Genomic DNA, 115,343 nt, shown 5'->3' on the forward strand with positions numbered 1-115,343 from the left:
GCATCCGGAAACGAAGCCCCGGAAGCAGAATGTTTCCCTCAGTTGAGAAACCTGCGCTATAAAGAAGCATCCGGAGACCCCATTACGATGGGAAATTCACTCAAGGCATTGGAAGACCAATACATCCTGCTGACGCAGCAGCTTTCCCTGCTGCTGGCCGCCTGCTCCTCTCAACAGGAGCGCGACCAGCTGATGACGCTTTACGTCACATGCCGGCGGAACTACTGGAACAGCATCAATAAAATCTTCCATGATGACGACCCACGCATCACGGCCCTGATCGGTCAAATGCGCGAGGAGCAGCAAAAGGTCCAGCATTGTATGCAGCAACTGGACCAGATAGCGCACGTTCTGGACATTCTGACAGAGGCCGTCAACATGGGAACGCAGCTGGCGTCACTCGCCGGTTAATCTTCTCGCAGCATGGGGAAGAAGGCGGAAAATATCGTCCAGCTCCGCCCCGGTTCTGTAGAACTCCGTACGCGGAGTCGCCCTCCATGCTTGGTCACAATGTCCTTGCATATCCAAAGCCCCAGCCCTGTGCCGACCTCCTCTTTCGTCGTAAAGAAGGGTTCAAAGATCCGGGTGCGGATTTCCGCAGGAATCCCGGAGCCGGAATCAGCGACGGTGATTCGGACACCGCGCGGATGGCGGGCTTCCCTGATCCTGACCTGCACCGTACCTGGTCCCCGCATCGCATCGATGCTGTTTCCGATTAGGTTAATCAGAAGCTGCCGCACTTCTCCGGATACGGCCACCATCTCCGGGTCCTGGCGAACATCGGCGACGAGCTGAATGCGCTTGTTCCGCGCCCGCGGCGTAAAGATGTGAATGACGGATTCCAGCAAGGCGCCGACCCGCATGGGAATGGCTGCGGTGGGCGCACGGGAGAAGCCCAGGGTCTGGCGGGCCATCTCCGAGACGCGCGCCAGCTCCTCCTCGGCCCCGGCCAAATAATGCTCGACTTGCTGGTCTTCGGCCGTGTGCCTGGCCAGATAGACGAGGTTGGTGGCTGCCTCCAGCGGGTTGTTGATCTCATGTGCGATGGTGGCTGCCAGCCGTCCCATGGAGGCCAGCCGCTCGCTGATCCGCAGGGCCTGCTCGGCCTTTTTCTTCTGTGTAATGTCCCGCAGGATCGTGGCGGCACCAATGATCTGTCCGGCCGCATTCCGGACTGGTGAAATGGTCAGGGACACATCGACCCGCTCACCGGATTTGGCCAGCCGCACACTTTCAAATGTCTGGATACGCTGCCCTTGCCGCACCATGCTCATCAGCTGCAACTCCTGCCCATGCAGCTCGGGCGGAATCAGCTTGAAGACAGATTGCCCCAGGACCTCCTCTTCGGAATATCCGAAGATCCTTTCTGCCGCAGCATTCCAACTTGTGATGGTCCCATTCAGGTCTTTGCTGAGGATGGGATCTTCCGACCATTCGACAATGGCCGCCAGCGTGTTGCGCATCTGGGCCATATCGGCCTGCACCCGCATCTCACGCTCCCTGCTTTCGCGCCGCAGCCGGACCATGCGGAGATGGGTCCCTACACGAGCCAGCAGTTCCCGCGCAGTGAATGGCTTCACCAGGTAGTCGTCGGCGCCAGCATCAAGGCCCTCGACCCGCGCATCTTCTCCGGCGCGTGCGGAAAGCAGGATGACCGGCGTGCCCTCAAGCGATGGATCGCTGCGGATGGCCTTCAACACACCCAGTCCATCAAGTTTCGGCATCATGATGTCGGTGAGCACCAGCGCGGGACGCAATCGGGCAGCAGCTTCTACGGCCTGCTCTCCATCGGCAACGGTGTAGACATGGTATTTGTCCTGGAGCAGGCGGGTGATGTATTCGCGCATGTCGGCGTTATCATCGGCCAGAAGGACCAGTTCCCGTCCGTCCTCAGGGACCTCTTTGTCTTCACCGGTCCCCAGGATTTGCTTGCTCTCTGCAGGGGAGAAACTCTTTTCCGACGGACCGTCCAGCCAGCGGACTGCCTCTTCGACAAAGCCCTGGCTGAGAGCTTTAGCAGCAGCCTTCGCATTTCCCCGCCCCAAGTGCTGCCCCGACAGGTGCTCTTTGCCCTTTGGCAGAGACACAGTAAATGTGCTGCCCTGTCCTGGCGCGCTCTGCACATGAATTGCGCCTCCATGCAGCTTGACCAGTTCGCGCACCAAGGCAAGTCCGATGCCGGTGCCTTCATAGCTGCGCCCTTCTGCCCCGATGATGCGATGAAAGCGCTCAAAAATTTTGGGCAGCTCATCTTGTGGAATACCGACGCCGGTATCACGAACGGTGAGCTCCACCCTTTCTCCAGCATCGCGGAGGGCGACCTCTACCTCACCAGAATGTGTAAATTTGAACGCATTGGAGATGAGGTTCAGGACAACCTTTTCCCACATCTCGCGATCCACATACGTTGCCCCCACAATCTCCTCACAAGAAACGCGGAAGCGCAGTCCGGCCTTTTCCATCGCCGAACGAAAGACGCTGGCAATGTCTTGGGTCAGAGCACACAAGTCTACAGGCTCGAAAACGGCCTGCATCCGGTTGGCCTCAATTTTTGAGAAGTCCAGCAGAGCATTGACCAGCTTCAGCAAGCGCAGTGCATTGCGTCGGGCAATTGTCAACCGTTCCACATCCTGGGGTAACAATCTCTGCTGTGCCTCATGGAGCATCTCTTCGATCGGGCCCAGCATCAGGGTCAGGGGTGTCCGGAACTCATGGCTGACATTGCTGAAAAAGTCTGTTTTGGCGCGGTCCAGTTCGGCCAGTGCCTCAGCCCTCTGCCGCTCTTTTTCATAAGCCTCGGCATTCGCAATGCCGGCGGAAATTTGCCCGGCCAGCAGCTTAAGAAAACCGCGATAACTCTCATCTACCCGGCGGAATGGGTTCAATCCCACTACCAGGACCCCTGCGCGACCGGCGGGGCCGGAGGGCAGGATGGGTATGAGCGCGGCCCTCTCCGGTGCGCGGTCCCAGGCGCCGCAAGGCAGATCCCATGCCCGCGTGCGCAGATCCTCCAGCAGGCAGAACTCCTGTGAGTTCATGACTTCTCCTACCGGCCATACCGTCGTGTCTCTGGGCGAGATCTCTTCCGGAGCAAACGGGCTTCCCGGACGCACCTCGCTGGTAGAAGCAGCCAGCACGGCCTTGCCCTGTTCAAGCACATAGATCAAGGCAAAGCAGATGTCCTTGGCATTGGAGGAAAGGCCCTGGACAGCAATGCGGCAGGCATCCTGCCAGGTGCGCGCCTCAGCCATGCGTGCGGCAAGCTCTCCTAGAAGACCAATCTGCCGCTCACCAATGATGCGCTGCGTATCATCGGTGTTCGCACAGAGAATGCCGCCCACCCGCCCCTGTTCATCGGGAACAGGACTGTAAGAAAAGGTGTAGTAGGTCTCTTCCGGATATCCGTAGCGCTCCATGATGAGCATCAGGGCCTCATCATAGGTACCCTGATTGGAGTGCAGCGCCGATTCCGCCCGGGACTTGATCTGGTCCCAGATTTCACGCCAGACGACAGAGGCAGGCAGCCCGAGCGCCCAAGGATGTTTTCCTCCCAGGATGCTGCGGTAAGCATCGTTGTACAGGTTGATCAGATGCTCTCCCCACCATACAAACATGGGCTGACGTGAGGTGAGCACAATCCGGATTGTGGTCTTCAGGTTCTGCGGCCAAGCCGTTACCGGACCAAGCGGAGTAGCCGCCCAGTCCTTTTGCTGCATCAGTGCGCCTAGTTCCCCGCCACCTGCAAACAGACCTGCTTCGTTGTCTGACCACTGCACTGGTTGGTCTACGGTCTTTTGGGCACTTGCCTCCATGGAGCTTGCTTCCTTTACGTACCCGGGTCCGGGGTCTGCATCCATACAACGATGAGTAGAAACATGTTAGATGCGGATGCCTGGTTTCGTGCCGTTCTTTTTCGGGCTGCTCCTCGTGGTCTTTTTTATCCCTTATCATGAATGAAAATGAATTGGGATCATGGGGGTTCCCCCTTGCGGGTTTCCACCTTTGCAACGCCCGGGCGATCCATGCCTGCACCGATAGCTACGGCTGCTGCGGCTGCGCACTCTGCTGCGTGCTTGGATTGTTGTTCGACGTAGCAGATGCCTTCTTTTTGTGCCGCACCGTAGCCTTTGCTGGTCCATTGTCTACGACCACGGTCTTGGGAGGCGCAGCCTGGGCTGCTGCCTTCTGAACGGCCGCCTGCAAGGAGGCCAGCCTGCTCTCGGTATTTTTTGATGTGGCAAGAATTGTCTCGGCCAGATGCGTACGCCCGTTTTCCAGATGCTCCAGTGCGGAAGACAACCGGGATACTTCGGTTGCGGGAGCACTTGTGCTGGCAGTCTGCGTGATGCGCAGCAGCACATCGTAAAGCGCGTCGATATTGCGGTAGACGGGAAAAACGGCCGCCACAGAAGAGGGAGCATGATCGGCCTGCGCCAGCAGTCCGGGTAGCGTCGCACTCAGGTCTTTTTGAATGGAATCCACATTCTGTTGTGTGGCAACCTTCACCTCGCCGGAGGCCCTCCAATGGGAGGGATTGATGGATGCGACGGCCTGGCCTACTTCCTCAAGCGGTCCCCGAAGCAGCTCCGAGGCCTTGGGCACGGGCGGAAAAGATTCTCCAGATTCGGCCAGAGGGGCCTGGGCCCAGGCGGGGGAAATCAGCATCAGAGCGCAGCAAAAATACAGGGCCCTGCTCTTCCATTTTAGTTCTATACGGACCATACCACTCCGGATGCCCGGAACCCCCTCCTGGTTGTTCAAGATACTGCAATGCAGGTGACGTAACTTCGATTGTGTAAAAGGCAGGAGGGTGTAAGGTGGCTTTGGCCTGACGAGCTAAAGCCGAACTTGAAAAGGAGCCTTACACCCATGGCGAAGATTGTATCGATCACCGAGCATTTTCAGCACTTCTTGACCAACCTGAAGGAGAGCTTCTGGGGCGACCTGGAGCAGAAGACGCAGGTGGCCTGGAAGCGATTTCTGGAAGCGGAATCGGAGCGGTTGCGCGATCAGTATGCAGTTTGGGACAGCTACGAACGGGGAACGCGCAAGCCGGGACAGTACCGTAACGGCTATTACGAGAGGGATTTTGTGACCCGCTTCGGCACCATCCGGCTGCGCGTGGCGCGGGCCCGCGGCAAGAGCTTTCTTCCCCGGGCGATGGAGAAGTTCCAACGCCGGGCGCCGGAGCTGGCCATACTCATCCGGGAGGCGTTTCTGCGCGGCATCTCTACCCGCCAGGTGGGTCGGCTGGTGGCCACTTTGACGGGCGAGACGATCAGTGCCCAGACCGTCTCGCGGCTGACGCGTGATCTGGATCAGGCGGTGCGGGAGTTTCATCGAGCCGCCCTGCAGGACGAATGGGCTTACCTGTTTCTGGATGGCGTGGCGTTGAAGGTGCGCCGGCCGGCGGGACGGCAGCATGTGCAGATGCTGGTGGCCTACGGCGTGCGCCGGGACGGCACCCGGCAACTGCTCGGCTTTCTGCGCACCCAGGGTGAGGGTCAGGCTCACTGGGAGGCGTTGCTTGAGGATCTCTACCGGCGCGGTCTGAAGGGCGACAAGCTGCTGCTGATCGTCACCGACGGCTGCCCCGGATTGGCTGCCGCCATCCAGACCGTCTATCCCCGCGTAGCCCATCAACGCTGCTGGGTGCACAAGATGCGCAATATCCTCGACAAGGTGCGCAAGCGCGACCATGATGCCGTCAAGCTGGATGCCCAGGCCATCTATCTGGCCGATAGCCGCCGTCAGGCCGAGGCTGCCGCGCGCGCCTTCAGCCGCCGCTGGCGCCGGGAATATCCCACCATGGTGCGGCAACTGGAACGCGATCTGCCCGACCTGCTGGTCTTCTACCATTTTCCCAAGCACCTGTGGCGCAAGCTGCGCACCACCAACATCATTGAACGCTGCTTCGTCGAAGTGCGTCGAAGAACCAGGCCCATGGTTTGCTTCGTCAACGTGCAGTCCGTGGACCGAATCATCTACTCCATCTTCCAGAGATTCAATCTGGAATGGAAAAACCGCACCCTCCGCGTATTTACACAAGCAGCTTGACGTCACCTGCAATGCAAACCAGTTTGACGAAAAGTCTTTTGTCAAAGAAAATGATAGAAGACCTTCCGCATGTGGGCCTGTGGCGCAGCTGGGAGCGCGCTTCCATGGCATGGAAGAGGTCGTCGGTTCGATCCCGACCAGGTCCACCAAAAGCTACAGCCAGACCAAAAGCACGGTTTACGATGTCGCTTTACCGACGCCGAGAAATACTCTGGGATTTGTCGTCCCTGAGTGCTGAAATTTTGTTTATTTTTTATAAAAAATAAAAATATTTCAGCTATCTTTTTCCCTGTTCGTGCTATCAAAGAACCAGGATGCTATAAAAGCTGTCTACCCGAGCATCCGAATCCTCAGGCGCGATTACTCCTTTGAATACAAAGAGCAAAACACGAGGCGCTTTTCCCCGAGTCACGTTATTTCTGTTTGGGCTTGCCTTCTGTGTTTTTACCTGGGGTCTGCAATACAAACTTTCTCTGTATCACGCTCCCCATACCGTCGAGAGTACTTTGCCCAAGGCAAAGCTCATCTCGAAGGACGAACAGAATCCTGCCACGCAGAACGTCCTGGTCACCAACCATGAACCTTCGTCTAAGAGCGTAAAAGCTCTGCTTCTGGGTTCATTTTTCTCTTTTCTGCTGGCGTGGCAAATCTTGTCCAGTCTGCGATCGCTTTTCGGCGCCCGTTCCAGGTCCTGGATGCGATGCTTTTCCCTCAAGCGTCTTCCGGACTGGGTAAGTCTGACCGCGTTTTCTTTCCGCCCTCCCCCAATCGCCGCCTGACCGGCAATTTTTCTATGCATTCTTGATGCTGTAGTGTAACGCGGATAGATTGAGGCCGCGGAAACTCTACAGGGGTATCTCCCATCAGGAACGACTCCGCACAAACCATTTGTTTAAAGGGCCACTCCATGTTGAAAAGGTGTGTTTCTGATATGCGAAAGCATACTGTTTCGATCCTCGCCGCAGGGCTCTCTCTGTCTGCCGCTTTCAGTCTCACGGCATGTAGCTCCAAGGCCAAGAGCACGGAAGCGAAGGCCGCGGAGATCCCCTCGGCCAGTGTCACGACTGTGACGCGCGGGACCATCACCCACACACTCAATCTGGCAGGACAGTTCCAGCCCTATCAGGTTGTGGACGTTCACGCCAAGGTTTCCGGATATATCAAGCACATTTATGTAGATATTGGCGACAAGGTAAGACAGGGTCAGGTCCTCGCCATACTTGAGGTCCCCGAGCTTGACGCACAATACCAGGGGACTGTGGCAGAAGTTGCCCATAGTCAGGATGAAATTACGCGTGCCCAGCACGAGGTCTCCCGCGCGGAGGCCGAGCACGCAGCCTTGCACGCTGACTACCAGCGGCTTAAGCAGGCGGCAGCGGCACAGCCTGGACTGATCGCGCAACAGGAACTGGATGACGCGCAATCCAAAGACCTCGCATCAGAGGCCCGGGTAGATGCAGCCAAGGCCGCCCTGGCGGCGGCCAAACAGCAATCTGCTGTTGCTGCGGCCAATCACGAGAGGGTCAGCGACCTGGTGGCCTATACCAAAGTCACCGCCCCGCTGAATGGCGTCATCATCTGGCGCTATGCAGATACGGGCGCTTTGATTCAGGCCGGAACGTCCTCCGACGTCCAGTCCCTGCCCATCGTCAAGCTCTCGCAAAGCGACCTTCTCCGCCTCCGCCTGCCTGTACCGGAAGATGCAGTGCAATTCATCCATGAGGGTGCACTCGTCAACGTACGGGTGGACGCGGTCAATCGTACTCTGGTGGGAAAAGTGGTCCGCTTTACGCGGAATGTAAGCCTTGCTACCCGGACCATGGAAACAGAAATCGATGTCGAAAATAAAGACCTGTCTCTCTCTCCTGGCATGTATGCGAATGCCACGCTTGAACTGGAACGCAGAGAGAATGTGCTGACCGTTCCGTTACAGGCTGTCATCAAAAACGGAAACCAGAACAGCGTGCTGGTTGTTAATCGTCAGAACCGCGTGGAATCCCGCAATGTTCAGCTTGGACTACAGGGCTCTCTACTGGCCGAGGTGAAGAGCGGCCTTTCCGAAGGCGACCGCGTCATCACTGGCGGTCAGTCGAAGTATCAGATTGGCGAGGAGGTGCAGCCGCAATTCCAGCCTGAGCCAACCATGGACACCAATGCTGAGCAGGGAGATGGAGGGCAATAATGCCCAAATTTGCTCTGCAGTATCCATACTTCATCATCATGGTGTGCATGGTGATCGTCGTAGTCGGCGTCACCAGCATCGTGGGAATGCCTGTGGACCTCTTTCCGCAGATCGACATTCCTGTGGTTGTGGTGGCCACCTTCTACTCCGGAATGCCTCCGCAACAGATTGAAGCCGACATCACTGACACCTTTGAGCGCTTCTTCACTCTCGGCAGCAACATTGACCACATCGAGTCGCGCTCACTGACCGGCGTCAGCCTCATCAAAATTTACTTCAAACCTGGAACGGACCGGAACGCCGCACTCAGCAACATCGCCAACCTGGCCATGGCCGACCTGCGACGATTACCGCCTGGAACCCTGCCGCCTGTGGTGCTGGGCATGGATGCCTCCAGCCAGCCTGTCTGCCTGGTCACCCTCAAGGGCAGGGGCCTGAATGAGACCGACCTCAAAGACCTGGCCCAGTTCCAGGTCAGAAACCAGATTGCCAACGTCCCTGGCGCTTCCGTCCCCCAACCCTTCGGCGGCCGCTATCGCCAGATCATGGTCTATGTAGACCCGGTCAAACTCCAGGCCTACAACATGAGCCTCATGGACGTGGTCCATGCCGTCAACCAGTCCAACCTCATCCTTCCTGCTGGCGACGTCCGCATCGGCACCAAAGACTACAACATCTACGCCAACAGCCAGGTGCCCAATGTTCAGGAGCTGAATGACTTACCCCTCAAATCCGTTGGCAACGCATCCGTGCTGGTGCGGGACATTGGCAGGGCCGAGGATTCCGGCACCATCCAGACCAACATCGTCCGCATTGACGGACAGAAGTCCGTCTACATTCCCATTCTGAAGCAGGGCGGCGACAGCAACACAATCACCATTGTGAATGGTATGAAGGCGGCCATCAAAAACCTGGTGGACATTCCCGCCACGCTCAAGACGGCCGTCGTCTTTGACCAGTCGGTCTTCGTAAAGTCCGCGCTCAGAAACCTGGGGAATGAAGGCGGCATTGGCCTAATACTCACCGCCCTGATGATTCTACTTTTTCTGGGGAGCATCCGGGCCACCTTTGCCGTACTGTTGTCGATTCCACTATCGGCACTGGCGGCCTTTATCTGCATCAAGATTGGTGGCGGCTCCATCAACACCATGGTGCTGGCCGGACTCGCGCTGGCCTTCTCCCGCCTGATTGATAACTCAGTCGTTGTGCTAGAAAACATCTTCCGCCACATGGAAATGGGCGAGCCTCCTGAGGTGGCGGCTGAGGCAGGCGGCAGAGAGGTACAGCTGGCGGTGCTGGCAGCTACCTTCACGACGGCGATCGTGTTCTTCCCGGTGGCCCTGCTTTATGGCGTGAGCAAGTATTTGTTCACGGCCCTGGCTCTCACCGTGGTCCTGGCCTTGTTTGCGTCCTACATGGTGGCCATGACGGTCGTGCCGCTTTATTGCGCGCATTTCATCAATGCATCCGAGGTGTCCCACGAACACTCTGCGGACGGGCAAAAAGGGTCCATCTTTAAGCGCATTGTTCATGGCTTCAACTACTGGTTCCAGCGGATGCTGGACAAGTATGTGATTACGGTCAACCGCTCTATCCTGCGCCCTCTGGCAACCACGTTCTATATTCTCGGCGGCGTATTGCTTAGTTTCGCTTTGTTTCCCTTCCTAGGACGGGCCTATTTCCCGCGCACGGACCCCGGGCAGTTTGTCATCAACATCAAGTGCCCCAGCGGGACCCGGATTGAGCTGAGTGACAAGTACATTGCGCGGGTGGAACAGGAAATCCGGGATGTAGTTTCTCCGCACGATCTGGACATGATCGTCTCCAACATCGGCATTACGCCAGACCTCTCGGCCATCTACACCAGCAACTCCGCCATGGACACCGCATTTGTCCAGGTGAGTCTTAAAGAAGGGCACAAAACCGGCAGTTACGAATACATGGACCGCCTGCGCGAGCGGCTTTCCAAAGACATGCCGGAGCTGACGACCTATTTCCAGACTGGCGGTCTGGTGGATTCGGTCGTGAACCAGGGGCTGCCCGCTCCGATTGATGTGCAGGTGAGCGGCAACGATCTGGACCAGACTTTTGCCATCGCGCAGCAGATTGCCAGCCAAGCAAAGAAGCTCAAGAATGTCAGCGACGTCCTGATTCCGCAAGACCTGAAGTACCCAGGTCTGGAGCTGAACATCGACCGTGAACGTGCAAGCCTGATCGGACTTTCTCCAAAAGATGTGGTGGACAACGTCATCACGGCGCTGACCTCCAACGGCATGATCGCCCCCAGCTACTGGATTGATCCCAATACCGGCAACAACTACATGCTCACTGTGCAGTACTTTGACCAGAAGATCGCCAGCATGACCATGGACGACTTCAAGCAGATCCCGCTGCGCGCCAGTGACATTACCAACTACACCCCGCTCCAGTCCGTGGCCGACATCAAGGAGATCAACACCCCGACAGAAGTAGACCACTATCAGATCCGCCGCGTCATTGATGTCTACATCATGCCTTCCACCGAGGCCTTACAGAGGGTGGATGCGCAGGTGAACCACCTGATTGCCCAAATCAAGGCCCCGGAAAATGTTCGCATCACGGTGCGCGGGACCGTGGTGAGCATGAATGAGTCGTTCAAGAGTTTTGGCGTGGGCCTCGTCCTTTCTGTTCTGCTGGTCTACCTGATTCTCATGGCGCAGCTCACCTCTTTTGTAGACCCGTTCATCATCCTCATGGCCATCCCGCCCGGACTGTCCGGTGTGCTTCTGATTCTGCTGGTGACCGGCAGCACACTGAACATCATGTCGCTGATGGGAGTCATCATGATGACAGGGATCGTCGTCTCCAACAGCATCCTGATCGTCGAGTTTGCCGGACATCTGCACGAAACTGGCCTCTCGCTGGCGCAGGCCGTGGTCGAATCCTGCCGCATTCGTCTGCGCCCGATTCTGATGACTTCGCTGGCCACGCTGCTGGGCATGATCCCGATGGCCCTTGGCTTGGAGGCCGGCAGCGAACAATATGCTCCTTTGGCCCGCGCCATTATCGGCGGCTTGGGCGTTTCCGTCGTGGCAACGGTCTTTCTGGTGCCCGCTGTCTACCTCGTGGTCCACAGCAGGCGCGAGAAGAAGACGTCTCCTCCTTCATCTCCTGAAAATCATGCTCTGGTGCCATCGCACCCGGAGGAAGCCTGAGATGCAATTTGCAGTATTGGAAAAACAACTGAACCCTAAGCCTTGGAACGGCAATCCCGCCGGAACAGAGTGGAGCAGATTCAATGCCTAAATTCGCCTTGAGATATCCCTACTTCATCATCATGGCGTGCATGGTGATTCTGGTGGTGGGCGTCACCAACGTGGTCCGGATGCCCGTGGATCTCTTTCCGAAAATCGACATTCCCGTGGTTGTGGTGGCCACCTTCTACTCCGGAATGCCTCCGCAACAGATTGAAGCCGACATCACCGACACCTTTGAGCGCTTCTTCACCCTCGGCAGCAACATTGACCACATCGAGTCGCGCTCGCTGACCGGCGTCAGCCTCATCAAAATTTACTTCAAGCCTGGAACGGACCCCAATGCGGCCCTGAGCAACATCGCCAACCTGGCCATGGCCGACCTGCGACGATTGCCGCCTGGAACCCTGCCGCCTGTGGTGCTGGGCATGGATGCCTCCAGCCAGCCTGTCTGCCTGGTCACCCTCAAGGGCAGGGGCCTGAATGAGACCGACCTCAAAGACCTGGCCCAGTTCCAGGTCAGAAACCAGATTGCCAACGTCCCTGGCGCTTCCGTCCCCCAACCCTTCGGCGGCCGCTATCGCCAGATCATGGTCTATGTAGACCCGGTCAAACTCCAGGCCTACAACATGAGCCTCATGGACGTGGTCCATGCCGTCAACCAGTCCAACCTCATCCTTCCTGCTGGCGACGTCCGCATCGGCACCAAAGACTACAACATCTACGCCAACAGCCAGGTGCCCACGCCTGAAGAAATTAACCAGCTGCCGTTAAAATCTGTCGGCAACGCTTCCGTTCTGGTAGGCGACATTGGAAAGGCGGAAGACTCCGGGACCATCCAGACCAACATCGTCCGCATTGATGGACAGCGCTCCGTCTATATCCCCGTTCTGAAGCAGGGCGGCGGCAGCAACACGATCACCATTGTGGACGGTATGAAGGCGGCCATCAAAAACCTGGTGGACATTCCCTCCACGCTCAGGACGGCCGTCGTCTTTGACCAGTCGATCTTCGTAAAAGGCGCCATCAAGAACCTTATCAAGGAAGCCACGATTGGCCTGGTGCTGACCGGCATCATGATCCTCGTCTTTCTGGGCAGTCCTCGGGCTACCTTTGCTGTGCTGCTCTCCATCCCGCTCTCGGCGCTGGTATGCCTGCTCATCATGAACATGATGGGCGGCTCCATCAACACCATGCTCCTGGGCGGACTGGCGCTGGCCTTTTCCCGCCTGATCGATGACTCAGTCGTTGTGCTGGAAAACATCTTCCGCTACATGGAAATGGGTGAGGCCCCGGTTGTTGCGGCGGAAAAGGGCGGCATGGAAGTCTCCCTTGCTGTTTTGGCGGCGACTTCAACCACATCGATTGTGTTCTTCCCGGTCACGTTCTTTGCTGGCGTCAGCAAATACATCTTTACTGACCTAGCCCTCGGCGTCGTCTTGTCGATCTTCGCGTCCTATGTTTTTGCCATGACCGTGGTGCCGCTGTATTGCTCCCGGTTTATCCGCATCTCTCACGAAGAGATCCACGAAGGGACCCGGCCGCCTTCATTTTTCCGGCGCTTCGAGACCAGATTCAACGAATACTTCCACCGGATGCTGGACTTTTATGAAGTCCAGGTGACCCGCGCCATGAAGCGTCCGGGAGTGACGGCGGTTGCCATCTTCGCAGGGGTGGCGGTTGTTCTTTTCGGGCTGTTTCCTTTTCTGGGGCGGGCCTATTTCCCGCGCACGGACCCCGGGCAGTTTGTCATCAACATCAAGTGCCCCAGCGGGACCCGGATTGAGCTGAGCAACCAATACATTGCTCAGGTGGAGAATGAAATCCGTCAGGTGATTCCGCCCAGCGATCTGGACATGATCGTCTCCAACATCGGCATTACGCCAGACCTCTCGGCCATCTACACCAGCAACTCCGCCATGGACACCGCCTTTGTCCAGGTGAGTCTTAAGGAAGACCATAAAGTGGGCAGTTATGCCTATATGGAAAAGGTCCGTCGGAAGCTCGCTGCTGACATGCCGGAGCTGACGACCTACTTTCAGGCCGGCGGTCTGGTGGATTCGGTCATCAACCAGGGACTGCCCGCGCCCATTGATATTCAGGTGAGCGGAAACGATCTGGACCAGTCTTTTGCCATCGCTCTCGACATCGCGCGCAAGATCAAGCCGCTCAAAAGCGTCAGCGACGTGTTGATTCCGCAAGACCTGCGTTATCCCGGCCTGGAGCTGAACATCAACCGTGAACGTGCAAGCCTGATCAACATCACGCCGAAGCAGGTCGTGGACAACGTCATCACGGCGCTGACCTCCAACGGCATGATCGCCCCCAGCTACTGGATTGATCCCAATACTGGCAACAACTACATGCTCACCGTGCAGTACTTTGACCAGAAGATCGCCAGCATGACTATGGACGACTTCAAGCAGATCCCGCTGCGCGCCAGTGACATTACCAACTACACCCCGCTCCAGTCCGTGGCCGACATCAAGGAGATCAACACCCCGACGGAAGTAGACCACTACCAGATCCGCCGCGTCATTGATGTCTACGTCATGCCTTCCACCGAAACGCTGGTCAAGGCCAACCGCGACGTCACCCGGGTCATTGACGGGATCAAAAAGCCGGCCAATGTCCGCATTTCCGTTCGCGGTGCAGTGGTCAACATGAACCAGTCGTTCCGCAACTTCGCTATTGGCCTGATGCTCTCCATAGCTCTGGTCTATCTGATTCTGATGGCGCAGTTCACTTCCTTCGTAGACCCATTCATCATCCTGATGGCCATCCCCCCCGGACTGGCTGGAGTTGTACTGATTCTGCTGGTAACCGGCAGCACACTGAACATCATGTCGCTGATGGGAGTCATCATGATGACAGGAATCGTCGTCTCCAACAGCATCCTGATCGTCGAGTTTGCGACCATCCTCCATGAAGAGCAGGGGCGTCCGTTGCTGGAAGCCGTCGTGCAGTCCTGCAAGATCCGTTTGCGCCCGATTCTGATGACTTCACTGGCCACTCTGCTGGGCATGATCCCGATGGCCCTTGGCTTGGAGGCCGGCAGCGAACAATATGCTCCTTTGGCCCGCGCCATTATCGGCGGTCTGGGTGTTTCCGTCGTGGTTACGGTCTTTCTGGTTCCAGCCGTCTACCTGCTGGTCCATGGCCGGCAGGAAAGAAAACTGGCACTTCCGGGAGAGATATAGGAATGAGAACAACTCTGATGACAAAGAAGATGACCCGTTTTTCTCTTACAGTGTCGACTGTCTTTCTGAGTGTTGCCGGCCTGTCCGCGCAAACGCATCCGGCTTCTCCTCTGCCTGATGCTCCGCCGGTAGAGGTTGCACTCAATACCAGCGCTGCGGTTTCTCTCGCACAAAGTGTTCCTCCGTCCTCGGGAACTCCGACCTCTGCCGGCCAGCATCCAAGACTGACCCGACAGGAAGCTGAGCAGATGGCCATTAAGAACAATCCTCGGATCAGTGTGGGGCGCCTGCTTGCGTTGGCCCAGCACCAGGTTGTACGGGAAGCGCGGTCAGCTGAGCTGCCGACACTGAATGGAAGCATGACAGCAATGACCGGAGAAGAGGCGAGCCGTATCTCCGCCGGGACCCTGACTTCTTCACGGATCCTGCCGCACGCCGGCGCGGGCGCCGACTTTATGCAACTGGTCACAGATTTTGGCCGGACCACCAACCTTGTGGCCTCTGCCAAGCTACAGGAAAAGGCACAAAATGCAAGTGCGCTGGCCACCACCGAAGACATTGTGCTGGCTACGGACCAGGCCTTTTACAACGCGCTCCAGGCGCAGGCCCTGCTAAAGGTAGCGCAGCAGAATGTGACGACGCGGCAGACCACCGACACCCAGGTAAATCAGCTTACAAAAAACAACCTCAAGTCGACGCTTGATCTGAGCTTTGCTGATGTCAACCTGTCACAGGCAAAACTACTGCTGCTCGATGCGCAGAACAATGCAGATTCCACAATGGCCGCGCTCGATGCGGTGCTGGGTCTGGACCATCAGGTCACCTACGAGCTTGTCGATGAGAGTTCTCCCCTGCAGCCGCCGCCGCCCGACGTAGACCGGCTGATACAACTCGGCTGGCAGCAGCGCCCGGACCTGCAGTCCCTGAATTTCAGCCAGCAGTCGGCGGTGAAATTCAGCCATGCGCAGCGGGACCAGATGTTTCCTACGATCAGCATCGAGGGTACGGCCGGAAGTGTTCCGATCCGCACCGACCAGTACTACACCGCCAACTGGTGGGGAGGAATTGGCGTAAACATGAACATCCCCATCTTCAACGGCTTCCTTTATTCGGCCCAGGCGAAGGAGGCCTCTATTCGCGCACAGGCAGCCTCTGAGCAAGCCAGGAACCTCCGCGACCAGATCGCGCGCGATGTCCGCACCGCATGGCTGGCGGCGAACACGGCTTATCAGCGCGTCGCCGTTTCCGAGCAGATGCTCAAGCAAGCCAACATGGCCCTGTCGCTGGCGCAGACCCGCTATCAGATGGGACTTAGCTCCATTGTGGAGCTGAGCCAGGCCGAGTACCAGCAGACGGATGCAGCCATCGGCAACACCAATGCGCAATATCAGTACAAGCTGGCACTGGCTGCTCTCAACTACCAGATCGGGGCCACGCCATGATTGAGAACTTCAAGCTCAAGGTCTTCCGGGTCGTGGCCGACTCTCTTAATTTCCGCCGGGCAGCCGACGAACTTCACCTCACGCAGCCGGCGGTGACGGCGCAGATCAAATCTCTGGAAGAGAGTCTGGGAATCGCCCTGTTTGATCGCATCGGACGGGACATTAAATTGACCCCGGCCGGAGAAACGCTGCAACAGTATGTGCGGCAGATCGAAGCCATCACCAATGAGGCCGTGGCCGCGTTGTCTTCCTTCGGCGGTCAGGAAGATGCTGAGCTTTGCATTGGCGCTTCCCACACCATTGCTGTTTATCTGCTGCCCCGGCTGCTCCCTCAACTTCTCTCCGACTGGCCAAAGCTGCGCATCCATGTCACCGGTGGCAGCACCAATGAGGTCCTCCACGCACTCATGATGCACCAGGTCAGCGTGGGTTTCATCGAGGCCCCTGCTTACCGTCCAGACCTTAAGATTGAAGAATTTGGCCAGGACGAACTGGCGCTCATCGTGCGTCCGGACCATCGCTGGACAAAAAAGCCCAGAATCAAGGCCGCGGAGCTGATCCAGGAACCCCTTCTGCTGCGGGAGGCCGGATCGGGCATGCGGCACTTCGTTGAAGAATATCTGGAACGCAACGGCGTCCTGCGCCAGCAACTCCGCACAGCCATCGATATGAACTCGACCGAAGGCATCATCGCTGCCGTGGAGGCGGGCCTGGGAGTCGGCTTTGTTCCCTACCTTGCGCTTGGCAATGCCCTGCAGCTTGGCAGCGTGAAGATCGTTCCGCTGGAAAATGGCCCCATCCGCCGCCAGTTGAGCATCGCGCTGCTGAACGGGCCTGAGCCGCGGGGACCTGCCGGACAACTGGTCCAGATCTTCCGACAGAGCAATCCGGACCATTTGTCCTCAGGGCACTTCCCTTTTCCGGGAGCAAAAGAAAGACGTCTTGCCGTTGCCAATGGCAAAACAAACGGACAGCAGGAGCACATGAAGAAATGGCCCTGAACCCTTGCGCTTCAACACCTGCCCTTCTGCGGCCTGGCGTTCTGCTGCCCTCCCCTGGTGCTGTGCCGCGCCTGGAACAAGGTGAATTTGAACTACGGAGACAGATTTGTGCCAGTGATTGACGAAATACCCGGATTCAATGTGAACGCCTTCATTTATGCCACAGATTTCTCTCTTGGCTCACAGAATGCTGGTCTCTATGCGCAGATGCTGGCCCGATACTTCTCTTGTCGTCTCGCCGTAGCGCATGCATTTACGCTGTCCCAGGCGGCGCTGGAGGTGGAAGTCGACCGCAGGCTCGTCAGCCAGCAACGCAAGGACCTGCAACTTCTGCTTGCACAGAAGGCGGACCAATTGAAGGACGGCCCGCTGGAGGTCGTCCCCTCACTTCTCGACGGGGACCCTAAGAACAAAATCCCAGCTCTGGCCGACCAGATGGCCCCTTCCATCCTCGTGTTAGGCACGCACGGCGGGGGCTGGGTGGAACGGGACCTGGTTGGATCCACGGCTGAACAGATTCTGCGCTCAACACGCTGGCCATCGCTGACCGTCGGCCCCCAGGTGGCGCCGCCTTCGCGCGAAAGCTTTCCCTTCCGGAAAATCCTGTATGCTACGGACCTGACACCGGCTGCGGCCCATGCAGCTGCTTATGCTGTCTCCTTTGCCCAGACCTTTGGAGCAGAGATCAATGTACTCAATGTAGTCCATCAGGGCGCAATTGATCATCCTGACCGTCTTACCGAAATCAAGCAGAAGTTTTACAGCGCCCTCGACCATACGATTCCGCGATACGCAAGCGATTTCTGCGCCCCTCGAACGTTTGTTGAGGTCGGCAATGCCCGCGAGCAGATCTTGCGGCATCTTCGTGAACACGCTGTCCATCTTCTTGTGCTGGGCATCCGCAAAAGCTCGCATCTGGGTCTGGAAATGCGGACCTCAGGGGCCTTTGAACTGATCGTTCATGCTCCCTGTCCGGTCTTGACCATTGTGGGGTGAGAAGCAGTGTATCTACCCGGGATGGAAGCATGAAAAGGAAACCCAGAAAAGACGGCCACAACACAACGACGATAGCGGTCATCGTAGCTGCTATGGTCGCCTTTTGTGCCATTCAGGGTGCTGAAATTATTTATGACAACATGCGGATTCCCGGAGTGCCAGGCGCCCATGACATCCCGCTGTGGCGGGTGCACATGATTTCAGCCTGCGCAGGAAGCATCTCCTTCGTGCTGACCCTTTTCTTTCTGGAGAGCCTGGGGAAAAAATCCCGGGCCAGCGCCCTCCGCTCCATCTTTCCCTGGATCCCTCTTGTGGCACTGACCGCCATTGCTGCTGTGGTCCACATCCCTCTTCTACTGGTAGTGCTTCTGGGCGCGCTTTACTGTCCGTGGGCCTATGCAAGGACCCATGCCGCCCGCTGAAATCATGCTCCTTCGATCCGCCCCGGGCCGCTGCCTGTTCCTCCATCCGGAGACCCATCCGGGGGCCTTAAAACGCCTGTTGCAGAAGCACGGCATACCACAGCACTGGAGCAGCCAACAGCAGCGCATCAATCCGGTCGAGAATGCCTCCGTGTCCCGGCAGCAGCGTCCCGGAGTCCTTGACGCCTGCGCCTCGCTTGATTGCAGATTCAATCAGGTCTCCTACCTGGGCTGCAACATTCAAGAGCACGGCCAGGCCCACCCAGCGGAGAACAGGCCCCGGATACGAAAGCCAGTCGAACCCATGCTGTTCCAGCTTTTGTGCAAGAAGACAGAGCACAATCGCAATCAATATGCTGCCGCCGATCGAGCCTGCGCTCCCCTCCCAGGTCTTTCCCGGACTGATGGAAGGCGCCAGCTTCCGCCTGCCGAAGGCCTTGCCCGTATAAAGAGCCAGGATGTCCCCGGTCCACACCACAAAGAACAAAAATACGAGCAGAGAAGGCCCATTTTCCCTCGCGCTCAGCAGCGGGACCGTGGTCAGCGACAGTCCGGTATACAGCAGCGCGAAAACCGAATACGCCGTATCCGGCAGGACACGCTGCATCGGAGAGCGGAAGGCACAAAAGATGAACAAAACAAAAGTCAGGCAGCCCAGGGCCGGGGCCATATACTCGGGACGCTCAAAGTTGAGCGCAAACAGCAGCCCGATGCAAACCAGAACAAGCACCCGGGGCGTTTTTGCGCCAGAAGCATCGGCCAGCGCCAGCAATTCCCATGCTGCCAGCAGCGCCACTACGGCCGCCGCGCAGCTAATGCTCAGCAGGTTGTTCCAAAAAACCAGCAACAAAACCAGGGGGACCAGGACGATGGCTGTCAAAACACGTTTCATCATTCGTAAAAGGCAGAATACACGTTCCCTGTCTCTGTGCGCCGCAGAATATGCGGCCAGCGTCTAACCATAAGGAGAAAGATCCGATGCGGCCCAGTTTTTCACTTTTGCTATTTCTCGCTTGCGCCCTTCCGTTGTCAGCGCAGTCCAGCGGAGACCAAACGCCGGTAAGCACCGTTGTTACGGTCATGCCCAAATCAGGGGAAGCGGCCCCGTTACGACGCCAGAACATCAAGGTAACTGCGGACAGAAAGCCCGTTGAGGTCTCCACATGGAGACCCTTCCAGGGCCAGAATGCGCGACTGGAATTTGTCGTTCTCGTCGACGATTCGGCCCGGCAGAGCATCGGACTACAATTCAACGACCTGGCGAATTTTCTACAGTCCCTTCCCCCCACGGCCTATGTCGGGGTCGCCTACATGCAGAATGGTCGCGCGGCGTTTGTTCAGCCCCTCACAACCGACCATGCTCAGGCTGCTCGGTCTCTGCGTCAGCCGCTTGGGATTCCTGGCGGCAATGCCAGCCCCTATTTCTGCCTCTCTGACCTCGCCAAGCACTGGCCTTCCCAGGACCCAAGAAACAGGCGTGAGGTCCTCATGGTCACCAATGGCTTCGACCCCTACTATCCGCGCTACGATCCAGAAGACCCCTACCTTCAGGCCGCCATCACCGATGCCCAGCGCGCCGGAATCATCGTCTATGGGATTTATTACCGCGATACGGGGCGCTTCAGCAGCTCCATGTATGTCACCGATGCCGGGCAGAACCTGCTGGCGCAGCTTACCGATGCCACCGGCGGCAAACTATACTGGCAGGGGCTTTCCAACCCGGTTTCCTTCCGGCCCTTTCTTCAGGACCTGGACCTGCGGCTGCAAAACCAGTACGAGCTTGGCTTTGCTGTTCCGGCCCGCCCTAAAGCTGAACTGGTGGACCTGAAGGTCAAAGCTGACGTCGGCCATGTCAGCATCAGCGCCCCGCAGCGGATTGAAGCAGGAGGTGCTGCGCAATAGCTAGGGCTGGCCGCTGAAGTCCACGGGGAGCACACGGCCTTCCGCGCTGCTTTGGCGCGCCAGTTCCATCAGCCGGGCCGTCCGCCATCCATCTTCCGCGGTGACGGCCAGCTGGCCATCGCCCAGCAGAGCGTCCCGCACATTGGCATAGTAGCCGCGGTAGTCTCCTACTTCGGTTTCGACCCGATGCGCGTCCGCACCTTCCAGGTACAGAGTGCCCCAGGCTTTCTCCGCATCGCGCCCAAAGCCCGCATCGCTGAAGCTGGCACCATTTTTGAGCGCCTCCTCCTGCGGGTCCAGTCCAAATTTAACAAAGCTTCCCTGTGTTCCGTGCAATGTAAACCGCGCCCCCGCGGCCAGCGCAAGATTTGTGGCCCGCAAATAGGCCGTCATCTCTGCATAGAACAGCGTAATGTCAAAGGCATCGTCCACCACCGCACCTGCACGCTCACTCCGCACGGTGGCAAAGATGCGTTCCGGCTTCCCAAAGAGGACCAGCGCCTGGTCAATCAGGTGCGACCCAAGGTCATACAACGTCCCGCCGCCTGCTGCTCCGCTTTCGCGCCATACCTCATGGCGCGGACGGGGCCGAAAACGGTCAAAATGCGATTCAAAGCTGACAAGCCGTCCCAGCCGACCACTGGCCAGGAGTTTCTGGACCGTTTTGAAATCACCATCCCAGCGGCGGTTCTGGTAGACAGAAATCAATCGCCCGCGCTCCCGCGAAAGCCGCGCCAGCTTTGCTGCTTCCTCTGAGGTCAGGGTAAAGGGCTTGTCCACAACCACATCGCGGTCCGCCAGCAAACACTGTTCTGCTACCTGATAATGCGTCCCGCTCGGCGTAGCCACAACCACGAGCCGGATACTGGGGTCGGACAGCAGCTCCTCAATCGAGCGGTAGAGCCTGATGCCGGGATGGGCCTTCAGTGCATCGTCGCCCTTCCGCTGGACCACCGCCGCAAGCTCCAGCCCCGGTGTTGCCTCAATGACAGCAGTATGAAAAATCCGTCCAGCCAACCCATAACCAATCACCCCAGCGCGGACCACTTCCTTCACCGTTCATGCCCTCGTTCCATTAAGATTCCAAACCTTTTCCAGTTTGCCATCATACTGAATCCATGGGAGCAGAAGGATCATCTACCAAAATAAGACTACTTAAGTCGCACATAGGTGGCGCATAATAGAGACAGCACCTCGCCCCTGGAGGAAGCATCATGGCTTCAACGGTGAATGAAATCCGTGACCTCAGCCAGCAGGAATACAAGTGGGGCTTTGTCACAAACATTGAGGCAGAGCAGTTTCCGCGCGGGCTGAACGAGGAGATCATTCGCATGATCTCCGCCAGAAAGCGCGAACCTGAGTTCATGCTGGAATGGCGTCTGCGCGCCTACCGTCACTGGGCCTCCCTGGAAAGCTCACAGGCTGAGCCGAAATGGGCCAATATCCGCTATGGACCGATCGATTACCAGAACATCATCTATTACTCTGCCCCCAAACAGAAACCGGGCCTGAAAAGCCTCGACGAGCTAGACCCGGAAATTCTGCGCACTTATGAGAAGCTCGGCATCTCGCTTGCCGAACAGCAGCGTCTGGCGGGCGTGGCGGTAGATGCGGTCTTTGACAGCGTTTCGGTTGCGACCACATTCAAGGAAAAGCTGGCTGAAGCGGGGGTCATCTTCTGCTCATTTTCTGAGGCAGTCGAAAAACACCCTGATCTGGTCCAGAAATATCTGGGCACCGTTGTACCTTACACAGACAATTTCTTTGCCGCGCTCAATTCGGCCGTCTTCAGCGATGGTTCTTTCGTTTATGTTCCGAAAGGCGTTCGCTGCCCCATGGAGCTTTCCACCTACTTCCGCATCAATGCAGCAGAGACTGGGCAGTTTGAGCGCACGCTGATTATCGCCGATGAAGGCGCTTACGTCAGTTATCTGGAAGGGTGCACTGCGCCAATCCGGGATGAAAACCAATTGCACGCCGCAGTGGTTGAGCTGGTTGCGCTGGACAATGCTGAGATCAAATATTCGACCGTACAGAACTGGTATCCGGGAGACAAGCAGGGCCGCGGCGGAATCTATAATTTCGTCACCAAGCGCGGCAAATGCGCCGGCGTGAATTCAAAAATCTCCTGGACGCAGGTGGAAACTGGCTCTGCAATTACCTGGAAGTATCCAAGCTGCATTCTGCAAGGTGACAACTCAGTAGGAGAGTTTTACTCCGTCGCCCTGACCAATCACTATCAGCAGGCGGACACTGGCACAAAGATGATCCACATTGGCAAAAACACGCGCAGCACAATCGTGTCCAAGGGCATCTCTGCCGGCCACGGGCAAAACACCTACCGCGGCATGGTGCGCATCCAGAAGGGGGCAACAGGAGCACGCAACTACACACAATGCGACTCGCTGCTGATTGGCGACCAGTGCGGTGCGCATACCTTTCCTTACATCGAAGTGAAGAATGCGACCGCGCACATGGAGCACGAGGCCTCCACCTCGAAGATTGGTGAAGACCAGCTCTTTTACCTGCAACAGCGCGGTCTGAACCGCGAGGATGCTGTCTCCATGATCGTGAATGGGTTTTGCAAACAGGTCTTCCGCGAACTGCCAATGGAATTTGCCGTGGAAGCACAGAAGCTGCTGGGTGTAAGCCTGGAAGGCAGCGTGGGTTGAGGAGAGACGATGAGTTTGCTGGAAATCCGTAATTTGCATGTCGCCGTGGATGGACACGAGATCCTGAAGGGGATCAACCTGACCGTTGGTCCGGGCGAGGTCCATTCCATCATGGGGCCGAATGGATCGGGAAAAAGCACGCTGGCCCAGGTACTCTCACGCCGGGAAGCTTACGAAGTCACCGCAGGGGAAGTCCTCTTCCAGGGAAAAGACCTGCTGGCCATGAAGCCGGAAGAGGCCGCCTGCGAAGGCGTCTTTCTCGCATTCCAATATCCGGTGGAAATTCCTGGCATCAGCAACGCCTACTTTCTCCGTAGCGCCCTCAATGCGGTACGCAAATATCGCGGTCTGGACGAAATGGACGCAATGGATTTTCTTCCCTTCTATCGTGAGCGGCTCAAGCTGCTTGAGATGGACGAAAAACTGATGAACCGCTCCGTAAATGAGGGGTTCTCAGGCGGTGAGAAAAAGCGGAATGAAATTCTGCAGATGGCAGTGCTGGAGCCGAAGCTCGCGATCCTCGACGAAACCGACTCCGGACTCGACATTGACGCGCTGCGCATTGTGGCCCAGGGGGTGAATGCACTGCGCAGCCCGGAACGCTCCATGCTGGTCATCACGCACTATCAGCGGCTGTTGAATTACATTGTGCCGGATTTTGTCCACGTGCTGGTGGACGGGCGCATCGTGCGCTCGGGCGGCGCCGAGCTTGCGCTGGAGCTGGAAGAAAAAGGCTACGGCTGGATCGAAACAGAAGCGGTCTCCGCATAAGAGGAAGAACCATGGCAGTACAAGTGGCCCAGCTCGAAAGCTATCTTGAAGCATTCACTGATTTCACACGGCAGAGGCCATCGGAAACTCCGGCATGGCTGCGTGATCTGCGCGAATCTGCCTTTGCCCGCTTTTGCGAGACTGGCTTTCCTACCACGCGCAATGAAGACTGGCGCTTTACCAACCTCGCCTCGCTTGTCCGGACCCCATTTCGCCTGCCGAGAGAAGAAGAGACAACCCCTCTTCAGCAGAAGCACACAGCAGCCTGGCAGATTTCCGGCGCTGCTGCCCGACTCATCTTCATCAATGGCCACTATCACCCAGGTCTTTCCACGCTGGAAAGACTGCCTGCGGGCATCAAGCTCTGTGGCCTGCGCCAGGCCATTCGCGATGCAGAGCCGGTGCTCTCCCGGCACCTTGGACGTTACGTCAACATCACACGCGATCCATTCTGCGCCCTGAACACGGCCTTCATGGAGGACGGTGCTTTCCTGCTCCTGCCTCGCAACACGGTTGCGGATGCTCCCATCCATCTGCTCTTTGTCTCGACCGCATCTGAGGTCCCGCTCATGACGCATCCGCGAAATCTCATCATCGTCGAAGAGCAGGCCCAGATTTCGATTGTGGAAGAGTATGTTTCATTTGGAGAAGAAGTCCCGGCCTTCTCGAACGCGGTCACAGAGCTTGTCGCAGGTGAAAACGCAACTGTGATCCATACTCTTATCGAACACGAACACGGACAGGCCTTCAATTTTTCCACCTTACGCATCGAGCAGGCGCGCAGCGCGAACGTCGCTTCGCATTCACTGCTGCTGGGCGGCGGCCTGGTGCGCAACAATGTGCATCCCGTACTTGCCGGCGAAGGCGGCGAGTGCCTCATCAATGGGCTCTTTATCGGCAGCGGCCACCAGCACCTGGACAACTATATGCAGGTCGAACACGCCAAGCCACACTGCGCCAGCCGCCAGTTCTATAACGGCATTCTTGACGGGCAGTCGCATGGAGTCTTTCATGGGCGCATTATCGTACACAAGGATGCCCAGAAGACCGACGCCAAACAGACCAACCGCAATCTTCTGCTCTCGGATGCGGCACAGATTGACACCAAGCCTCAACTCGAAATCTACGCAGACGACGTGAAATGCACCCACGGCGCCACCATCGGGCAGATTGAAGAAAATGCCCTCTTCTACCTGCAATCACGCGGCATTGCAGAACCAGAAGCGCGTCGACTCCTGCTGGGGGCCTTTGCCGGGGAATGCCTGGAGCGCATCGCCGAGGGCCCATTACGCGCTTACGCTGAGGCTGCACTCGAACAACGCCTGACCACGCTTGCCGGCAACAGTCGCACCAGCGGGTCCGGCAATTTTGCCAGCCGCAACTGGGAGGAATTGGGATGAGTGCCACTGCCGGAGTCGCCACTACCGCCGCCTATGATGTGGAAGCCATCCGGGCCGACTTCCCGATTCTGCGCGAACAGGTCTACGGGCGACCTCTCGTGTATCTGGACAATGCTGCGACCACCCAGAAACCCACTGCGGTCATCGATGCGCTGGTGCGCTACTACCATCACAGCAACGCAAATATCCATCGCGGTGTGCATCTGCTCTCAGAACGCGCGACAGAGGACTATGAAGCAGCGCGGGCCACAGTGCAATCGTTTCTCCACGCCCGGGAGGCACGCGAGATTGTCTTCACCCGTGGTGCGACAGAGGGCATCAACCTCGTTGCCCAGACCTATGGCCGTAGCAAGGTCGGCCCGGGAGACGAGGTCCTGATCACCGCCATGGAGCACCACTCCAATATTGTTCCCTGGCAAATGCTGTGCCAGGAAAAGGAAGCACACCTGCGCGTTGTGCCCATTAACGACTTCGGCGAACTTGATTTGGATGAGTTCCGCAGATTGCTCACCCCGCGGACAAAAATCGTGGCCGCAGCGCACGTCTCCAATGCGCTCGGGACCATCAATCCCGTGCGGGAGATCATTTCGATGGCCCACGCTGCGGGCGCCTGCGTGCTGCTCGATGGCGCACAGGCCGTGCCCCATCTTCCGGTCCATGTGCAAGAGCTGGACTGCGATTTTTATGCTTTTTCCGGACACAAGGTCTATGGGCCAACCGGCATCGGCGCGCTTTATGGCAAGGCCGAGCTGCTGGAATCCATGCCCCCTTACCAGGGTGGCGGGGACATGATCAGCTCCGTTACTTTTGAAAAGACCCTCTACAACAAAATTCCTTATAAATTTGAAGCGGGCACCCCGGACATTGCCGGGGCCATTGGTCTCGGCGCCGCGCTGGACTATGTGCTTCAACTGGGTCTCAAAAAAATCGGAGTGCACGAACACCAGCTTCTGCAATACGCCGCAAGTCAGATTGCGGCCGTCCCAGGCGTTCGCATTGTAGGCACCGCGCGCGAGAAAGCCGGCGTGCTCTCTTTTGTGATGGAAGGCGTCCACCCGCACGATATCGGCACGATCCTTGATCGCGAAGGCGTCGCCGTACGTACAGGACACCACTGTGCGCAACCCGTGATGGAGATCTTCCATGTCCCAGCCACTGTGCGCGCCTCGTTTGCTCTTTACAACACCAAGCAGGAAATAGACGTTCTGCTACAAAGCATCGAAAAGGTAAAGGAGATCCTGGGCTGATGGGCGAGCTCCGCGACTTATATCAAGAAGTGATTCTTGAGCACTCCAAAGCGCCGCGTAATTATCGCGAGCTGGCCTCGCCCTCGGCCCGAGCCGAAGGCTTCAATCCGCTTTGCGGCGACCGCTGCGCCGTCTACCTTTCGCTGAAAGACGATGTCATTGAGGACATTGCCTTTCAGGGGTCCGGCTGCGCCATTTCCCGTGCATCGGCTTCCATGATGACGCAGAGCCTCAAAGGCAAAACGACACGCGAAGCAAAACAACTCTACGAACAGTTCCACGCTATGGTCACCGGCGAAAATACCGCCGGTTCAGACCAGATCGGCAAGCTTGCCGTGTTTGCGGGGGTCTCCGAGTTTCCTGCCCGCGTCAAGTGCGCCACACTGGCCTGGCACACTTTCATGGCCGCGCTGCACGGCGAGCAGCAGCCTGTCACTACCGAGTAGAGAGACCAGCCATGATGGACCACATCCAGCTCAACCGCGATTGCGCTGTCATCGCTGTTCCCAGCGGCCAGCGCGAAACCCTGCCCGCAGGCACTGCTGTACGCATCATGCAGTCGCGCGGCGGCAGCTTTACCGTTACAACGGAACGTTATGCCGTATACCGCATCGACGGCGCCGACGCCGATGCTCTTGGCCTTGCGCCTCCCGGCGGCATGGCGGCACAACCACATCCACAAGGGCCTCTCACTGAGGAGATGGTTTGGGAAACGCTGAAGACTGTCTATGACCCGGAAATTCCCGTAAACGTGGTCGACCTCGGTCTGATCTACTCTTGCCAGATCCGACCACACGAAGAGGGCGGCAAGACCATAGCGGTGCGCATGGGATTGACCTCACCCACCTGCGGTATGAGCAATGTGTTGAAGGCCGATGTGGAAACCCGGCTTCTGCGTCTTCCTGAAGTGAAGGAAGCGCAGGTCGAAGTGGCCTTTGACCCACCCTGGGACCGTAGCCGCATGTCAGAAGCTGCTCGGCTCCAGCTCGGACTTGACCTGGACGACACCCGGCGACCAGGCTATGTCCGTATCTCCTGAAGATTTTTCGGTGTCATGTTTTGTCACCAGAAACTACCCGAGTTCTGGGAAAGCTGTGATGCGTAATTTGGCCGCAGCATAAGGGACGAGCGTAATCTGCTGCTCCGGCTCGGTGCTTTTTACAGGGCTTTCCGGGACCGGATTGGCGACGTTGTCTTCGCCTACCCATGAGGGCACCTGCCGGGCCTTGACCTGCAACCTGACCGGCGCTCCGTCTTTGCGAAACGGAGAGCTGGTGACATTGCCCTCCACCGTAGCGACGGATCCGGAAATATTTTCGGGGTTAATTGCGAGAGCATAGTTCCACTCTGAGGTGGGATAGACCTGCCAGTCCGCAGTCATGCCACGTGTGCGCAGTTTGAGCCAGTCCTCACCAATGCTGTAGGAAAAGACCAGCGGCCCGCGCTCCAGACTCACCGAGTTGTGATATCCGCGAGACGCGCGCGTGGTCATGGGGAAAAGGACTTCCACCTGGTCTCCCTTGCTCCAGGTCCGTTCAATCCGGGCAAAGGTTCCCGGCCGCGGGTTGCCGTCCACGGGCCTTCCATTCACTTGAATGCTCGTATTCTCTGCCCAGGATGGAATGCGCAGCAACAGCGGAAATGCGAGCGGTGATGCCGGATGAATGATCAGGCGCACCGTCTCGCGGAATGGATACTCGGTCTGCTGCTGCACATGAACAGGCGTGTTCCGGATGATCGTGTGAACTTCACAGGGAGCATACGCGGTGGCTGCAAGTCCATCGTCATTAGAGAGCATGAAGAGGCTCGCCGTAAATTTTGGCCATCCTTGACCAAAATTTGCGGTGCAGCAGCCGAAATTCGGGTCCAACCCGTAGAGGTTTGACTCCGGGCCGTCCGTGGTCCAGGGTTCTTTTTGCAGGCTTACGGTAATCTGATTGGGCTGCTGATTGTATTGGTGTGCCCACATATCATCGGTAAAGGCGCCAGGAAGTGCATTGAATGCTATCTTTTCCAGACGGTCTCCAAGCGATGCTTCTCCAGTAATCGCAAGAGACTGCTCCAGAGAAAACATGGCTTCAACGACGGTGCACAGCTCGGTGCCCTGAGACGGATTGCGTCCGGCCAGGTGCTCGTCGGCGGAAAAGATGCCGTTGGGCAAGCCATGATAACGGTCCAGCTCTTGGAGCATGTGAAAGATGGCGCTCCGGTCGGTCGGGTCCTGCGAGAGGAGCCATCGGACAGGCGACATTTTGATGGCCATTGCAACGTTGACGCCATGTGTCTGCATCGCCCGGTCGGTGAGCGGAGAGTTTGGCGTCAGACCGATGGCCTCCGGCGTAGTGCGCTGCGTATATTTGAAGTCTGCAAACTCTGCCTGCCAGTCAAAGCCCTGTTGCTGTAGCAGTCGAAAGAGATGAAGCAGTTTGGCATCTCCGGTGCGGTTGTAGAGCCAGATGACAGCAAGCGCTTCATCATGCCAGCGATACTTCCCCCAGTCGCGGAGCGGGCGCGAAGGCATGGTCTCGCTCTGGTAGGCAAAGTATCTTGATAACACCGGAACCACCCGCGGATCGCCGGAGGCTTCCTGGTATTGAGTAAGGACCTTTGCCATCACCATACGCGGCCACCAATCATTGTTGGACTTTGGCCCAATCATCCCGTCAGATGCAGTATTTTCGAGTGTCCAGTCCAGAAACTTTTGTGCCTTCGCTTTGAGCCGCGTGTCCTCCAGCAGGTAAGCGAGCGGCACAAGTCCATCCAGATAGTAAGGGCCGCGCTCCCAGGATTCTCCTGTTCCGCCGAGCCAACCGCTGTTGGGGCCAACATCGGGCCACGTTTCGTCAAGATGGCCTGCGAGTCCGTGGGCTTGGACCAAAAGCTGATCACGCAGCCATCCTGCAGGACGAATGGACCCGAGCGGCAAGGCGTAAAAAGCATTCTGCGCCAGGGGCGCACGGTTCTTGAGCGGCGCAGTGCTGTTCCAGGCCCTCTGCCCTTCAATCCGGGTGCCGGCCCCAAAAGTGTTCTTTGAAATCGAGGCCATACCTGCTGCCCCAAGAAAAGCGAGAAAACGGCGGCGGGAAAAATGGGAAGACCCAGGAAAAGACATAGGTTGCATCGATCTCCGCAAAAACTCGTTTTATCTTAATCATTTCACCCGCGGCGTGCATGGTATGAATGGTCTATGTGTCCGTAGGCATTTGCGAAGACAGGTAGATCTTCTGCAAAGGTCCTTCCTTCCCTTCATTCAAAGCAGCATTCACTGGATTTGCATCTCTGTATCGAGGGCATGTTTAAAACTCCACTCTTGCTCCGACCTGTCCCTGACGAGGAATCTGTGTACTGGTAGATGTCCCGAATACAGATCCACTGGCAGCATCAGAATTGACGCCATTGAGATTGACGCGATTGAACAAGTTGAATAAGTCTACACGCAGGTCTAGTTTTACTTTTTCAGTAATATTAGTGATTTTCTTGAAGGTGGCGTCTACTTGAGCAAAACCGGGGTTACGGAATTGGTTCAGCTGCTCATTTCCTTCCTGCCCTATTTGAGGAAATGAGAATGGGCCACATCCATCAAGGTTTGTCCCGGAGCAGTGCGGAAAGACACCCTGTATATAGCTTTTGCGGCTCGTAGAGATGTGATACGAAGTGACATTCGGGAAGTCCCCATTATCACCATCTGCATTAAAGTCTCCTGAATCAGGCTGATAAATGAGGTTGCCGCTTGCGTCCTTAGCAACATCCAGAGGAGCACTTGAGAATACACTGAAGGGCTCTCCCGATTGCAGCACGGTAAGCGAAGATATCTCCCATCCTGAGGCCACCCTTCCCAGGAGTCCATGCCCACCATGCAAGGATGGCAACTGATAGCTCCATCCCAGCGAAAACCGGTTGGGTACATCCCAGGGAGATGGGCCATAAAACCTGTCCAACGAATACTCAATTGGATAGTTTTCGGAATTGTCCTTGGAAACAGAACGGGTATATGACGCGGTTACAAATCCTCTCTGCGCGAAACGTCCTTTGAGCGCAAGAATCAGACCAGAGTAGTTGGACCACGGTCCGTTAAAGGTATAGTTAATCGCGCCAAAGCTGGAATTCAACCTTGTTTGCGTGCCAACACAAGTTGCCTGTTGCCCATTCGGTGGAGAAACTGGAGTACAGGTAAGGTGCTGCAGCAAATCGCCTTGATAGACGTTAACGTCTCCGGAGAAAGCATTGCCGAACGAATTGCCGCCGCCGTATTGCAAATCGCCGGAATGCTGCCCAACATACCGCACACCAGCCACCATGTTGTTTGTGATCTGACGTTCCACCCCCACAGACCAGGTTTCAGTGTAGGGAGATTTCAGGTTACCGTCTACGCCGCCAACAGCAATCTGTTGCCCTGGGATACCCCCTTTGGCATCGAGTGGAGTGCCCTGAAATGCGGGATAGGGAAATCCAAAGGGATAAGTGTTTGATGTACCGTATCCAAAGATGGGGGGAGCCGTTGAGCCGTTATTAAAGAATGTAGGCAGAACAAATCCAGGCGGATTCCCTTTCAGGTTATTTTCCGCATTGCCGAGTGTGACCCAATCACGATAAATACCAAATCCTCCGCGCACTACCCATTTGCCGCTGCCGGTAGGGTCCCATGCCACGCCTGCACGAGGGCTGAAGATCCAGTTCATGTCCTGGTTATAGACATGGTTCTGCTGGCGGTTGACCCCATTGGCCACGCGCTCCGCCATAGTTGAGCCAGAGCCCAAATGGAAATTGGCAAGAGGCGTACCAGCCGTTGGATAAGGATTTCCATAATTGTCGTACCGAAGGCCATAGTTGATTGTGAGACGGTGAGTTACGCGCCAGGTGTCCTGAGCAAAAATGCCAAAGGTGCTTTGGGCATACTCATATTGACCAGGCATCGGCTTGCCTGTAACCGGATTGTAGGAAAGACTGCTCTCGGAATAAGGGTGGTCATTGATCAGGTCAATCATGCTGTTGTACTGAAAATTTGGCTGAGCATAGGCCGGAGCAAAGAGGGCCAAATCATCTCCGTGCCAGCCTTCCACTCCCACACTGATGGCATGTTCTCCCTGAACCCGTGTGAGAACATCGCGCCAGTGATAATTGTGTTCAGCATATTGGGAATCGGCAAAACCAACTCCCCAACCAACGCCAAGATTGTTCACATTCACAACTGGAACAGAAAACAAACCTTTTTGCGCATTCGTGGATTGCAGATAGTTATAGCCAAAAAATGCCTGGTTCAGCGTGTTTGCTGAGAATGTGTGCGTTTCGCTGCCCTGTAGAGCGATTACCGATGAAGGGCTTGATGTATTAAACGCTGGACGGACTGAAGGGCCGCCCGAAGTACTCGTATCGCGAAAGAGTGTTCCGTAAATCCGGTCTTTGCTGAAGTATTTATCTATGCGGATGTTGTACTGTTTTGCATTCTCATAGCTCGAAGAATTGAAGACACCATTGTCAAAGACAGGCAAGGAGCAGGGAATGTTGTCCGTACTAGATGTACCGCATCCGGTATTATTGGCCAGGTTTTGTGGGCCGAACGCGTCCTGCGCGGTAGCGGCCACGCCCGTTGTTGTTGCAGCGCTTGGAGGATACTTTGCCATTAGCTGCACCTCGGGAGACTTCGGACGTACCTGCTGCGCAAAAGAGACAAAGGCCGGGTCTTCGTAGGTAAGCACACTGTTTCCGTTGGAAGTAAGGGCCAGATATGGCTCAATCGAGAAGAAGAAAAAGAACTGCTTTTTAGGAATGACTGGGCCGCCAATTCCAAATGACATGTTCGTGGTGTGGAAGGGCTGGATCTTAACACCTGCGGGGAAAAATTCGCCTTTGGCGTTTAACCCCTGATAGGTATAGTAGACGCTGCCAAAGCCATGATATTGGTCGGTACCGGATTTAGTGGTCATCACCGTCTGCATAGAGCTTGTCTTGTTAAAGTCCACAGTGTACGTGTTGGTCTGGACGCTGATTTCAGAAAGCGCATCTGCGTTAGGGACCAGTGTCAGCACGCCCGGATTCACATCAATGTTGATGTCCAAGCCATCAAGAATGTACTGGTTGCCATTGTCTCCACGACCGTTCGCGCTGTAGTCAGCATTTTCTGTAAAGAAATTGTTATAGCCTGCAGCACCAAGCCCGGTAACACCCGGAGTGAGAGTAATGAGCGAGGTGGGATTCCTTGCGGCCAATGGCAGCGACTGGATCGCCTGTGTATCAATTGTCAGTTGGTTCCGGCTGTCTGAAGTATCCAGCAACGGTGCTTGCGCAGTCACTGAAACCGTAGAGGCAACTTGTCCAACGGCAAGCGTCAGCGAGATCTCGCGGTTCTCCGCAGTTTCTAGTGTAAAGTCCACTTTGGATGTTGTGAATCCAGATGCTGAAGCAGAGATTTCATAATGCCCTGGAGCGATACTCAAAAAGCGATATGCACCTGTATCATCGGACAACTTTACCGCAGTCACCTGCGTATCAACGTTGATTAATGTAACTGTTGCCTTTGGAATCGCAGCGCCTTTTGAATCCAGCACATTCCCTTGTACGCTTGAAGAGAATTGTGCAAACGCTTGCATGGCTGCCAACAAAATGCATGAAATTAGCAGACCTGAAAATTTACGCATGGTCCGGGCCTCCTGAAAAGGGCAGCAGAGAAATTCGTGATTCACTTGCCTCTCTGCCATGAATTTAGCGAAGGTAACTATTCATCCATATACCTTGCATGAACAAGTCCAACCCCTGCCGTATAGTACAAATGGACTGGCCTAAGAAAGCCTGGAAAAGCCCCCGAGCTTAACCTTGTATCGGGTATAGTTCCTGGCCTTAAACCGCCACCGTCCATTCTCCTTTTCTACCGGCTGCGGCCGTCCATCTATTTCCACAACAGAAAGAACACTGGTCCCCTGGGGCAGTTCGATTTCTGCGCATAGATCATGACCGTGTACAAATTTGAATTGAATGCTGATCCACTGCCGGGCATATGGCAAGCGCGAGATTCCGTACTCCTTTCCGCTTGCGGCAAGCAGCGGGCTAAACCCGGGGTTGAGAATCACCTGATCCACTGCATCGGTTTCACGAAAACCAATCAAATTGCGAATGATATGGGCAGGCATCACTGCTCCCCAGCCATACACCTCTCCACCAAAAGCACCATGCCCACCCCAGATTTCGCAGCTGGTTCCCGGCCACCCAAGACGCGGATTGTTGCCGCCTGTTTGAAGCACACGACGGTCCATACTTGTGTAAATACGCTCGCAGATATTTTCCACTGTTTGGGATGCAAGTTGGCTGTCCCCGGAAGACCACGCGGACTCTAGAAACGGCAGAACAAAGGATGACCAATTCAGCGCGTTGTCGGCTGACGATTCCGGGATTTGTACTTGTGCCAGCATGTCTTCGTACATTTTGCGAAGTGTAGGCAAAAGAAGCTTTTTCTGGTTGTCTGTGGCGATGCCGCAAAATGCGGGGGCAGCCTGTGAGGGGTCGCGTTCCGGACCATTCACCAACTTCATCGAACGGGTGTCGAAGTCATGAAACCAGTCACCTTGCCATAACTGTTGTGTCTTTTCTGCGAAATCTTGCTGGATTTGCCGCCATTCCGGAATGCTCTTCTGATCGGAGACGAGTTTCGCAAAACGGGCCAGAATGGCGCCGGCCTGGGATGCGGCTGCCTGCAGTTCCACCAAGCGTAGGAACTCCACTAATTCAGCTCCGGTAGGCTGCTGGATCTGAAAGCGTTTGGAAGTATCCATGCCCGTTTCCCAACTGCACTTACCAACAATGAAGCCGCCGAAATCCGTCCGATGTTTAAGCGTCCAGCGCAGAAGAGCACTTAATTTTGGATAAAGTTGGCGTAGCCACGCGAGATCGCGCGTACGGTTATAGATGGATTCCGCACAGAAGAATGGAAAGCACCACGAAATGGACGTGCCACATTCGGAGCCATCAGCCGCCACCATGTTCATCACACCGTCTTCGCGCATGCAAGGAATGTTGTCCTCGACGGCGTCAAGAAATTGCCCTAGAAAGACCTCTTTTGCTATGGCCGGATTGGCATAGCTCAAGGCCCACATATCTATCGAAGTTTCGGCCAGCACATTGCGCGGTGCCTGAATCTGCATCGCATCCCACGGATGCTTGTAGACCCCGATAGGCCGCCGCACCATGGTCCGCAGTGTTTCAAAATCATAGACCCATCCATGCTGCCAGTGCTTGGGCCAGTCTCCAGTCAATTTTGGCGCGCCACTCCAGAAAGATGCGTCTTCTGCGAGCCTTTCGCGCATTACTGTTTTCGATTGCGGTAGCGAAGCATGCACATGCTCTAGCACGGCTGAAAGGTTTGCGCCGCGTGCCATTAGAACAAAGAATTCTTTCTTTTCATTTGGCCCCAGAGAAAGCTCATAGCAGATGCCGCCAAACAGTGGCTGGGTAGAATAGGCAAGTTTTTCCCCGTTTTTAGGGGTAGGACCCAACCATGTTCTGCGGTCGGTTTTATTCGCGGAAAAGAAATGCCCTGTGTTGCGAATATTTGCAGTGATGGCAAAAACTGTCCCAGCGGCGAACGACCGCGTCCAAAGCGTATCTTTTTCTTGCTCGAAACCTCCAGCGATGCCATCTCCACCCCACCACTGGCTTCCTCCCAGCTGGCAGGCGTGCATGGCGAGCACCCCAACTGATTTTGCATGACCCGATTGCTCAGTTATTTTTACGTGCGATGCAAGGACATCTTCATTCACAAGAAAGAACCGGCTCTCCACTGCAACACGATCTTCTTCAAAGCGGTACTGAAGAACATTCTTGCTATGGTGAGGGGAGGTCAGTTGCCCTTGACGAAAATCGTCTCCATCCATCAATACTCGGTCACCAATTCTGAAGCCCAGCGCTAGTTCTGCAACATAGACCCCATTCCGGTGATAGTCGAAGTATCCTCCTGGACCAGCCGGATAATACAGACCAAATCCAATTCCTGACAACGAGCGCAGAATACCGCTTTGGTGCATGTCCCATGTGTGCCACGGATTGTCCAAGTATCCAAAAGGCGTGTAATCGCTGAGAGGAAAGCCATCGCCTGCACTGCGCGATGCAATACTTGTTATATCTGGCGACGGAATATCTGCAGAGAAAGCCTGAGTTTTAAGTGCGGCTGATGCAGCGGCAAGCACAGAAACAAATTCGCGACGGTTCAGCATTCAGAGAGAACTCCTTTGGGCAGGCGTATATGACGAGGATCATTCTTGCAAAATGATAGACAAGGTGACGATATGTGCAGGTGAATCAAGAACGCCTGGGCCAGTCAGACCAAAGTTGTATAGTATGAATGGACTGTTCAAGCTTGCCATGTAAAGTAGATCCTGAATGTGATGGCAATGGCCTGTGCGCGCAGAATTTCTGCTGCTCTATTTCTGCTTCTTGTGATTGGCTGCCGGTCTGGCCCTCCCGTCATTGCAGTGATTCCCCGCACAACGGGCATGTCATTGTGGGAGCCAGAACACGCCGGCGCGGAAGCTGCAGCCAGCGCACTCGGCATGAAAATTTACTGGAACGCTCCTACACGCGAAGATGATGTGCAAGGCCAGATTGCGTTGGTAGAAAAAATTATTGATGAAAAGTATGCAGGCCTGATTCTCGCGCCGGACCAATCGCTCGCCTTAATGACTCCGGTGCGGCGCGCTATTTCCAGAGGCATTCCTACTGTGGTGATTGGTTCTGCGCTTCCGTTAGAACCAAGTGGCAGGCTGTCATACATCGTCAGCGATGATGAAGTGGCCGGACGCATGGCTGCATCGCGCATCGGCACGATTCTGCATGGCCAGGGGACCGTGGCTATCATTGGCATCAATCCGGATATCGCGGGAGTGCTGGACCGCGTCGGCGCATTTGAAGCAACACTGGCAGAGCAATTCCCCGGGATACATGTGGCCGAAAAACGACTGGGATCATTCAATGTTCCTTATGAGCAGCAAATCACGGAAGAAGTGCTCGTGGCGAATCCCAACCTGAACGCCATTCTTGCCGTGACTGCGGATGCAACCCGGGGGGCGTATTCCGCGTTGAGCGAATTGCACCAGACCAATACTGTAAAACTCGTGGGCTGCGACCAGGATTTGCTTGCACCACTTGTGACAGGAGAGATGGATTCTGTCATTGCGGAAAATACTTATGAAATGGGCCGCCGCGCAGTGGAATGGATTGCTCTTGAGCGGCAGGGTAAACCAGTGCCAAGATTTCAGAAAATTGCTCCTCATCTGGTGACGAAAGACAATTTGAATTCCACAGATGTCCGTCGGATATTAGGACTTATTACGCAATGAAACGTCGTTCGCAAGTATGGAAATGGCTGGCAATCTCTTTGTCTAGCCTTGCCGTGCTTGCCGGGACCGTCTTTCTTTTCCTCCTTTACCTGCATAGCCCGAAACATGGACTCCCCTATCACGATTCTTTTGCTGAGGGGAAGGCCGACGAGTGGGAAGCATTTGGCGGCACATGGGCAGTCTATGACAAGGGCATACGCAACGACTCAGACGAGCGTGGCGCCAAACTGATGACAGGTTCTCCTTACTGGAATGACTATCTTCTGGAAGCTGACGTGATGTTGCTTGGCGAGGACGGCGATGCGGGACTCATCATCCGTGCGAGCGATGAGGAGCTGGGGGTGGATTCCTATAGCGGCTATTATGCCGGACTGCGCACGCGGGACAACATGTTAACGCTGGGTCGCGCAAGTCACGGCTGGCTTGAATATCAGAATGTGCCAATACCTGGTGGTGTGCAGGCGTTCCGCTGGTATCACCTGAAATTACTTGCTTACGGATGCCGGATTGTTGCTTCAGCCACATTCCCGGTGGGCGGCGGTGAGGTAACAACGGCCGCAATGAGTGAAAAAAACTGTCTTATGTCCGGGCGTATTGGCCTGCGGTCTTATTCTGCCGGAGGGATCTGGCGTAATGTCTATGTGCGGCTGGCTACGGAGGAGGACCTCCTCTCCATGCTAGGGACGCTGGCTGGCCACCCGTCTTCCAGCGAACGTGCAGCGGGAAATGGAATCACGATCTTCGGTTCTGGTTCTCTCCCTTCGCATGTCTACCAGCAGGCACGACCAGCCAGGAATGTTCAGTCCATCAGTAGTCTACGTCTGGTATCAAGCCCACAACCGATGACCTCTACCATTCGCGGCGTAGTCTCGCTTACAGCACCGTTATATATACAGGATTCAACTGGCGGCATTGCTGTAGAGGCAGCATCAAGCCCTCCACTAAAAGTCGGCGATGAGATCGAGGCCACTGGGACTGTGCGGTCTGGAGCATTTCATTCCACACTGGAAAATGCAAGGGTACAGCTTCTATGGGCGCGGACACCGGTGCAGCCTGTTTCTGTCACAGTTTCGCAAGCCGCCACTGGAGCATTTGCTGCAATGTTCATTGAAGTGGAAGCGCACTTGCGCAGTAAAAGGCGGGATGCTCAAGATACTCTGATTCTGGACCTTGAAGACGGCCAGCAGTCTTTTCGAGCGGTCGTCAATGGAGGGCGCGGAGATTTACTCTTCAATAAACTGAAACAGGGCAGTCTTGTGCGCTTGCGTGGAGTGTGTGTTGTGGATTCTGAATATACGCACAATCTCACTCCCTTTGTTCTCTTGCTGCGTTCCACAGATGACATTGGTATTGTGGCAGGACCGCCCTGGTGGAATACAAAACATGTTATAGCCATCGGATTCGTTCTTTTTCTGTTGCTGTTCATTAGTTACTTTATCTACAGCCGGATCCAGCAATGGCGATTACACGCCATCCTTGAAGAAAGGGAAATGCTGGCCCACGAAATGCACGACACTCTGGCGCAGAGTTTCGCTGGACTAGGTTTTCAGCTCCAGGCAATACGTAACCGTATGCCGGAAGACATGCCTGCCATCCACAAGCAGCTTGATCTTGCCTGTGATTTAGTGCGACACAGTCACGAAGAGGCACGGCGCGACATTATGATGCTGCACAGCGAATCTTTCAAACAGATGGAACTGACCCATATGCTAGAGCAATGTGCAAAGAAAATGCTGGAGGGCGGACCGGTTGAGATCAAGATATTACAGTCCGGAGACCCCCGCCCCGTTCCGTTGCGTATCAATGACACTTTGTTCCGCATCGGACAAGAAGCATTGGCCAATGCCGTACGTCACGCCATGCCAACATGCATCTCCATTGTTACGGTTTATGCCAGAGACTCCGTTCAAATGATTATTGAAGACGATGGTACTGGGTATGTTGCAGACAATGAAAAACGGGGCTTTGGGGTACGCGGAATGAAAAGAAGGGCCGCAGCCATTTCTGCTGCGATTGAAATTGTTGCTTTGCCTGATAAAGGAACACGGGTTTGTGTAACCGCCCCGTTGCCTGCACGCATGGCTTTCCATGTACCAATGCTTCTTAAAGGAAACCGCTCTCATGAACAAACCTGAAAACAAGGCCATCCATATCCTGATTGTTGATGACCATCCCGTAGTCCAGGCTGGCCTGGCAAGTATGCTTGCCACACATAAGGGCATTGAAGTAATCGGCTCGGCATCCAGCGGCGAAGAAGCATTGGCCATGGTGCAGCAGAATGTGCCCGACATCATTTTGCTTGACCTTCGCATGCCAGGAATGAGCGGGATTGATACTCTCTGTGCACTGAAGAAAATCAAGACAACGGCACGGACGATTATTCTCACCAGTTTTGAGACAGACGAGAACATTTACCGTGCAATTCAGGCCGGGGCTTGCGGATATCTGCTTAAAGACACATCGCAAAACCAGATGTTGGAAGCAATCGCCACCGTTCACGCGGGGAAAAAATATATTCCACGGCCCATTGCCGCCCGCCTTGCGGAACGGATGCTGCGCTCAGACCTGACGGCCCGCGAGCTGGAGATCCTGGAAATGCTCGCCAAAGGGCTGACGAACAAGCAGATTGGTCATGTCCTCGTCATCAGCGAAAACACCGTCCGCAATCATGTAAACAGCATCATGGAAAAGCTGGAAGTCTCTGACCGAACAGAGGCAGTTGCTGTAGCAATCCAGCAGGGAATCATCCAAATTGTCAGTTGATTGAAAGACAACGTTGTGGTGCAGGCTGCCTGGAAAATTTCCCCGATTGGCGCCAATTACGGGACGAAACGGCGTGCCGAGATCGACGTATTGCTTCCGGCATACGTACGCCACGCTTCGCTTGCAGGAAGGTGTAGACGTGTACTTCCTTGCCGAACAGATGGGAACTTCGATCCATATGATCGAGGAACACTATGGGCCTGTGAACACCATCGCCCACGCCGACCGTGTACGCAGGGCATGGCGGGATGGGAGTTGCCGCACCCGGAAGTGGACGTTACCAGGGCCAAAGCATCGAAGGCGGCGGAGATGCACGATAAATCCAAGCGAGGTCAGCACCGCAGGGCAGGCTGACCGCGAATCTCCCGAAGCCGTCTTTGGCCGGATCCGCTGGCGGAGGCTGGCGCAGGGAGGTAATCATTTCCATGTCCGATCTAGACGCTACTCATATATTGGTTCTGATTTACCGCTGCCCCCCGGGGCGTTCTTAGCGGCAAATCTCCGCGCAGGAGCCGCCACTGGCGGCTGTTCTTCGTGCGCTTTGTGCTTGCTGGATGGCAGATAATCCGCACGCCGTAAGGAAATGAGTGTTCAATTCTCTTTGCCTGCACCAAACTTCCTTCGGCTTGGCTTACGTCCAACTAACTTGCGCTTACCGCGCTTTGCTTGAACTAAACAGAGCCAGCCACGCTACGGACCGTCTTGCTCATGCTTGTCCTGAGCAACTTGCTGGCCTTGCTAGCATCTCTTTTTGATGTAGCCATTCGCTTCGCCTCCTTTTGTAAGATGGTCCGCAGAGTTCACCCCTGCGGACCTATTAATACTTAAAGCTTTCGTGACTTTCGATGTGTATAGCCTTGTATTTCAGCTTGAAACGAACGTTGCGGCCACAGTGGTTACAGGGCGGGAACGGCTTACCATATACACACGTTACTTCGTGCGTTTGCCGATGCTGCGAGTCGTGAATAACGGTATAGATGCCAGAGGCGTCACACTTCTCCCCCGGCTTAAAAACTTCTCCTACGTCTGCCATTAATCGGCCTCCATATTGCCCTTCTGGCCGGAATCATGGAAGAATCGCATTGCACGGGCGGCTCTTCCATGAGCGGCTTCGGTGCGGTTAGTCCAGCAAAACGCCGTCCTGGTGTTGAGTTGAGTGCCAGCCGCTTGCTCCGGGGCGTGCGGCTGGCAAGCCTTAATAAGCTGCCGCGAGGCAAGCGGTATAAACTGCAGCAGGTAGTGAATCTGCTTCGTCAGATTGAAGTGGCTGTGGCGAACTGCAAGTCTACCTTGTACGCAGCTCGATATGTCAAAGTCGGACTGGAGTGGCGCCGAGTGAGCTGGCTTCGCATCAGCGAACACGAGCAGGTCTGGGGCACTCGGCCATATCACTCGCGACCAGGACTTATTCGTGCTCTGTGATCTTCCGTTCCAGCGCTTCGTAGGCCGTTCTAAGCGGCCCCGTGAAGACGTTATTCGCCGCATAGAACTTCACAGCTTCCACCGCGTTTTCGCGGATGTGGTAGCCCGACCCTACTCCGGAGATCTCGTGCTCTTCAAATATCTTCGATTTTAGTGCGCTTATCACGTCGTCTCGGTGCCGCGAGGTTGCAATTGTGCCCCGAGTGAGGTGCCTCTCTGCAACCGACTTAAGTCCGAGACCGCCCTTTATGACAAACTTGTCTATCACAGAGCTAATATCCCTTCGCAGATCTTCCGCGGAATAGCGTTTCTTGCCTTCCCGGGTCTTGACAACGCTGAACATTGTGTCCGCATCTGGGTCAAGGCTGCAGTTTTCCAGTCTCGCACTCCCCATGCCCTCACACTGGTTCTGTGCGTTTCCGCCGATAAATTCGCACTGCACAAACGCCGATTGGGCAGTAAACTTGCAATTCACCCAGGTAACTCGCTCAAAGCGACAATTACGGAACTCAGTGCCACTGAAATCGTAGTGCGCGATCACGCCAGTAAACGTGATCCCAAAGATTGTAGCTCCGCCCCCAAGCTTCCGAAGCAATTCTGTTCGCTCTGTTCTCGGGCTTCCTGCCCGAACCGTACGGTCTACCGCCCCAAGGACGATCAGCCCGGCCAATCTGCTGCCTTCTCCCCAAATTCTGCCGACGAGACCTCCCCTCTCAGACATTGCCGAGATCAACAAGCCAAGCCGATCGAGTGGGATCTGGCTGGCAGCCTCCACTTCAGCCAGCTGAACGATCATCTCCGCAACGTCTTGCATAGCTCCTGGGGAGAGATGAACCTTCGCGACAAAATCCCTAATATTGCTGCCCGGTAAGTGGACGATATAGTCAGCAAGGAGGAGTGTCCATATTTGCATTTGCCTAAAGGACCACGATTCGGATGCGCGCTCTCTACTGAGCAATGGGTGACTCACGAGTTTGTCGATTGTTCCTTTCATCAAGGCGCTGCTGAGCGCCGGCTTGACGTAGGAAAGAATCAGCGAGAGTAGTTCTGTAGTGGGCTCGATCCCCAAGGCGATTTCGCAAGCGAATTGACGGAGCACCTCTAATTGCTCTTTTGCGGTAAAGGGCAGATCCTGTCGGACCTCCTCTCGCTGACACAATGCTTCCAAGAGCCATAACATCGCGCGTGCGGAGTCGTATCCTGGATGGGGGCTACTACCTCCGTGCATCGCTAGATCGGCGATGAGACTCAAGACAAAGCCACGGCCAATCAGGTCGTTGTCACTCTGCCGCAAAACGTCGTATATCTGTAACGCCTTTTCGCACTGGGTTTCTTCGGCGATCCGTTGGTCGAAGTAGTTTTTCGCGTTTTCTCGATTGAAAGGGAGAATGGAGAAAACAAATGCGCCACGTTCTCGGACGAAATCCTCGACCTCGGCTAGGGGAAGATTTGAGTGCCAGAACGAAGTTCTAGATGTAATCACAATGCGGGTTCCTGTCGTTGCCGCGAGGTCTGCGAGGACCTCTAGAACGTCAAGAGGGGAAACCGAGCCTCGATTGTGAAGGATGTATTCGTCGAACCCGTCAAAGATGATCCGGAATATGTCTGCTTTTAACGTGGACCGAAGGAAGAGATCCTCATGTCCATCGAGCCAACCTATGGCCGCACCAAAGTGCCTGAAGGAATGGGCAATCGTTTTTGGCAGGGAGCGTTGATCCTCTACCGATAAGCCCTGCCACTGGGACGAGTCGACCATGAGAGGAACTACGCCGTGATTGCCTGTTGCCAGTTGCGAGACTAAATAGGTACTCATGTAGGTCTTGCCCTGCCCCGGCTCGGCCAGCACGATCCCGAGCCTCCCCGAACTCTCGACTGTTGACGGATCGACGAGAAAAGATAGGACGGGATTAGGCAGCCGAACCTGGAAGCCGGAGGGCGTTTCAATCCGGGGATTGATGTAGTCGACCGGCCGGAGGCTCTTCAGTCTATTTAGGTATGTGTCGATTTCTTCCCTGATAAAGGAAAGAATGTAATCTTTGGTGGTCCACATCGACGCCGCGCGGTCACGGAGGCGCAATTCCTCGACATTGTTCTGAATAAGGCGCTGTAATGAAGGTGGATAGACAATGTGGACGGGCTCTTCTGCTTGGGTATCCCGAAGCCCCGCGCGGATATCCTCCAGTGTGGCAGAGGACTGGAAATAAAGTACTCTAAATGGATATTGGGAGGTGTGGACCAGATGGACTCCGGGGTACATTGCCCATCGCCCCTCCTTCGCCTTAGTAGGCTTCATCTCTAGCCGAGTGGTCCTGCTTTGATTCACTAGCTCTGCGACATCCCGAAAGTCAATTATTGGCATGGCTCTTCGCGTCCCAACAGAGTCTGATTGTTTAGCTGAATCAATCTTCTATTTAACACCAAAGTCGTCGTGATCTGCACGCCTGAATCCTCCGGAACGCGCGAGAAATTCCCATCTAGTACAAGGCACTGGCAGGAGCAGGCATCCGGGGCGCAGATCATCGCTGCGTGGAACAAGGTTGAGGCTGGACGTACGGTGAATTCCAATGAAGACGTTTAAAGAATCCTCGGTCTCTCCGTGACAGAGTTGCCGCGCCGAATCACAGGACTAGAATCTCTCCATGCTGACGCGATCTCCAAGCCGCTGTCAGCTTCGCAGGTACGCACGTACCATGAGCGGGAGTTTGCGTCGGAGCGGCAGAACTAGGCAGAACTATTGGAGCCGCGATCAGCAGGGGCATAGCGAGTGGCAGGGCTAGCTGGCCGAGCAGTGGGGTTTGTCAGGTCCGGTCGGCAATGAGCACTTCGCCCGTCTGACCGAAGGCCAGCATCCGCACACCGAAGCGCAGCTTGTTCGTCATCAGGTTTCCAAGACCTATGAGGGAAAATTCGGTAAGGAAGTAACCAGCGTGGAGCATCGCGCCGCTTGGGATGCGACGTTCTCCGCGCCGAAGTCGGTTTCACATACTGCCCTTGTCGGCGGCGACGAGCGCGTAAGAGAGGCGCATCGAGAGAGCGTCCGCGTGGCGCTTAACGAGTTGGAGAAGTACACGCAGGCCCGCATCGGCAACGTCCACGCGCCGGAGACGACCGGCAAATTTGTTGCAGCCACCTTTGAGCATGATACCGCCCGGCCTGTGGACGGCTACACCGCGCCGCAGCTCCATACTCATGCTGTGATCTTCAACGACAACGGACAGACGCGGGCCTTGCAGCCGCAAGAGCTATTCGCTTCGCAACGCTATGCCACCAGCCTTTACCGTTCTGAGTTGTCGATGCGGTTACGGGGGTTGGGTTACGAGTTGGAGCGCGGCAAGCATGGGCAGCCGGAGATCAAGGGCTATACGAAAGAGTATCTGGAGGCCAGCAGCCATAAAGCGCGGCGAATACGCGCGGGTCAAGAGCGTTGACGCTGACAAGAACCTGCTAACCGTGGTTCGGGCCGATGGCTCCGAGCTGACCTATGATCCTCGGCGGCAGCAAGGCGTCTCTGTCTATCGGGAGGAACCATGCAGCTTTGCCGTGGGCGACCGCATTCAGTTCACCGCGCCAGCGAATGACTTGAAAATTGCCAACCGCGAACTAGGAACCATCGAGAGTATCCATGATGGAAAACTGAGTCTGAAAATGGATGGAGGCCGCAATGTGCGATTCGATCCACGCATCCGCATCTCGATCACGGCTATGCGTTGACGAGCCATTCCAGCCAAGGCAGACCGCAGAGCGCGTATTGAATCACGTCGATACCGAGTTGGCCGCGAAAGATCTGCTCAACAGCCGCATGGCATATGTCGCCGTCTCGCGCGGAGTTGAAGACGCGCAGCTTTACACCAACGACCGCGCGAAACTGCCGGAAGCGTTAGGGCACGATGTGCACCACGAGAGCGCCCACACGCCAGCGATAAAGCCAGAGCAAGCCATCACGCCGCCACAGCCAGAAATCGCGCCGGTCATCGAATACGGCTTCGGCATGGGGCATAGCCTATAGCAGAATCCGATTGATCCGAGCCTTTTCATGCATGATGATGTCTTTTATCACGCCTCCAAATTGGGGACGGCAGTATGGTTGGTCGAGACGGACATAGTCACTGACACAGGGTCTTCCAAGCAAACTAAAATCGTCTGCTCAGAGTTGCGTCTCGCGCTCAAAATATGCAATATGCACAGAAATCGAGAAATTGCCTGCACAGTTCCTACATAGCCCAAAATAGCCTATTTATCTCTCGATAAATCAGAAGTTTCTGAAATCAATCTCACTTGCCCAGAATGACATGCTTGGCTGGTGCCGGGAGGGGGGGTCGAACCCCCATGACCGCAAGGGTCGGCGGATTTTGAGTCCGCTGCGTCTGCCAGTTCCGCCATCCCGGCCCTCAGAAAGGACCGCAGCCTAATCAGGCCGCCTTGTTCAGTATGACACAAGCCCGGGTCGCCTTGCGCCTCTCCGTCATGGATGCCCCTTAACCACCGGTACCGGCGGGACGAGGTCCTTCACCGGACGGTCATAGACACCCGTCAGGGCATTCCAGCGGATGAAGACCAGTTCCTCCAGCATTTTCAAACCATCTTTCAGATAACTGATCCGCGTCCGTTCGTCGTGCCCCCAGCTGACCGGGACTTCGCAAATCCTGTATCCGCGCTTGAGTGCGATAAAGAGGATCTCCGGGTCAAAGCCCCAGCGTTCAATCCGCTGCAACTGGAAAACCGTCTGCGCTGCCTGTCTGCGGAAGGCCTTGAAGCCGCACTGCGTATCCGCAAAAGGCAGGCCCATGATCAGCCGTGTGACCGCATTAAAACAACGGCCAAAAAAGCGCCGGTATAAGGGCTGTTGCACCGTCTGCCGGCCGCGCTCCAGCCAGCGTGACCCGATTGCAATGTCTGCCCCGTTGCGGACCGCTTCAAAGAGCCGCTCCGCCTCATCCATCGGAGCAGACAGGTCTGCATCCGTAAACATAACAATGTCTCCCGATGCATGAAGGATGCCATTACGCACACTAAATCCTTTGCCTCGGTTTCCGGGGTTCTGAATCAGCTTTACGATCGGGTCCTGGAGGGAAAAGGCCTTCACGATTGCCGCGGTATCATCCCGCGATCCATCATCGACAACGAGCACTTCGGCATTCCAGCCGTGCTTGTGCACACATGCAAGCACCTGGGTCAGGGCATTTCCGATTCGGGCACTTTCGTTATATGCCGGAATGACGATACTGTATTCGGGAACCACAGAAAATCGCGCAGCCTTCCTTCGTAATCATACTTCGGATTTACAGAGTTTTCATAGAAGACCGCACTTCTCTCATGGTTACGCAACCGTAAGCAGGGGCCATTGCCGGGCCTTATTTCACTCCGTTCTCGGGGTCCCACGAACCCTGCTCTTTCCGCACGTAAATCATCTGTCCAATATGGTATGCATGATGCGCGCTGATCTTCTCAATTGTGGGGGCCCACTCTGCCAGCTTCTGCTCATCGGCGGTCTCAATCGCCTTTTCCCACTCTGTCAGGACCTCATCCAGCCGATGCACGATCTCGTTCCATTTCTTACTGTCAAAGTCCTCGAAAGTCTCATCATTGTTTCCGCTGAATTTGGTCTGCGGTACACCCTTGAATTTCTCCAGACTGCGTGAGTCCCAGTAGACCAGGTGATACGCAAGCTGGCCTACGGAATGGTTTCCTTTGCCGTCCTTCCAGTTGGCCTGCTCAGCGGTCAGTCCGGCCACAGCAACATTGGCGGGTACAAACCATTCTTTTTTGTTGTGCGTTTCCTGCATCTGTTCGAGCAAGATACTACGCAAGGTCGACCGGGGAGCCGAGACAGACTGCGCAGATGCAACACTTGTCAGCAGCAGGACCGCTAAAAACAAGAGGGCATTTTTCATGCAGCTTTCACCTTGATTTTTTCTGGTTCCTTCTGGCGTAGGCTACTCCTGCTCGCACTCTGTTGTCAGCACCTTTTCAAGGAAACACACAGAAGTGGCTGCCCATCTTGTCCTCAAAGACCGGCAGCTATGCTGGCGCCGAAACCAGAAAGCGTGCGAAGACATCGTTGGAAAGCAGCCGCCCTCTCTGGGTCAGCCGCACGCACTCGCCTGATTTTTCCAGCAGACCTTCCTCGACCAGATCCTCGATGATGCAGAGACAGTCGGAAAGAGCTTCGGCACCGAACTCTGCTTTGAGCTTTCTTAAATCAACGCCCGCATTCAAGCGCAGGCCAAGAAACCACGCCTCTTCGAGCTCTTCCTGCCGTGTCAGCCGTTGGCGCTGCTCCCATCCGGGGGCCTTGAGATACTCTTCCAGGCCCTCATGGGCAGCAAAGCGGAGACACCCGCCATCTTCCGTCCGCAACATCGAATGTGCATCGACACCCAGACCCAAATATGGCTTTCGCAGCCAATATTTCTTGTTGTGCTCGGATTCGGCCCCGCAACGGGCAAAGTTGGAAATCTCGTATTGCTCCAGTCCTCGTCTCGCCAGCGTCTCAATGGCGGTCAGATACATGCCTGCAATTGCGTCGTCTGATGGAACCTCTGGAGCAGAATAACGTGCTCCGCCGTTCAACACTTCCCTTCCCAGGCGCGAATCGTCATCCACCTCAAGCATGTAAATGCTCGTGTGGTCTGCGCCTGTTTCCGCCAGCACATCCAGCGATTCCTGCCAAGAAGCCTGTGTCTGGTAGGGAAGCCCGGCAATCAGGTCCACATTCACACGCGACACGCCCTTTTGTCGCACGCGGCAAATGTCTTCCCATGCAATGGCCCGGGTATGCAGCCGACCAGCAGCTCTGGCCTCCTGGTCCATAAAGGACTGCACCCCAAAGCTGATGCGATTCACACCGCACTCCAGCATGGCGTCTAGTGTTTCCTCCGCCAACTGGCCCGGCGCGCACTCCACTGTGATCTCCGCATGACCCAAAACATTCCATTGCCGTCTGATCGCGCGGAACAGTTCCCTGAAATACTGCGGAGAAAGGAGGCTCGGCGTTCCGCCGCCCCAATAGATCGAGTCCACACTCTCTGCGGAAACAAACTGCTTTGCCGACAGCATGTCCTCACACAATCTCTGGACATAGCGCCCCATGAAGCTGGCCGGATAGACACCGGAGGCAAAATTGCAATAAGTGCACTTTGAGCGGCAAAAGGGGACGGAAAGATACAGGCCAATGGGGTCCATACGACCGTCTTTATTGTCTCATCCACGAACAAAAAAATGCAGCAGCACAAGGCGCCCATACATCACTATCTGGATAAGGACACGAAGGAGATGGCATGAAAGTTGAGCGGCGCACGGTCGACCTCTCACAGTATCCGGACCTGGTTGTCATCTATCTGGGAATGCGGGTCAACCGTCTAACCGGCATTAAGACCCTTTTCGGCTTCGGCCCGAAGATCTCTCAATCGGTGGCCGCCAGACCGGATGGATTGCTGCTGCATGAAAATTTCATCTTTTCGCTCTTTCCTCCCCATATCGGGATGCGTCAGTACTGGCGGAACATGGACTCGCTGCTGCAATGGTCCCGCTCTGAACCGCATCGCACCTGGTGGAAGAGCTTTCTCCGCAACTCTGGTGGCACGGGCTTTTGGCATGAAACCTATCTGATGAAGGGCGGCATGGAAGCCATCTATGACGATATCCGCGATCCCATAGGCTTTCTGCGTTTTGCTCCCATCACAGCCGCTCGGGGCGCAATGTTTGGAGCAGCCAACCGTGCCGCCCGAGAATATCCGGACGAGCCGGTAATCAGCGAAACCGAGCTGTATGGATGAGCAGGCGGCTGCACCAGGACCAGTCTTTATACAATAAAAAAAGCGCACCTATGGCCGAGCAGGAAAAGCCGAAACAATCTCAAATGCAGGAAGACGATGTCGTCGGCAAAGCCTATGACAGCCGGCTGATGCGGCGGCTCATCCGCTATCTTTATCCCTACAAATGGGCGGCTCTCACTTCGCTGGCCGCCGTGCTGATCAAGGCCGCCCTCGATGTGCTGGGACCGTATCTGACCAAGGTGGCCGTAGACCGCTATATGACGGCGCAGCCTCCGCCGAAGCAGTCCTGGCTGGCGCTCCATCTCAGCCCCCATGCCGTCACGGGAATCACACAACTGGCCACGCTCTATCTTGGCGCGCTAGTCATCAGCTACTTTCTTGAATTCGTGCAGACCTACCTGATGCAGTGGACGGGCCAGAAGGTCATGTTTGACATGCGCAGCCAGATCTTCCGGCACCTCCAGTACATGCATGTCGGCTTCTTTGACCGCAATCCTGTAGGGCGTCTGGTGACCCGTCTGACCAGCGACGTGGATGCCTTGAATGAAATGTTCACCTCCGGCGTCTTCGCCATCTTCGAGGACATCTTTGTGCTGGCCGGGATCGTCATCGTGATGCTGCGCATGAGCTGGTGGCTGGCCCTTCTGGCCTTCGCCGTGCTGCCGTTGATTCTGATTGTGACCCGCATCTTCCGCAAGCATGTGCGCGATTCCTACCGGCGCATCCGTACCGCCATTGCGAAAATCAACTCCTATACCCAGGAACACATCAGCGGAATGACCGTGGTCCAGCTCTTTAATCGGCAGAAACGGTCCTTCGAGCAATTTGAGAAGGTCAACCGCCAGCACATGGACGCTTTCAAAGACGCCATCCTGGCCTATGCGCTCTATTATCCGGCGGTCGAACTGCTCAGCACCATTGCCATCGCCATCGTCATCTGGCGCGGCGGCTATGGGGTGTTGCACGCTACAGTCTCCCTCGGCGTGCTGGTCGCCTTCATGCAGTACGCGCAGCGCTTTTTCCGTCCTATCCAGGACCTGAGCGAAAAGTACAACATTCTGCAGGCAGCGATGGCGGCCAGCGAGCGTATTTTTCGTCTGCTGGACACCCAGCCGGAAATCGTCCCTCCCGCTCATCCAAGAGAAGGCAATGGCTCTGGAAGCATCGAATTCCGCAATGTCTGGTTTACTTACCAGAAGCTGACAGACGAGCAGAAATCACGCATTGCAGGCGCCAGCAGCACCGAGCTTGCTGCGATGGAAGAGATCGAATGGGTCCTGCGCGGCGTCTCTTTTGTGATTGAGCCGGACCAGACGGCGGCCATCGTCGGCCATACCGGAGCGGGCAAGACGACCATCATCAGCCTGATGATGCGTTTTTATGACATCCAGCACGGCAGCATTCTGATTGATGGCCTCGATGTGCGCGAACACGACCTGAAGCGGCTACGCCAGCGCTTTGGCGTTGTGCTGCAGGACCCTTTCCTGTTTACCGGAACGATTGCGGAAAACATTCGTCTCGGCTCCCACTGGATCACTGACCAACGGCTGGAGGAGGCCGCCGATGAGGTCAATGTCCGCGACTTTATTCATTCACTGCCAGGTGGCTTTGCCGAACCTCTGCACGAACGAGGCAACGGTCTTTCCACTGGACAGAAACAGCTCATTAACTTTGCCCGCGCCCTTGCCCATGATCCCCGCATCCTGATTCTCGACGAAGCCACTTCCAGCGTAGATACCGATACGGAGATGCGCGTCCGCCTCGCCCTTGAACGCATGGTAGAAGGCCGCACCTCGGTCATTATCGCGCACCGTCTTTCCACCGTGCAGCGCGCCGATGTGATTCTCGTGATGCACAAAGGCAGTTTGCGCGAGATGGGCACACATCAGGAACTGTTGTCCCAACGCGGACTCTACTGGAAACTTTACCAGCTTCAGTACAAAGACCAGGAGCTGCCCGAGCCCGTGCCTGCGCTGCCTTCCGGCCTTGCCGTGGGAACAGATTAGCTAAGGTATATTGAATGTATGAATGTGGTGGACGATGTTCGCAAGGGGCTGCAGGACTCCCTCGCACCGGAACTGCGCGCAATTTTCGTCCGTCCGGATGCAGCAGAATCGTGTCCGGGGCACCGCTAACCTACCAGGGGCATTTTTCTTGCGGACAATCCGGCAAATCGAACCCTCTGCCCCATGAACAACGGTCCTAAAATCTTTGTCTCCACCGGAGAGGCCAGTGGCGAGAACTACGCCGCGCAGTTGATTCCCGCCATTCGCCGTCTCGCTCCTCAGGCCACTTTCTTTGGCCTGGGCGGCCAGCGCATGGAGGCGCTCGGCTTTCGCCGGATTGTCCGCGCCGAAGATGTCGCTGTGATGGGCATTACCGAGATCATCCGGCACATTCCCCGCATCTATTCTGAATACCGAAGGCTCCGGGCCAGCATTGCCGCCGAGCGGCCGGACGCCGCCATCCTGATTGATTTTCCCGATGTCAATCTTTCGCTGGCACGGACGCTTCATCGGCTCCGGGTCCCGGTGATCTACTTTGTCAGCCCTCAGCTCTGGGCCTGGAAGAAATACCGCATCCGAAAGGTACAACGCTATGTAGACCAGATGCTGGTCATCTTCCCGTTCGAGGAAGGCTTCTACAGACAGCACGGCGTGGAGGCGCGGTTTGTAGGTCATCCATTGGCCGAGGTCCCCCTGCCTTCCATCCCACGAAACAGCTTTGCTGCCCAACAGGGACTCGACCCGTCCAAACACTGGATAGGACTGCTCCCGGGCAGTCGTTTCAAGGAGATCCGTCTCAACCTCCCGGAGATGCTCAAGGCCGCGCGACAGCTCGATGGCACCTATGAATTTCTGCTGCCGCTTGCTCCCACCCTCACTGCGGAGCAGATTGCGCACGTGCGCTCCATGCTTCCGAAAAAGTCCCCTCGCATCACCGTGGTGGACGATGCCCGGGCCGTCCTGTACCATTCGCGCGCCAGCATGGTGGCCAGCGGAACAGCCACGGTCGAGGCGGCCCTGATTGGCAATCCGTTCATTGTGGTCTACCGCGTCTCCGGATTGACGTATGCTGTTGCCAAGCGGGTCGTGAAGGTCCCGCACGTGGCCATGGTCAATCTGATTGCCGGACGCGAAGTGGTCCCCGAGCTCATCCAGGACAACTTTTCTGCTACGAATGCCGTCTCCCATCTGCGGCCTTTGCTTGAAGATGAGAAGGCACGGGACCGGATGAAACAGGAGCTTGCCTGTGTGGCGGCTGCGCTGCACACAGAAAAAAGCCCGATTGAGCAAGTGGCGCGCATCACAATAGAGTTGGCGAGTTCAGCACGATGAAGATACCGATATCGGATTACTGCCGCGACCTTCGTTTTCTCTCCTTTCGCGTCTCCGGGCTGCGCGGCGCGAAACTATGGAAACGGTCCATCCTGCCCCTGCTCTTTTTTCTCGCCGCTCCGCTCGTCGCCCAGCAAAAACCGCTTGTGGAGATCTCCGGGTACACCATTGATGCGCAGCTTTCTCCAGCGGACCACAAGCTGTCGGCCACGGCCAGCGTCACCTTTACAGTGCTCGACAACTCTGACAACGCCATCTTTGAGCTTCATGGCGCATTAAAGGTCGAAAAAGTCACTGACACCACAGGCAAGGCCCTGACCGGCGAACGCGGCCCAAACGCAACCGTCATCGTCACCCCGGCTTCGCCCCTCGTCAAAGGGCAGCAGTATACCTGGGTCTTTACTTATGACGGCGCGCTCCAGGATGAAACAGGAAGCCCGGTCGAGGGGCTGAAACTGGCCTATGTAGGCGACCCCATCAGCTACCTGCTCTATCCCGGACGCTGGTTTCCCATGTCTGGCTTCCTCACTGACCGCTTTACCGCTGACATTCACGTGAAGGTCCCAGCCGGATACCGCGTCATCGGCAGCGGCGCAACCACTTCTACCAGCGGCGAGTACGACTTTCATTGGGCCAAATCCGGATTCCCCGGCACCATCATTGCCGGCAAGTTTGCCCCACCAGTGGCGGCCGCGCCAAACATCCATATCTATACAACTGAGGCGCACAAACAGTTCGCGCAGGATTACGGTCAGGCCGCGCTCCGCGAATTTGCCTACTTCACCAGCACCTTCGGCGTGCCTGATTCCACGCAACTGAATGTCGTTGAGCTTCCAGACGATACCGTCCATGTATGGTGGGCGCCAGAGATTGCCGCCGTTGCCGGCTCCTACATCGGCAGCAACATCAATAGCTATCGCCTGCTGGCGAACACGATTGCGCATCAGTGGTGGGGGTGCCAGGTCAGCCCGGCCACGCTCAACGATGAGTGGCTGGAAAACGGCATGTCTCGCTACGCCGAACTGATGTATCTCGAAGACCAGGCCGGACGCAACGCCATGAACACCGCCATTCAGGACGTCTCCGCCAGCGCGCTGGCCTATGACACCATCCCGCTCACCAGCGCCGGACGCCTTGCGCCCTTCTCGCCGCAGTTCCAGGCCATGACCCTGGACAAGGGAGCCATGGTCTTCCACATGCTTCGCTGGGAAGTTGGCCAGGACAGCTTCCTGAAAATTCTGCGTGCGGTGCTCACGCAGTACAAAGACCAGTCTGTGAAGACCAGCGACTTTGAGAAGCTGGCCGAGGCCCAGTCCCAGCAGCAGCTCACCCCGTTCTTCGCACAGTGGCTCGACGGTACCGGAGCTCCACAATTCACCAACAAATATGCGGTCTACCGTCTGGGCAACAACAAAGGCTTCCGCACGATCGGAGAGATCCAGCAGGACCTCGACCTCTTCAATATGCCCGTCGAGCTACGCATTGAAACTGATGGCAAAACGGAGGAGCGTCGTGTGGACGTGGTCGGTTCAGACTCGCAATTTGTCGTGGACACCTTCGGCCGTCCGCGCCATATCACAATTGATCCTGACAACTGGATCCTCAAAAACTCCACCGACATGCAGGTGCGGGTCCATATTCTGAAAGGCCAGAACCTGGTTGCAGCCGGAGACCTTACCGGGGCGCTGGCCGAATACCAGCAGGCCCTCAAGGTCAACCCGAACAGCTCGCTGGCCAGCTACCGCATCGGCGAAGTCCTCTTTACCATGCGCAACTATCAGGCTTCGATCAATGCTTACCGCGACGCCCTGCGTGGCGATGACGATCCAAAGTGGACCGAGGTCTGGAGCCACATCCAGATTGGCAAAATCTTTGATGTGACCGGACAGCGCGACCGCGCCATCCCTGAATACCGTCAGGCATTGCAGACCAATGACAACACCGGCGGCGCGCTGAATGAGGCGAGAAGGTATCTGCAGACGCCATACAAGCGCCCGGACAATGAGTAAAGCATCCTAGCGGTCCTTCGAACCGAACCACGGTCTAGGGCAACTGCAACACCTGCGCTCCCCCATGTAACGGATACCTGGTGCCCTTCCACACCAGGTCACCGGTCATCCCGGCAGGCAATGCCACATGTGCCGACCACTGCCTGCCGTTTAGCTCATACTCCACGTGAATTTCCCCGCCTTCATGGGGCATGGCCGCGTCCAGATGCGTCAGCCTGCCCAGATGCGGCTCCATCCGCACGGTCTTGAATCCCGGGGAAGCCGGATGGATGCCCGCCACTACCGTCAGCAAATCATAGTTGGGACTTGCGCTCCAGGCGTGACAATCCGAGCGCGTCGGCTCCGGCTGTTCGGCCCAGGTGCTCAGCCCCAATTGCAGCATCTGGCGCCACGGTGCCAGCTCCTCCAGATAGCGGTCTGCCAGGTCGGCCGCTTCAAGGGCACGCGCCAGATAAAAGCGGAAGTAATAGCTCATCGCGGACATCGGAGGTACGGTGCTTCCTTCTATCTGCACCCCTTGTCCTTCCCGGGATGCCAGCACGCGCTCCAGAACCTTCTTCTGCAGCGCGCGCGGAGCTACGTTCTGCCATACAGCCAGAACATTCGCTTGCTGGCTGTAGCTGTTCTTCGCCGGAGTATCTGCATACACCCCGTAGCGCGCGTCCCAGCAGAGCCGGTTGAGTGCATCCGTGGACTTCTCGATCATCGCCTGATAAGCGGCGGCCCGCTCCTGGCTGCCGAAATGCCTCTCCATCTCCGCTGCATCATGCAGGGCCTCGATAAACTGTAGGGTGAGAAAGGCGGACCCGCCATCGGCCTCCTGCGGTGGAACACCATCCGGGTACCCACTCGTCCAGTCAGCAAACTCCCACCAGCGGACCCTGCCCATCAGACCGTCAGGACGCAGATGCGATGCATACCAGTCCATGACGCCGCGTGTGTGCGGTAGCACCTCGCGCACCAACGCCTCGTCATCCACATACATCCAGTAGTCGTGCAGCATGTCCACCCAGAGCAGCGAAAACGTAGGAATAAACTGCGGCAGCCGCGAGGGGTATCGGCTCTGTGTCAGCCCTTCGGGCACCAAAGAAGCCTCTATGTTCGTGATGGCCTGCCGTGCCAACCGGCTGTCCCCAGTCATGGCATAGGAAATCAGCGCCTGGATGCGTGTATCGCCTACGTATTGCAACTGCTCCCAGTATGGAGCATCCATGTACGTCTCATGCGCGCACAGTCGTGCAGTACGCCATCCCGTCTCCCAGAGTTTCTTCAGGTCCGGAATGTCTGCCTCGATGCTCGCCTTTTCCTCAAAGGGATAAGCATTGAACCATCCGCGAAGATTGTCCAGCCGCAGCGGCTCATCTTTCGTCGTCACCTCGATTTGCAGATACCGCCAGGTCCGCCACCAGAGAGGTTGATACGAGCGGTGCTCTCCGCCATCGCTCATGAAGGTATCATCCATGCCTTCGATATGCCGGCCGGCAATCTCATTGCGATTGCCTTTCTGCCCGTGCTCATCATAGAGCGCCTCAGCATAGGTCAGGCGCACCTCAGCGTCGCGTCCTCCGCTCATCGTCAGCTCAGGATAGGCCGTTTCCAGCACCCCGTTGTCCAGCAGGAGAACCACATGCGTATGCGCAGGTACCTTCAGTGGCTGCGCGGGAAATTCCGGCACCGCATCCAGCCCATCCACGCGCACTGGTTTTCCGGCATCCACCAGCCGGTGTTCCATTGGCGGCAGCGGGTCCTGGACCAGCTCCCAGTTATTGTCCGCATCCTGGGCCTCGCGCGTGGCGGCGCGGCCAATCACGATAGCATGATGCCACTGGTCTGCATCCGGCACCTGCTCAGCATCCCAGCTCCATATCGTCAGCCGTCCATCGACGCGCTCCGGCGGACCCGCGGCGTAATATCCCTTCACGTGATTCGTTGCAGCCAGGCCGCGGCCTGTGTCCTGCCTCACCAACCAGGAGCCGTCTGTGTTTGCGATCTCCTCGGCTGCTGTGTCTCCCTGCAGCAGAAAGCCAGTGCGGTTGCTCATCTGCGCCACCGGAGCGCGCGTGCCAAAGTTCCACACCGTCGCCGCAATGACGTTCTTTCCGGAATGGAGCAAAGGGGCCAGATCCAGCGTCTCAAACCTCCAGTGGAACAGATCGCCCCGCGCCGGGCCTTCCCCCGCGTATTGTCCATTCACGTGCAGCAGGAAGCGGTTGTCCGCGCTCACATGCACCCAGAAGTGTTCCGGCTTTGCCGGCAGTGTGATCTCTCTTCGGAAGCGATAGACCCCCTCGTCCCTCTGCGGAGCATCCGGACAGGCAATCCAGGCCGCATGCCATTTCGCGGCTACCAGGGCCGGATTCAACGGCTTCTCTTCCTGCGCAAGTAAGGAATAGGAGAAAAAATACAGCAGGGCAAACACGAGCGGGCGCATCATGTGGCCCAGAGTATCAGATAGGCATCGAGGGGGAGAATGTATTGCCTCCCCCGCCTCGACTAAGCGACTTCGGCGCGCTCGATCGAAGGCTTGCGATAGCCTTCCGTGGCCAGATGTTTTCCCATCGCGGCATACAGGCCCTCCTCGCGCGGCTGCCAGGTGCCCAGTCCATCTACATAGCGGTTGTACATGCAGAAGGCAGCGGCAATCAGCACGGTGTCGTGGATCTCCAGGTCTGTCGCACCTTCTCGCCGCGCTGCTTCCACATCTTCGGCCGTGACATGCTTTCCGCCCTTCTGCACTTTGCTGGCGATCACCAGCAGCGCCTTCAGCTTCTCTGAGATCGCAGCATGGCGGAAGTCCGCCTTCACCCGCTTCACCAGCTCTTCATCGCCCAGATGGGCCGCCGCTGCTGCGCCATGACTCGTCTGGCAGAAGTAACAGTCATTTAAGTAGGAGACATACGTCGCAATCAGCTCGCGCTCTCCCCCGGTCAGCGTGTTTGGCTCATGCAGCAGCACATGGGCCAGCTCACGCATTGGCCTTGCTGTCTCCGGGCGGAAGGCAAAGCCGGCGCTGATTCCAGGAAGTCCGTCAGGCAATGCAATATGAGGCATGTTGGTTCTCCTTAATCTTGAAAAGAGGATGGGGTCGCAGCTTCTATCGGCAGATACTCCTTGCTCACCGTCACATATCCGTCTCGGGCGATCCGTTTTCCGCGTTCGCGATACATGGCTTCATCGCGCGGCTGCCAGGTGCCCAGTCCGTCTACATAGCGGTTGTACATGCAGAAGGCAGCGGCAATCAGCACGGTGTCGTGGATCTCCAGGTCTGTCGCACCTTCTCGCCGCGCTGCTTCCACATCTTCGGCCGTGACATGCTTTCCGCCCTTCTGCACTTTGCTGGCAATCACCAGCAGCGCCTTCAGCTTCTCTGAGATCGCAGCATGGCGGAAGTCCGCCTTCACCCGCTTCACCAGCTCTTCATCGTCATGCAGGCTTGCTGCGGCAATTGCTCCGTGGATGGTCTGGCAGTAATAGCAGTCATTCAAGTAGGAAACATACGTTGCAATCAGCTCGCGTTCTCCGGCCGTCAGCGTGTGTGGCTGATGCAGGAGGACTTCCACCAGATCATTCAGAGGTTTCGCTGTTTCCGGACGGAACGCCATGGCTCCGCGGATCCCTGGCAGATCTTCCGGCAGATGAATATAGGGCATGGTTACGACTCCTTTCAGGAAAGACTAGGTTCTGCGGCCTCCGCCGACGCTAGATTCGCAGGCGTAAACCATCGCCGCAGCAGGCCGCCACTTAGCACCACGGCCACACCTACCAACGCAGGCAATGGATTGTGTAGTAATACCAGCAGCGCAATGACTCCGCTACCAGTAAGAAAAACTACCGGCGCCGCGGGATACCACCAGCGATCTACCGGCCTCTTTAGCCGGAAAAGCGAGGCCGCTGACAACGCTAAAAAGCACACAGCGGAAAAAATGACGTATGCCAGGATCCGGTCAAAGGCCCCAAAGCAGAGCGCCAGCATCGCCATGGCCGTCTGGAGCAGGACCGCGTTGGCGGGTGTGCCAAAACGCGGATGGATCCTTCCAAACACAGGAAAGAAAGCGCCGTCTCTCGCCATGGCAAAGTAGACCCGCGGCGCCGCCATCGTCATGGCCATCAGGCCACCGGCGACGGAAAGCAGCACACAGCCGGAAAGCACTTTACCGCCGGCTGGTCCAAAAAGCACGGACCCGAACTGCGCCACAAACGCTGTGTTGGACACAATGCGCTCCATCGGAACAACGCACAGAAACGCAAAGCTCACCGCAAGGTAAACGCTCGTCACCACCAGGACTCCGCCGACAAACGCCACCGGCAGCGTGCGCCTCGGCTCCCGCACCTCGCCTGCCAGCTTGCCTGCCTCCCACCAGCCGCCGAAGCTAAAGAAAGCATTCACGGTCGCTCCGGCAATGGCGGCAAACCATGCCTCCGATCCAGGACGCCGCGACGCCAGAGGCAGCAGGTTCCCCATAGATGCGTGGCCTGAGACAAAGGCCCATCCCACCAGAGCAAACAGCACAGCAATCTTCAGCAGGTTGGCGGTGGCCATTACTCGGCTGCTCAGCCGCGTCCCGATATAGTTGAGGAGGCCAAGGCAGAGAAGAAACAGGGCGGGAAGAAAACGGGCCGCATGCGAAGAAAGGCCCTCTAGCGATTGCACATACGGCACCGCTCCCACCGCGAGCGCCGCGGCCACACCGGGGTCCATCACCGCGGCCGACATCCAGCCATACAGGAAAGCCACCCGGCCGCCATAGCCCTCTCGCAGATACACATATTCTCCGCCTGCATGGGGAAAGCGCACCGCAAGTTCTGCATAGCACAGGGCACCGCACAGCGCGACCACCGCCATCCCGCACCACACGGCAGCCAACAGCAGCGGCGAGCCCAGGGACTTCGCCATCGTGGCCGGGGTCAGAAAAATCCCCAGTGCGATGGATTCTCCAGTGACCACGGCCATCGTCGCGGCCACACCCATTTGTCTGCGGGGCTCCATGCCGGAACCATCCTACCTGCCCCGTTGGGGAGAAACATCCATCAAAAGGTTGAATTACTGGTCATTCGTAGCGGAGCGCCTCTATCGGATTCAGGTTCGCCGCCCGCATGGCCGGGACCATGCCGCTTATCAGTCCGACGACAATCAGGATCCCTGTCGCCACCAGAACAATCGTGGGGGAAATCAGCAGGTAGATGTCTGCGGCCTCCGCATGGCTGGCCAGTGCGCTGTAAAAGGTGATGCGCCCCACGGCGATGGAAACCGCATAAGCCAGCGCAATGCCAATGGCCCCTCCGGTTGCGGTAATCACCAGGGCTTCGGCCAGAAACTGGACCAGAATATGCCGCTTCTGCGCACCCAGCGCCTTTTCTACACCGATTTCCCGCGTACGCTGCTGCACCGCAACCAGCATGATGTTCATTAGCCCGATTCCGGCAATGCCCAGCGTGAGCGCACCAATAAACAAGAGCAGCGCCTGCAATGCGATGGTGATGATCCGAAACTGGTGCAGTTGTTCCATCAGGTTGGCGACAAAGATGGCGTTGCGGTCCGAAGGCCGGAAGTTATGCGCCGCAGCCAGCGTTTTGCGGATGGCCTGCTCCACCGCCATGTGGTCGCCTGTGTAATTCATCCATATCCCATCCAGATACTTCATGTCCTTGATGTCTCCCATGGTGCTGAAAGGGACATAAATCTGGCGGTTCACATCGTCATCGCCCTCCTGCATTTTGGGCTTGAGCACGCCAATTACGGTAAAGCTGATGCCGTTGATCCGGATCCTCTGGCCAATCGCATATTGCCCGGAAAAGAGCTTGCTCTTGGCCTCGGAAGCAATCACCGCCACATGCTCCCTTTGCTGGTCATCCAGGTCCGTGAAAAAGCGTCCAGAGTCGATGTCCAGCCGCATGATTTCCTGGATCTCCGGGCGATATCCGTTGACCCACCACGTATAGCTATGCAGATCATTCGCAACAGAAACCTGCTTGGAAAGCATGGGAGAGATATGCTGCAGGTTCGGAACCGTGTTCCATAGACGGTCGACATCGTCCTGCGTAAAACGCACCTGCACTCCGGCCTTGGTGCCTCCGGCCTGTTCGCTGGTCGTTCCAGGAAAAACGCCAATCAGTTGGGTTCCCCATTGCTCAAAAATGGCCTCGATGGCGCGGCTGAAGCCGGCGCCATAAGCCAGCAACAACACCACCGTTGCAATGCCCCAGGCCATGCCTGCTATCGTGATGGCGGTCCGGCGGCGGTTATACAGCATGGCATCCCAGGCCTGTCCCCAAAGATCGCGCAACATCGTATCTCCTATTCCCGGCGCAGGGCCTCTACCGGATCCAGGTCCGCAGCCTTCCCTGCCGGATATACTCCAGCGGCCATTCCGCTCATACTCAGGGCGCCCAGCGCCAGCACCACCGACCAGGGAGCCATATGCGGAGGATCAAAGCCCTGCATATTGTTTCCCATCGCCGCCTGAAGCGCAGACATCAGCCCTGCCGCCCCCGCAATCCCGGCCAGTCCACTCACCCCGGTCAGCAGCAGGCCCTCCAGAAAGAACTGCGTCATGATGTTCCGTCGCGTCGCCCCCAGGGCCTTCCGCAGGCCAATCTCGCTCGTGCGCTCGCTTACGGAAACCAGCATAATGTTGATGATCCCCACCGCACCCAGCGCCAGGGTCACAATCCCTACCCCACCCAGAAAAACATCCATTGCTGTCCAGATCTTGCCGACCATCTCCTCCGTCTTGATGGTGTCCCACTCATTGAAGGCGTCCTCCACATCAGGATCAAAGTTGTGCCTGCGGGCGATGATCTCATGCACCTGCCGCTTGGCTTCTGCATTCTCCCCGCGCACTCTCGGCTGGTATTGGATCGAAGTGACCGAATCGGCCGGAATGTTCTCACCCTTCACTGGAAACATCTCCAACATGGTGCTCAGCGGGATATAGATTTTCTGATTTTCATTGTCATTGTTCCCACGTCCGGTCTTATCGGCGACCCCGATTACCTGAAAGTCTGCCCCATTCAGCAGTACCGTCTCACCCAGCGCAGGACGTCCAGGAAAGAGCAGCTTTGCGCTCTTTTCCCCCAGGACCACCACGCGGTTTCTGCCGCTCATGTCCGCCGCGCTGAGAAACCGCCCCTGTCGCAAAGGGAGAAAGCGGACGCTGCTATAGTTCGGCTCGGCCCCGATCACCTGTCCGCCCGCGCTTTCATACTGGCTCTGCTGCTTGATGTCGTTGCGGCTGATGAAGGCCGTCGCGTCACGGACCTCCGGCGCCTCGTTGCGAATGGCTTCCGCGTCCGCCAGTGTCAGGTTGTAAGGCCGCATTCCCGTATGCTGGTTCGGTACTGCCGGAATCGTACCTCCCCACATCATGATCAGGTCATTCCCCAGCGTGGCCAGGGAACGCCTTTGACCAGACCGGAAACCCTCGCCCACGCCAATCAGCAAGAGCATGGACCCCACACCCCAGGCAATGCCAAACATGGTCAGAAATGAGCGCAGCTTGTTTGCCCAGATGGCCCGGAAGACCTGCCCGAAAGTATCGCCAACACCTTGCAGCATCTTCCTGAAGTACGGATTTTCCGCGTTCATGGTTCCCGGATGGAGGAAGGCACGAGAGATATCGGCCGACCCAGAGGGAAAAGGACAGCAAGCCGGGAACGGCAATACCGGTGGGTCCTGGCTAAGTCCAAAACGTGTTCTTCAACCGCACTTCATTTCACTATTGTTGCAAGCTATTATCTTTCAAACTATCTTCAACGGCCTCTTCACATGCCATTTACATTTGTCAATAAGTGATGACCATGTTTAAACTAAGCCTGTTCGCTGTATCTGTGGATTTTGGCCAGGAAGCTACCCATACTTTTCTTGCCCATAAGATAGTCCTCACCTAGACCGCAGCCGATTGGAGGAAAGAGTGGAGGTAAAAAAGATTCTAGCGGCGCTGGATACTGAAATCGAGCGCCTGAAGGAGGCCCGCACTTTGCTTGCGGGAAATAGTTCCGGCCACACTCCGGGCCGTGCACGCGGCACAAAGATGAGCGCTGCGGCCCGTAACAGAATTTCTGCCGCCATGAAAAAACGCTGGGCAGAACGCCGGAAGCAGACAAAACAAAAATCATCCTGAACTTTGCTGCTTGGTTCCGTTACTGTCTGTCCGGCTTCTGCGCCGGACAGAGGCGTGCCTTCCCAGCCGGTATGTCCCAACAGCACACTTCTCAGTACCCGTTTCCCTGCCCTCCGGCCTTGACATTGAAACCACAGAGATCAGCGCCTAAGATAGACAAATACCATCATGCCTTCTCTGAGGCGCGGATTAAGGAATGCCGGAAAACTATAAGATTGCGATCGTGGGCGCTGCCTCTCTGCGTGGAAAAGAACTGAACGAGACCCTGAACGACTCTGTCTTCAGCAGCGCCGAATTTCTGCTGATGGATGACGAGTCGGCCCTTGGCCAGCTTGAGACCGTTGGCGATGAAGTCACCTTCATCCAGCGCATCGAGCCTGACGCCTTCCGTGGCGTGGACTTCGTCTTCTTCGCCTCTGATGAAGAGATCACGCGCAAGCACTGGCAGAGTGCGCAGAAGGCAGGCGCCAGCATCATCGACATGAGTTACGCCCTTGAAAGCACACCGGGCGTCCTGCTGCGCGCGCCCTGGGTACAGGATTGGAATGCCGCGCCGGACCTGAAAACCACGACTGTTTCTCCCGCGCATCCGGCCGCTTTCGTTCTCGCCCTGCTGCTTAAGCGTGCGCAGACGGTGGCATCTGTGGTCTCCGCCGCCGCCACAGTGATGGAGCCGGCCTCTGAATATGGCCGCTCCGCCCTCGATGAGCTGCATCAGCAGACCGTGGGCCTGCTCAGCTTCCAGTCGCTTCCCAAACAGATGTACGATGCCCAGGTGGCCTTCAACGTCGTCCCCAGCCTTGGTGAAGCGGCCAGAGTCAGTCTCATGGCCAGCGAGGCGCGCATCCGCCGCCACTACGCCCATCTCGCCGAAGCGATGCTTCCTGATGCCATGATCCAGCTGCTGCATGTTCCTGTCTTTCATGGATACGGCATCTCTCTGGCCATTTCCTTCGACGAGCCGGTCACGCTCGACCACCTCGAAACCGCCCTCGGGGGTGAACATGTTGAGGTGGTGCTCAGCGACTCCGATGCACCCAGCAATCTCAGCTCCGCTGGACAGAGCGACGTCCTGGTCCGCGTGCGCACTGCTGACGGGACCGAACTCGCAACCAAGCACTTCTGGGTCTGGATGGTGGCCGACAATCTCAAGCTCGCCGCCTTAAACGCGCTGGCCTGCGCCCAGGAACTGCGCTTCCTCCGTCCCCAGGGAAAAGTCCAGTAGGTGGGCTTTTCCCGGTTGAACATTTTCTCTGCAGACGTTACAAAGGCTGGTATGCCGAAAACGAAGTCTCATGCCAGAAAGGAAAAAAGTCCCTTCCTCCCTGGCCGGCCGATCAGCCTCAGGGTACTGGGCGATTACCTTGATCTGTCGCCTGCGACGATCTCTCTGGTCCTCAACAACGCGCCCGGTGTGCGCTCCATCCCTCAGGAAACACGCGACCGCGTCCTGGCGGCGGCAAAGAAGTTCGATTACCGCCCCAGCTTCTATGCACGCTCTCTGCGCCGTAAACAGACCTTTTCCGTCGGCGTCCTGGTCCCAGAACTCAGCGATGGTTACTCCGTCCTGATCATGGATGGCATCGAGCAGGTCCTCATCGAAGAGGGCTACTTCTATTTCACTGCCAGTCATCGCCGCAAGGCCGACCTCATCGAAGAATACCCGCGCCTGCTCATGGACCGCGCCGTCGAAGGCTTTGTTGCCATTGATACTGCCCTTCAACATCCTCTCCCGCTGCCTGTGGTTGCTGTGGCCAACCACAAGAAGATCGAGGGCGTCACCAGCATCGTGCTCGACCATCGCCGGGCGGCCGAGCTGGCCCTGCATCATCTCTACCAGTTGGGACACCGTCAGATCGCCTTCATGCGCGGGCAGCCCTTCAGCTCCGACTCCGAGGACCGCTGGAAGAGCCTGACCTCGGTGGCCAGAAAGCTCGGCCTTGAGGTCCATCCCGAGCTGACCGTCCAGTTGGAGGTCAATGTCTCCTCACCTGAGCTGGGCTATCCCGTCGTGCAGAAGCTGCTGGCGCAGAAGCGCCCGTTTACCGCATTGGTGTCTTTCAATGACATTGCAGCCATCGGCGCCATCCGCGCCCTGCGCGACTATGGCCTGCGCGTTCCGGAAGACGTCTCAATTGTGGGATTTGACGATATCCAGGGTGCGGCCTATCACAACCCGAGTCTCACCACGATCCGCCAGCCGCTTCATGCCATGGGCACCACCGCTGCACGCATCCTGCTGCAGCGCATCCGCGGAGAAAAGGAGGTCCCCGGCCAGATTGCCATTGTTCCTGAACTGATCATCCGCGAATCCACCTGCCCCCCCAATCCCAGGCGCACCAGTCGCAGGACATAGCGAGACCGTCCGGCCCTGCAGGATTCCGCTATACTGCGGCTTGCGGTCCATCGAGAAAGGAAACTGTCATGAAATCCCGTCTTTGCCGGTCTGCGTTTCTGCTCGCGCTGCTTGCCAGCTTTGCCCTGTCTTCCTTCGCCCAATCCGCCCCGGTGCTTCTCCACGCTGCGGAGGCGGGCAAAATCCTTCCCGATGCGGTCTTCTTCCGCGGCCAATCGGCCCAGGTCCAGGCGCGCAACTCTGCGGGCATCAAATTTCCCAATGGCATGTATGTGCTCACCGCCCTGGTGGACAACTCCGGCTACTCCACCGGGATCCAGCAGAAATACCAGGCATATTTCATCACGGAAGTCCCTCTCAGCTTCAGCGGCCACACTCTTCGCCCCGGCGCGTATGGCGTGGGCATCGTAAACGGCAGCTTTCTCGTCATGGACATCGCTGCAAATGATCTCTTTTCCGTGCCCGCCACACATGATGCTTCCATCAAACGCCCCACGCCCCTGCAATTGGATCCCGACGGAAACCACTACCGTCTTTACTTTGGCCGCAACTACGTTGTCTTTTCCAGCACCCATTAAGGTAGCAGTAGCAGGCCCTGTCCGCAGGCTTGAAGTGTGGCCTGTCTGCGTTCCATAAAAGTCTGATACAAAAAAACATGGTCGTTGAAATCTGTCTTGAGTCTGTTGACTCCGTCCTTGCTGCCGAACGCGGAGGCGCGGCGCGCGTCGAACTCTGCGCCAATCTGCTGGAGGGCGGCACAACCCCCAGTGCTGGGACCATCCGCGCCGCACGCGAGTGCTCCCGCATCGCCATCCATGTGATGGTCCGCCCCCGGGGCGGCGACTTCCTCTACACAGAAACTGAATTTGCCGCCATGCAGCATGATGTCCGCATGGCGAAAGAGCTGGGAGCCGATGGCATTGTGCTGGGCCTTCTTCGGCCCGACGGTACTGTGGACGTTGAGCGCACACGCCATCTGGTCGAGCTCGCATCCCCTCTGCCTGTCACCTTCCATCGGGCGATTGATGTTTCGCGCGACCTGCTCGAAGCGCTGGAAGCCGTCATCTCTACGGGGGCCGCACGTGTGCTCACCTCGGGCGGCCAGCCCTCGGTTGTCGATGGAGCGCCGATGGTGGCCAGGATGGTCGAGGCCGCCCGTGACCGCATCATCGTCATGCCTGGATGCGGCATCACGCCGGAAAACATTGTGTCTGTGCTGCAGACCATCGGCGCCCGGGAGGTCCATATCGCACTCGATGAACCCGTCCCCAGCCCCATGCACTTCCGTAAGGCGGAGATCCCGATGGGCGGAATCGAAGGCCGCGAATACCTCCGCTTCATGACCCCGGAAAGTGCGGTGCGCAGGACCGTCGAGGCGGTGAAGGCCCTGACCTAGGTCCACTTCATGCCGAGGAACCGCTCTTGTGGGCCTTGCGAAAGATTTCAGACGGGTCCTTCGGCTGGAAGCACGACTCCACGGCATTCGCCAAAGCCAATGCGCGGATGCCCCTCTCGCTCACAATATCCGCGCAAGATGACCTCATCCCCATCTTCGAGAAATCTGCGCTCCTCCCCGGTCGGAAGCAGCAAAGGGTCCGCGCCGCGGCGCGTCATTTCCAGCAGACATCCGACTGAATCTCTCGTTGGGCCGGAGACCGTACCAGTCCCCAGCAGGTCACCCGGACGCAGGTTACAGCCGTTGCTGGCATGGTGCGTCAGCATCTGGGCCAGCGTCCAGTAAAGGTCGCGCAAATGGCCCTGGCTGATTCTCACCGGGGCCATCCTTTCGCGCCGCATCAGGTTGGTCGAGAGCCAGACCTCCACCGTCAGGTCCACCCCGCCTCTTGCCTGGTCCTCGGCCCCAAGCAGATAAGGAAGCGGATCGGGGTCTCCCGCGTCTCGCTGAAATGCGGAAATGCGGAATGGCTCCAGCGCATCAAGAGTGACCACCCACGGCGAGATGGATGTGGCAAAGTTCTTGGCCAGAAATGGCCCCAGAGGCTGGTATTCCCAGGACTGGATGTCTCTTGCCGACCAGTCATTCAGCAGACAGAGTCCGAAGATGTGCTCCTCTGCTTCTGAAATCGGGATGCATTGCCCCCGTGCATTGCCGCGCCCCGTAAAAAAGCCCACTTCCATCTCATAATCGAGCAGGCGAGAAGGACCGTAGACCGGTCCTGCGGGATCGGTCGTCTTTCTCTGGCCGCAGGGCCGGTAGACCACCGCCCCACTCACCACTACGGACGAGGCCCGACCATGATAGGCAATCGGAACGTATTTGTAGTTCGGTAGAAGGGGCTGGTCCGGACGGAAGAGCCGTCCGACATTCGTCGCATGATAAATAGAGGCATAAAAATCCGTGTAGTCGCCAATGGCAGCAGGAAGGTGCATCGTCACCCGCGCCATCGGGAGCAGCAGTGCCTCCACCTGACTTCTTATCTTTGACGGAGCCTCCTCGTCCAGCAGTGCCTGCACGCGCTGACGCAACGCAGTGACCGCACCACGTCCGAGCTCCATCAGCGGATTGAGCACAGGCGCACAACATGCCCGTTGCAATGACCCTTCCAGGCTGTCCAGAAGCCCCTGACGGACGCAGCCGCCCAAATCAAGGACCTGGTCGCCAATGGCTATGCCAATCCGCGGGCCCTCCTCTCCAGACGAGAAGACACCGAAGGGAAGGTTCTGCAAGGGAAAGTCTGTCTGGCCGTCATTGGCTGACGCTACCCAGCTCTTCTGCATCACAACCACCCCAGCGCTTTCAAATCATCCACCGGCTCGGTAAATGAGCAGGACCCGAAGCTGATGGCAAACCTCTGGCGTACTTCGCGGATCTGATCTGTGGAAAACCTCTTCCCATGCCAGGTGAGTGCTGCCGGGCTCCAGGCAAAGGCCGATGGGCTCTCTTCCAGCAGCACCGCACGGACCTCTTCCAGCCCCGCCCCGAAATATGCAACCACGGCGGCGACAAATAGATTGATGAAGCCATGCATCCATGCAGAAGCGCTCTCGGGTTCATAGGTCAGCTTCTGTACCGAACGCAATGGATGATGCAGCCCAGCCGTCGCCTTGAAGGCCACTCTTGCTTCTGCACAGGAGACGAGAAACCGCGCAACCTCATCAGCCTCCGGAAAGGCATCCGGTGTCAGCCCTCCGGTCCTCAGTTTGGCCCGAAGACCAAGGCGCTGCACTACGGGAAGCACCTGCCTGCACTCCCTGGACGAAAACTCGACATACAGGGCAGAAGCTCGCCGCGTACTCATTACCCTCTGCTCCAGGTCCGCCGCATCCTCTGTCCTGCACTCGACAGACTGGATCCAGACGGCCCCCTCTTGAAAGCCTTCCATCCATTGCGCGTCCTGCTCCGGACTGCCGCTGCTCAGCACGCTCAGCAGCCACGGGGGCCCCTGCTCATCGCAGCAGTCCTGCTGAAATGCAGCGGCAAACTCTTTGAGCCGCTGCGCAGGAACAATGAAACGGCCCAGCATCCATGCTTGTTCACCGGAACGATAGCGGGCAAAGTTGCTGACGGCGGTCCGCATATCGAGCCCGGCGGGAGGAAACAGTCCCGCATAATCCACCAGCCCGTCCAGCAGGGCCTCAATCGCGGTCATCCTTTGTTTCCCCTGAAATGCTTCTTCAGTCCCTGCCAGCATTCGTAATACTCATGCTGAAGGACCTTCGTCTCCAGGGCAAACTTTGTTGGACGGACCGCCAGCTGGGTCTCAAACATAAAGGCCAGGGTATTGCCCAGATATTGCGGCTTCAGCTCTGCCGAGCTGGCCTTCTCAAAGGTCTCCGCATCCGGACCATGGCCAGCCATGCAGTTGTGCAGGCTGGCCCCACCCGGTACAAACCCTTCAGCCTTGGCATCGTATTGGCCGAAAATCAGCCCCATAAACTCATTCATCATGTTCCGGTGGAACCACGGCGGGCGGAAGGTGTGCTCGGCCACCATCCATCGCGGCGGGAAGATTGCAAAGTCCACATTTGCCGTACCTGGAACCGTGCTCGGTGATGTCAGGACGGTATAGATGGATGGGTCCGGGTGATCAAAGGAAACCGTATTGATGCAGTTGAAGTTCTTCAGATCATATTTGTAAGGAGCATAGTTGCCATGCCACCCCACAACATCCAGAGGCGAGTGGTCGATCTCAGCCACCCAAAGCCTCCCTAAAAATTTGCTGACTATCTGGAATGTGCCTTCTCGGTCCTCATAGGCAGCCTGCGGATAGAGAAAGTCCCGGGGATTTGCCAGGCCATTGGCGCCAATCGGCCCCAGCTCCGGCAGACGAAAATGCTGCCCATAGTTCTCGCAGATGTATCCACGCGCCGCACTCCCCTCCAGCACGACCCGAAACTTCACCCCGCGCGGAAGGATGCAGATTTCCCCCGGAGATACGGCCAGAATTCCCAGCTCGGTATGGAAGCGCAACGCTCCTTCCTGCGGGACCACCAGCATCTCGCCGTCGGCGTTGTAGAAAAACCGGTCTTCCATGGAGCGGTTGATCGCATAAATATGAATGGCCACGCCCACCTGCATGGCAGGATCGCCATTGCCGCCCATGGTCATCATTCCATCCACAAAGTCCGACGGTCCTGTTGGAATCGGGACCGGGTCCCAGCGCAACTGATTGGGCGGTGTGGGGACCTCCGTAAACGGACCGCTGCGGATCAGCTTCAGGGGAGCTTCTTCGTATGGCTTGTGCGTCACAGAAGGACGGATGCGATACGTCCACGTGCGACGGTTCACATGGCGCGGCGAGGTAAAGGACGTCCCGCTGAGCTGCTCCGTATACAGTCCAAGAGGGTGCTTCTGGGGAGCATTCTGCCCCAAAGGCAGCGCCCCAGCCATGGCTTCGGTTGCGAACTCGTTGCCAAATCCAGACTGATATTTCCATGTGGAAGCCGACATCGTTCCCTCCAGTGAAAACTCTATAAGCTATCTGCTGCCAGGGTCGTTTGGCAAATGCTTGCACAAAGGCCGCGGACATTGTTTACTCATCCTTGCCGCGCTTATGTCATACATTCTCGCTTTGGACCAGGGAACGACCAGCTCACGCGCCATTCTCTTCTCGCCGAATGGTGAGATTGCCGCACAGGCGCACCAGGAATTCCGGCAGATTTACCCCGAAGGCGGATGGGTCGAGCATGACCCGTTTGACATTCTGACCACACAGCTCAGCTCCGCCATCGAGGCACTGGCCCGCGCCGGAGCGCGTCCGCGCGATGTCGCGGCGCTGGGCATCACCAACCAGCGCGAGACGGTCATCGTCTGGGACCGGGAAACCAGCCGGCCCATCTATAACGCCATTGTCTGGCAGGACCGTCGCACCGCACCACTCTGCCAACGTCTGGCAGCAGATGGCGTAGAGAGCACCATCGTGGAACGGACGGGCCTGCTGCTCGATCCCTATTTTTCCGCAACCAAAATCGCCTGGCTGCTCGAAAATGTCCCCGGCGCACGGGAAAGGGCTGAAGCCGGCAAGCTGGCGTTCGGGACCGTCGACTCCTGGCTAATCTGGAACCTGACCAGCGGCAAAACGCACGTCACCGACTACACCAATGCATCACGCACCATGCTCTTCAACCTCGCGAAGGGCAGGTGGGACGAGGACCTTCTGAAGCTCTTCAACATCCCTGAGCAAATGATGCCCGAGGTCGTCTGGTCCAGCGGAATGATAGGTGAAGTCACAACCACCCTTGGCCTGGGCTCAATTCCCATTGCTGGCATTGCCGGTGACCAGCAGTCGGCACTCTTCGGGCAGCTTTGCCTGCATCCAGGCGATGCAAAAAACACTTATGGTACGGGATGCTTCCTTTTGCAAAACATCGGGGAGAAGTTTGTAACTTCAAAAAACCGCCTCATCACCACTCTGGTCTGCAGCCTGGACCGCAAACTCGAATACGCTTTTGAAGGAAGCATCTTTATCGGCGGAGCCGTCGTCCAGTGGTTGCGCGACAATCTCCGGCTCATCCAGAAATCATCCGAAGTGGAAGCACTGGCCAATACGGTACACGACTCGGACGGCGTCGTGCTGGTGCCGGCATTCGTCGGTCTGGGTGCCCCGCACTGGGATGCGCACGCAAGCGGCCTGCTCATTGGCCTGCGCCGCAGCACGCAGCCAGGACACATTGCCCGGGCGGCGCTGGAAAGCATTGCCTTCCAGGTTGCTGATGTGATGGACGCGATGCTCTCCGGCTCAGGACATTCCTTCTCAGAACTTCGCGTGGACGGTGGGGCAGCAGTCAATGACATGCTGATGCAGTTTCAGGCCGACCTGCTCGGTCTGCCTGTGCTGCGCCCTGCGGTGACAGAAACAACAGCGCTCGGAGCAGCCTATCTGGCCGGACTCGCCGTTGGTTTCTGGAAAGATCCCAGAGAGCTCTGGTCTCTGCGAAAGAACGATGTGCGCTTTGAACCCAGCCGCGACCGGGCAGAAATTACCGCCATGCGTGAACGCTGGCGGCAGGCCGTGGAGCGCAGTAAGCACTGGACAGAGGAAGAAATTGCATGATTCGCGAACAGATGTTGGCGCAGATTGCGCGGCGTACCACTCCCTGGGACATCATTGTGATTGGCGGCGGGGCCACCGGCATGGGCATCGCCGTGGATGCAGCCACCCGCGGCTTTGACGTGCTGCTGCTGGAGGCCAAAGACTTTGGCAAAGGCACCTCCAGTCGCAGCACCAAGCTGGTCCATGGCGGCGTGCGGTATCTGGAGCAGGGCAACGTCTCGCTGGTCATGGAGGCCCTCAAGGAACGCGGCATCCTGCGGCAGAATGCTCCGCATCTGGTCCATGACCTGGCCTTCATTGTTCCCAATTATTCCTGGTGGGAAGCACCGTTTTACGGCATCGGACTGAAGCTGTATGACATGCTTGCCGGCAAGTATGGCTTCGGCAAGTCCCGACTTCTCTCCTCAGAAGAAACGCTGGACCGGTTGCCAACCTTGCAGAAAGAAGGTCTGCGCGGCGGCGTCATCTATTACGACGGGCAATTCGATGACTCCCGCCTTTTGATTCACCTCGCCGCGACCGCCGCCGACCACGGCGCCGTGCTCGCAAATTACATGCCGGTCATTGGAATCACCAGGGACGATGAAGGCTATGTGAACGGCGTGATGGCAAAGGACGAGGAAAGTGGACAGCAATACAGGCTTCCGGCCCGCGTCGTCATCAATGCTACAGGGATCTTTACGGACCACGTCCGCCAGATGGCTGACCCGCAGGTGCCTGCCATGGTCGAACCAAGCCAGGGGATTCACCTGGTCTTTGAGCGCTCCTTCCTCGCCGGAGACACGGCCATCATGGTCCCCCGCACGCGCGATGGGCGCGTCATGTTTGCCATCCCGTGGCACCAGCACACGCTGGTCGGCACCACCGACACACCCATCGAAGGACCATCCTATGAACCGCTTCCTCTCGAAGAGGAAATTGCCTTCATTCTGGATACGGCGGCGCAATACCTCAGCCGTCCGCCGCAGCGCCGCGATGTGCTCAGTGTCTTTGTGGGCATCCGCCCTCTGGTAAAAGCCACAGGCGCGGCGGGCAAGACCTCCTCACTCTCCCGGGACCACACCATCCACGTAGACAATTCCGGCCTGCTCACCATCACCGGAGGAAAATGGACCACTTACCGCCACATGGCAGAAGACTGCGTAGACCATGCCATCACGCTGGGCCGTCTGCGTGAGGAACCCTGCGCCACCCGAAACCTGAAAATCCACGGCTATAGAAAAGAAGTGGATGACCAGGACAGCCTGTGGGTCTATGGCTCCGATGCGGACGCCATCCGCCAGATTGCCGCGCGAGACCCTCATCTGGGCGAACCTCTGCATCCCGCCCTTCCTTACATCGGAGCCGAAGTGGTCTGGGCCGTGCAGCAGGAGATGGCGCGGACCGTGGAAGATGTTCTCGCGCGGCGTACCCGGGCACTCTTCCTCAATGCAAAGGCCGCACATGCAATGGCCCTCCCGGTCGCACGCATCATGGCCCAGCACCTGCACAAAGACGAAAGTTGGATCACACGACAGGTGGCCGAGGTTCAGTCCCTGGCACAGCAATACTCTCTGAACGGGGAAAGCGAAAAATGAGGTCTCCATTTTTTGGTGAATTTATGGGCACACTGGTGCTCATCCTGCTGGGCAATGGCGTCGTTGCCGGGGTCTTGCTAAAACGTTCCAAGGCCGAAAACAGCGGATGGATGGTCATTACCACTGGCTGGGCCTTTGCGGTACTCTGCGGAATCTTCGTTGCTGTGCTGTGTGGCAGCACGGACGCGCATCTGAATCCGGCCATCACGCTGGCCATGGCAGTGCAGACGGGCCACTTCAGCAAATGCCTGCCCTACATGGCCGCACAACTGCTGGGCGCCTTCACCGGAGCTACACTCGTCTGGCTCCATTACCTGCCGCACTGGGAACTGACCGCAGATGCTGAGGCCAAGCGCGCCACCTTCTGCACGATTCCCGCCATACGGAACTTTGCCGCCAATCTCCTTTCGGAGATCATCGGCACGGCGGTCCTTGTGCTTGTCGTGGGTGCTGTCAGTTCCAGGCTTGTACTCTCCACCGGGGCTGCGGCCGGACTGTCGCCCTATCTCGTCGCCTGCATTGTCTGGTCTATCGGATTGTCTCTGGGCGGGACCACTGGATACGCCATCAATCCTGCCCGCGACCTTGGCCCTCGTCTTGCCCATTTTCTGCTTCCCCTGGCCGGGAAGGGCCCAAGCGACTGGAGCTACGCGCCGGTCCCTGTTCTGGGGCCCTGCATTGGCGGCCTGCTGGCAGGATGGCTCCTGCGGGTCCTTGGCGCTTGACACGAAAAAAGCGGGCCTGAACTCAGGCCCGCCCATTTCTTAGCAAAATCGTTGCCACAGAATTACTGGTTCTGTGCTGCATGGAAGTACTTCGCCACCGTGCGCAAAAACGGCTTGGAATCTGGCGGAGGAAGCACGTTCCCCTTCAGGATTTCCTCAAAGGTGTGGGGCGCACCGTAAAGGGCCGTCGTGTCATCCATGTTCTGGCTGACCGTGGTCCCATCCAGGTCAATCCCGGCAAACAGACCTTTACTGCGGGAGTAGGTCAAAAGCTCAGCATTCAGCTTCCAGTCCGTCGAAGCCTGCGCATTGCGGCCCACCGGTCCGGCTGAAGCCGCAGCGTCGCCGCCAATCTTAAATTTGTTCTTCAGCAGGTCCTGCATCCCTTTCTGGTTTACGGCCACCAGGACCAGGTCTGTTCCCTGACCACCAATCTGGAATCCGAAAGATCCACCTGCCATGCGGATGAAGACAGGCCCGCTCCAGCCATGTCCTGTACGGCAGGTCACAACGCCCTGTCCATACTGTCCGCCAACAATGAACGCAGCCTTCTTCAGGCTGGGCACCACGGCAATGCACGTCGCCTGCTTGACGATGCTGTCTGGAATGCCTTTATCTGGGGTCTGCATAATCTGCTCAATGACGGTCCTGGAATTTTCCAACCGCTCATCCAGGGTCGCCTTGTCACTAGCAGCAAGCGCTGGGATGGAAATTCCCGCAACGCATAACAGTGTTAAAAACTTTTTCATTTCTTTCGTTCTCCCTATTCTGCTGATTTCACTGATCTCAATTGTCGCTGGAAACGGGGGCATCACCGCAACGCCGACCGTCGGCACTTGTATGACACATGTTAAGCCGACTTGGTTGCTAAGGATTAAGGAGAATCCTCACCGAAAGCAAAAGAGGACCCTCTCGTTTCGAATCCTCTTGTCAAAATACCAAACAAAAAAAGGGGGGCTGAACTAGCCAGCCCCGTTCCCCAGATCTGCGTTGTTGCTGATTACGTTTGTAAGGCAAAAGTAGTTACCTCGCAAGATACCAGAGGTCTGCTGACCTTTGTGCCAGGTATTTACTGGAAAGATACTAGTTAGAAATTCCGCACAGGGGGAACAAGGGCATTTTTTGCAGCATGGACGGACAGGGCCGTACGATTGCCCACACCGGCCTTTTTCATCATACGGCCGATATAAGACTTTACGGTGCGCACTTCAATACCAAGTGCCTGCGCAATCTCGCGGTTGGACCGCGCAGATACCAGCAACTGCAGAACATCCAGCTCCCGCTGCGTAAATTGTGGAGCAAAGCGCGGATTCAGCGATCCGTGGGCCAGCATACGGTCCACCATCAGAGACAAAGTGTGCCGAGGGGCCCAGATCGACCCTCCCGCCACGATCTCAATCGCCTGCTTTACCTCTTCCGGAGTGGCTGTGTCGGTCAGATACCCCTTGGCCCCGGCAGAAATGGCCCCGATGATCGTCTCATCATCTCCGTCCGTACTCATGACAACGATCCTCATCTGCGGCTGCTGGGTACGGAGACGGTGGATGACCGGCAGCACGTCCTCGGGATACATCAGGCTGATGACCGCGACATCCAGGGACTGCAGCTGCTCCAGGCGGTCCAGGTCTGCTTCCACCAGATCGGCCCCGCGAATCTCCTCAAGAATGCTTCGCAAGCCAGCTCGGCGAATCGGCTCAACCGCATATAAGCCGATGCGAAGATTCTTTCCGTATTGGACCCGGTCTTCCATTCACCTACAATTTTGGCAGCACGATCCCCTGCTGTCTCTGGTATTTTCCCTTCCGGTCGGCATAACTGATCTCGCAGATCTCGTCTGACTGGAAAAACAAGATCTGGCAAAGCCCTTCATTTGCATACACCCGGGCTGGCAGCGGCGTCGTGTTGGATATTTCCAGCGTGACGAAACCTTCCCACTCCGGCTCAAAGGGTGTCACATTCACGATAATTCCACATCGCGCATAGGTGGATTTCCCGACACAAATGGTCAACACGTCGCGGGGAATCTTAAAATACTCGACCGAGCGCGCCAATGCAAACGAATTCGGGGGAATAATGACGGAATCCGCCTGCACGGTCACAAAGGACCGCTCATCAAAGTTCTTAGGATCTATAATAGCGGAATTTACGTTGGTGAAGATTTTAAATTCATCGGACACCCGCAAATCGTACCCGTAGGACGACAATCCATAGGAAACCACCCCCTCCTTCACCTGTTTTTCGCTGAAGGGATGGATCATTCCGTGCCTGGTCGCCATTTCGCGGATCCAGCGGTCGCTTTTGATGGACATGAAATTCCTGCCTTTTTCTATTGTGTACCAGATAATTTGCCTGAAATCTGCATCTTATGTGACAATCGGCGCGTTGACAATGCCCGGAAAGCTTTCTACCATCCACAGTAGTCGGGCAGTTGGTTGAAGATTCCTGCGGTCGAAGGAGAAACGCCTTGATAAAACAAGACATTATCCATCACGTGATTGAGCGGACCGGACTGCCTCGCAATAAGGCCGAGGCGGCAGTGGACAAGGTGTTTGACAGCCTGAAAAAAGCGCTTGCCGCCGGAGACCGCATCGAGCTGCGCGGCTTCGGCGTCTTTACCGTGCGCCCCCGCAAAACGGGAATCGGACGCAATCCCCGCACCGGGGCCGAGGTCACCATCACGCCCGGTAAGGCCGTGCGTTTTAAACCAGGCAAAGAGCTCCATCTGACCGACTGACTCGCTTTCCTATTTCCGCAGTTTCCTTGCTATGCGGGAAAGGTATTCGCTCACGCCGGTACCATGTTCCCGTCAGGCGCCTTCTGCCTTGCTGGCAATGCGCTAAACTATCTGGTTATGGCCACCGCCGAAATTTCCACTGTCATCCTTCCGCGCTCGCCCCAGGGTGAGTTCCGCAATGAGCCTTTTACCGATTTCACAGACCGGGAGAACGTCCATGCCCTCAAGGAGGCCCTGGTCTACGTGGGTGACCGGTTGGGCCATGAGTATGACCTCATCATTGGCGGCGAACGCCTGAAAACTTCCGGGAAGATTGAATCGCGTAATCCTGCCCGGCCCAGCCAGATCGTAGGCATCCATCAGAAGGCCGGCGCCGAACACGCGGAACTGGCCATGCAGGCCGCACTCAAAGCATTTGAGCGCTGGCGCTTTGTCTCTGCCGAAGAGCGCGCCTCCTTGCTGTTGCACGCAGCTGAAATCATCCGCAAGCGCAAATTCGAGTTCTGTGCCTGGCTGATTTACGAAGTAGGCAAAAACTGGGCCGAGGCAGACGCCGACGTGGGTGAGACGATTGACTTCCTGGAATTTTATGCACGTGAGGCCCTGCGTCTGGCCAAAGCCAGCACACCAATTCAATACCCTGGGGAACGCAATGAGCTCCTTTATATCCCCCTTGGAGTCGGCGCGGTGATTCCTCCCTGGAATTTCCCCTTCGCCATTATGGCTGGCATGACGTCGGCAGCCATTGTGGCCGGAAACACCGTGGTCCTGAAGCCTTCCAGCGATTCTCCTACCATTGCGGAACGGTTTGTGGATGTTCTGGAGGAAGCTGGAATGCCCGCAGGAGTGGTGAATTTCTGCCCTGGCTCCGGAGCGACCTTTGGAAATGCCATCGTCGAACACCCGAAGACGCGCTTCATCGCCTTCACCGGCTCGAAGGAAGTTGGACTCGATATCCACGAGCGCGCGGCCAGGCACCGTCCCGGCCAGATCTGGATCAAGCGGACCATCCTCGAAATGGGCGGCAAGGACTCCATCATCGTAAGCTCCGACGCCGACCTGGACGCGGCGGTCGAGGGGGTAGTGGCTTCTGCCTTTGGGTTCAGTGGGCAGAAATGCTCCGCCTGCTCCCGCGCCATCGTAGAAGAGCCTCTTTATGATGTGTTTGTAGACCGCATCCGGGAGCGGGTGGCCCGACTGACCGTGGGCGATCCGGTACAGAATCCAAACATGGGCCCCGTGGTCAATGCCGCCGCCATGAAGTCCATCCTTGAATACATTGAAATTGGCAAACGCGAGGGGCGTCTGATTGCCGGCGGGAATACCATCCAGACCCCGGAACAGGGATACTTCCTCGAACCCACTGTTTTTGCTGATGTAGCACCCGATGCGCGCATCGCGCAGGAAGAAATCTTCGGCCCGGTCATGGCCATCATCCAGGCCAGGGACTATGACCATGCGCTCGAAATCGCCAACAATACGGAGTATGGTCTTACCGGGGCCGTCTATAGCAATGACCGCGAAAAGCTGAACAAGGCACGATTGCTCTTCCACGTGGGAAATCTTTACTTCAATCGGAAGTGCACGGGGGCCATGGTCGGCGCGCATCCATTTGGCGGCTTTAATATGTCGGGCACGGACTCCAAGGCAGGGGGCCCCGACTATCTGTATCTGTTTACCCAGGCAAAATCTGTAGCAGAAAAACTCCGTTAGCCCACTTTTCAACCGGCATCTCAATGGAGCTTGCTCAAACCTTGAAATCAAGATCCAGAGAGATGCCGGCTGATGCCGCTCTCAATACATTTGGGCCATCATTTCATTTCCGACCGCTTCTGCCGCCTCGGCCAGCATTTTGTGGTGGATGATAAAGAGGGCCAGCTCCAGACGGTCTGAAACACCTGTCTTGTCGTAGATGCTCCGCAGATAGTTTTTGATGACCTGCTCGCTTGTTCCCAGTCTGAGGGCAATCTCTTTGTTTTTGCAGCCCTGCACGATGAGGGCAACGATCTTCATCTCCTTGGGGGTCAAACGGTCCCGAACACGCGCCCCGACCTCATCCTCATTCTGATGCCGCACCATCACATCGAGCGCATGCTGTAAATATGCTTCTCCGGTGGCCACTTTTCGGACACACTCCATGAGGACCGAACCGCTGACCGAACGGTAAAGGATGCCCTGTACCCCCTGTTCCAACCAAGGGCGCGGTGATTCCTGCACCTCAAGGACCACGATGGTACGGCAGCCTGAGCGCTGACAGCGGTCCATCAGTTGTGGCACGTCTAACTTCAAAGTAGAAGTGAAAATGAGCACTGAGTTACGAAAGGCATCCAGCGCATGATAGAGGCGTTCAGCGTCCTGGCACTGGGCGATGATGCGGAAATCATCCTCCATGGCCAGGATTTTTGCAGTGCCGGCGCGAAAGACCGCCTGATTGTCAGCAAGAATGATCTTAAACATAGCGAGCGTGCTTTTCCCCCGATAACCGCTCTGCGGTTTTTATCATTACCGCAGGTTAAAGACAAATTGTATGCAACGCTGAATACCTTTCAGGTCGCATCCGCAAGACAGATCAAACACTTCCATTGGCATCCCGAAATTGCTGCATGGAGGAGCAAATCCCAGATGCCGAACTTACTAAAGTACAGATTGATGTCTGGTAAGTGAACATAGGTTACGCAAAAATCCTGTTTTGGGAAAGAGTTTTCCATAGTTATTTCATAGTCTCTTTCGTTATCTGGATTTTCTTTGATTTTTCTATATTTCTACCTATCTTCCTGAAGGTTAGGACTTACTTTTGCTAGACGGAGAATATAGGGTAACTCTGATTATCGTAAATAAGTAATCTATAGTGATTACTTATGTTCAATTTTTATGGTTACTTCATGCCATGGTGCTCCCGGGCTGCCACCCTTTTTTTCTTCCGGAGGCCCCGCTCCTGCTGCACTTGGGAATTCTTCGTCGCTCCCCTTACACTGGTAGCGCATGGCAAAGCCAGTCATTCTCGCGGTCGATGATGACATCAGTGTGCTGGAAGCTGTAGTCCAGGACCTGCGGCGGCAGTACGCAGCGCAGTACCGTATCCTGCGTGCGGGCTCCGGGCAGGCTGCTTTGGACACCTGCACCCAGTTAAAGCAGCGGGGAGACGCGGTGGCGCTCTTTCTTTCCGACCAACGCATGCCCGGAATGAGCGGCGTGGAGTTTCTCGAAAAAGCGCAGGCCATTTACCCCGATGCCAGACGTGCCCTGCTCACCGCCTATGCGGACACTGAGGCGGCCATCAAAGCCATCAATACGGCAAAAATTAACTACTACCTCACCAAGCCCTGGGACCCTCCGGAGGAGAAGCTTTATCCGGTCCTGGATGATCTGCTGGAAAACTGGAGCGCGGGCTATAAGCCTCCCTTTGAAGGGCTGCGCGTGGTAGGTCCGCGCTGGTCGGCGCGAGACCACGAAGTGCGTGACTTCCTCTCCCGCAACCAGGTCCCGTATGTCTGGCTGGACCCCGAACAGCACGACGAAGCCGTCCGGCTGCTGGAGCAGTATCAGATTGGGGACGGGCGTCTGCCCGCGGTGCTGTTTCCGGATGGATCTTCGCTGGTCCAGCCGACCCGTACCGAGCTGGCGGCCCGGGTGGGCCTCAGGACCCAGGCCGAAAAGGACTTCTATGACGTGGCGATCATCGGTGCTGGCCCTGCCGGGCTGGCCGCCGCTGTCTACGCCGCTTCTGAGGGGCTGAGGGCCATCGTGATCGAACCCGATGCTCCAGGAGGGCAGGCGGGCAGCAGTTCCCGGATTGAAAACTATCTTGGTTTTCCGTCCGGACTCAGCGGGGCGGACCTGGCGCGGCGCGCTTATGCCCAGGCCTCGCGGTTTGGCGCGGAATTTCTGACGCAAAGCGCTACTGCGATCCGCACCCAGGCCCCCTACCATTTCGTGCAATTGGCCGATGGGCGCGAGATTTCCTGCCACATTGTTCTGGTCGCCACCGGCGTGGCCTACCGGAAACTGAATATCCCTGGGATCGAAAAATTCACCGGGGCCGGGGTCTATTACGGGGCCGCCCTGGCGGAGGCCCTCTCCTGCCGGGACGAAGAGATATACATCGTAGGCGGGGCGAACTCGGCCGGACAGGCCGCCGTGCATTTCGCACGGTATGCCCGCAAGGTGACGATGCTGGTACGGGCAGACTCGCTCGAAAAGAGCATGTCAAAATATTTAATCAATCAGATCACTGGCACATCCAATATTGAGGTACTGACCGGCGCTGAGGTGCAGGAAGTTGCGGGGGACGGTCGTCTGGAGTGCCTGAAGGTACGCAACCGGCATGGAGAAATGGTCTGCCCGGCAAGCGCCCTGTTTATCTTTATTGGCGCTGAGCCGAAGACAGAATGGCTGCCGGAAAATGTGATGCGGGACCCACGGGGTTTTGTGCTTTCAGGCAATGAGCTGAGGATCGAGGGCAAAATGCCAAGAATCTGGAAGGAAGACCGTCCGCCGTTTCTGCTGGAAACCAGCACTCCGGGGATCTTTGTGGCCGGAGACGTCCGTCACGGGTCCGTCAAGCGGGTGGCCTCTGCCGTTGGAGAAGGCTCTATTTCGGTGCAGTTTATGCACCAGTACCTTGCACGTTTTTAGGATTTCGATGTCAGAACCGATGGCCATCGCCCACGTCAGGAAGGTCGCAGTGCAGGAGCTCTATCCTGAACTGAAAAAAATCCCCACCTTTTCCCAAACCTCCCACCACGACCTGGCTTGTCTCGGTGATTTAGAAATCCTGGAGGTCCCTGCTGATGTCCCGATTCTCCATCCCGGAGATAGTCCGGATTATTTCTGGATGGTGCTCAGGGGCGGGGTACGGGTCTATAAGACAGAAAAAGACGGCTCGACGATCTTCGTCACCGCGGCCAAAGAGGGCGACACTTTTGGCGAAGTCCCCATTCTGGCTGGGACCTCGCGTGTGCATGTCACCGTAGAATCCACGGCGGACTGCACGCTGGCCCGGGTGCCACAGGAGAGGTTCTGGCGATTGATGGCCACTTGCCCTACGGTGCGGAACATCATCCTTAAGAACATGTCCCGCCGTTTGGAAGCGCATACGGCCCTGACCTTGCACCGGGAAAAGCTCATCTCTCTGGGCACTCTGGCGGCGGGGTTAATGCATGAGCTGAACAATCCCGGGACCGCCGCCAAACGCGCAGCCTCGCAGCTTAGGGACAACATGACCCGGCTTCAGGAAATCAGTCTGCGGATGACCCGCACTCGGCTCAGTGAGGAACAGATCCTGTGCTTGCATCAATTGCTGGCTGAGGCCTTCGCGGCGCAAAAAAAGCCCCAGGCCATGAGTTCTCTGGATGAGGCCGATGCCCAGGAGGCGCTGGCCGAATGGCTGGAAGGCATCGGCGTTACGAATGCCTGGAAACTTGCGCCTACCCTGGTGGCCGCAGGATGGACCCAGCAGGACATCGAATGCACCCATCATGCATTTCCTCCTGAGATCCTTTCCGACGCATTGAACTGGCTTGAAGCCGTCATTTCCAACATCCAACTCGTAGGCACCATCGAAGAAAGCATCACCCGGGTCACGGATCTGGTCATGGCGGTCAAAAAATACGCCTACGAAGACAAAAACAAAGAGCACAAGCTGGACATTCACGACACACTCCGCAGCACGCTTACCATCCTCGGCCACAAATTCCGCCATAAACAGATAGCCATCGAAAAGCAGTTCTCGCCTGATGTGCCCGTCCTGACGACCTGTGGGACCGGAATCAGCCAAGTCTGGACAAACCTGCTAGACAATGCCATTGATGCCTCGCCGGAGGGCGGAAAAATCACCATTCGGACCTGGACAGAGGGCAAGTGGGTCTGTGTTGGGATCGCAGACCGGGGACCCGGCATTCCTCCGGAACACCGCGACAAGGTCTTTGAGCCTTTCTTCACAACAAAGCCTGTGGGTGTGGGCACCGGGCTAGGACTGGACATCGCTCATCGTGTAGTGACCGGACACTACAATGGCCAGATTGGCTTTACGACGGAGGCGGGAAAAACAGAGTTTATCGTCAAGCTGCCGATAGAAAAAGCCGCCTTGTAGCCGCCTTGCCGCCAGTCCCCAGAAGCCAGAACGTTATACTGGACTTATTCCGTTTCCCATTGAGAACCTCTGTGCATCTGGAACGCATTCTGGCCAAGACCCGCGAAACAGTCGCTGTAAGCAAACAGCGCGTTCCCATGCGCGAATTGGAAAGGCTCGCTGCCCTGCACACTCCGCGGGGCTTTGCGACGGCACTGTGCATGCGCGCCAAGGCGGGCCCGGCAATCATCGCCGAGCTGAAGAAGGCCTCGCCCTCGAAAGGGCTGATCCGGCCTGCATTGGATGTTCGTTTGCTCGCTTCGGAGCTGGAACAGGCAGGCGCTGCGGCACTCTCCGTTCTGACCGACGAACCATTCTTTCAGGGAAGCCTTGAAAATCTTGAGATGGCTTCGGCTGCGGTCTCCATTCCCTGCCTGCGCAAGGACTTCGTGGTGGATGAGTACCAGATCATTGAGGCACGTGCGCATAAGGCTGATGCAATTCTGCTGATCGTGGCTGCGCTGACGGACCCAGAATTGCGCAGTCTGCATGAGGCAGCGCGGCGCTGTGGACTTGATGTGCTATGCGAGGTGCATACTGCGGAAGAGCTGGAGCGGGCGCAGGACCTGGGCTGCGCGGCTTTTGGCGTAAACAATCGCAACCTGAAGTCATTTGACGTACGCCTGGAGACCTCGCTGGAGCTGGCCGACAGACTGCCCATGGGAGCAGTGCATGTAGCCGAGAGCGGCATCGATACGGCGGACGATATTCAGCGGCTCAGGACGGCTGGATATCACGCATTTCTAGTAGGCGAATCGCTGATGCGCCACCCCTCACCTGGAGCGGCATTGGCCCGGCTTTTGCAGCCTGTTCCGGAGCAGGTGTAGCTCCATGTGGATCAAAATCTGCGCCAACACGAACCTGGAAGATGCGCTGCTCGCGGCTGAAGCCGGAGCGGATGCGGTCGGCTTTGTGTTCGCGGAGAGTCCGCGGCGGGTCACGGCAAAACAGGTCAGCGCGATCACGCAACACCTTCCTTCAGCGCTTGAAAAACTTGGCGTTTTTGTAGATTCCAGCTTTGAGGAAATTGCGCAGACGGTCACAGAATGCGGGCTGACCGGTGTGCAATTGCATACTTCTCGCGATCCGCGTCTGGTGGAAAAACTCAGCGCCCACTTTGGTTCGGGACTGACCATTCTGCGCGTGATCCATTACTCGCAGGCCTTCGAAGAGCAATTAAAAGCGGTGCAGGCCGACGCCGGCCTTTCCGGCGTTCTGGTGGATTCCCGCACGGCCACAGCGGTGGGCGGAACTGGCCTCTGCTTTGACTGGAATGCGGCGCGGCGCGGGTTTGTTGCCGCGGCCCCGCGGCTGAAGTTGATTGCTGCCGGAGGACTGCATCCGGCAAACGTTGCCGAGGCGATCCAGACGCTGGAGCCGTGGGGGGTGGATGTGGCCAGCGGAGTAGAGTCTGCTCCGGGAAAGAAGGACCCGGCGCTGGTGCGGGCCTTTGTCAGCGCGGCCCGGGCAGCGGCGGCGGCCAGCATGGCGTAATCTGGTAAGACACGAGGAAATTGTGAGCACGACGCAACTCATTCAGTCTGCAAGCGCAGGCCGCTTTGGCCCCTACGGAGGCCGCTATGTCCCGGAAACGCTGATGGCTGCTCTGGAGGAACTGGAGCATGCCTATGCGCGGGCGCAGGCCGATCCCGCCTTCCATGCCGAGCTGGACTCGCTGCTGCGCGATTATGCCGGACGCCCCACGCCGCTCTCTTATGCTTCGCGCCTGACCGAACAGCTGGGCGGAGCCAAGATTTATCTCAAGCGTGAGGACCTTCTGCACACCGGCGCGCACAAAATCAACAACTGCCTGGGACAGGTCCTGCTGGCCAGACGCATGGGCAAAAAGCGCATCATCGCCGAAACCGGCGCGGGGCAGCACGGCGTAGCAACCGCCACCGTTTGCGCCCTGCTGGGGCTGGAATGCGTTGTGTATATGGGCGAGGAAGACATGCAGCGGCAGGAGCTGAATGTCTACCGGATGCGGCTGCTTGGCGCGGAAGTGCGCGGCGTCAGCTCTGGCTCGCGCACGCTGAAGGACGCCATCAATGAAGCCATGCGCGACTGGGTGACGAATGTCCGCACGACGCATTATCTGCTGGGAAGCGTACTCGGAGCACATCCGTATCCCATGATGGTGCGTGATTTTCACCGCGTCATCAGCAAAGAGGCGCGGCAGCAGATCCTCGAAAAGGAAGAACGCCTGCCCAGTGCCGTCATCGCTTGCGTGGGCGGTGGCTCGAATGCCATCGGAGCGTTCTACGAATTTATTCCCGACAAGGAAGTGCGCCTGATCGGCGTGGAAGCCGGCGGACGCGGCACCAAGCTCGGCGAACATGCCGCACGTTTTCGCGGCGGATCGCCGGGAGTCTTGCAGGGCACCTATTCCTATGTTCTTCAGGACGAGGCCGGGCAGATTGCCCTGACTCAATCTGTTTCCGCCGGACTCGACTACGCTTCCATCGGCCCCGAACACGCTATGCTGCATGATATGGGACGGGCCGAATACACCTCTGCATCCGATGAAGCAGCGCTGAAGGCAACCGTCACTTTGGCGCGCACGGAAGGCATTCTTCCAGCGCTGGAAAGTGCCCATGCGGTCGCAGAATGCATTCGGCTTGCGCCCACACTCTCCCGGCATGAAATACTGTTAGTCAACATCTCAGGACGCGGCGACAAAGACATGGGTATCCTTTCGCGCGAACTGAAGTTGAAAGGCGCCACGGAGTAAGACTGGATCCATGCCGATTTGCTTCAACCACAAACCAGGACTGGTCGCATATCTCACGGCCGGGGACCCTGACCTGGCAACGACCCGCAAGATCGCGCTGGCCGCCATTGATTCGGGCGCGGAGGTGCTTGAGCTGGGTGTTCCCTTCAGCGACCCGCTTGCGGACGGCCCTGTGATTCAACGTGCCAGCGAGCGCGCCCTGCGCAATGGAACCAAGCTCGCAGACGTCCTTACTCTGGCCGCAGAAATTCGCCGCGAGCGTCCTCAGGCAGGACTCGTCCTCTTCTCTTACTACAATCCCGTGCTGCGCTTTGGCCTCGAACGGTTCTGCGCGACGGCCGAACAGGCCGGCGTCGATGGCGTGCTCATCACGGACATGATTGTCGAAGAGGCCGACGAGTATCTACGGCACCTGCGCGCACATCATCTTGCCCCAATCTTCCTGGCCGCACCTACCAGTCCTGATGAACGACTGGAAAGAATCGCCAAGGCTTCCCAGGGATTTGTCTACGCCATCTCGCGCACAGGCATTACCGGGACGCAGCAGCAACTTGCCTCCGACGCCGAACAGCTTGTGAAACGTCTGCGCAGATTTACCGACTTGCCCATTGCGGTTGGTTTTGGCATCTCAAATGCGGACCACGTCGCCGCAGTGAGTGAATTTGCAGATGCAGCGGTGGTCGGCAGCGCACTGGTGGCCCTCATTGAGAAGTCCACGCGCGAGGAAGCGCCCAGCTCCATCGCGCGATTTATCAAGGGTCTGCGCCAACCTGTGGCGCTGGCCCGTTAATTCCGCGCAAAGTTTTTTCAAGGCAAGCTGGATTTTCCGGCGCAGGCAGATTGCCATACGCTCGGTAAGGAAAGGCATACATGGACATTGCAGACTGGCGCAAGAAGATTGATGAGATTGACCGTCAGATTGTGGCGCTGCTCAGCCAGCGCGCCGAAGCGGCCAAGGCCATCGGCAAGCTGAAACAGGCCACCAGCCTGCCCGTGTATGAGCCGAACCGCGAGCGCATCATCTTCGACAATGTTCGCGCAGCCAATCAAGGACCTCTGCCCGACATCGAGCTGGTGCACATTTACGAACGCATCATTGACGTGATGCGTGCCTTGCAGCAGGACGAGCTGGCCTCACAAAGATCCGCATCATCGGCAGGGGAGACAGGAAAGAAACCATGATTGTTGCCATGCAGGAACAGGCGACTGAAGAGCAGATCCAGCACGTCACCGAGCGCATGATGGAGCTTGGCTTCAAAGTCCATCGCACTACCGGAGCGGTACAGACAATCCTGGCCGGGGTCGGGACTCCGACGGCCTTTGACGTAAAAGATTTTCAGGTGATGGATGGCGTGGCCGAAGCCTACCGCATTACCTCACCCTACAAGCTGGCCGGCCGCGGCTTTCGTCCGGAAGGGACCGTCATCCGGTTCAAAAACGGCGTCACCATCGGCAACTCTGAGGCCGTCGTGATGGCCGGTCCCTGCTCGGTGGAAAACCGCGAGCAGATCTTCACCGCAGCAGAGCAGGTAAAGGCCGCAGGCGCAAAGTTTCTCCGCGGAGGCGCATTCAAACCACGCAGTTCGCCATACTCCTTCCAGGGACTCGGACTGGAAGGCCTGAAGCTGCTGCGTGAAGTGGGCGAGACCACCGGGCTGCTCATCATCAGCGAAGTCATGGAGATTTCGCAGATCGAGCTGATGATGCCTTATGTGGATGTCTTCCAGGTAGGCGCGCGAAACATGCAGAATTTCAACCTGCTGCGCGAGTTAGGACAGGTACGCAAACCGGTCCTGCTCAAACGCGGCATCGCTGCTACCATGGAAGAACTGCTGCTTTCTGCTGAATACATCCTCTCCGGCGGGAATTACGAAGTCATGCTCTGTGAGCGCGGCATCCGCACCTTTGAGACATACACACGGAACACAATGGACATCTCGGCCATTCCAGTCCTGAAAAAGCTCTCGCACCTGCCTGTGCTGGGCGACCCCTCGCATGGTGTGGGTCTTCGCGACAAAGTACCCGCCATGGCGCGGGCGGCCATTGCCGCTGGTGCCGACGGCCTGCTGATTGAGGTCCACCCCAACCCGGAGAAGGCCGTTTCCGACGGCGCACAAACCCTCTTCCCCGAACAATTCGCGAAGCTCATGCAGGAGCTTCGCCTCATCGCAACTGCAATTGGGAGAAGCATCGCATAATGGCCATCGAGCGCATTGCCATTCTGGGAACAGGGCTCATCGGCGGCTCGGTAGGGATGGCTTTGCGCCAGAATGGCTTCACCGGTCCCATCCTCGGGTGGGACCGCGAGGTCGTGCAGGCCGCCATTGCGCTGGCCCGGGAAACCATCACGGAAATTGCAGGCGATCCGATCACCGCCGCGCAGCAGAGCGATGTCGTCCTGCTGAGTGGTCCGGTCTTCAGCATTCTGGAATGGCTGGAGAAGCTGGCCCCTGTTCTGCGTCCGGACCAGCTTGTGACCGACGTAGGCAGCGTAAAGGGCATTCTCTGTGAGCGCGCGGCGGGCCTTTACAACCAGCCCGGCAGGCCCGGGTTCCTCCCCGGGCACCCCATGGCTGGAAAAGAGGTCAGCGGGGCAGCCAACGCTGATGGCAGCATCTTTCACGGGGCCGTCTGGCTTTTTACCGAAGGCGCAGACGGTGCGGAAATGTCCGCAGAAGCGCGCGAGCGAGCAAACGCATGGCGGGAATGGACGCACCGCTTTGGCTGCCGCACCATTGATCTCGACCCCAAACGTCACGACGAACTCTGCGCCTGGGTCAGCCACCTGCCGCAGTTTGTTTCCACCGCGCTGAGCGCACTGCTTGAAGACAAATTCCGCGACGACGAAGACCTGCGCGCCATTGGCGGACGCGCCCTCCGTGAAATGACGCGCCTCGGGGCCAGCCCTTATTCCATGTGGCGCGACATCGCACACACCAATGAAGAAGCAGTAGCAGCAAGCCTTTACGCTCTAGAGCAGCGCCTCACGCACCTGCGCGAAAACCTGAAGACGCCGGAGCTGCGCAAAGAGTTCGACCTTGCCAACCGGTTTCGCCTGGGCAGACCTCATAAGCCCGCGAAGACAGAAAAACGGCCCAACCAATAACAGCGGGCCATCGCCGTGCCGATCACAGGAAGAAACGGTACGCTGCTGGCCGCGCCCGACAACAGAACTCCGGAGGCAGCTCTGCTCCCCAGCACAGGCTGAACCTTCTGCTTTGTGAGTAAAATGGACGCCATGCGGAAACATGGTCTGACCACTGCCCTATTCTGTTTTTGCTTTTTCGCCCTCGCTCCCTTGTGCGCCCAGCAGCCCACCACGTTATTAGTGGATGTGGACCATCGCCAGCAGACCAGCCTGGATGGACCCTGGCACTTTATCGTGGACCCCTACAACCAGGGATGGGGAAACAATCCGGAAAAGCCCAGCCTGAATGGGTATGCAAAAAACGCCCATTTTGTTCCCGGTGACGGCCTGTTGGAATACGACTTTGCTCTCTCGCCCACCCTTCAGGTGCCCGGTGACTGGAACTCACAAAGACCCGACCTCTTCTTCTATGAAGGGCTGCTCTGGTATGAGAAGGACTTTCAATACCAGCCCAGGCCGCAGACGCACGTCTTTTTGCATTTTGGTGCGGTGAATTACGCCGCCCATGTCTTTGTGAATGACACCTATGTCTGCCAGCACGAGGGCGGCTTCACGCCCTTCGATTGCGAAGTAACCAATGTACTCAGACCAGAGAACAACTTTGTCGTTGTCGCAGCGGACAATCGGCGCGAGCTCGCCCGCGTTCCCGGCATCAAAACTGACTGGTGGAACTATGGAGGCATCACCCGCGAAGTCTCCCTTGTGGAAGTGCCGGAAAGTTTTGTGGATGACTACTCGCTCCAGTTGAAACGAGGCACGGAAAACCAGTTGGAAGGTCATGTGCACCTTGTTGGGGCCAATGCAGGCGAGAAGGTCACACTGCGCATTCCCGAGCTGAACATGGAAAAGACCGCAGAGACCGACGCCTCCGGAAATGCGGCATTTTCCTTCACGGCCACAGGACTCAGGCTCTGGTCGCCGGAAGACCCAAAGTTGTACCAGATTGAAATCCATGCCGGTCCTGACACGCTTCGGGACGAGGTCGGCTTCCGCACCATCGAGGTCAAGGGTGAACAAGTGCTACTCAACGGGAAGCCCGTCTTTCTGCGGGGCGTCTGCATCCATGCGGAGGCGCCGTACCGCTCAGGCCGCGCATGGTCCAGACAGGATGCGGAGACGCTGCTGGGATGGGCCCATGAGCTTCACGCCAATTTTGTGCGGCTGGCGCATTATCCGCATGATGAGACCATGACGCGCACGGCAGACCGGATGGGCATCATGGTCTGGTCGGAAATTCCCGTGTACTGGGGCAATGACTGGACCAATCCTCACACCTTTGATGTTGCTGCACAGCAGCTTCATGAGATGATCCGACGCGACCACAACAAGGCATCCGTCATCCTGTGGTCCATGTCCAATGAGACGCCCATCAGCCCTGAGCGCACAGCGTTTATCGCAAGGCTGGCATCGCTTGCCCGTCAGCAGGACCCCTCGCGCCTGATTACCTCCGCGGTTGTCACGCATTTTCAGGGACAGAAGGCCGTGCTGAATGATCCTCTGGGACAGTATCTCGACGTACTTGGATACAACGAATACATCGGATGGTACAACGGCAAACCGAACGACGCTCCCGACTATGTTTGGGAAGATCCGCTGCACAAGCCGCTGATCATCAGCGAATTCGGGGGCGGCGCCAAGGCCGGGCTCCACAAGGACGCGGACTATCGCTTTAGCGAGGAATATCAGGCAAATCTGTATCATCAGCAGTTCCAGATGTTCAAAAACATTCCCTTCCTCGCAGGCATCACGCCGTGGGTGCTCATGGACTTCCGTTCGCCCATGCGGCAGCTTCCGGGCATTCAGGACTACTACAACCGCAAGGGCCTGGTTTCCGACAAAGGAGAAAAGAAGAAGGCATTCTTTGTCCTTGAAGACTACTACCAGCATCTGCAACAGAAATGATGGTACATCCCTCAGTGCGGAAACCGTGAAAAGCGTGGCCTTTTCCCGGTTTCTGCTTTAGACTGTCCCTTCGCTGAGGTCTCCATGAAAACCAGAAAATCCCTTTGCCTTTGTCTTTTTCTTTGCACGCTCTTTTCCGCCCTCGCGCAGGACAGGCCCTCTGCGCCTGAACAGGACTACGTCAAAGCGCATTACACCAAGTATGAATACCGCATCCCAATGCGCGATGGAGTGCGGTTGTTTACCTCAGTCTATGTACCGAAGGACACCTCGCAAAGCTACCCGTTTCTGATTGACCGCACTCCCTACAGCGTCGCCCCTTATGGCCCGGACCAATACAAAAAATCGCTCGGACCATCTGATGAGTTTGAGAAGGCAGGCTACATCTTCGTCTATCAGGACGTGCGCGGACGCTACATGTCTGAGGGTAAGTTCGTTGAGATGCGGCCACACATCGACAACAAAAGGTCCTCAAAAGACGTAGACGACAGCACGGACATGTATGACACGCTGGAGTTCCTGCTGAAAAATGTTCCTAATAACAACGGTAAGGCCGGAATCTGGGGCATCTCCTATCCTGGCTTTTATACCTCGGCCAGCATGATTGATTCGCATCCGGCACTCAAAGCCGCCTCGCCGCAGGCCCCGATGACCAATCTTTTTATGGGGGATGACGCGTATCATGGTGGCGCATTTATGCTGGATGCCAATTTTGGCTTCTACACATTTTTCAAGCCCTTTGAGGAGCCTTCCGTTCCTCAACCTTCTGTGCCATTCGAGATGGGCACACCCAATGCGTATGAGTTTTATCTGAATGCGGGGCCAACCGCAAATCTCGACAAGAAGTATCTAAAAGGCGGAAACTGGCTCTTTGCCGACCAGTTGTATCATACGACCTACGATGATTACTGGAAGGCACGCGACCTTTCCCAGCACATGAAGAATGTAAAGTGCGCTGTGCTCGTGGTCGGTGGATGGTTCGACGCCGAAGACCTCTCCGGCCCCTTCCGGACCTACGATGCCGTCAGCAAATTCAATCCTGAGACGCCGACCACCCTGGTTGAAGGCCCTTGGGTGCATGGCGGATGGGCGCGCAACAATGGAGACCATCTGGGCGATGTACAGTTCAACTCCAACACATCCGAGTATTTCCGGAAAAACATTCAGTTTCCCTTCTTTGAGTACTATCTCAAAGGCAAAGGAACTCCTGTCGCAAAAGTCTATGCCTTTCAGACGGGCACCAATGTCTGGCGCACCCTCGACCAATGGCCTCCCGCGCAGGCAAAGCCGAAAATGCTCTATTTCCATGCAGATGGAAAGCTCTCTTTCGATCCTCCCTCTGCCAGCGAAGGTCAGGATGAGTACGTAAGCGATCCGGTGCATCCCGTACCCTTTGTCGGCTATGTGACCGACACTGTACCGCAGCGCTATATGGTGGACGACCAGCGCTTTGCCGCGACCCGCCCCGATGTTCTGGTTTACCAGACCGGTCCGCTTGCAGAAGACCTCACCATTGCCGGCCCCATCTCACCCCGACTGAAGGTCGCCAGCACCGGCACGGACTCTGACTTTGTGGTCAAGCTGATTGATGTATATCCGGATGACTATCCCGATCCGGACGATCAGAGCAAAGCGGGCAAGCGCGTCATTGATACGCCAGCCGTCCGGATGGGCGGATATCAGCAGCTCCTGCGCGGCGAGCCCATGCGCGCCAAATTCCGTAATAGCTGGGAAAAACCCGCCCCCCTCACCCCGGGCAAGATGGAAGAGGTGGACTTTACCATGCCGGACCTCTATCACACCTTCCGTCGCGGACATCGCATCATGGTACAGGTGCAGAGCTCGTGGTTCCCGCTGGTCGACCGCAACCCGCAGACCTTTACCGATATTCCCAATGCCAAACCGGAAGACTTCAGGAAAGCCACGGAAACGGTCTTTCATCAAGCCGGTGCCGCTTCTGGAGTTGAAGTGCTGGTGATGCCGCAGCCTTAAGCGGCATCACTTTCCGTGCTCACTGCGTGGTTGAAGGGCCTCCTCCGGCACCAGCAGGATTTTGCCGAGGATGCCTGAGGGCAGTGCTTCCAGATGGTCCATGTCCTGCGGGATGAATTTCTGTCCGTAGCGCAGATTCAGCAACCGGTAATCCGGGCGCGCCTGCCCAGCCAATGCGTTGATGGCAGTGTTGGCCACTTCGATCTCGATGTGGTTTTTTCCTGCTCGCAAAAACGGCGTAACGTCCAGACGGTACGGCGGCGCCCAGAGGGAGCAGACCTTCTGCCCATTGATGCTGATGATGGCCGTCTCCCGGATGGGGCCCTCCAGAAGTGCATGAGTGCCTGGCTTGCGTGGATCGCCTGGCGGCAGCGTCTTTCCCTCACCGAAATCGAGAAAGAGATGTCGTTTCCCTTGGAGCAACGTTGCCGGAACCTCAAAGTCGCGGCTGTAACTTGCTGTTCCTGAGTAGTAGCGCGTCCGCTCTTCCTCCGTCCACGATGCCAGATTTTTCATCGTTTCTGTGTCGTGGGTCCTGTTGAAGGAAACCAGCCAGTTGCGGCCGAGGTCGATCTGCTCTCCAGCAACAGGCTGACCTCGCCATGGTGATGGCAATGGCCCTGTGGTCTTCTGGAAGATAAAGACGCGCGACTCATACGGAGCAAGTGTGATCTTCGTTTCGTGCGCGTCCGCGCGATATCGCACCCCTGAGAGAGCGTCCCATTCCTCGGCAGCTTGCCATGGTGTACGGAAATGCGCTGTTGTTGTCACGCTGTGGTTGCCGGTGTTGACCACGAAGTAGAGGTCTGCATCAGACAATTTGCGATGGAGAAAGCCAATCTCTGGAGCAGGTGTGTCAAGCCGCATGTCCGGCTGAAGAAATTTACCAATCTGTGTGCCTGTCGCGGCCTCAGAGATCGCACCCTGAGGAAAAAGCCTCTGCGAGATGGCAGCGATCTGTGGCGAATCCGAGGCAAACGCAAGCAGTCCTGGTGCGTGCTCCGGCAGCCTGCCTACGGCAATCACTCGGCCGCCGTGCTGCGCATAGGCTTCAATCCTGCGATAGACCGCGAGCGGAATACGGTCCACCTGGGGCAGGACCAATATCGGATAGGGGACGCCGAGTTTCTCGATTGCAGCATCGTCTATGTAGTCCAGGTTGTAACCTGCGTCCAGAATGCTGGCCGTCAAGCCAGGCGTCACATATCTGCGCATCGCATCGGCCAGGTCTACATGACCGGGAGTAAAGCCTGCCTGGGCATCATCCGTGGGCAGATACACAGCGACATCATTTGCCGGACTGCCCTGCCGCAGCAGAAAAGACACGCGCTGAAGATACCGCGTGATCTCCGGCATCACTGGCCACCATGGGTTATGGTCATTGAAAACGGCCGCTGCATAAAAGGCGTATCCCGGTTCGCCCGCATAGGACGGAGAGTACGCCCACCCATGACCGACAAACTGGTTGATTCCTTCCAGAAAGAAAAGGTCGGCTTCGGCCTTCATGTCCAGCGGAACCGCGCGGAAAGCGGGCGAGTGCAGCCATGTCCAGGCTTCGGCCGAGGTAACTGGCCGTCCGTACAGATGGCTGGCCGAGGTGGCCCATCGTGTATAGGAAAATGCTCGCCACTGTGGCCCTTCGCCTTCGGGCAAATCTACCAGTGCATTGCTCGACAAAGTGACCGCGGGCGCTCCATAGGTCTGCGAGCGGAAGAGCGTATGGTGCTCATGTGCCCAGGCCGTAATGGGCTCAAGATAATTTTCCTCAATCAACTCACACAGGGTCTGGCCCCAGTCGTGACGCACACTCTTTGCCGTTTCATCCTGGCCGAAATAGAGTTCCGGAAGATACGGCGTCAGATCGTAGCCCCGCCGCTTCCTGAACTGCTCCAGAAAATCTGGCGTCCAGTCTGACCCGTACACTTCAAGGCTGTCGCTGAAAACGGAATAGGGTGGCTGCTCGCGGAACGCCGTCATCAGGCGGTCGCCGACCGCGTGCAGGTGGTGCTCAACGGCTGCACGATCAAAGTGGTCGAGCACGAACCCTTCGGCCCCCACTGCGGGGCGTTTGACCTGCTGGCCAGTCCGGCTGGAGATGAAAAAGAACACCTCCCGGTCTGTATTTTCTGGCGCTATCGTCAATCGAAGGCCCTGGTCAGGCAACGCAAGCTGCGTGGTTCCGACAAATGCAGCGATGAGCTTTTCCCCATTTTCAAGACTGGGCAAAGGCACTTGGTCCTGCCCTGCGGGCAGCGGCATTTTCACCATTCGCAGATGTCCGGCGGCCTCCGTAATGGGAATGTGCGGGCCCCCATAGGGCCATCCGCTGCCGAGCGTAATGCTGACGCGCATCCCAAGCTGGCGCGCTGTCTCATTGGCAAAGCGCACATGCTCCAGAAACTCCTCGGAGAGATACGGACCGTTTTTGATGTTTTTTGCCGGGTCATCGAGCGCCAGCGCGTACACGGGTTGAATTTCCACTCCGCCGATGCCGGCGGCACTCATCACGCGCAGTTCCCGTTCGATCTCACTGTTTTCCACCGCAGGACCAAACCACCACCAACGCATCATCACCCGCGCATCTGCGGGGGGATGCAGAAACTGCTGATAGAGTGACTGGGCCTTCGCAGGCAAGGACAAAGACAAGACAAGGACAGACAGCACAAAAAAATGCCACCGAACACGGCTCATCAAACAACTTCGCCTCGAAATCATAGAGTTCAGGCCGATTGCAAAAAGGCCACGGACTGCACTCCCGCTACTTCAAACCGCTTACGGCAACGGATGTTCTTGCATGCCACCATATCGTCTTTTCGCACCATGTATGATTGTGCTTTTGCGAAGCGAGCGCGGTCGCGCTCATCGGCATGGCGCGGCAGCGAAGCTTTTTTCTGGCGGACAATCCATCCAAGCTGATATTCCTCGGCCTTTCCGCAATGCGGGCAGGTGAGGATGTGGGACCGCTGCTCATGCGTCTCGTTAAAAAATTCCCGTTCTTCCATGGCAACCTCCCTGTGACTGTCGAAGAAAGTATTTCACAATAGAAACTGTGAGGCACGCTATGGCCAGGAAAAAACCGAAAAAATTCTCCATCGTCAAGGCCGTCAAGGCAACTGCCCGGCAGCGCGTAGGGCAGCCCCGGCCCGAGCGCGCGATCCAGGAAAAGCCGGACAATGCTTCGCGTAAGGCCAAACACAAGACAAGTTTGAGCGACCTGCTGGCGGACGAATGAAGGCGCGGCGTTTACTTGGCCGACCGTGCTGCCAGGGCGGAAAGGACCTCTGTGTAGAAAGAGAAAAACGTCTTCTCATCGAGCGGCGCGGAATTGTTCCACGACGCGGACACACAGTAGCGCTTATGATTTTTCCCCACCAGGGCCGTGGTCATATTCATCACTCCGCTTTCTGACCCGCCCTTATAGGCCACCTGCTTCCAATCCGATACCTGCGCAAGACCAGGATTGATATGCATTGCAGGAATGTCAGCCACATTTTCAATCAAATGGCACAGTTCACTTGTCTTGAATTGCCACTCGATGTCCAGTGCAATGGGGGCCATGTTGACTTCAGTTTCTCTGGGCAGAGGCTTTGCGTCGATTTCCGGCAGAAGCGCACGCCGGCCGTTTTCGTCTGCTTCGCGCCATCGCTTGAGCAGCGCCGCATTTGCAGAAGACTTGAGGGTAAAGGCCTCGCGGGTCGAGAGAAACGGTCTGTTTCGCGGCGCCAGCGCCTCCACATTTTCCCGGCCGGCAATGGAAAGCAGCGCGTCCGCGGCCGTGTTGTCGCTGATTGCAATCATCTCATTCGCAAGTGTCGCCAGGGTCAGCGGAGTATCGTCCGGCCACTGCCACAGCACACCCGAGGGAAGGGACTTCCACTCCGGACGCAGCGGAACAACTTCGTCCCAGCGGTGCCTGCCTCGGCGCACCTGTTCGCTGATGGCATTCAGTATCGCCAGCTTGAATGCTGAGCCAACGGCGAGCACATCCTCGGGATGAAGCGACGCCAGCGGTGAGCCTTCTTCTGTAACAAGAACAGATACTTTTCCCGGAAGCCGCGCAAACTGCGCCATGACCACGTCCAGGCTGGGGACCTGCAGGGCCGACGGGTAGCCAAACCAGAGGCCGGTGATCCGGCCTTCAGCATTCAGCACGATGCGCGCAGGCACTGTGGCATGTGCCAGCGTGATCGTAAAAGACCCGTCGGGATTCTGTGTCGCCTTCTGAAAGGCCCCGTTTTGCTGCGTATATTGCTGCAGAATCGCATTCACGCGCTCCACCGGGACCTGGTTGAGAAAGTTTGTGTCAAACCATGCTGCCGACGCCGGAGTCTGCTCAAAAAGCCGCTCCAGCGCTGCCTGCGGGGTAAGGACCTGCTGACAGTAGGCCGGAATCGTCACAAAGGAGAAAAGGAATGCGAGAAATTTGCCAGGCATAGGATTGTCCTTGATCAGGAGCCAACATCATTTCATCATGAAAGGCGGCCGGAACACGATCGCAGCCTTACACTTCTCGTCCCGACAAGCTTCTGGCGCGGAACTCCGGTCGGCGCCAGGGGCCGTTAGGAGAAATGCCTGGGGAGGCGTATGCTTAAGGCAGGGGTCCTGTACCTCTCTTCCCTTCCTCTGGCAGTCCTCCTTTTACGGGCCGCCTCTTGACCTGAGGTTACACAACCTGAAAAACGAGGCGTCCATGCGTTCTGAATTGGTTTATTCCGCAAATGTAAAGATTGAAAACCGCTTCTTGCTGGCATCGGTGACGATGAAAGCCGTCAAGAGCCTGCACATCGCATCCACACGCACGGAAGACACAGCAAACAGCGTGCTTCGCGAGATTGCCACGGGAAAATATCTTGAGGTGCAGCCACCACCGATCAAACCAGCGCCACCCATTGATCTGTTGCCGATTTCCGCTGCGTAAAAAGCTGGCTACGGCGTCCTGTGTCACTGCATCCGGTCCAGACGGAACGCCGTGGCCTGAAAGTCACCCCGTAAATCCAGATCGACTCCATGGTCCATCCAATAGGCGCCGCTCGCAGACTCTGGCAGATGTCCTTCGGGCCTTTCCGTAATCCAATGCAGGCGGTACTGTGCATTCCGGTCCAGACCCCGCAGAAACACACGCGGAAACGGATGGCCCATCTGGCTAGAGTGCAGAAAGGCAAAGACCACGGCCTGGTCATGATTGTCTGCAACTGATTCTGTTACAGATTCTTCGCTGCCGTTTTCTGGTGAAATGATCCGATAAAGAGCGCCGTGCTGCACGGTGTCCCGGACCTGCTTGTATTCCTCAATCATGTGCTTTGCTGTGGCAAAGTCTTCATCATTCCAGAGGTTCAGGTTCGCACCTACACCGAGCGATCCCTGCATGGAAGACAGAAAGCGGTATTCGAGCGAAGTGCTCCGGCGGTTCACCCAGTTTGGCGAATCGGTCACCCAGGCCATCATCACGCCGGGGGTGTATGCATAGGTGAATCCATCCTGAATGGAGAGCCGGTCAAATGGGTCCGTATTGTCCGAAGGCCATACCTCATCGGTGTAATGCAGAATGCCGAGGTCCACGCGGCCCCCGCCGCCGGAACAGTCTTCGATCTCTACGTTCGGATGTTTTGCGCGCAGTTCTTTGAGAATCGAATAGAGATTTTGCATGTACCTGACGTAGACTTCCTTCTGCTCATCAGGCGCGACCGCGGGCCAGCCGGGTTCAGACCAGTTCCGGTTATCGTCCCACTTGAGGAAGGCGATGTCATTCTCGCTCAGCAGTTTGTCGAGAAAGCCGAAGATGAAATCGCGCACGTCCTGCCGCGCCAGATTCAACACGAGCTGGTTGCGTCCTTCCGTACGGGGCCGTCCGGCAAAGTTCAGCACCCAATCCGGATGCTTGCGGTAAAGGTCGCTGTCCGGATTGACCATCTCCGGCTCGACCCAGATGCCAAAGTCCATGCCGAGCGAATGGACTTTCTCAATCAGCGGCTTCAGCCCATTGGGAAACTTCTGCTTGTTCACGTACCAGTCGCCAAGTCCAGCGTGGTCGTCTTTCCGCTGGCCAAACCATCCGTCATCGATCACAAAGCGTTCCACACCGATTTTCGCGGCCTTTTCCGCCAGTGCCTCCTGCCCCTGCTCGGTCACGTTGAAGGTCGTTGCTTCCCATGAGTTGTAAAGCACAGGACGCGGACGCGGCTTCGGGGCCTGGGGCAGAATCCTTGCCAGTTCAAACTGGTGCAGCAGACGCGAGGCCCCGCCGATGCCGTGCAGCGTAAACCCGCCATAAAAAACCGGCGTCTCCAGCTGCTCTCCTGGAGCGAGTTTGTAACCGAAATCAAACGGATTGTAGCCACCGGTGATCCGTACCTGGTCGAGGACGTCCTGCTGAATGGTGATGCGCCACGAGCCGCTCCAGGCCAGGGCCCCAAACCATACATCGCCCGTGTCCTGGTCATGATGGTCGCCGCGCTCGATGGCAAACCACGGATTGTTCTGATGTCCGGTAGAGCCGCGGCGGCTTTCCAGGACACGCGCTCCGGGACGAATGGCCTCATGCTGTACGTTCCACTCACCCGCCCACCGGCCCGTCAAATAGTAGAGCCAGTAATCTTTGCTATTGGGCAGCGACCACGATGCCGCTGCGGCCTCTTCGATCATCAGAGGCGCGCTTGTCTTGTTGGTGATGACAGCAGATCGGGCAAGAATCCCCGTCTTCGGGTCGATCTGATACTGGAGCTCGACGTAGACCTCGCGCTCAATGTCCTTGAGGCGGACCTTCAGTTGATTGCCATCAATCGCATGGTCCACATAATGCAGCACCAGATCACGGTTCCCATCCGGGAAAGTGATTTTCAACGCAGGCTCGTAGTACAGCCCTTCACCCCACCCGGGAAACTCCTGCAATGTGCTGCCACTGGGCAGATCAAACGATGCATGGCCCTGGTTCCTGTGCGCCGGACCAAGAGGGTCACCCGCAGAGAGGCGCGCACCCCAGTAAAGCGGCTGCAACTCATTGGCATCATTGATGCCGAATGCATAGGAAACATTGCCTCCCTCCATCCGGAAGACCCGCGTTTGCGCCTCGAACGTGACCGATGCGCTCTGCGCGAATGTATACGTGTACATCAGAACAAAAGCAGCCGCCACAAGCAGCCTTACGGACCTCATTGCAGAAGAGCTCCCCCAGAAAATTCGCTCAACGTAACGATATACGCAAAGGCACGTGCTGTCACCGCTGCCGCAGTATTTCTTGACTCAGGGAGCGGAAGCCCGGCCCGTTACGGAACAGGCTGGGCATCGCTGGTGGCAGGAAGGGTCGGCAGTTTGCTGGTATGTCCGGCTTCGCGCAGCACGACGTCCAGCAGCTCCAGAACTTCATCGACGCTCATGGTGTACATTTCACGGCCGTTGTCATATCCCGATTCGATGGCCCGCTTCAGATAAAGTCCGGCAATCTGCGCCGCCAGTTGGTCCGTAATCACGTGCCCGGTGCGCTTCTTCTGCTCAACCCATGCCTGACAAGGCATGGCGACCCACACGGGCCTGCCGTTTACATCAAATCGAATGTCCACCGCATCCGCGTGACGGGTAGCGATGGCAACGATATTGGCCTTCCAGCGAACATGGAGGTCTTCGCCGGTCCAACGGTCGGTTACGTGAAAATCTTCGTACATGACTGGTCTTAGTGTATCAAGGCCGCTTGAACCGCTCCCCTTTGCTGCATACAGACGGGCCTTGGCCTTTTATCACAGATAAGAAAACTTATCGTGAGGGAAACAAATCTTTCCCCTTGCTTGCGCGTCCAATATCTGAACGAGCACGTAAAACATTTCGGAGAGTTAAAGGAGTACGGACCGTGACACTTTCCCCGCAGGAAATCAAACATCTGGAAAACAAGCTGCACCAGCAAGCGAAGCTTATCGAGCGCTCCATGATCACTGCTGTTGAACAGGGACGCCAGACTGTGGCTGAAGAAGCGCTGGACCCGGCCGATCTGGCCGTCACTGCCTACCAAAAAGAAATGCTGTTCACCCAAGGCACGACTGGGGCTGACCAGCTCTCTCTCATCCGTCTGGCCCTGGAACGCCTCCGGGAAGGCGGCTATGGCGAGTGTATGGAGTGCGGCAACAGTATCGGCAGAAAACGCCTGGAAGCGCTCCCCTGGACCCCCTATTGCATTGAGTGCCAGGAAAAAATTGAAAAGGGCGAACTGGAGCCTGTGGCCCCCGGCCGCGTGGCCTAGTTGCCTCGTTTCGGCATTTGATGGTGCAGGGTTCACAACCGCATCCAAATGCCGGGACCCAACACCTCGGGTGGCAGGCAACTCATTTTCTGTATCGGCACATCCATCTTAAGCAAACAGCGCACATTTCAGACTGCGCTTACATATCTGCAAACAAAGGTTGCAGAGCTGACGACCTGCCTGTCCCTCTGAGAGCTGACCATGGGTGAAGCCTGTGCTGGCGCGCCCGATGGCCCGGGCACAGGCTGCCTGGTATCTCTCAAAGGGCCACACGCAGGCTTGCTTCAGGTTCGCTGATTACAGGAGAACAGTACACACATGAAAATTGCCCAGGTCGCCCCGCTTTATGAAAGTGTGCCTCCCAAATTGTATGGCGGTACAGAAAGGATCGTTTCCTATCTGACCGAGGAGTTAGTGCGGCAGGGACACGAGGTGACCCTATTTGCCAGTGGCGACTCTGAAACCGCCGCTGATCTGCGTGCCATCTGCCCTCGTTCTCTTCGCCTGGAAGGCAGCAAAGTCATAGATCCCTTTGCGCACCACATAAGAATGCTGGAAATGGTGGCCAAAGAAGCAGAGGACTTCGACATCATCCACTATCACGTGGACTATCTGCACTTTCCTTTGACCCGCCGTCTGGGTGTTCCCGCCGTCACCACGCTTCACGGCCGTCTGGACATTCCCGACATTCACCCGCTTTTTCGCGAGTTTGCCGAAATGCATCTGGTCTCCATCTCCGATGCACAGCGCCTGCCTGTGCCCTGGGCCAACTGGGTGTCCACGGTGCATCATGGACTACCAGAGCATCTGTATCACCCGCATCAGAGGCCGGGAAATTACCTGGCCTTTCTGGGCCGTATTTCGCCGGAAAAGCGCGTGGACCGCGCCATTGAAATTGCCATCCGAGCGGATATGCCGATCAAAATTGCCGCCAAGGTAGACCGCGCCGACAAAGAGTATTTTGATGAGAAGATCCGCAAACTCCTCAAACATCCACTGGTCGAATATATTGGCGAGATCGGCGAAAAGGAAAAGAACGAGTTTCTCGGTCGTGCTCATGCTTTGCTTCTGCCCATCGATTGGCCTGAACCCTTTGGACTGGTCATGATTGAAGCAATGGCCTGCGGAACTCCCGTAATTGCATGGAAAATGGGGTCCGTTCCGGAGGTCCTTGAGGACGGGACCACGGGCTTTATCGTTTCCTCGATCGAGGAGGCTGCTGCTGCCGTGGACCGCGCGTCTGCTCTCGACCGCCAGAAATGTCGGCAGCGTTTTGAACAGCGATTCACGGCCAGCCGCATGGCAAAGGACTATCTTGATGTCTATGCAAAGATCTGCGGCCAGGAGCCGGAATTTACCTTGCTCGATAAAACAGTCCCCGTGGCTGCATAAAATTTCTCCGGAGACGGAAGCTATGGCTGTAAAGCAGATGCCGGATTCCGACGTCATCGAGATAGGCAATCAGTTCTACATCCGTGCCCAGTCCTCCTTTGCAGACAGCAGAACACTGGTGCTCATGCATCGGGACACCTTTGCCGTCTTTGACCGCAACGGCGACATCCTTCCTCTCGGCGTAGGCCAACAGGGCCTCTTCTTCAATGAGACCCGTCACCTTTCACGGCTGGAAATGCGCATCTGCGGCATGCGCCCCTTGCTGCTGAGCTCCAATATTCGCCAGGACAACATCCTGCTGTCGGTTGACCTCACCAATCCTGATCTCGAACTGCCTTCTGGTGAGTCTCTTCCCAGCGGGTCCATCCATGTCTACCGGGCAAAATTCCTTTCCGACGGATATTGCCTCGACCACATCACCGTTCACAACTACAGCCAAAAAACGGTAGACATTGAACTGTCTTTTTTCTTTGACGCGGATTTTGCAGACATCTTTGAGGTGCGCGGGCAGCACCGTCCGGCCCGCGGCCAGGTGCTTGCTCCGCAGACCTCTTCCTCGGGAATGACTCTCGCCTATGAAGGCCTGGACCATGTGCTGCGGCAGACCCGAATCACCTGCTCCGCTGTTTCCTGTATGCCTGACGAAAGGTCGCTGACAGTCCCGCTTCATCTTCAGGAAAAGGAAGAGGCCACCTTTCTGTTGAAGATTCAATGCCTGAGTAATGGAAGCGAGATGGTGGCTCCGGATTTTGACCTGGGCCTCCAGCAAATCAGCACATCGCGGCGCACCTCGCCGTTGTCAGGCATCGACATATTCACTTCCAACGAGCAGTTCAACGACTGGCTCAACCGCTCCAAGGCCGACCTGGAGATGCTTACGGCCGAGACTCCATTTGGGCCTTATCCCTACGCCGGCGTGCCCTGGTTCAGTACTGTCTTTGGACGGGATGGCATCATCACGGCCCTGGAAACGCTATGGCTCGCTCCGGACATCGCCCAAGGAGTGCTTTCTTATCTGTCGGCCACGCAAGCCACCGGCCTCGATCCGGAAAGGGACGCAGAGCCAGGCAAGATCCTCCACGAGACGCGAAAAGGGGAGATGGCAGAGCTGCGCGAAGTGCCCTTCGGCCGCTACTACGGCAGCGTAGATGCCACTCCACTCTTTGTTGTTCTGGCTGCCGCTTACTACCAGCGCACAGGCGACCTCGGGTTCCTGCGCGAGATCTGGCCCCACATCGATGCCGCACTGCACTGGATCGACGAGTATGGCGACATCGACCGAGATGGCTTCGTGGAATATGCCCGGCAGAATGAGAAGGGGCTGCTTCAGCAGGGGTGGAAAGACTCACAGGACTCCGTCTTTCATGCCAACGGCGCAATCGCAAAAGGTCCGATCGCCCTCTGTGAAGTACAGTCTTACGTGTATGCCGCCAAATCCGGAATCGCCACTGTTGCTGAAGACCTGGGTAAAACAGAGCTCGCTGCAGAATTAAGAAAGCAGGCCGAAGAACTGCGCCGTCAGTTCACTTCCGCCTTCTGGTGCGATGAGCTGTCCACCTTCGCCCTCGCACTCGATGGCGATAAAAAACAATGTCGGGCCCGCAGCTCCAACGCCGGACACTGCCTTTTTTCCGGCATCGCTTCCCCTGCTCATGCACGCAGCGTTGCCGAGACCCTGTTCTCTCCGGCATTCTTCTCTGGCTGGGGGGTCCGCACCATCGCTGCAGGAGAAAAACGCTACAACCCCATGTCTTACCACAATGGATCGGTGTGGCCGCATGACAATGCGCTCATCGCCTATGGCCTGGCCGCAGCCCCCGGCAAAGACCTGGCACTCAAGATCCTCTCTGGTCTTCTCGACCTCTCCCTGTTTGTGGACATGCACCGCCTGCCGGAACTCATCTGCGGATTTCCGCGCCGCCCGGGGAAAGGTCCTACCCTCTATCCGGTGGCCTGCTCTCCTCAGGCGTGGGCTGCCGGCGCGGTCTTCATGGCGCTTCAGGCCTGCCTGGGCCTCTCCATCGACGCGAAAGAGTCCCGCGTCTACCTCAAATATGCTTCCTTGCCTGAGGCCTTACAGCGCGTCCGCATCCGCGGCCTTCAGGTGGGAAGTGCTTCGCTTGACCTTGCCATTGAACGACATGCCCAGAGCGTGAGCGTGGACATCCTGCACCGCAGCGGCACCGTTGAGCTGGTGACTCTGAAATGATGCCGCCTTATGGCTTCGCGACCGGCTCATCCACCGTCACATAACGGTCCGCCTTTACGTCCTTAAGCGTCTGGACGATACCGCTTGGCCAGCGGATCTCGACCGTCTGGGCCTGCGTATCTCTACCCAGACCAAAATGCACACGCGGATCATTGGCAGAAAGATAGCTGGCTGTTGATGTGACCGTCTGCCATTGAGGTCCACCTGACGTTATGACCTTCACGACTGCGCCAATGCCATCGCGATTGCTCTTGTGCCCCACCAGCTTCAGGCCCAGCCAATGATTGCTTGTCTCAGTCTGGTTGATGAGTACATGGGCCGGACCTCCATTCTCTGTCACTACGGCATCCAGTCGGCCGTCATTGTTGATGTCACCGACGGCCATGCCCCGCCCCACCCAGCGCCTGGTAAACACATCGCCTGAAACCGCAGAAACATCCACAAATTTTTTGCCGCCAATGTTGCGCGCCAACAGGACCGGCTCGCGATAATGCAGCTGAGGAAAGGTCTTTTCAATCGTGTCCAGGTCATGCCCCTGCGCAATCAGCAGGTCTTTCCAGCCATCATTGTCGTAATCCATGAAGCGGATGCCCCATCCGGAATGCAGCAAAGTCATGCCTCCGATTCCGGAAAGATAGCTGGCATAAGTAAACGAGCCATCGCCGCTGTTCTGGTAGAGCGCATATTTCTGGTTGGCCAGATTATCAATCACCAGATCGGGCCAGCCATCATTGTTATAGTCAGCGAAGTCTACGCCCATCCCGGCATAGGTGCGGCCTTCGCCGTCCACAGCAATCTCTGATTCCAGTCCCACTTCCTCAAAGGTCCCATTCCCCTTGTTGTGGAAGAGGTACTCCACCATGGAATCGTTGGCAACAATGATGTCAATGTGCCCGTCTCGGTCGTAGTCTGCAATGGCGATCCCCAGGGCCTTGGCCGGCTTGTCCAGTCCCAGCTTGTGGGCCTCTTCCGTAAAGGTGCCATTGCCGTTGTTGTGGTATACCAGCATGGAAATCGGCTGGAAAACATCAGGATGGCAGTATCCGCGGTACCCTTCGCGATGCTCGCCGCACCAGAGATCGTCCCAGTCCCATTGGATATAGCGGAGGACCACAAGGTCCAGCAGCCCGTCATTGTCCAGGTCCACCCATGCGGCGCTGGTGGACCAGCCGCTGCCGCCCACTCCTGCTTTTTCTGTCACATCGGTAAACGTGCCGTTGCCGTTATTGTGGTAAAGCCTGTTGCCGCCGTAGGCAGTCACGTAGAGGTCTTCGTAGCCGTCGTTGTCATAATCTCCGACTGCCACCCCCATTCCGTAACCCACACCCTGAAGGCCGGCCTTCTCGGTCACGTCCTCAAAGGTCCCGTTTGCCTTTTGGTGATAGAGCCGGTTCCAAAATTGCGGGCCTGTTTTTTGCGGAATGGTGCCTTTCGGTGTGGGATCTCCGAACGGGGCACCATTAACCAGAAACAGATCCAGTCGCCCATCATTGTCATAATCAAACAGGGCCACCCCGGATCCCATCGTCTCAATCAGATATTTCCGCGACGTGTGCGGGGCCTGATGCAGAAAGTGGACGCCGACCTGGTCGGTAACTTCCACAAATTTTCCCGGAACCAGATTGGGGTCAGCAGCTTGTGCGAAGCACCCAGCAACCGAAATCACTCCTAAACAAAGCGATGACAGCAAATCCTTCATGGTCTGGCTTTCGCCTCTTTTTTAGGCTGCCCTTCGCAGACTGTACAAAGCTCGCCGGTGATTCCCTTGCCTTCCTGCACCGTATAAATGCGGTCTACATTCGGAGGAATGATTTTCTCCCTCTGCCCGTCAGGCCACCGGACTTCCACCATGTCCACCTTCGTCGCATCGCCCAGTCCAAAATGCGGACGCATGTCATTGGACGACAAATAGCTTCCGCCGCTGATGACATCCTGCCGCTGCCGGGTCCCGTTCACCGTCAGATAGACCTGCGCCCCTATCGCGTCCCGCGGACCCTTCGGCCCTCCTACCAGCTTAAATGCGATCCAATGATGCTTGTCTGCATTGACGTTGCGCAGCAGCACGGGGGTATTGTCGATCACGTTGACAACAACATCCATTTTGCCGTCGTTAAACAGATCTCCGAAGGCCGCACCGCGTCCTGCAAACACATCGGCCAGTCCTGTGCCCTTGACCGGAGGCACCAGCTCAAATTTTTTTCCCTGGTTGTTGTGATACAGCAACGGACGTTCGGCAAAGGTTGTCCCCCAGTCCTGCTTGTCCACCTGCGGGTAGACGTGGCCATTGATCATCATCAGGTCCAGCCATCCGTCATTGTCGTAGTCCAGAAAACCAGTGCCCCATCCCAGAAAGGGAATCGTGTCCTGCGCAATCCCTGCGTGATAGCTCACATCTGTAAAATTCCCGTCCCCGTCATTGTGATAGAGCACTTTGTAATCATCCGAAAAGTCCGTGGCCAGAAGGTCCAGCCGGCCGTTGTTCTCATAGTCCCCTACCGCAATGCCCATGGCTGCAATCTCGCGTCCATCCTGGTTCAGGGCAAAGCCGGAAGCATAGCTGTCGTCCTCAAAAGTCCCGTCGCCTTTATTGATGTAAAGATAATTCGGCGTGGAGTCGTCGCCCACAACCAGGTCCACTTTGCCATCATTGTTCACATCCGCAAAAATTCCAGTAAACCCGTAATACCCGTTCGGGTCATTGACGCCCGCCTTCACGCTTACATCGGTAAAGGTTCCGTCTCCATTGTTATGGAACAGATGGTCGTGTTCTCCCTGTAAGCCGCGCGGGCCACACATTACGCTGATTCCGCGAAACTGGCAGAAGTTAAACGAGACAGCCTTGGTCCCCGGAACCGGAGGATTGTCCATGTCATAGTGCACATATCCTGGAACAAAAAGGTCCAACCGACCGTCCCCATCATAGTCGCCCCAGGTCGGACCGGTAGACCAGTTCCCCAGCGTCACTCCTGCCTTTTCGGCCACATCGGTAAAGGTCCCGTCATGGTTGTTACGGTACAAACGGTTTTTGCCAAAGTTGGTCACATACAGATCAGGCCAGCCATCGTTGTCAAAATCGCCCACGGCACAGCCAAACCCCCAGCGGTCATTGGTGGTGCCCGTCTTTTCCGCCACGTTGGTAAAGGTACCGTCGTGATTATTGTGAAAGAGGGCTGCGTGCGGCGGAGTGGCCTTGCCCTGCATCGCGTCATAGGTCGAGCCATTGACCAGGTAGATGTCCAGCCAGCCGTCATTGTCATAATCAATCAGACATACTCCGGAGCCATTTGTTTCAATAATGAACTGCTTCTCCGAAGTCCCCATCGTGTGGTGCCAGGCCGCCAGACCGGACTCCTTTGTGATGTCCTTGAAAACCACTGGCCCTGAGTCCACAAATCCGCCCGCAGTAATTGGGCGGTTCTGGGCATCACGAATGGGAGCATGGACTCCTCCGGTGGCATTGCCCCCTCCGCCCATGGGCTGCTGCGGACCGGAACTCTGGGCCTGTAAAGCTCCAGCAAGAGCAAGAAAAATGAAGCTGATACACACTCGGCTGCTCGACGACACCATACTCACCTGGCTGTAATGGGACACGCGCTGAATATAGCAGATTCAGGTGGAGGCCCGTCTCCACCCGGAGTTGGGGAGCGCCCACGCTCATTCTTCCTCACCGCTCCCGGGTGAGTTCCCGGATCAGGTCCACCTCTCGCTGCCGGTAGGGTCTGCCGTCAGCATAAAATACATCGTGAAACCAGACAGTAGGCTTGACCAGGACATAAGGCCGCTCCCATGAATCCCATGGTAGATAGGTCTGCGTCTTGCCCGCCACCAGTCCCCAGTTGATGGCTGCCACATGGTATTTCTTTGCCACCGGCAGGATCGTATCGAAGGTGCTGCCTGCGCCACGCGCCATATATTCGGTGCAAAGCACAGGGCGGTGGAACTGCTTCAGCCACTCAATCCGCTGCTCAAACTCCTCCGGCCAGCCATAGTTGTGAAAAGAAATTACATCGGATTCCTGCACCTGAATCCGTGAAATCGCATCCATGTTCTCGGGCGAGGACCAATCTCCTGTCCAAACTCCGCTGGTCAGGGGTTGGATCGGGTGTTCTTCCCGGGCCCAGGCAAAGACCTGCGGCAGCAGGCCCTGCACGAGCTCTGCCTTGTTCTGAAGCTCTCTCTTTCCATAGGAGCTCTCATTTCCATTACTCGGCTCATTCCACAGGTCCCATGCCAGAACACGCCTGTCCTGTCCGAAGGCCCCGACAACGCCCTGTACGTATGCCTTCAGGCGTGGATACTGTGACTTGTCCGCCAGGGCCTGGTCCCCTGGGCTCTGCACCCAGCCGGAATTGTGCACTCCCGGAATTGGTGGATGCTGCGGCCCCAGCTTCGGGTCTGGGTCCCAGCAGGAATCAAACAGAACAAAGATGGGGCGGATATGGTGCATGCTGGCAATCGTCAGGAAAGTGTCGATTCTCTGGCGAAAACCCGCCTCGTCCTGCTCCCACAGAAGATCATGCAGAAAGACACGCATCGTGTTCATGCCGATGGCCTCGGCCCAGCCCAGCTCCCGGTCGATTTCCTGCGGATCGAAGGTGTCGGCCTGCCACATCTCAAGCTGATTGATCGCATTGGCTGGAATGAAATTGCTGCCCACCAGCCACGGCAGTTGTGCGTACCAGGCATTGGCCTTGTCCTCAGACCATCGCTGGGCCGGAAGCGGGAACGCAGCCACAAAGAGCCAGAGGGACAAGAAGAGCAAATAAGACTTGCGCAGCAAGACAGACCTCCCAGGAAAACACAAGGTGAATCATAAATGGAAGCGCTTACACCGTCCACCCGTCATCCTCTCGCATAAAATTGATTTCAGCCTATGATGCTGCGTTCTTTTCTTACCCTCGTTCTGGCTGCCGTCGTTATGGGACCAGCCGCGCACCCACAGGACGCCCTCAAACCCCCGCCAGGCGCCAAGGTAGCGCTGATTGAATTTGCCGACCTCGAATGTCCGGCCTGCGCACATGAAAATCCGCTGCTCAAAGAGGCTGCCGCCCAGTACCATGTTCCCCGTGTATGGCACGACTTCCCCATTCCGATCCATCGCTGGAGCACACAGGCCGCCATCAACGCCCGTTGGTTTGACGAAAAGTCGAAAAAGCTGGGCGATGACTATCGCGACGCCGTCTTCGCCAATCAAATCAACATCGTAACGCCGGACGACCTGCGCACATTTACTGAGAAGTTCGCCCGCGACCACGGCATCGCCCTGCCCTTTGTCATGGACCCGCAGGGCAAGCTGGCAGCGGCTGTAAAGGCCGATGCCGACCTCGGCACCAGGCTTGGTGTACATCAGACCCCGACTGTCTGGGTGGTGACCGACCGGAATGGCATTATCCATGCTTCCGAAGTCAAGGACTTCAGCAAGCTGTACTCGATGCTTGACCAGGCCACTGCGGAAACGAGGAAGTAGCCTTGCGCTCTGGTTTTGTCTCCATTCTTGGCCGGCCGAATGCCGGCAAGTCTACCCTGCTCAATCAACTTATTGGGGAAAAGGTCGCCATTGTCTCCAGTAAGCCGCAGACGACCCGCACCCGCATTCACGGCATTCTTGAGGTGCCAGCCAGGAAGGGCAACCACCCTGCCGCACAGATTGTCTTTGTTGACACACCCGGTGTTCACAAAGCCGAGTCCTGGCTGGACAAGCGCATGATGCAGGAGGTCTACGATGCCCTTGAAAGCCGCGACATCGTTCTACTTATGGTAGATGCAGCCCGGCGTTTGGACCTCTCCCGGCCTGACAGCGAGGATTCCTTTGTGTTTGGCCTGGTCCGCAGGCTGGACTGTCCGGTCTTTCTCGTCCTCAATAAGATCGACCTCGTCCCCAAAGACAGACTGCTGCCGCTGATCGCAGAGTTGAGCGCGCTGCATTCTTTCGCCGAAGTGGTGCCCATTTCCGCCCGCAAAGCCGATGGCCTCGACCTTCTGGTGCGTAAGCTGGTCGAATATCTTCCTGAAGGGGAACGTTATTTTCCCAAAGACCAGTTCACAGACCAGCCTCTGCGCTTTATGGTGGCGGAGCTGATACGTGAACGCATTCTCAAGGAGACCGGAGAAGAGGTCCCCTATGCCTCTGCCGTGGTCATCGAGCGGTTTGAGGAGCCGGACCCGGAAGACAGCCGCCCGCTTACGCGGATCTCTGCTGCCATCTACTGCGAGCGCCCCGGGCAGAAGGCCATCCTGATTGGCAAAGCGGGGAGCAAATTGAAAGACATCGGCACCCATGCGCGGAAGGAGATCGAGTCCCTGCTTGGGACCCGTGTATTTCTGGAGCTACACGTCATCGTCGAGCAAAACTGGCGCGAGCGGCGCAGTTTTGTGGAATCCCTGGACTGGCGTAGGCAGCTTGAAGAAATGAGCAAGAAGGAAGAATAATTCCCTCCCCGCCGTCCTACTCTCGTACGCTGATTCCCAGGGCGCGCATCTTCCGGTAAAGATGACTGCGCTCCAGCCCCAGCGTCTCTGCGGCGCGGCTGATGTTGCCGTGGCACTCATCAATCTTTTTCAGAATGTAGTCCCGCTCATAGGCCTCGCGCGCCTGCTGCAGCGTAGTAAAGTCTTCCCTACGGTTGCCTGTCCCGCGATGCACCAGCATGGGCAGATGTTTGCGTTCAATGCGCAGAGCATGGGGATTCAAAATCAGAATGCGCTCAATCAGGTTCTTCAGCTCGCGCACGTTTCCCGGCCAGTGGTATTGCTTGAGCTGCTCCATTGCATCTTCTGCGATCTCGATGCGGGGCCGTCCATACTGCCGCCCAAACTCCCGCAGGAATTCCCGGGTAAGCAGCGGAATGTCCTCTCTCCGCTCCCTGAGGGGCGGCACATAAAAGGGAATGACATTGAGGCGATAAAAAAGGTCTTCCCGGAAATTTCCTTTGGCAATTTCCTCTTCCAGGTTTTTGTTTGTGGCTGCAATCACCCGCACATCCACACTCATCGCGTGTGCGGCACCCACCGGAGTAAACCGCTGCTCATCCAGAGCGCGCAGCACCTTGGCCTGCGTCTTCAGGCTCATGTCGCCCACTTCATCCAGAAAAAGCGTGCCGCCGTCGGCGCGTTCAAAGGTCCCTCGCTTTTCTGCAGGCCCTCCTGCGATGGCACTGTTTCGATAGCCAAAAAGCTCGCTCTCGATATAGTCCTCAGGAATCGCCGCGCAGTTCAACTCCACAAAGACGCGGTCCCGGCGCAGACTTTCCGCATGGATGGCGCGTGCAATCAGTTCTTTTCCGCTTCCCGACTCCCCATAAATCAGCACACGACCATTCGTGGGCGCCATCAGCTTGATCTGCTGGCGCAAGGCCTTGGCTGCGACACTTTCTCCTGTGATGGCAGCATGCAGCGACAACTGGCGCTTGAATTCCTCATTTTCACTTCGTAGCCTTCTTGCCTCAATGGCATTTTTGACCACAATCAGCGTGCGCTCCAGAGAGAGCGGCTTTTCAAGAAAGTCAAATGCGCCCAACTTGGTTGCGCGCACTGCTGATTCGATGGTTCCATGTCCGGAGATAATAATCACTTCTGGCTTGTTGCCGGAATCCAGCGTGCGGATCTCATTCAGAACATCCAGCCCATCGCGGTCCGGCAGCCAGATGTCCAGCAGCATCACGTCATAGGTCACATCACGCAGCAGCACCAGGGCCTCACCCGCTGATCCGGTGCTGGCCACTGCATACCCTTCCTCACGCAGGATGTCTTCCAGAAGCCTGCGGATGTCTGCTTCGTCATCTACAATCAGGATGTGTTTCATGAGGCCGTTTTTTGTGCAGTGGTCTTGATGGAGTCGACGCCGCCCGCGCCATTGGCCAGCGGTAATTCGATGATAAACCGCGCACCCGCCGGATAATTCTGTTCTGCCCGGATGGAGCCCTGATGGTCCTGAATGATTTTGGCGGCAATGGCCAGCCCGAGTCCGGTGCCTCGCTGTTTGGTGGAAAAGTAAGGAAGAAACAACCGCTCGCGTAGCTCATCGGTGAGTCCGTGACCCGTGTCTGATACCACAATTTCCGCCATCTCATGGCGGTCTGCAAGGCCGGTTGTAATTGTCAACACGCGTAGGCGGCTCTCCTGCATCGCCTCGGCGGCGTTGTCAATCAGGTTGGCAATGGCGCGCTTCAGCGCCTCAGCGTCGGCCATTACCGCGGGCAGATCCGGAGTAAAGTGCGAATCCATGTGGATGCCCTGCAGTCGGCCGTCAAACAACCGCAGCGCACCCTCTACGATTTTGTTCAGGTCCGAGGGCCGGGGCTGGGCCGTGGGAAACTGTGCCAGCGCGGCAAACTGGTCCACCAGCCTGCGCAGCGTCTCTACGGAACTGAGGATGATCTCGCTGCAGGAACGAATGATGCTTTGCGACTCGGCCGTGTTGCGCTCCACATGTCGCTGGATCCGCTCCGCTGACAAGGCAATGGGAGTAAGCGGGTTCTTGATTTCATGTGCGACCCGTTGCGCCACCTCCTTCCAGGCCACCTGGCGCTGCGCCTGCAGAAATTCTGTAATATTTTCCAGCACCAGCACAGACCCTCGGCGGTCCTGGCCCAGATGCAGCATGGCCATGGTCGCAGACAGGTCCAGCTTGCCCCGCGCATGGCGCATTTCCAGCTCTGTGGAAGAAACCCCCATGCGCTGCGCGCGCCGCGAAAGCAGCGTCAGCTCGCTGGAAATCTCTTCCGGAAAGATCTCCGACAGTCGCAGCCCCTTCAGAGACTGCGGCCGCCCGTGGGGCAGCAGGTCGGCAAAGGCCTGGTTGGCCTGCGTAATCCGCAGGTCCGGATCCAGCGTCACCACTCCGCCAGGAATGGTCTCAAGAATGGTCTCCAGTTCGCGGCGCCTCTCTTCAAGCGCGGCATTGGCCTCAAAGAGCTGTTTGGTGGATTGCTCGGCAATCAGGCGACTCTGCTCAAGGTCTGCCGCCATATGATTGAACGCCTGCAACAGTTCACCCAGCTCTTCGGTCGCCGAGATGTTGACCCGCTGATGATAGTGCCCTTCGGCAATCTCATCCATGGCTTCAGCAAGACTTTCAAGCGGTCGCGTGATCTGTTTTGAGAAAAACCAGGCCAGCCAGCTGCTGGCAAAAAATGTGAGCGCAGTCAGCAGCAGAAGAAGTAGAAGATATGTGCTGCGAATGCTGCGCCGCTCCCGATAGACTGCCCAGTACTGCGCTGCGCCTTTGCGGATGTCTGCCACCGTGCTGCTCAGCCCGGAGGGCATCGGCAGTCCTACCACGACCAGACCGCCTCCGGGCATGGTGGCCATACCCAGCGCGTATCCGGTATCACCAATCTCCAAAACAGGCTCGTCTGTGCGTTGCGCAGCCTTGCGGATGGTCTGCGCCAAGGGCTGGGCCGTCTGCACTTCCACAGAAGTTGGATCCAGCCAGGCCTGGACGCTCACCTTCTGCCCTGATGCTGGCAATTGATACTGCACCACCGGGTTTTCATCGCGGTACAGGACCGCAAAGCCGCCCTGCAGGGTAATGCGGTGCGTCCGGATCTCATCCAGCAAAGCATTGGTATTGCCAGCCTGAAAGTTCAGCGCCACAGATTCTGAACGCGCCAGGGACTCAGCCTCTGCGCGCGCATTTTGTGTAACGTAATGCGACAATTCCAGGGCGATCCGGGTCGAGTCCTCTCGCAGTTGCGCCACCGGCTGCGAGAACCACCGGTCAATCGATCGGTTCATCAGCCCGAAACTGAAAAAAAACATGAATGCCGCCGGCGCAAAAGAGAGCAGAAGTGCGCCTACCAGCATCCGCGAGCGCAGACGCGAACCCAGGACACGGCTGCGGCGGTCAGCGTAAACCTTGAGTACGTTGCGGGAAAACAGGACCAGCAGTGTAAGAAACAGCAGAAAAACGACGACTGAAAGCGCAGTGAAAAGAAAGATGGCCCCAACGCTGTGCGGATACAGAAAAGCGTTCAGGTTGAAAGCATTCAGGGCGGCAAACAGCAGGAGCAGCAGGAGCACGACCGCGCCCAGGGCCACAATCGCAACGCGCTTGTGTTTGACAGGCATTCTGGAAAAGCTATCTGACCTCCCGATTATAGACGTATGGAAATCTCTTCACAGGAAAAGAAGCAATCCGCACAACTGCGCCCCCAACCATCAGCATCTTACGATGCTGCTATGCAAGTCAGCCGAAAGACACTTCCATTTCTCTCTCTCCCGCTGGCCGCAGCCCTGATGGTGGGCGGATGCAATAAGAAATCAGACCAGCCTGCACAAACAACCACGGACCAGAATGCCCAAGCATCGGAGTCCGTGCCACCGCCTCCTCCGGACGCTTCGGCACGAAGCGCCGCACCAGCCTCACAAACGCCCGCGTCTGCGCCGGTGGTCAGTCCGGCCGCTGCTCCGGCTCCGGCACCGCAGCCTCTTGTCGTCCCCGCGGGAACACGCATTCGTGTTTCGCTGGGACAGGCACTGGGCTCGAAACTGAGCGCGCCCGGCGAGGGCTTCAGCGCTACCGTCGCGGACCCGGTTGTCGTGAATGGAGTCACCGTCATACCCGCCGGCGCTGCCGCCACTGGGACCGTTGTTGTGGCCCATCCGCTGGGCCGCTTTAAAGGGGCCGCTGAGCTCGCCGTGCGCCTCGACACGGTTCGGGCCTACGGCAACACCTACTCGATTGCCTCCAGCACGGTGGAGCGCGCCGAAAAAGGAAAAGGGAAACGCACGGCCGGATTGATTGGAGGCGGGGCAGGTCTGGGCGCCCTGATCGGCGGTCTGGCCGGCGGCGGCAAAGGCGCTCTGATTGGTGGACTTGTAGGCGCTGGGGCGGGCACCGCTGGCACAGCCTTCACCGGAAACAGAGAGATCGTGATTCCGGCCGAGAGCCTGCTGACCTTCCGTCTGGAGCAGCCTCTCACCATCCGCCGTTAAAGAGGACTTTGCCAACAGCCGGGCCGTGAACAGAGTGCTTCTGTTCCGGCCTCGGCTTGCCCTTGCCTTGGCTATGCCAGTAACTCCCGCACGGGCTTCCAGCTCCTCTTCTGCGACACCGCGACCGGCTCGCAGGTCAGCGTACCTTCGTAAGTGTTCACACCATCGCGAATGCCATCATCTGCAAGAATCGCCTTTCTTGCCCCCATCTGGGCCAGGCGCATCACGTAGGGGAAGGTCGCATTGGTCAGCGCGAGCGTCGAGGTGTTCGGTACGGCTGCCGGCATGTTCGTCACGCAGTAGTGCACCACGCCATGGACCTCATACGCAGGATTGCTGTGTGTCGTCGGCTTTGCAGTTTCAATACAGCCTCCCTGGTCAATGGCCACATCTACAATGACCGCACCCTTCTTCATCTTTGAAACCATCTCTCGGGTGACAATCTTCGGCGCAGCAGCTCCTGGAATCAATACGCCACCAATGACAAGGTCGGCCT

The 115,343-nt window shown here is 57.1% G+C and carries 91 protein-coding genes and 2 tRNA genes (1 of these 93 cut by a window edge); 57 read left to right on the forward strand and 36 right to left on the reverse strand.

Annotated features, from left to right (window positions below; translation table 11 throughout):
- Positions 1-42 precede the first annotated feature (42 nt).
- Positions 43-411 carry a hypothetical protein gene (locus tag N655_RS0103560; RefSeq protein WP_155987497.1) on the forward strand — a complete coding sequence of 123 codons (369 nt, stop codon included), beginning with the start codon at positions 43-45 and terminating at the stop codon, positions 409-411.
- Here N655_RS0103560 and N655_RS0103565 read toward each other — a convergent pair.
- Together N655_RS0103565 and N655_RS0103570 are read right to left on the reverse strand one after the other, a co-directional pair.
- Positions 408-3,812 carry an ATP-binding protein gene (locus N655_RS0103565; RefSeq protein WP_081823783.1) on the reverse strand — a complete coding sequence of 1,135 codons (3,405 nt, stop codon included), beginning with the start codon at positions 3,810-3,812 and terminating at the stop codon, positions 408-410. The genes N655_RS0103560 and N655_RS0103565 overlap by 4 nt on opposite strands.
- Before the next feature lie 226 nt (positions 3,813-4,038).
- Positions 4,039-4,602 carry a hypothetical protein gene (locus tag N655_RS0103570; RefSeq protein WP_155987498.1) on the reverse strand — a complete coding sequence of 188 codons (564 nt, stop codon included), beginning with the start codon at positions 4,600-4,602 and terminating at the stop codon, positions 4,039-4,041.
- Positions 4,603-4,869: 267 nt separating this feature from the next.
- Here N655_RS0103570 and N655_RS0103575 point away from each other — a divergent pair, with 267 nt between their 5' ends.
- From N655_RS0103575 to N655_RS0103620, 9 genes are all read left to right on the forward strand, one after another.
- Complete coding sequence (locus tag N655_RS0103575; RefSeq protein ID WP_026441353.1) at positions 4,870-6,057, forward strand: IS256 family transposase; 1,188 nt, start codon at positions 4,870-4,872, stop codon at positions 6,055-6,057.
- A gap of 73 nt (positions 6,058-6,130) precedes the next feature.
- A tRNA-Ala gene (locus tag N655_RS0103580) sits at positions 6,131-6,206 on the forward strand.
- A gap of 782 nt (positions 6,207-6,988) precedes the next feature.
- A complete protein-coding gene (locus N655_RS17125; RefSeq protein WP_044933916.1) occupies positions 6,989-8,239 on the forward strand; it encodes an efflux RND transporter periplasmic adaptor subunit in 1,251 nt (416 codons plus the stop codon).
- The gene (locus tag N655_RS17130; protein ID WP_044933918.1) at positions 8,239-11,433 is read left to right on the forward strand and encodes an efflux RND transporter permease subunit; all 3,195 of its coding nucleotides are present in this window, start codon (positions 8,239-8,241) and stop codon (positions 11,431-11,433) included. The genes N655_RS17125 and N655_RS17130 overlap by 1 nt, the downstream gene beginning before the upstream one ends.
- A gap of 83 nt (positions 11,434-11,516) precedes the next feature.
- A complete protein-coding gene (locus N655_RS0103600) occupies positions 11,517-14,672 on the forward strand; it encodes an efflux RND transporter permease subunit (RefSeq protein WP_026441887.1) in 3,156 nt (1,051 codons plus the stop codon).
- 2 nt (positions 14,673-14,674) lie between these two features.
- The gene (locus N655_RS0103605) at positions 14,675-16,114 is read left to right on the forward strand and encodes a TolC family protein (protein ID WP_238324465.1); all 1,440 of its coding nucleotides are present in this window, start codon (positions 14,675-14,677) and stop codon (positions 16,112-16,114) included.
- Positions 16,111-17,115: a LysR substrate-binding domain-containing protein gene (locus tag N655_RS17135; RefSeq protein WP_049961234.1), complete on the forward strand. Its 1,005-nt coding sequence runs from the start codon at positions 16,111-16,113 to the stop codon at positions 17,113-17,115. Before N655_RS0103605 ends, N655_RS17135 begins: the two co-directional genes overlap by 4 nt.
- Positions 17,116-17,229: 114 nt before the next feature.
- A complete protein-coding gene (locus tag N655_RS0103615) occupies positions 17,230-18,111 on the forward strand; it encodes a universal stress protein (protein ID WP_155987499.1) in 882 nt (293 codons plus the stop codon).
- A gap of 29 nt (positions 18,112-18,140) precedes the next feature.
- A complete protein-coding gene (locus tag N655_RS0103620) occupies positions 18,141-18,533 on the forward strand; it encodes a hypothetical protein (protein ID WP_026441890.1) in 393 nt (130 codons plus the stop codon).
- A gap of 67 nt (positions 18,534-18,600) precedes the next feature.
- On the opposite strand, the gene N655_RS0103625 is transcribed toward N655_RS0103620, so the two are convergent.
- On the reverse strand, positions 18,601-19,428 hold the full coding sequence (locus N655_RS0103625) for a phosphatidate cytidylyltransferase (RefSeq protein WP_349509464.1): 828 nt from the start codon (positions 19,426-19,428) through the stop codon (positions 18,601-18,603).
- Between the two features lie 83 nt (positions 19,429-19,511).
- Between N655_RS0103625 and N655_RS19680 the strand changes: the two genes are divergently transcribed.
- Positions 19,512-20,435, forward strand: coding sequence for a vWA domain-containing protein (locus N655_RS19680; RefSeq protein ID WP_049961235.1), 924 nt, complete (start codon positions 19,512-19,514; stop codon positions 20,433-20,435).
- Here N655_RS19680 and N655_RS0103635 read toward each other — a convergent pair whose 3' ends face one another.
- A complete protein-coding gene (locus N655_RS0103635) occupies positions 20,436-21,491 on the reverse strand; it encodes an oxidoreductase (protein ID WP_026441892.1) in 1,056 nt (351 codons plus the stop codon).
- A 158-nt stretch (positions 21,492-21,649) separates the two neighbouring features.
- Here N655_RS0103635 and sufB point away from each other — a divergent pair, with 158 nt between their 5' ends.
- From sufB to sufT, 6 genes are read left to right on the forward strand one after another with little or no spacing between them, the layout of a single operon-like run.
- Positions 21,650-23,107, forward strand: a complete 1,458-nt coding sequence (gene sufB, locus N655_RS0103640) for a Fe-S cluster assembly protein SufB (RefSeq protein WP_026441893.1) — start codon at positions 21,650-21,652, stop codon at positions 23,105-23,107.
- 9 nt (positions 23,108-23,116) lie between these two features.
- On the forward strand, positions 23,117-23,878 hold the full coding sequence (gene sufC / locus N655_RS0103645; protein WP_044933919.1) for a Fe-S cluster assembly ATPase SufC: 762 nt from the start codon (positions 23,117-23,119) through the stop codon (positions 23,876-23,878).
- A gap of 11 nt (positions 23,879-23,889) precedes the next feature.
- Entirely contained in the window at positions 23,890-25,278 is a 1,389-nt protein-coding gene (gene sufD, locus N655_RS17145) for a Fe-S cluster assembly protein SufD (RefSeq protein ID WP_044933921.1), read from the forward strand.
- Positions 25,275-26,525, forward strand: coding sequence for a SufS family cysteine desulfurase (locus N655_RS0103655; protein WP_026441895.1), 1,251 nt, complete (start codon positions 25,275-25,277; stop codon positions 26,523-26,525). The genes sufD and N655_RS0103655 overlap by 4 nt, the downstream gene beginning before the upstream one ends.
- On the forward strand, positions 26,525-26,971 hold the full coding sequence (sufU, locus tag N655_RS0103660; protein ID WP_026441896.1) for a Fe-S cluster assembly sulfur transfer protein SufU: 447 nt from the start codon (positions 26,525-26,527) through the stop codon (positions 26,969-26,971). The genes N655_RS0103655 and sufU overlap by 1 nt, the downstream gene beginning before the upstream one ends.
- 11 nt (positions 26,972-26,982) lie before the next feature.
- Positions 26,983-27,564, forward strand: a complete 582-nt coding sequence (gene sufT / locus N655_RS17150; RefSeq protein ID WP_044933923.1) for a putative Fe-S cluster assembly protein SufT — start codon at positions 26,983-26,985, stop codon at positions 27,562-27,564.
- 33 nt (positions 27,565-27,597) lie between these two features.
- Here sufT and N655_RS0103670 read toward each other — a convergent pair whose 3' ends face one another.
- The 3 genes from N655_RS0103670 to N655_RS0103680 all read right to left on the reverse strand — a co-directional run bounded on the left by N655_RS0103670 (position 27,598) and on the right by N655_RS0103680 (position 35,725).
- Positions 27,598-29,571, reverse strand: coding sequence for a beta-L-arabinofuranosidase domain-containing protein (locus N655_RS0103670; protein WP_044935158.1), 1,974 nt, complete (start codon positions 29,569-29,571; stop codon positions 27,598-27,600).
- A gap of 250 nt (positions 29,572-29,821) precedes the next feature.
- Entirely contained in the window at positions 29,822-33,112 is a 3,291-nt protein-coding gene (locus N655_RS0103675; protein WP_238324478.1) for an outer membrane beta-barrel protein, read from the reverse strand.
- A 189-nt stretch (positions 33,113-33,301) separates the two neighbouring features.
- On the reverse strand, positions 33,302-35,725 hold the full coding sequence (locus N655_RS0103680) for an MGH1-like glycoside hydrolase domain-containing protein (protein ID WP_026441899.1): 2,424 nt from the start codon (positions 35,723-35,725) through the stop codon (positions 33,302-33,304).
- A gap of 171 nt (positions 35,726-35,896) precedes the next feature.
- On the opposite strand from N655_RS0103680, the gene N655_RS0103685 reads away from it, so the two are divergent.
- From N655_RS0103685 to N655_RS20500, 4 genes are all read left to right on the forward strand, one after another.
- A complete protein-coding gene (locus N655_RS0103685; RefSeq protein ID WP_026441900.1) occupies positions 35,897-36,847 on the forward strand; it encodes a sugar ABC transporter substrate-binding protein in 951 nt (316 codons plus the stop codon).
- A 38-nt stretch (positions 36,848-36,885) separates the two neighbouring features.
- Positions 36,886-38,982 (forward strand): histidine kinase, encoded by a 2,097-nt coding sequence (locus tag N655_RS0103690; protein ID WP_162173482.1) that lies wholly within the window; start codon positions 36,886-36,888, stop codon positions 38,980-38,982.
- Positions 38,969-39,610, forward strand: coding sequence for a response regulator (locus N655_RS0103695; protein ID WP_026441902.1), 642 nt, complete (start codon positions 38,969-38,971; stop codon positions 39,608-39,610). Before N655_RS0103690 ends, N655_RS0103695 begins: the two co-directional genes overlap by 14 nt.
- Before the next feature lie 1,068 nt (positions 39,611-40,678).
- Complete coding sequence (locus tag N655_RS20500) at positions 40,679-41,032, forward strand: hypothetical protein (RefSeq protein WP_155987500.1); 354 nt, start codon at positions 40,679-40,681, stop codon at positions 41,030-41,032.
- On the opposite strand, the gene N655_RS0103710 is transcribed toward N655_RS20500, so the two are convergent.
- The gene (locus tag N655_RS0103710) at positions 41,016-43,391 is read right to left on the reverse strand and encodes an NACHT domain-containing protein (RefSeq protein WP_026441905.1); all 2,376 of its coding nucleotides are present in this window, start codon (positions 43,389-43,391) and stop codon (positions 41,016-41,018) included. The two genes, N655_RS20500 and N655_RS0103710, sit on opposite strands and share 17 nt — an antisense overlap.
- 436 nt (positions 43,392-43,827) lie before the next feature.
- Here N655_RS0103710 and mobF point away from each other — a divergent pair, with 436 nt between their 5' ends.
- From mobF to N655_RS20845, 3 genes are read left to right on the forward strand one after another with little or no spacing between them, the layout of a single operon-like run.
- Positions 43,828-44,460: a MobF family relaxase gene (mobF, locus tag N655_RS20835; protein WP_026441906.1), complete on the forward strand. Its 633-nt coding sequence runs from the start codon at positions 43,828-43,830 to the stop codon at positions 44,458-44,460.
- Between the two features lie 22 nt (positions 44,461-44,482).
- Positions 44,483-44,743 (forward strand): hypothetical protein, encoded by a 261-nt coding sequence (locus N655_RS20840; RefSeq protein WP_026441907.1) that lies wholly within the window; start codon positions 44,483-44,485, stop codon positions 44,741-44,743.
- A gap of 37 nt (positions 44,744-44,780) precedes the next feature.
- Positions 44,781-45,038 (forward strand): hypothetical protein, encoded by a 258-nt coding sequence (locus N655_RS20845; protein WP_026441908.1) that lies wholly within the window; start codon positions 44,781-44,783, stop codon positions 45,036-45,038.
- Positions 45,039-45,330: 292 nt separating this feature from the next.
- Here the strand turns inward: N655_RS20845 and N655_RS0103730 are convergent.
- The 4 genes from N655_RS0103730 to hemW all read right to left on the reverse strand — a co-directional run bounded on the left by N655_RS0103730 (position 45,331) and on the right by hemW (position 48,214).
- Positions 45,331-45,418: transfer RNA gene (locus N655_RS0103730), tRNA-Leu, on the reverse strand.
- Between the two features lie 76 nt (positions 45,419-45,494).
- Positions 45,495-46,271: a dolichyl-phosphate beta-glucosyltransferase gene (locus tag N655_RS0103735; protein ID WP_026441909.1), complete on the reverse strand. Its 777-nt coding sequence runs from the start codon at positions 46,269-46,271 to the stop codon at positions 45,495-45,497.
- A gap of 112 nt (positions 46,272-46,383) precedes the next feature.
- Positions 46,384-46,923, reverse strand: coding sequence for a DinB family protein (locus tag N655_RS0103740; RefSeq protein ID WP_026441910.1), 540 nt, complete (start codon positions 46,921-46,923; stop codon positions 46,384-46,386).
- Positions 46,924-47,050: 127 nt separating this feature from the next.
- Positions 47,051-48,214 carry a radical SAM family heme chaperone HemW gene (gene hemW / locus N655_RS0103745; protein WP_026441911.1) on the reverse strand — a complete coding sequence of 388 codons (1,164 nt, stop codon included), beginning with the start codon at positions 48,212-48,214 and terminating at the stop codon, positions 47,051-47,053.
- Positions 48,215-48,309: 95 nt separating this feature from the next.
- On the opposite strand from hemW, the gene N655_RS0103750 reads away from it, so the two are divergent.
- From N655_RS0103750 to N655_RS0103770, 4 genes are all read left to right on the forward strand, one after another.
- A complete protein-coding gene (locus N655_RS0103750; RefSeq protein WP_026441912.1) occupies positions 48,310-48,807 on the forward strand; it encodes a monooxygenase family protein in 498 nt (165 codons plus the stop codon).
- A 50-nt stretch (positions 48,808-48,857) separates the two neighbouring features.
- On the forward strand, positions 48,858-50,813 hold the full coding sequence (locus N655_RS17155) for an ABC transporter ATP-binding protein (RefSeq protein WP_044935161.1): 1,956 nt from the start codon (positions 48,858-48,860) through the stop codon (positions 50,811-50,813).
- A 183-nt stretch (positions 50,814-50,996) separates the two neighbouring features.
- Positions 50,997-52,145: a lipid-A-disaccharide synthase gene (gene lpxB / locus N655_RS0103765; RefSeq protein ID WP_026441913.1), complete on the forward strand. Its 1,149-nt coding sequence runs from the start codon at positions 50,997-50,999 to the stop codon at positions 52,143-52,145.
- Positions 52,142-54,154 carry a M1 family aminopeptidase gene (locus N655_RS0103770; RefSeq protein ID WP_155987501.1) on the forward strand — a complete coding sequence of 671 codons (2,013 nt, stop codon included), beginning with the start codon at positions 52,142-52,144 and terminating at the stop codon, positions 54,152-54,154. The genes lpxB and N655_RS0103770 overlap by 4 nt, the downstream gene beginning before the upstream one ends.
- Positions 54,155-54,188: 34 nt before the next feature.
- On the opposite strand, the gene N655_RS0103775 is transcribed toward N655_RS0103770, so the two are convergent.
- The 6 genes from N655_RS0103775 to N655_RS0103800 all read right to left on the reverse strand — a co-directional run bounded on the left by N655_RS0103775 (position 54,189) and on the right by N655_RS0103800 (position 61,709).
- A complete protein-coding gene (locus N655_RS0103775; RefSeq protein WP_049961236.1) occupies positions 54,189-56,588 on the reverse strand; it encodes an alpha-L-rhamnosidase-related protein in 2,400 nt (799 codons plus the stop codon).
- 59 nt (positions 56,589-56,647) lie between these two features.
- Positions 56,648-57,205, reverse strand: coding sequence for a carboxymuconolactone decarboxylase family protein (locus N655_RS0103780; protein ID WP_026441916.1), 558 nt, complete (start codon positions 57,203-57,205; stop codon positions 56,648-56,650).
- A gap of 11 nt (positions 57,206-57,216) precedes the next feature.
- Positions 57,217-57,804, reverse strand: coding sequence for a carboxymuconolactone decarboxylase family protein (locus N655_RS0103785; protein ID WP_026441917.1), 588 nt, complete (start codon positions 57,802-57,804; stop codon positions 57,217-57,219).
- 14 nt (positions 57,805-57,818) lie between these two features.
- Entirely contained in the window at positions 57,819-59,141 is a 1,323-nt protein-coding gene (locus tag N655_RS0103790; RefSeq protein ID WP_081823556.1) for an APC family permease, read from the reverse strand.
- A gap of 61 nt (positions 59,142-59,202) precedes the next feature.
- Positions 59,203-60,441 (reverse strand): ABC transporter permease, encoded by a 1,239-nt coding sequence (locus tag N655_RS0103795; RefSeq protein WP_026441919.1) that lies wholly within the window; start codon positions 60,439-60,441, stop codon positions 59,203-59,205.
- Positions 60,442-60,449: 8 nt separating this feature from the next.
- Positions 60,450-61,709, reverse strand: a complete 1,260-nt coding sequence (locus tag N655_RS0103800) for an ABC transporter permease (protein WP_044933926.1) — start codon at positions 61,707-61,709, stop codon at positions 60,450-60,452.
- A gap of 355 nt (positions 61,710-62,064) precedes the next feature.
- Between N655_RS0103800 and N655_RS20655 the strand changes: the two genes are divergently transcribed.
- The 5 genes from N655_RS20655 to N655_RS17165 all read left to right on the forward strand — a co-directional run bounded on the left by N655_RS20655 (position 62,065) and on the right by N655_RS17165 (position 66,026).
- Complete coding sequence (locus tag N655_RS20655; protein WP_026441921.1) at positions 62,065-62,274, forward strand: hypothetical protein; 210 nt, start codon at positions 62,065-62,067, stop codon at positions 62,272-62,274.
- A gap of 196 nt (positions 62,275-62,470) precedes the next feature.
- Positions 62,471-63,499: an Asd/ArgC dimerization domain-containing protein gene (locus tag N655_RS0103810; protein ID WP_026441922.1), complete on the forward strand. Its 1,029-nt coding sequence runs from the start codon at positions 62,471-62,473 to the stop codon at positions 63,497-63,499.
- Between the two features lie 51 nt (positions 63,500-63,550).
- Positions 63,551-64,630 (forward strand): LacI family DNA-binding transcriptional regulator, encoded by a 1,080-nt coding sequence (locus N655_RS17160; protein WP_044935167.1) that lies wholly within the window; start codon positions 63,551-63,553, stop codon positions 64,628-64,630.
- A 68-nt stretch (positions 64,631-64,698) separates the two neighbouring features.
- Entirely contained in the window at positions 64,699-65,208 is a 510-nt protein-coding gene (locus tag N655_RS0103820; protein WP_026441923.1) for a hypothetical protein, read from the forward strand.
- A 77-nt stretch (positions 65,209-65,285) separates the two neighbouring features.
- Positions 65,286-66,026: a copper homeostasis protein CutC gene (locus tag N655_RS17165; RefSeq protein WP_044933928.1), complete on the forward strand. Its 741-nt coding sequence runs from the start codon at positions 65,286-65,288 to the stop codon at positions 66,024-66,026.
- A 47-nt stretch (positions 66,027-66,073) separates the two neighbouring features.
- On the opposite strand, the gene fahA is transcribed toward N655_RS17165, so the two are convergent.
- From fahA to hmgA, 3 genes are read right to left on the reverse strand one after another with little or no spacing between them, the layout of a single operon-like run.
- Positions 66,074-67,369 carry a fumarylacetoacetase gene (gene fahA, locus N655_RS0103830; RefSeq protein WP_044933930.1) on the reverse strand — a complete coding sequence of 432 codons (1,296 nt, stop codon included), beginning with the start codon at positions 67,367-67,369 and terminating at the stop codon, positions 66,074-66,076.
- Positions 67,369-68,241 carry a hypothetical protein gene (locus tag N655_RS0103835; RefSeq protein WP_026441925.1) on the reverse strand — a complete coding sequence of 291 codons (873 nt, stop codon included), beginning with the start codon at positions 68,239-68,241 and terminating at the stop codon, positions 67,369-67,371. Before N655_RS0103835 ends, fahA begins: the two co-directional genes overlap by 1 nt.
- Positions 68,238-69,542: a homogentisate 1,2-dioxygenase gene (gene hmgA, locus N655_RS0103840; protein ID WP_026441926.1), complete on the reverse strand. Its 1,305-nt coding sequence runs from the start codon at positions 69,540-69,542 to the stop codon at positions 68,238-68,240. The genes N655_RS0103835 and hmgA overlap by 4 nt, the downstream gene beginning before the upstream one ends.
- A 103-nt stretch (positions 69,543-69,645) precedes the next feature.
- Between hmgA and glpK the strand changes: the two genes are divergently transcribed.
- Genes glpK through N655_RS0103855 form a run of 3 tightly spaced genes read left to right on the forward strand, consistent with a single transcriptional unit; the run spans position 69,646 to position 73,447 of the window.
- The gene (glpK, locus tag N655_RS0103845; protein WP_026441927.1) at positions 69,646-71,145 is read left to right on the forward strand and encodes a glycerol kinase GlpK; all 1,500 of its coding nucleotides are present in this window, start codon (positions 69,646-69,648) and stop codon (positions 71,143-71,145) included.
- Positions 71,142-72,722: a glycerol-3-phosphate dehydrogenase/oxidase gene (locus N655_RS0103850; protein ID WP_044933932.1), complete on the forward strand. Its 1,581-nt coding sequence runs from the start codon at positions 71,142-71,144 to the stop codon at positions 72,720-72,722. The genes glpK and N655_RS0103850 overlap by 4 nt, the downstream gene beginning before the upstream one ends.
- Positions 72,719-73,447, forward strand: a complete 729-nt coding sequence (locus N655_RS0103855) for an MIP/aquaporin family protein (RefSeq protein WP_026441929.1) — start codon at positions 72,719-72,721, stop codon at positions 73,445-73,447. The genes N655_RS0103850 and N655_RS0103855 overlap by 4 nt, the downstream gene beginning before the upstream one ends.
- 62 nt (positions 73,448-73,509) lie before the next feature.
- On the opposite strand, the gene N655_RS0103860 is transcribed toward N655_RS0103855, so the two are convergent.
- The 3 genes from N655_RS0103860 to dcd form a co-directional block, all read right to left on the reverse strand.
- Positions 73,510-74,196: a lipid-binding SYLF domain-containing protein gene (locus N655_RS0103860; RefSeq protein WP_026441930.1), complete on the reverse strand. Its 687-nt coding sequence runs from the start codon at positions 74,194-74,196 to the stop codon at positions 73,510-73,512.
- Between the two features lie 338 nt (positions 74,197-74,534).
- Positions 74,535-75,197, reverse strand: a complete 663-nt coding sequence (locus tag N655_RS0103865) for a LuxR C-terminal-related transcriptional regulator (RefSeq protein WP_026441931.1) — start codon at positions 75,195-75,197, stop codon at positions 74,535-74,537.
- Between the two features lie 4 nt (positions 75,198-75,201).
- Positions 75,202-75,756: a dCTP deaminase gene (dcd, locus tag N655_RS0103870; protein WP_026441932.1), complete on the reverse strand. Its 555-nt coding sequence runs from the start codon at positions 75,754-75,756 to the stop codon at positions 75,202-75,204.
- A 155-nt stretch (positions 75,757-75,911) separates the two neighbouring features.
- Between dcd and N655_RS0103875 the strand changes: the two genes are divergently transcribed.
- Together N655_RS0103875 and pruA are read left to right on the forward strand one after the other, a co-directional pair.
- Positions 75,912-76,181 (forward strand): HU family DNA-binding protein, encoded by a 270-nt coding sequence (locus N655_RS0103875; RefSeq protein ID WP_026441933.1) that lies wholly within the window; start codon positions 75,912-75,914, stop codon positions 76,179-76,181.
- A gap of 117 nt (positions 76,182-76,298) precedes the next feature.
- On the forward strand, positions 76,299-77,894 hold the full coding sequence (pruA, locus tag N655_RS0103880) for an L-glutamate gamma-semialdehyde dehydrogenase (protein WP_026441934.1): 1,596 nt from the start codon (positions 76,299-76,301) through the stop codon (positions 77,892-77,894).
- A gap of 81 nt (positions 77,895-77,975) precedes the next feature.
- Here the strand turns inward: pruA and N655_RS0103885 are convergent, their stop codons facing one another.
- Positions 77,976-78,638, reverse strand: a complete 663-nt coding sequence (locus N655_RS0103885) for a response regulator transcription factor (protein ID WP_026441935.1) — start codon at positions 78,636-78,638, stop codon at positions 77,976-77,978.
- A gap of 525 nt (positions 78,639-79,163) precedes the next feature.
- Here N655_RS0103885 and N655_RS0103890 point away from each other — a divergent pair.
- The 11 genes from N655_RS0103890 to N655_RS0103940 all read left to right on the forward strand — a co-directional run bounded on the left by N655_RS0103890 (position 79,164) and on the right by N655_RS0103940 (position 92,084).
- Positions 79,164-80,816, forward strand: a complete 1,653-nt coding sequence (locus N655_RS0103890) for an NAD(P)/FAD-dependent oxidoreductase (protein WP_026441936.1) — start codon at positions 79,164-79,166, stop codon at positions 80,814-80,816.
- A gap of 7 nt (positions 80,817-80,823) precedes the next feature.
- Positions 80,824-82,272, forward strand: coding sequence for an ATP-binding protein (locus N655_RS0103895; RefSeq protein WP_026441937.1), 1,449 nt, complete (start codon positions 80,824-80,826; stop codon positions 82,270-82,272).
- Positions 82,273-82,343: 71 nt separating this feature from the next.
- Positions 82,344-83,138 (forward strand): indole-3-glycerol phosphate synthase TrpC, encoded by a 795-nt coding sequence (trpC, locus tag N655_RS0103900; protein ID WP_155987503.1) that lies wholly within the window; start codon positions 82,344-82,346, stop codon positions 83,136-83,138.
- A gap of 4 nt (positions 83,139-83,142) precedes the next feature.
- Entirely contained in the window at positions 83,143-83,805 is a 663-nt protein-coding gene (locus N655_RS0103905) for a phosphoribosylanthranilate isomerase (RefSeq protein WP_026441939.1), read from the forward strand.
- Between the two features lie 22 nt (positions 83,806-83,827).
- On the forward strand, positions 83,828-85,042 hold the full coding sequence (gene trpB / locus N655_RS0103910; protein WP_026441940.1) for a tryptophan synthase subunit beta: 1,215 nt from the start codon (positions 83,828-83,830) through the stop codon (positions 85,040-85,042).
- A gap of 10 nt (positions 85,043-85,052) precedes the next feature.
- Positions 85,053-85,832: a tryptophan synthase subunit alpha gene (gene trpA, locus N655_RS0103915; RefSeq protein WP_026441941.1), complete on the forward strand. Its 780-nt coding sequence runs from the start codon at positions 85,053-85,055 to the stop codon at positions 85,830-85,832.
- A gap of 80 nt (positions 85,833-85,912) precedes the next feature.
- Positions 85,913-86,224, forward strand: a complete 312-nt coding sequence (locus N655_RS17170) for a chorismate mutase (protein ID WP_044933934.1) — start codon at positions 85,913-85,915, stop codon at positions 86,222-86,224.
- Positions 86,221-87,240, forward strand: coding sequence for a 3-deoxy-7-phosphoheptulonate synthase (gene aroF, locus N655_RS0103925; protein WP_026441942.1), 1,020 nt, complete (start codon positions 86,221-86,223; stop codon positions 87,238-87,240). The genes N655_RS17170 and aroF overlap by 4 nt, the downstream gene beginning before the upstream one ends.
- The gene (locus N655_RS0103930; protein WP_026441943.1) at positions 87,240-88,148 is read left to right on the forward strand and encodes a prephenate dehydrogenase; all 909 of its coding nucleotides are present in this window, start codon (positions 87,240-87,242) and stop codon (positions 88,146-88,148) included. Before aroF ends, N655_RS0103930 begins: the two co-directional genes overlap by 1 nt.
- Before the next feature lie 132 nt (positions 88,149-88,280).
- Positions 88,281-90,092 (forward strand): glycoside hydrolase family 2 protein, encoded by a 1,812-nt coding sequence (locus N655_RS0103935; RefSeq protein WP_026441944.1) that lies wholly within the window; start codon positions 88,281-88,283, stop codon positions 90,090-90,092.
- Between the two features lie 84 nt (positions 90,093-90,176).
- Positions 90,177-92,084, forward strand: coding sequence for a CocE/NonD family hydrolase (locus tag N655_RS0103940; RefSeq protein ID WP_026441945.1), 1,908 nt, complete (start codon positions 90,177-90,179; stop codon positions 92,082-92,084).
- Positions 92,085-92,090: 6 nt separating this feature from the next.
- Here the strand turns inward: N655_RS0103940 and N655_RS0103945 are convergent, their stop codons facing one another.
- Together N655_RS0103945 and N655_RS0103950 are read right to left on the reverse strand one after the other, a co-directional pair.
- Positions 92,091-94,775 (reverse strand): glycosyl hydrolase, encoded by a 2,685-nt coding sequence (locus N655_RS0103945; RefSeq protein ID WP_026441946.1) that lies wholly within the window; start codon positions 94,773-94,775, stop codon positions 92,091-92,093.
- Between the two features lie 29 nt (positions 94,776-94,804).
- Positions 94,805-95,086 (reverse strand): hypothetical protein, encoded by a 282-nt coding sequence (locus N655_RS0103950; protein WP_026441947.1) that lies wholly within the window; start codon positions 95,084-95,086, stop codon positions 94,805-94,807.
- Between the two features lie 59 nt (positions 95,087-95,145).
- Here N655_RS0103950 and N655_RS20725 point away from each other — a divergent pair, with 59 nt between their 5' ends.
- The gene (locus N655_RS20725) at positions 95,146-95,316 is read left to right on the forward strand and encodes a hypothetical protein (RefSeq protein ID WP_202900309.1); all 171 of its coding nucleotides are present in this window, start codon (positions 95,146-95,148) and stop codon (positions 95,314-95,316) included.
- A gap of 11 nt (positions 95,317-95,327) precedes the next feature.
- Here N655_RS20725 and N655_RS0103960 read toward each other — a convergent pair whose 3' ends face one another.
- Positions 95,328-96,518: a serine hydrolase gene (locus N655_RS0103960; protein ID WP_044933936.1), complete on the reverse strand. Its 1,191-nt coding sequence runs from the start codon at positions 96,516-96,518 to the stop codon at positions 95,328-95,330.
- Positions 96,519-96,774: 256 nt separating this feature from the next.
- Between N655_RS0103960 and N655_RS17175 the strand changes: the two genes are divergently transcribed.
- Positions 96,775-97,002, forward strand: coding sequence for a hypothetical protein (locus N655_RS17175; protein ID WP_044933937.1), 228 nt, complete (start codon positions 96,775-96,777; stop codon positions 97,000-97,002).
- Positions 97,003-97,025: 23 nt separating this feature from the next.
- On the opposite strand, the gene N655_RS17180 is transcribed toward N655_RS17175, so the two are convergent.
- Both N655_RS17180 and N655_RS0103975 read right to left on the reverse strand, forming a co-directional pair.
- Positions 97,026-99,236 (reverse strand): alpha-galactosidase, encoded by a 2,211-nt coding sequence (locus tag N655_RS17180; RefSeq protein WP_155987504.1) that lies wholly within the window; start codon positions 99,234-99,236, stop codon positions 97,026-97,028.
- Between the two features lie 110 nt (positions 99,237-99,346).
- Positions 99,347-99,742, reverse strand: a complete 396-nt coding sequence (locus tag N655_RS0103975) for a hypothetical protein (RefSeq protein ID WP_026441949.1) — start codon at positions 99,740-99,742, stop codon at positions 99,347-99,349.
- A gap of 182 nt (positions 99,743-99,924) precedes the next feature.
- Here N655_RS0103975 and N655_RS0103980 point away from each other — a divergent pair, with 182 nt between their 5' ends.
- The 3 genes from N655_RS0103980 (at position 99,925) to N655_RS0103990 (ending at position 103,912) form a co-directional block, all read left to right on the forward strand.
- Complete coding sequence (locus N655_RS0103980) at positions 99,925-100,311, forward strand: TraR/DksA family transcriptional regulator (RefSeq protein ID WP_026441950.1); 387 nt, start codon at positions 99,925-99,927, stop codon at positions 100,309-100,311.
- 318 nt (positions 100,312-100,629) lie between these two features.
- Positions 100,630-101,703: a glycosyltransferase family 4 protein gene (locus N655_RS0103985; protein WP_026441951.1), complete on the forward strand. Its 1,074-nt coding sequence runs from the start codon at positions 100,630-100,632 to the stop codon at positions 101,701-101,703.
- Between the two features lie 22 nt (positions 101,704-101,725).
- Complete coding sequence (locus N655_RS0103990; RefSeq protein ID WP_202900310.1) at positions 101,726-103,912, forward strand: amylo-alpha-1,6-glucosidase; 2,187 nt, start codon at positions 101,726-101,728, stop codon at positions 103,910-103,912.
- 7 nt (positions 103,913-103,919) lie between these two features.
- Here N655_RS0103990 and N655_RS17185 read toward each other — a convergent pair whose 3' ends face one another.
- From N655_RS17185 to N655_RS0104005, 3 genes are all read right to left on the reverse strand, one after another.
- Positions 103,920-105,611, reverse strand: a complete 1,692-nt coding sequence (locus N655_RS17185; RefSeq protein WP_044933940.1) for a CRTAC1 family protein — start codon at positions 105,609-105,611, stop codon at positions 103,920-103,922.
- Entirely contained in the window at positions 105,608-107,479 is a 1,872-nt protein-coding gene (locus N655_RS17190) for a CRTAC1 family protein (RefSeq protein ID WP_044933942.1), read from the reverse strand. The genes N655_RS17185 and N655_RS17190 overlap by 4 nt, the downstream gene beginning before the upstream one ends.
- Positions 107,480-107,576: 97 nt before the next feature.
- Positions 107,577-108,692, reverse strand: a complete 1,116-nt coding sequence (locus N655_RS0104005; RefSeq protein WP_202900311.1) for a cellulase family glycosylhydrolase — start codon at positions 108,690-108,692, stop codon at positions 107,577-107,579.
- Between the two features lie 93 nt (positions 108,693-108,785).
- On the opposite strand from N655_RS0104005, the gene N655_RS0104010 reads away from it, so the two are divergent.
- The gene (locus N655_RS0104010; protein WP_026441954.1) at positions 108,786-109,379 is read left to right on the forward strand and encodes a DsbA family protein; all 594 of its coding nucleotides are present in this window, start codon (positions 108,786-108,788) and stop codon (positions 109,377-109,379) included.
- A gap of 2 nt (positions 109,380-109,381) precedes the next feature.
- On the forward strand, positions 109,382-110,341 hold the full coding sequence (era, locus tag N655_RS0104015) for a GTPase Era (RefSeq protein ID WP_026441955.1): 960 nt from the start codon (positions 109,382-109,384) through the stop codon (positions 110,339-110,341).
- A gap of 16 nt (positions 110,342-110,357) precedes the next feature.
- On the opposite strand, the gene N655_RS0104020 is transcribed toward era, so the two are convergent.
- Together N655_RS0104020 and N655_RS0104025 are read right to left on the reverse strand one after the other, a co-directional pair.
- Complete coding sequence (locus N655_RS0104020) at positions 110,358-111,713, reverse strand: sigma-54-dependent transcriptional regulator (protein ID WP_026441956.1); 1,356 nt, start codon at positions 111,711-111,713, stop codon at positions 110,358-110,360.
- Positions 111,710-113,980, reverse strand: coding sequence for a sensor histidine kinase (locus N655_RS0104025; RefSeq protein ID WP_026441957.1), 2,271 nt, complete (start codon positions 113,978-113,980; stop codon positions 111,710-111,712). Before N655_RS0104025 ends, N655_RS0104020 begins: the two co-directional genes overlap by 4 nt.
- 111 nt (positions 113,981-114,091) lie before the next feature.
- On the opposite strand from N655_RS0104025, the gene N655_RS19685 reads away from it, so the two are divergent.
- Entirely contained in the window at positions 114,092-114,847 is a 756-nt protein-coding gene (locus N655_RS19685; protein WP_155987505.1) for a hypothetical protein, read from the forward strand.
- Positions 114,848-114,918: 71 nt separating this feature from the next.
- On the opposite strand, the gene ald is transcribed toward N655_RS19685, so the two are convergent.
- On the reverse strand, positions 114,919-115,343 hold the end of the coding sequence (ald, locus tag N655_RS0104035) for an alanine dehydrogenase (RefSeq protein ID WP_026441958.1). It continues 691 nt past the right edge of the window; only the last 425 of its 1,116 coding nucleotides appear in the window; the start codon falls outside the window, past its right edge — the gene reads right to left on this strand; the stop codon is at positions 114,919-114,921.

It is taken from the genome of Pseudacidobacterium ailaaui, assembly GCF_000688455.1.
GTDB lineage: Bacteria > Acidobacteriota > Terriglobia > Terriglobales > Acidobacteriaceae > Pseudacidobacterium > Pseudacidobacterium ailaaui.

Bases quoted from the DNA above. Each gene is read 5' to 3' on its own strand.
- trpA (WP_026441941.1), top strand. From the start codon at position 85,053: ATGCCGATTTGCTTCAACCACAAACCAGGACTGGTCGCATATCTCACG.
- N655_RS0103810 (WP_026441922.1), top strand. From the start codon at position 62,471: ATGCCGGAAAACTATAAGATTGCGATCGTGGGCGCTGCCTCTCTGCGT.
- N655_RS0103855 (WP_026441929.1), top strand. From the start codon at position 72,719: ATGAGGTCTCCATTTTTTGGTGAATTTATGGGCACACTGGTGCTCATC.
- N655_RS0103950 (WP_026441947.1), bottom strand. From the start codon at position 95,086: ATGGAAGAACGGGAATTTTTTAACGAGACGCATGAGCAGCGGTCCCAC.
- N655_RS0103820 (WP_026441923.1), top strand. From the start codon at position 64,699: ATGAAATCCCGTCTTTGCCGGTCTGCGTTTCTGCTCGCGCTGCTTGCC.
- lpxB (WP_026441913.1), top strand. From the start codon at position 50,997: ATGAACAACGGTCCTAAAATCTTTGTCTCCACCGGAGAGGCCAGTGGC.
- N655_RS0103620 (WP_026441890.1), top strand. From the start codon at position 18,141: ATGAAAAGGAAACCCAGAAAAGACGGCCACAACACAACGACGATAGCG.
- N655_RS17175 (WP_044933937.1), top strand. From the start codon at position 96,775: ATGCGTTCTGAATTGGTTTATTCCGCAAATGTAAAGATTGAAAACCGC.
- N655_RS0103775 (WP_049961236.1), bottom strand. From the start codon at position 56,588: ATGATGCGCCCGCTCGTGTTTGCCCTGCTGTATTTTTTCTCCTATTCC.
- N655_RS0103935 (WP_026441944.1), top strand. From the start codon at position 88,281: ATGCGGAAACATGGTCTGACCACTGCCCTATTCTGTTTTTGCTTTTTC.
- N655_RS0103680 (WP_026441899.1), bottom strand. From the start codon at position 35,725: ATGCTGAACCGTCGCGAATTTGTTTCTGTGCTTGCCGCTGCATCAGCC.
- N655_RS0103675 (WP_238324478.1), bottom strand. From the start codon at position 33,112: ATGCAAGCGTTTGCACAATTCTCTTCAAGCGTACAAGGGAATGTGCTG.
- N655_RS0103990 (WP_202900310.1), top strand. From the start codon at position 101,726: ATGGCTGTAAAGCAGATGCCGGATTCCGACGTCATCGAGATAGGCAAT.
- N655_RS0103960 (WP_044933936.1), bottom strand. From the start codon at position 96,518: ATGCCTGGCAAATTTCTCGCATTCCTTTTCTCCTTTGTGACGATTCCG.
- N655_RS0104020 (WP_026441956.1), bottom strand. From the start codon at position 111,713: ATGAAACACATCCTGATTGTAGATGACGAAGCAGACATCCGCAGGCTT.
- N655_RS19685 (WP_155987505.1), top strand. From the start codon at position 114,092: ATGCAAGTCAGCCGAAAGACACTTCCATTTCTCTCTCTCCCGCTGGCC.
- N655_RS17130 (WP_044933918.1), top strand. From the start codon at position 8,239: ATGCCCAAATTTGCTCTGCAGTATCCATACTTCATCATCATGGTGTGC.
- N655_RS17185 (WP_044933940.1), bottom strand. From the start codon at position 105,611: ATGAAGGATTTGCTGTCATCGCTTTGTTTAGGAGTGATTTCGGTTGCT.
- sufC (WP_044933919.1), top strand. From the start codon at position 23,117: ATGAGTTTGCTGGAAATCCGTAATTTGCATGTCGCCGTGGATGGACAC.
- N655_RS0104025 (WP_026441957.1), bottom strand. From the start codon at position 113,980: ATGCCTGTCAAACACAAGCGCGTTGCGATTGTGGCCCTGGGCGCGGTC.
- N655_RS0104010 (WP_026441954.1), top strand. From the start codon at position 108,786: ATGATGCTGCGTTCTTTTCTTACCCTCGTTCTGGCTGCCGTCGTTATG.
- N655_RS0103780 (WP_026441916.1), bottom strand. From the start codon at position 57,205: ATGCCTCATATTGCATTGCCTGACGGACTTCCTGGAATCAGCGCCGGC.
- N655_RS0103885 (WP_026441935.1), bottom strand. From the start codon at position 78,638: ATGTTTAAGATCATTCTTGCTGACAATCAGGCGGTCTTTCGCGCCGGC.
- glpK (WP_026441927.1), top strand. From the start codon at position 69,646: ATGTCATACATTCTCGCTTTGGACCAGGGAACGACCAGCTCACGCGCC.
- N655_RS0103985 (WP_026441951.1), top strand. From the start codon at position 100,630: ATGAAAATTGCCCAGGTCGCCCCGCTTTATGAAAGTGTGCCTCCCAAA.
- N655_RS0103905 (WP_026441939.1), top strand. From the start codon at position 83,143: ATGTGGATCAAAATCTGCGCCAACACGAACCTGGAAGATGCGCTGCTC.
- N655_RS0103865 (WP_026441931.1), bottom strand. From the start codon at position 75,197: ATGGAAGACCGGGTCCAATACGGAAAGAATCTTCGCATCGGCTTATAT.
- N655_RS20500 (WP_155987500.1), top strand. From the start codon at position 40,679: ATGGAAGAATCGCATTGCACGGGCGGCTCTTCCATGAGCGGCTTCGGT.
- sufD (WP_044933921.1), top strand. From the start codon at position 23,890: ATGGCAGTACAAGTGGCCCAGCTCGAAAGCTATCTTGAAGCATTCACT.
- sufT (WP_044933923.1), top strand. From the start codon at position 26,983: ATGATGGACCACATCCAGCTCAACCGCGATTGCGCTGTCATCGCTGTT.
- hmgA (WP_026441926.1), bottom strand. From the start codon at position 69,542: ATGTCGGCTTCCACATGGAAATATCAGTCTGGATTTGGCAACGAGTTC.
- N655_RS0103600 (WP_026441887.1), top strand. From the start codon at position 11,517: ATGCCTAAATTCGCCTTGAGATATCCCTACTTCATCATCATGGCGTGC.
- N655_RS0103945 (WP_026441946.1), bottom strand. From the start codon at position 94,775: ATGAGCCGTGTTCGGTGGCATTTTTTTGTGCTGTCTGTCCTTGTCTTG.
- pruA (WP_026441934.1), top strand. From the start codon at position 76,299: ATGGCCACCGCCGAAATTTCCACTGTCATCCTTCCGCGCTCGCCCCAG.
- N655_RS17125 (WP_044933916.1), top strand. From the start codon at position 6,989: ATGCGAAAGCATACTGTTTCGATCCTCGCCGCAGGGCTCTCTCTGTCT.
- N655_RS0103770 (WP_155987501.1), top strand. From the start codon at position 52,142: ATGAAGATACCGATATCGGATTACTGCCGCGACCTTCGTTTTCTCTCC.
- N655_RS19680 (WP_049961235.1), top strand. From the start codon at position 19,512: ATGCGGCCCAGTTTTTCACTTTTGCTATTTCTCGCTTGCGCCCTTCCG.
- hemW (WP_026441911.1), bottom strand. From the start codon at position 48,214: ATGGACCCCATTGGCCTGTATCTTTCCGTCCCCTTTTGCCGCTCAAAG.
- N655_RS0103790 (WP_081823556.1), bottom strand. From the start codon at position 59,141: ATGGAGCCCCGCAGACAAATGGGTGTGGCCGCGACGATGGCCGTGGTC.
- N655_RS0103710 (WP_026441905.1), bottom strand. From the start codon at position 43,391: ATGCCAATAATTGACTTTCGGGATGTCGCAGAGCTAGTGAATCAAAGC.
- N655_RS0103655 (WP_026441895.1), top strand. From the start codon at position 25,275: ATGAGTGCCACTGCCGGAGTCGCCACTACCGCCGCCTATGATGTGGAA.
- dcd (WP_026441932.1), bottom strand. From the start codon at position 75,756: ATGTCCATCAAAAGCGACCGCTGGATCCGCGAAATGGCGACCAGGCAC.
- N655_RS17170 (WP_044933934.1), top strand. From the start codon at position 85,913: ATGGACATTGCAGACTGGCGCAAGAAGATTGATGAGATTGACCGTCAG.
- N655_RS0103975 (WP_026441949.1), bottom strand. From the start codon at position 99,742: ATGTACGAAGATTTTCACGTAACCGACCGTTGGACCGGCGAAGACCTC.
- sufB (WP_026441893.1), top strand. From the start codon at position 21,650: ATGGCTTCAACGGTGAATGAAATCCGTGACCTCAGCCAGCAGGAATAC.
- N655_RS0103890 (WP_026441936.1), top strand. From the start codon at position 79,164: ATGGCAAAGCCAGTCATTCTCGCGGTCGATGATGACATCAGTGTGCTG.
- fahA (WP_044933930.1), bottom strand. From the start codon at position 67,369: ATGCAGAAGAGCTGGGTAGCGTCAGCCAATGACGGCCAGACAGACTTT.
- N655_RS0103800 (WP_044933926.1), bottom strand. From the start codon at position 61,709: ATGCTGCAAGGTGTTGGCGATACTTTCGGGCAGGTCTTCCGGGCCATC.
- N655_RS17155 (WP_044935161.1), top strand. From the start codon at position 48,858: ATGGCCGAGCAGGAAAAGCCGAAACAATCTCAAATGCAGGAAGACGAT.
- N655_RS17160 (WP_044935167.1), top strand. From the start codon at position 63,551: ATGCCGAAAACGAAGTCTCATGCCAGAAAGGAAAAAAGTCCCTTCCTC.
- N655_RS0103575 (WP_026441353.1), top strand. From the start codon at position 4,870: ATGGCGAAGATTGTATCGATCACCGAGCATTTTCAGCACTTCTTGACC.
- N655_RS17180 (WP_155987504.1), bottom strand. From the start codon at position 99,236: ATGAGGTCCGTAAGGCTGCTTGTGGCGGCTGCTTTTGTTCTGATGTAC.
- N655_RS17165 (WP_044933928.1), top strand. From the start codon at position 65,286: ATGGTCGTTGAAATCTGTCTTGAGTCTGTTGACTCCGTCCTTGCTGCC.
- N655_RS0103940 (WP_026441945.1), top strand. From the start codon at position 90,177: ATGAAAACCAGAAAATCCCTTTGCCTTTGTCTTTTTCTTTGCACGCTC.
- N655_RS0103795 (WP_026441919.1), bottom strand. From the start codon at position 60,441: ATGTTGCGCGATCTTTGGGGACAGGCCTGGGATGCCATGCTGTATAAC.
- N655_RS0103740 (WP_026441910.1), bottom strand. From the start codon at position 46,923: ATGAAAAATGCCCTCTTGTTTTTAGCGGTCCTGCTGCTGACAAGTGTT.
- sufU (WP_026441896.1), top strand. From the start codon at position 26,525: ATGGGCGAGCTCCGCGACTTATATCAAGAAGTGATTCTTGAGCACTCC.
- N655_RS0103625 (WP_349509464.1), bottom strand. From the start codon at position 19,428: ATGATGAAACGTGTTTTGACAGCCATCGTCCTGGTCCCCCTGGTTTTG.
- N655_RS17190 (WP_044933942.1), bottom strand. From the start codon at position 107,479: ATGGTGTCGTCGAGCAGCCGAGTGTGTATCAGCTTCATTTTTCTTGCT.
- N655_RS0103750 (WP_026441912.1), top strand. From the start codon at position 48,310: ATGAAAGTTGAGCGGCGCACGGTCGACCTCTCACAGTATCCGGACCTG.
- N655_RS20725 (WP_202900309.1), top strand. From the start codon at position 95,146: ATGGCCAGGAAAAAACCGAAAAAATTCTCCATCGTCAAGGCCGTCAAG.
- N655_RS0103670 (WP_044935158.1), bottom strand. From the start codon at position 29,571: ATGGCCTCGATTTCAAAGAACACTTTTGGGGCCGGCACCCGGATTGAA.
- N655_RS17135 (WP_049961234.1), top strand. From the start codon at position 16,111: ATGATTGAGAACTTCAAGCTCAAGGTCTTCCGGGTCGTGGCCGACTCT.
- N655_RS0103850 (WP_044933932.1), top strand. From the start codon at position 71,142: ATGATTCGCGAACAGATGTTGGCGCAGATTGCGCGGCGTACCACTCCC.
- N655_RS0103930 (WP_026441943.1), top strand. From the start codon at position 87,240: ATGGCCATCGAGCGCATTGCCATTCTGGGAACAGGGCTCATCGGCGGC.
- N655_RS0103605 (WP_238324465.1), top strand. From the start codon at position 14,675: ATGAGAACAACTCTGATGACAAAGAAGATGACCCGTTTTTCTCTTACA.
- N655_RS0103835 (WP_026441925.1), bottom strand. From the start codon at position 68,241: ATGACCGCGATTGAGGCCCTGCTGGACGGGCTGGTGGATTATGCGGGA.
- N655_RS0103565 (WP_081823783.1), bottom strand. From the start codon at position 3,812: ATGGAGGCAAGTGCCCAAAAGACCGTAGACCAACCAGTGCAGTGGTCA.
- N655_RS0103895 (WP_026441937.1), top strand. From the start codon at position 80,824: ATGTCAGAACCGATGGCCATCGCCCACGTCAGGAAGGTCGCAGTGCAG.
- N655_RS0103860 (WP_026441930.1), bottom strand. From the start codon at position 74,196: ATGAAAAAGTTTTTAACACTGTTATGCGTTGCGGGAATTTCCATCCCA.
- N655_RS0103785 (WP_026441917.1), bottom strand. From the start codon at position 57,804: ATGCCCTATATTCATCTGCCGGAAGATCTGCCAGGGATCCGCGGAGCC.
- N655_RS0103695 (WP_026441902.1), top strand. From the start codon at position 38,969: ATGAACAAACCTGAAAACAAGGCCATCCATATCCTGATTGTTGATGAC.
- N655_RS0103685 (WP_026441900.1), top strand. From the start codon at position 35,897: ATGGCAATGGCCTGTGCGCGCAGAATTTCTGCTGCTCTATTTCTGCTT.
- aroF (WP_026441942.1), top strand. From the start codon at position 86,221: ATGATTGTTGCCATGCAGGAACAGGCGACTGAAGAGCAGATCCAGCAC.